The organism is Deinococcus hopiensis KR-140, from assembly GCF_900176165.1.
Lineage (GTDB): Bacteria > Deinococcota > Deinococci > Deinococcales > Deinococcaceae > Deinococcus > Deinococcus hopiensis.
The window spans coordinates 2,511,870-2,602,500 of sequence record NZ_FWWU01000009.1; the positions used below are offsets into that span (position 1 = coordinate 2,511,870).

Genomic DNA, 90,631 nt, shown 5'->3' on the forward strand with positions numbered 1-90,631 from the left:
CCGCATCAGCGTGCTGGGCCGGATGCTGGAACTGGGCGAGGCCGAGCGTGAACTCCACGCGGAGGTGGGGACGCAGGCGCGTGCGCAAGCAGACCTGACCTACGGGGTCGGGGCCTTCGCCCCCGAACTCGGGGAACGGGCGTACGCCACGGTGCCGGACCTGCTTGCAGACCTGCTTGCGGAGGTGCGTGACGGAGACGTGGTGCTCGTCAAAGCCAGCCGGGGCATCTCGTGGACGCCGGAACAACGGGCCCAGGAGGGCGTGGGGCTGGACACGGTGGTGGCGTCGCTGCTGGAGAAGCGGTCAGCGGTGGGAACTTAGCGCCCCATTCCACGAAGCCAGGTCCGCCCTGCAAACAGCCCGGGGCGGGGAGCGCGGCCAGCGCTGCGCCTCGTCCCTCACGCCCCTCAGCTGCCCCTCCGGGACAATAGGGAGGATGCAACGTTGTGCCCTCCCTGTGGTTCTCGGCCCGTTCCTGCTCGCGGCCTGCGCGCCGGGCCCGGCCCGTGTGGAAAGCGCCACAGCGACTTCCGCGCCGGTGGTCGCCGCGTCAACCCTTGAGGCGGCCTTCTCCCCGGAAGGGGTGGCCTGGGTCGAGGGGGGGCAGGCGTGCGTGGCCCGCGTTCCGTCCTACCGCCCCGTGTGCCCAAAGTTGCCGGGCCGGGCGGTGGGGGTGGCCTGGAACGGCGGGGACGCCTGGACCGCCTTGCCAAACGTGGGGCTCCTGATCACGCTGGACCGGGCGGCGAGGACGGTGGCGGCCGGACGGGTGGTGGCCCTCTCCGCCACGCGCGCCTACCGCGAGGACGGCAGCGCCGTGACCTACAGCGGCGCGGCGGCGCAGGGGGTGGCGGGAGCTCCCGCCGCTGCGCTGACCGGGGGAAACGGGCAGGATTACGTCCTGCTGGCAGGTGCGCTGCGCCGAGTGGAAGACGGGCAGATCCTGGAGACGCGGGCGGGCCCGCGCCTCGAAGAGACGCCAGGCGGTGTACGCTCGACCACCCTGCCCCAGGTCACAGCGCTCTCCGGTACCTACCGCCTGACGGGAACGGCCCTGCAGCGCTTGGACGCGGCGGGGCGCGTGGTGGCGGACGTACCCCACGAACCGGGCCGGGTTGGATTGATTGGGCCAGACGTGGTGACCGTGACCTCCGGCGGGACGGTGCGGGCGTTTGGGCTGGACCTGCGCCCCCTCTCGCCGTAACGGGGATCTGCCGCTTCCCCAACGTGCTTCTGGCCCACCCACAGGGCTCCAAAGGGAGCGGCCTTCCGCGTTATACCGACAGACCGTGCAACAACGCTGGATTCTGCCCTTAAGAGTCTTTAAAGTATGTACGGACCCTAAGAGTTCCGTCTGGAGTGGACTGTATCTCATGAGAAGTCTCTGCGCCGCAGCGTCCTGTTCCCTACCTCACGGGCCCGCCTCGTTCGCCAGGTGTGATGTATCCGTAAATGAGGCGTTGGTAAACTTTTCAGGACTCTGGAGGGAGAATGTCGAGCATGCTACAACGCCTCTTTAATTCACGACCGAGTGCCATCGGCGTGGAGATCGGCACCAGCACCATCAAGGTGGTGGCGCTGCGCCCCGGTGCGCCGCCGATTCTCCAGCACGCGGTGATGGCCCCGACGCCCATCGGGAGTATGCGCGACGGGCTGGTGATCGAGCCGCAGGCTGTGGCCAACGAGCTGCGCGGCCTGCTGGCGCAGCACGGCATCACCGCCCGCTACGCGGTGACGGCGGTGCCCAACCAGTCGGCCGTGACGCGCAACATCATGGTGCCGCGCATGGACCGCAAGGACCTGCAGGAAGCCATCAAGTGGGAGGCCGAACGGTACCTGCCCTATCCCATCGATGAGGTGAACCTGGACTTCGACCTGCAGGACGATCCCAGCACCATCCCTGAAGACGGGCAGATGGAAGCCGTGATCGCCGCCTCGCCCAGCGAGGCGGTGGCGCGGCAGGTCGAGGTGTTGCGGCTGGCAGGCCTCGAGCCCACCGTCGTGGACCTCAAGAGCTTTTCCGCGTTGCGGGCCCTGCGCGGCAACCTGCTGGGCAAGCACCTCACCAAGCAGACCCTGATCGGCAACAACTACACCGAGGCCAACGAGATCGCGCTGGTGCTGGAGATGGGGGCGAGCAGCAGCGTGATCAGCCTCGTTCGTGGCGACCGCATCCTGATGATCCGCAACATCAGCGTCGCGGCCGACGACTTCACCACAGCGCTGCAAAAGGCCTTTGACCTGGATTTCAGCGCCGCCGAGGAAGTCAAGCTCAACTACGCCACCGCCACCACACCCAGCGACGCCGGCACCACGGACCACGGGCAGGTGAACCTCAGCCAGACGCGCGAGCAGTACAGCCCCGCGCGCGTGTTCGAGGTGATTCGCCCGGTGCTGGGCGATCTGGTCACCGAGGTTCGCCGCTCGCTGGACTTCTACCGGGTCCAGAGCGGCGACGTGGTGATCGACCGGACCTACATCGCGGGCGGCGGCGCGAAACTGCGCGGCCTGGCCCCGGCCATCAGCAACCAGCTTGGCTTCCGGGTAGAGGTGGGCAGCCCCTGGCTGACGGTGCAAACCGAGGGGGCCAACGTGGACACCGGGTACCTGCAGTCCAACGCGCCGGAATTTACCGTACCTCTGGGCCTGGCCCTGCGAGGAGTCTTACATGGTTGAGATCAACCTGCTGCCGCAGCAGGAGCGCCGCAGCAACCAGCCGGACGGCTGGCGCTACGGGATGTACGCGCTGCTGCCCCTGACAGCGGTGGCCATCCTGATTCCCGAGGTGCTGGTGGGCAACCAGCTGCGGGCGCTGCACCGCGAGCAAGACAGCCTGAACGGCGACATCGCCGCCCTGACGCCCCTCAAACAGGAATACGACAGCCTGATGGCCCAGCAACGCTCGCTGGAGTCCGTGACGGGGGTGGCCCGGCAGCTGCGGGACAGCAAGACGTACTGGACCAACGACGTGGCCGCCTTCTCGGCCCAGCTGCCCCGCAGCAATGGCGTGGCGATCACGAGCCTGAACATGAAGTCGCTGGAACCTACGGCGCTCGCCACACTGCAGCAAAACGGCATCTATGCTGGCAAGAACGTGGTGCGTGAGATCGCGCTGACGGGCACCGCCCTGAGCCAGCAGTCGGTGGTGAACTTCCTGAAGGCCTACGAGAACAGCCCCAGCTTCGGAGTCAACTTCCAGGGCCTGCAGCGCGATACCACGGCGAGCCGCTACACCTTCACCGCGTCGGTAGGCCTGGTCAACACAGCCGCCAATCCCGGGACAGCTCCAGGAACAACACCGGCAGGAACAACACCGGCCGGAACGACGTCCAGCGGCACCACGGGCGCGGCCGCACCGGCACCCCAGGCGAGCGCGCCGGGAGGCACCAATGTCCGCTAGTTCTGTTCCCGCCCGGGCCGCGCTGCCCAAGCTCGCTCCGCGGTCACTCTTCCTGATCGTGCTGGCCGCCTGCGCCCTGCTTCTGATCGCGTGGTATTTCGGCCGTTTCCAGCCCCGCAAGAACGAGGTCGTGCAGCTGCAGGGTGACCTCGACCTGCTGCGAACCCAGGCCGAAACCTACCGCGCCGCACAGCGCGGCCTGCCGGCCCTCAGGAAGACAGTCGCCGGGCTGCAGGTCGAGAGTGAGCAGTTCCTGCGCGCCCTGCCGCCTACGACCCAGTTCGGCGACGTGCTCGATGAGATGCGCCAGGACGTGTACGCTTCCGGGGCAGAGATGACGGCCTACACCACGCAGGCCGCGCAGATCAGCGGCCTCCCGGCGGGCGTGCGGCCCCTCAGCGTGAACCTGGGCATCACCGGGCAGTTTGCCGAGGTCTTCCGGGCCCTGCGCTCCATCGAGACCATGAACCGCTTCACGACCGTGAGCGGCCTCAGCCTGACGCTGCCGAAGGCCACCTCCTTTAACCCCCAGCTGACCAGCACGCTCAACCTCACCGTGTACACCTTCGATCCGACGCAGGCGGGGGCAACGCCAGGCACCGCCCCCGCTGCTCCGGGCGCTGCTCCTGGTGCTGCGCCGGCTCCGGCAGCCGCACCTCAGGGAGGCAACCAGTGACGCTCGATCCCTCTCCGCCCCCCCGCACGTCCATCAAGCTTTCCCGCGAGATGAAGGTGTTGCTCGCCCTGCTGCTGATGCTGGCCCTGATCGGCGGCTGGTACCTGTGGACCAGCAGCCGCAGCGTGCAGGCCGCCGTGCCCAATCCTTCGGTCAATCCTGACCTGCCCACCACTGCCTCCGGGGGACAGACGGACAGCGGCCCGGCCGCTCCAGTCACCGGCACCCCCGATGCTGGTGGCCAGGCCACCAGCCCCGCAGCGCCCGACAGCACCGTGGCCGTCAAGCCCGACGGGCAGGTCGAGGTGCCCGAGCTTCCACCCCTGGAAGGGGACGGCGCGCCGAATGCCAGCGGCAGTGACGCTGGTGCCAGCGCACCTGTGGCTGAACCGGTCCCCACGCCTGAGGGCATCAACCCGGATACGCCGCTGGCCGCCCTGCCGACGGTCAACCCCTTCCAGCCCCTGGCGCTGGCCCCCAACGCAGCGGGGCCTAACGCGGGCGACGCCGGCAGCGCCGTCCCGCCCATCGCAGACGCGGGCAGCGGGGCACCCACGCCGACGGCCAGCGGCCTGACCTCCCCCAGCGGCGTCCTTGCCCCCAGCCCACTTGCGGGCACCACCAGCACGCCGACCATCCCCGCAACCCCATCGCAGCCCACGGCCGCCGCCATTCCCCTTCCCTCCATCGCGGGTATTGGCAGCTCCGCACCCCGTCCGGAAACCGTGGCGGTCGTTCGTCCGCCCTCGACCCTTGGTCAGACCAAGGCTCAGGCGCAGACCAAGGGGAGCCAGACCAAGGGGAGCCAGACCGCAAGCGCGAAGCCGGCCAACACCAAGACGGCCAACACCAAGACGGGCAGCGCCGGAGTCAAGGCGCAGGCGGCGACCAGCACCAAGACCAACGGCACACAGAAGGCCGGGCAGAAAGCGGCGGGGCAACCGGGCAGCCTGATTGCCATTAATCCCGTCCAGCCGCCCAAGGTCGTGGCTCTGCCCAACCCGAGCACCAAACCCAGCCAGAGCGGCGCAAAGCCCGCCACGTCCGGTCAGACGCAGGGCTCGGCGCAGACCAAGCCGGCGCAGACCAAGCCGGTGCAGACCAAGCCGGTGCAGACCAAGCCGGCGCAGACCAAACCGGCGCAGACCAAACCGGTGCAGACCACTCCCGGACAGTCCAGTGACGCGGGTGCGTCCACCTCCACGCCGACCCTGCCCACTGCGCCGGCCCGTCCGCCCGTGGTCGCGCTTGACGTTCCCCAGGGCAACATCAACCTGAACCCGGGTCAAGGCGCTGGCAGCGTGGCCACCCCCGGTACGCCAGCGCCGGGCACGACCACGCCGGCGGACAGCACGGGCAGCGCTGCCGTAGCTGCACCCGGACTGACCCTGCCCGCCACCCCCCTGCCCACACCGGGCAATCCTGCGCCCATCACCCAGCTGGGCAGCAACGAGGCGGCCAGCCAGGGCGCCGCGGCTGACGGCACCGCCACCCCCACTGCGCCGGGTACCACGCCGTTGGAGGCCCTGGTGCAAAACCGCCAGATTGTGCTGAACGCGGCCGTGCTCGGCCCGGTCAACACCGCCATCCTGCGCTCCAAGGACGGCTTCGTGGTGCTGTCCGTCGGCCAGACCTTGCCCGACTCGAACGCGGTTCTCCGCGAGGTGACGGCCACGAGCGCAACCCTTGCCCTGGGCGACGACATCACGACGCTCAAACTCGACAACGACAAAAGGTGAGCTATGAAGAGATACGTCCTCCTGCTGACAGCCGCACTCGGTATGGCCGCCGCGCAAACCGCCACGCCCGCTCCCGCAACGGCCGCGCCCGCCGCGCCGGTCCTCACCTCTCCGGCCAACACCCCTCGCATCGCCGATCCGAAGCTGTCTCCAGCCACCGTTTCCTTTGATATCCGCCGTGCGGGCAGCGACCTGGCCAGCATGCTGGTGGCGCTGGCCCGGAGCGCGGGCTACGACATCATCATCGAACCCAACGTTGATCCTGTGCTGGCTGCCAACAGCGTGACCGCCCCGGTGGGGACGGCAGGCACCGCGACAGCAAGCGTGATCTCCTACTCTTTTGTCAACAAGCCCTTCAACGAGGTCTGGCCCCTGGTCCTCGACATCTATGGCCTGAGCTACGAAGCGGTACAGGTGGGCGGCAAGGCGGTCTTGCGCGTCAGCACCCGACCCGTGCAGAAAATCGTTAAATTGCCGGACACGCTCAGTTCCGTAGCCGTGGAGCGGCAGCTGAAGCTGGCGTTTGGGACGCTACAAACCACCCAGGGCAGCACTGCCAGTGGAGGAAACACCTCCACGGGCACCGACATCGTTCTCAACTCGCCCACCATGCGGATTGTCTCTGAGACGACCTCCAACAGCATCATCATCAAGGGTACCAACCAGGAAGTGGCCCAAGTCGAAAATCTGCTGTCGCAGATCGTCTCGGCCCAGAGCACCAATCCCGGTGAGCCAAGCGTGCAGCGGATCTACAAGGCCAACGGGGCACTCGCCGACCTCACCGCCACCCTCGCAGGCCAGTTTCCGGCCCTCCGGGTGTCTGCCGTGCCCTCGACCGGACAGCTGATCCTTTCCGGGACCCAGAGCCAGATCGACGCCGCGCTCGCCCTGTTGGCACAGGTGGACGTCAGCGCACAGGCGCAGGTGGCCAGCACGACCGCGCAACGCGTCTACACCGTGAAGGGTGTCCAGGCCGATATCACGGCGCTGCTCGGTTCCCAGTACCCGGGGCTGAAAGTCACGCCCGTAGGACAGACCGGGCAGCTTGTCATCACGGGACCACAGAGTCAGATCGACACGGCCCTCGCGCTCCTAGACCAGGTAGACCGCCCGGTTCCTGCGGCTCAAGCTGGACCGCAGATCGTTCAGCGCGTCTTCCAACTTGTGAATGCCAGCGCCGAGGAGGTCAAGGCGACGTTGGAAGGCACCTTGGCCCGCGACATCAGTCAGAGCGGCACGGCGCAGACGCCGGTCAATGTTCCCGTGACGGCCACAGACGCCAACGGCAACGCCATCAGCGTTACTGTGCCCCGTGACCAGACCAACGCTGCCCAGGTGGCCGCGCAAGCGCAGGCCCAGCAAGCCGCCGACACAGCCGCCACCATTGCGCGCAATTCCAACGGGGCCACCATCATCGCCGACAAACGGACCAATGCGCTGATCGTGCGCGGAACGTCCAGCCAGGTCACGCAGATCGCCGAACTGATTCCCCAACTCGATCAAGCGGTCCCTCAAATCAATGTGCAGATTCGCATTCAGGAAATTTCCGAGGATGCTGGGCGCACGCTGGGGCTGGACTGGAAGGTCGGCTTCGGGGGCTTTAACGTCAGTGTGGGCAGCGGTGGCCTCGGAGCTTCTTTCGACCCCACCCGGAGCTTGGTCGGCTTCAACATCTTCCCCACGTTGACCGCCCTGGAAAACCAGGGGCTGACCAAACGGGTCTACGACGGCTCCATCACGATGCAGAGCGGACAACGCTCGCTGACCGGGAGCAGCAACGGCCCGCAAAACGCCTCTACGGGAGCCGCCGCCACCGTCAAGAGTGGCGGCCGGCTGGAAATCAATATTCCTTCCAGCAGTGGCAATATCATTCGTCAGATCGATTACGGCCTCAACCTGGACTTCTTCGATCCTCAGGTGGCTCCTGACGGAACGATTACCCTCCGGGTACGTGGACAGGTCAGCGACCTTCCGGCCGGCCTTTCTGCCAACGCTCTGCCCAACCTGCTGAACTTCACCAACTCCGAAGCGCAAAGCAGCATCACATTCAAGAGCGGCCAAACCGTGCTGATGAGTGGACTGATGGGCACCACCGAGACACGCACCAATACCGGCGTTCCCATTCTCAGCAGCATCCCCGTCATCGGTGCCGCCTTCGGCAAGCAGGTCACCAGCCGCAGGCAGACCCAGCTGCTGGTCATTTTGACGGGCGATGTCCTGAAGTAAGCCCCGCTCGCCACTTCCTCGCGCCGACTGGATCTCCTCCAGCCGGCGCTTTTCTCTCTAGGCCCGTTCCGCGCCGTCTGGGCAGCCCTCCCCTCTCCTGTCCTGCGCGGCGCTACAGTCCATTCATGAGACGGCTTCCGCTTCACTCCGCACTCCCCGGAAAAGCACCGGAGGGTGCTCCATTCCGCGCAACCCGTCTTTCCTGCTCCGCCCTCCGGGTGGAGCCTGACGGCCCGGAGCTGCTATGAGGTATCTGACCGCCGGGGAGTCGCACGGCCCGCAGCTGACGGCCATCATCGAGGGATTGCCGTCGCAATTGCCGCTTGGCAAGGGGGATATCGACCCCTGGCTCCGCAAGCGGCAGGGCGGCTACGGGCGGGGCCGCCGCATGGTCATCGAAACAGACGAGGCCCAGGTGCTCAGCGGTGTCCGCGCAGGCCGCACGACGGGCGCGCCCGTGACCCTCGTGATCGAGAACAAGGACCACCGCAACTGGACCGAAATCATGTCGCCCAGCCCGGGAGGCGAGCCGCGCAAGAAGGCGCTCACCGACGCGCGTCCCGGCCACGCGGACCTGACGGGCGGCGTCAAGTACCGCCACAAGGACCTGCGCGATGTCCTGGAGCGGGCCAGCGCCCGGGAAACGGCGGCACGGGTGGCGGTGGGCTCGGTGGCCCTCAAGCTCCTCTCCGAACTCGGCGTACAGGGAGCGAATTACGTCGCGGGCCTGGGCGAGATCGAGACCCGCGAATCCTTTTCGTGGGAGGCGCTGGACACGATCGAGGATTCGGACCTGCGCACGCCCGACGCGGACGCAGCGGCGCAGATGCGCGAGCGCATCGACCAGGCCAAGAAGAACGGCGACACCCTGGGGGGCATTCTGGAGGTGCGCTTCCGGGGCCTCCCCGTGGGGCTGGGCAGTTTCGTCCACTGGGACCGCAAGCTCGACGGGCGTATCGCACAGGCATGCCTCAGCGTGCAAGCGATGAAGGGCGTGGAGATCGGGCGGGCCTTCGAGAATGCGGTGCGTCCCGGCAGCCGCGTCCACGACGCGGTGTACTACCGTGAGGGCACCTACGCCCGCGACACCAACGGAGCGGGCGGCTTGGAAGCGGGCATGACCAACGGTGAGGAACTGATCGTACGGGTGGCCATGAAGCCTATCGCCACCCTGATGAAGCCGCTGCCCACCGTGAACGTGGTGACGCACGAGGCCGCCGACGCGGCCCGGGAGCGCAGCGATACCACCGCCGTCCCCGCCGCTGGGGTGGTGCTGCAATGCGTGATCGGCTGGGTACTTGCGGACGCGATGCTGGAAAAATTCGGCGGCGACACCCTGTCCGAACTTCAAGAACGCGTGGCGGCGGCCCGGGCCTACGCGCAGGACTACTGAGCCTCCCGTGCTCCTGCCCGCTTCCTTTCACCATGGTCTGGAACTCGTTCTGGACGCTTCGCTGAACGATCCTGAAATCCCTGAGGGTGTGCCGGTCACGCTCCCGAATGGGCTTTCCACTAGACTGTCCCCCATGAACGGGTCCGGCCTGATTGAGCGTCCCGTCACCTGGGTGACGCTGGCGGGCTTTATGGGCACCGGGAAGAGCCGCATTGGGTGGGAACTCTCGCGGGCACTCGCCCTGCATTTCGTCGATACCGACAAGTTGATCACCCGTGTGGTAGGCAAGAGCATTCCCGAGGTCTTTGCCGAGGAGGGCGAGGGGTATTTCCGCGCGTGCGAGGCTGAGGTGGTCCGGCGTGTCACCCGTCTGGACCATGCGGTGATCAGCCTCGGCGGGGGCACCTTTATCCACGAGGGCAACCGCCACCGTCTGCTGGAGCGCGGTCCCGTCGTGGTGCTGTGGGCCACACCGGAAACGGTTTACCAGCGGACCCGGCACAGTGACCGGCCCCTGCTCAAGACCCCCGATCCCCTGTCGCAGATTCGCACCCTGATGACCGAGCGCGAGCCGCACTACCGTCAGGGCACCATCCACGTCCACAGCGATGGGCGCCCCGCCGAGGAAATCGTGGAAGAGATCATTGAGCGCCTGTGGGCCTGGGCCGACACGCAGGCGGCCTGGGTGACCGAACCCGGCTCGGGGGTCGGTGAACGTGCGGCGGATTGAGGTGGGGGGTTCCCAGCCCTACGCCGTGGAGGTTGGGGCGGGGCTGCTCGGCCAGGCGCGGATAAATGGACGTCAGGTGGCCCTGATCCATCCGGCGGACTTACCCCCGGACTTCGTGCAAGCGGTGCAGGAAGTCCTCGCGCCGGTGGTGACGGTGGAGGTGCCGCCCCGCGACGACTGCAAGACGCTCACCGTGCTGGAAGGCGTGCTGTCCCGGCTGGCAACGGTCAACCTGCCCCGTGACGGCGCGGTGGTAGGCATGGGCGGCGGCGCGGTCACGGACCTCGCGGGCTTTGCGGCCGCCAGCTACCTGCGCGGCGTCGCCTTCTACACCATGCCCACCACCCTGCTGGGCATGGTGGACGCGGCGGTGGGCGGCAAGACGGGCGTGAACCTGCCCGAGGGCAAGAACCTGGTGGGGGCCTTCTGGCCGCCAAGGGCAGTGTGGTGCGACACCGACACGCTCGCCACCCTGCCCCCCACCGTCTTCCGCGAGGGGGCCGCCGAGGCGTACAAACACGGCCTGATTGCGGACTCCACGCTGCTGGACCGGGTGCTCTCGCCGGATTTCCGCCCAGGTGGACCGGGGCTGGAAGACACCCTCGCCGACGCCATTCAGGTCAAGGCGGAGGTGGTGACGCGGGACCTGACCGAGCAAGGTGAGCGGGCGTTTCTGAACTTCGGGCACACGCTGGCGCACGCACTGGAAGCGGTGACCCATCACGCTGTACCGCACGGCGAGGCCGTGGGCTACGGGATGCACTATGCCGCCCGGCTTTCATCCGCCCAGGGTGGCGCGGACCTCACGGAACGAACCCTCGCCTTTCTGCGCTGGCAGCGGCCCCAGCCCCTCCCCCACCTGGGCTTCGACGACCTGTGGCCCTATATGGCCCGCGACAAGAAGGCGGACAGCGAGGGCGTGCGCTTCGTGCTGCTGCATGATCTGGCTCGGCCTTACCTGACGCGGGTACCCGAAGACGTACTGCGGGAGGAATTTAACCGCTGGCAGGACGAGGTGAGGGCGGCGCTGCTTCCCGTACAGTAGGCGCATGAATCTCCTGGCCGTCTTCAGCCACCCTGACGATGAGTGCGGTTGCGCAGCCACACTCGCCAAACATGCCCTGCGTGGCGATCAGGTCATGATCGTGTGGACCACCTACGGCGAGATGTCAAGCAAGTTCCGCGGCATTCCACACGCCGAGGTCAAGGCGACGCGCGAACGCTGGGGAACGGACGTGGCGGGAATGATCGGCGCGCGTCACCACTTCTTCGATATGGGCGACACGCGGATGCAAGGGTCCAGGGAAGAAGCGCTACAACTCGCGCGGCTGTACGCCGAATTTAAACCCGACGCCATCATCACCTGGGACGACAAGGGGGGCGGAACCTTTACCCCTCATCCCGATCACCGGGCCACGGTGAAGATCGCCTACGACGCCCTCGTGCTGGCCCGGCTGCCCAAGGCACTGATGGAAGGCCAGGAGGAAAACGGGGAACCGGAACCCCACCGGAAAACGGTCAACTTCTATCAGTACGCCCAGTACGGCACCCCGGACCCAACGCTGCCCATCGTCCACGTGGACGTGACCGAGACCATCGAGGTGGCGGGGCAGGTGTACGGCTATTACGCGCGGCACATGCACGGCCAGGAGGGCGACTTTCCCATGGACCGCTTCAAGATTGGCAGAGCTGCGAACGCCCACCACACCGGGGGGCAATTCACCGAGAAATACACGGTCAAGCGGATGTACCACCCCGTTATTCCTTACCTGCTCTGACCCCCCCCCGCACTTCACGCACCTGTTACGCTGCCCCCATGCTGCTCGTGCTGAACGGCCCCAACCTCAACCGCCTCGGCCTGCGCGAACCCGGCGTGTACGGCTCCCAGACGCTCGAAGACCTGGAGCGGCTGTGCGAGGCCTGGGGCGCGGAACTGGAAACGCCCGTCACTTGCCGCCAGAGCAACTACGAGGGGCAACTGCTCGAATGGGTACAAGACGCCCAGGAACACGGCTTTACCGGCATCGTGATCAATCCCGGCGCGCTGACGCATTCTTCCTACGCCCTGCGAGACGCCATCGCGGGGCAACCCCTGCCCGTGGTGGAGGTCCACATCAGCAACGTAGACGCGCGCGAAGCGTTCCGGCACACGTCGGTCACGGCGGCGGTCTGCCGGGGCAAGATCAGCGGCCTGGGCTTTCTGGGCTACCGCCTGGCGATGGAGGCGCTGCTGGAGGGGAGCGGATGAGGCGCGGGCGCAGCCCCGTTTTATTGGCCAGGGCCTCCTGACCGGATGCGCTCCTTCCTCGGCGCGAGGCGAACAGGAGTTCTCGGCCACGCCCAGCCTCTGAAAAGGCCAGGTTGCCGTGAGGGTCACGAATCTGGGGCCCAACGACCTCTGGCCCGGTCCCAACTTCTGCCCTGGAAAACTTAACGCCGGCGTAGAGAAAAAGCGACGGCCTGTCCCCCTCCAGGTCGTGAGTGGCGGCGCCTTTTTGGGAGATAGATGCGCCGCTGTGCTGCCGCCGCCCAAAATAACTGCGGGTAAGCGGGAAAAGCCGGGAACCTCGGGGTGGATCCGCGTTTAGGGCGTCTGTCCGAGTGGCGCCGCGCGTGGAAGGGCAGGGGCACCCTTCACGGCGCCCTTCTCCCCCATGCGCCTTCAGGTTCGCTCGCCGGGCTCGGTTAAAAAGCAGTCCGCACTTTGACACCACCACGGAGCCTACGGGGCCCCGAAAGCCACCTGCACCCTTGCCCCACCCCCCCAACCTCTGATACCTTTACCTTTAGTGTCTCGCGCTTGGTAGGGCCGGGACGACCGGGAGGCACCCGGAGGCGCACGCTGACTTTCTCCCCCGAAGGGCGCGGGGCGCACTCGCAGCCAAATCCCCTAACTGGAGCAACACGGTGAAAACTTACGTTCCCAAGAACGACGAGCAGAACTGGATCGTGGTGGACGCGGCGAACGTGCCGCTGGGCCGCCTCGCCACGCTGATCGCCAGCCGTATCCGCGGCAAGCACCGCCCCGACTTCACGCCCAACATGATCCAGGGCGACTTCGTGGTCGTGCTCAACGCCGCGCAGGTGGCGCTGACGGGCAACAAGCTCGACGGCAAGGTGTACACCCGCTACACCGGTTACCAGGGCGGCCTGAAAACGGAAACCGCCCGTCAGGCGCTGGCCAAGCACCCCGAGCGCGTGATTGAGCACGCCGTGTTCGGCATGCTGCCCAAGGGCCGTCAGGGCCGCGCCATGCACAGCCGCCTGAAGGTCTACGCGGGCAGCGCGCATCCCCACGCCGCCCAGAAGCCCCAAGTGCTCGAGGTCAAATAATGGCTACTGAACAGTATTACGGTACGGGCCGCCGCAAGGCCGCCGTCGCCCGCGTGTTCCTGCGCCCTGGCGAAGGCAAGATCGTCGTCAATGGCAAGGAGTTCCAGACCTACTTCCGCGGTCTGCTGCGCGCCGTGCACGCCCTTCAGGCGTTCCGCGAAACCGGCACCGCCGGCCGCTACGACGCCGTGATCACCGTCGCCGGCGGCGGCCCCAGCGGCCAGGCCGACGCGATCAAGCTCGGCATCGCCCGCGCCCTGCTCAAGGTCAACCCCGACTTCCGCGTGCAGATGAAGCCGCGCGGCCTGCTGACCCGCGACCCCCGCGAGGTCGAGCGCAAGAAGTACGGCCTGAAAAAGGCCCGCCGCGCGCCCCAATTCAGCAAGCGCTGATTTCGGAACGCCGCGGGTGCAGCCCCCCTTTCCAAATGGAGGGGGGTCTTTTTTTGGCAGCCAGTTGCCAGGTTCAGGCGTATTTGATTTCCGGCGCGCGGAACCCAGCCGCGGACGGTGGGCGCACAAACCAGCCGGGGTGATCCTTTCCCAGGGCCAGGCTCTGCGCACATGACCTTCAGAAAAGTCTCGCTGAGCTCCATCCTCCTCTGCGCTGCCCTGACCGCCCACAATGGCAACGGGCCCCCATCCCACACCGAAGGCAATCAACGGCACGGTTTAGCGCATTTGTCCGAATGCGCATTCAAGTTCGCTTGCCGGGTTCGGTCAAAACGAGGTCCTCTTTTCGACACATGCTCTAGGGTTGGACGGCTGGAGCAGGTACGGTGGCTGTCCGGAAGGGCACTGCCCCCCGCTTCGGGCAGCGTCAATGCCCGCGGCAGCTCTCAACTGACCCTGCCCGCTGCAGCCAGCCTCACCCTTTGCCTGGGAGCAACGACAGGCCTCGTCGGAGCCGCCCTCGCTACGGGCTTGCAGCGGCCAGCTCAACGTCAGCAGTAGGCAAGCGCGCACCGGCAGCGTCAGCGAACAGAGCACCACGTTGTGGTGCTCTGTTTTTACAGACTCCGGTTGAATCGCTCTGCAAAAGATTCGGTTCAGGCAGAGCGAGAAGGAGAGAAACGGGTTCCGCGGGTGGAATTGTCAAACCGGCGGTCTTCCGGTTTGTTAACGAAATAGCCGGAACCCGTATCAGACCGCCGTGCCCAGCACGTACACCACAGCCGGGACGGGCGGACAGACGACCATCAAGCCCGGGGGGCGAATGCAGGTCTATGCCGGCCGTGACGTTCCCCTTTCCGGCCGCCTTGCCCGCCAGAACACGCGAGGCAGCACCACCCTGAACGCCAGTGTGACGGCCAACGCCCGGGTGTACAGCGGCTGGAACGTCTTGAGGTCCACCTACACCCTGACGGGAAATAGCGCAGGCACCCAGGGGAACCTGGCCCTGGCGGTCCCAGCAGCTGGACCACCGGCAGGAGCATCCTCCTGAGCACCGCTTCCGTTCGTCGCCTTGACGGATGAAGTTCATGGTGCTCGCCCTCCTCTTCCGGGAATACGGACGCCGACTGAATCTTTTACGCAGTGATGGAATCCGAGCAGACTGATCCAGCGCGCAGCAAGCGAGAAAGAGCAAAACGGGTTCCGGGCGTGGAGTGAACAAATCGGTGCTTTTCCGGTGTGTCCACAAAACAAGCCGGAACCCGTATAAGACCTGCCGTACGCGTCCCTGCCCCCTCCGCGTACACTCCCTTGCGATGACGCTGCCGCTGGTGAACCTGCAAAACGTGACGGTGCGGGCCGGGGGACGCCCGCTGCTCCAGGACGTGACCCTACGCCTGGAGCGCGGCGAAGCCCTCCTGCTGGGGGGCCCCAACGGAGGCGGCAAGACCTCGCTGTTGCGGCTGATCGCGGGTGAGGTGGCCCCGGTGGCGGGCGAGCGGGTCTACGGGCTGGGTGGCGAGGTCCAGCGCTCGGCGGTGCGGGCGCGGCAGACGCTCTCGGTGGTGGGACCGGACGCCGAGGGCTTTTACCTGGGGCGCGACTGGGCGCAGACAGTGCGGGATGTGCTGCTGGCCGGGCATGAGGGCGGCACACTGCGCCTGTGGGACCCCACGCCGGTGGCCCTGTCCCGGCTGGAGGACGTCACGGCCATGACGGGCGTAGGGCACCTGCTGGAGCGCGACTTCCGCACCCTCAGCCACGGGCAACGGCGGCGCGTGATTCTGGCCCGCGCGCTGATGCCCGGGCCCGAGGCGCTGCTGCTCGACGAATTCACCGACGGTCTGAGTCCAGCGGCACGGAACGAACTGGGGGAACTGCTGCGGGCGGTCCACACTTCGGACGTCGCTCTCGTCCTCGCCACCCACCGTCCCGAGGAGGCCCCGGCTCTGCCCTGGCGAACGCTGTGGGTGGAGGGCGGGCACATCACGGTGGGCGCACATGACCCGGAGCGGGAAATGGCCCACACCTTCCTGCCACGCCCGCCTGGCTCCGGCGACCTGGTGCAGCTGCGGGACGTGCAGGTGTACCGCAACGGTCACCTCGCCCTGGGACCCCTGACCTGGACGTGGCGGACGGGGGAACACTGGCTGGTGACGGGTGAGAATGGCAGCGGCAAAAGCACCCTGGCACGGCTGATCGCGGGCGAACTGCACCCGGCGTTGGGGGGCCGCGTGGAACGTCCCTACCTGTCCCGGGACCTGCTGACCGAGCGGCGGCGCACGGTGGGCCTGGTGGGGTCAGAGGTGGGCATTCGCCAGCGGCGCGCCTGGACAGGCCGTGAAATCATCGGCAGCGCGTGGAGCGGCGCAGAGGGCTTCTTGCCCGAGCCCAGCGCCGAGCAGGCCGGGCAGGCGCAGGCATTGGCTGAGCATCTCGGCCTGACCGCCCTGCTGGAACGCTCTTCGGAAACGCTCTCGCAGGGGCAACTGCGCCGGTTGCTGCTCGCCCGCGCGGTGGTCCATGCTCCGCGCCTCCTCATCCTGGACGAGGGGCTGGACTTTCTGGATCCTCCCTCGCGCGCCCGTTTTCTGGCATTGCTGCCTGAGCTGGCGCGCCAGGGCACCCACGTGATGGTGATCGCCCACCGGGAGGAGGACGCCACGCCCGGCCTCACCCACCACCTGCACCTTTCGGGCGGCGTGATCGAGACTCAGACCGAACGCTGAGCTTCCAGCGCGTCAGCCAGAGCGTGCAGGTAGCCTCCCAACGCCTCCGGTCCCTCGACCTGCGCGTTGGCGTGGGGCGTGAGCAGGGGGAGCCGCCCGAGCTGCACCGCAAAGCCGGCGAGTTTCAGCATGGCCTCGTCGTTGTCGCTGTCGCCAAAGGCCACCGTCTGCTCGAGCGGAAGGCCAAGCCCCTCGGCGATCAGCGCGAGCGCCGCGCCCTTATGGGCGTTTTCGGGCGTGACGGTCAGAAACTGGGTGTACGGCTCCTGCGCGCCTGTCAGGACGAGGTGTGGGTGCCGGGCACGCAACCGGGCCGCAAAATCTGCGACGCCAGGATGGTAGAATCCGACTTTCAGCACGCCTTCTCGCGGGGCCTCGGAGAGGGGCCGGAAGCCGCGCGCCTGCAACCAGGGCTCCGGCTCGCGCCCGGCTGGCAGGTCCACATACAGGGCGTCGCGGGTAAAGACAATCACGCGGGCGTCGCCGAGCTCGTGCGCGAGCACCGCCTGCAGCTCAGCGGCACTGAAGCGGGCCTCCGTATGCAACTTTCCCCCGATTTCCACCCGCCCGCCGTTGTTGGTGGCGATGGCGTCGGGGAGTGCGGCCTCCCGCACGGGGCGCGGGGCCGTGTCCCGCCCTGTAATGATCGCCAGCCGCACCCCCAGGGTCCGCAACCGCGCGAGCGCTTCCACCGTGACGGGCGGCACCTCGCGGCTCTGCTCGGGAATCAGGGTGCCGTCGAGGTCAAAGGCAAGCAGCAGCGGCAACGTGGGGGCAGGCAGGCGCGGAATCACGGTGGGCATTATCGGGCAGGAGGCTGACCGCTGAGCGCTTATGGGGCCACTCCGCAAAAAACCCGCCCACCGGCGAGGGTGGGCGGGCAACGCGGCGCGGGGCTTATTCGCCCTGGCCGGTCTCGGGGGAGTCCTGAGCGGGGGCCGTGCCGGTCACGGAGGCCTGCGCCACCGCCTTGGCCGCTGTGGCGCGGGCGGCGTCCTTCATCACGCGGCTGCGGTCACTCTTGATGCGGGCGGCCTTGCCGCGCAGTTCACGCAGGTAGTACAGCTTGGCGCGGCGAACCTTGCCGCGCTCCAGCACGGTGATCTTGGCGACGAGAGGGCTCGAGAAGGGAAACACACGCTCCACGCCCTCACCGAAAGAGATCTTACGGACGGTAAAGCTCTTGCGGCTGCCCGTGCCGTTGATGGCGATGACCACGCCCTCGTAGGCCTGGTTGCGGGTGCGGTTGCCTTCGACGACCTTCGTCTCGACGCGCACGGTATCGCCGGGCTGGAAGTCGGGGTGGCCTTCCTTGATGTGGCCCTGTTCGATGGCGCGCAGGATCGCGCCACGGTTAACTTTCACGGTGCTCTGCATGGGGACTCCTTTGGGCAGCGGACCGCCCCACATCCCCCTAAAGGGGGCAGAGGCGTTCTTACTCCGGGTAACAGTTCCTGGCGCGCCTTGGCGCGGGAAACCGGACCGAAAGAGTATACGTGCCGGGGCGGCGCGGCTCAAGGGGGGAGGTGCAGGGGAATGGGGAGACAACGCCCCTGGAGCCCCCCACCCCTTTCTTTGGGCCGTTCCGGTTCCTTCGGGCCACACCAGTTGCGGCGCAAGGCCCGCCAGGCAAGAGGGTGAACACCCACACCGCACGTTCAGCCCCCGCTCGCAACCCAGTATCGCCGAATGGGTTTGTCGCGGAAATCCACGCGAACTCGCCCTCCAGCTTGCCCCCGTTCGCCCCGATGACCCCGCGCGAGGTCAGATTGGCCACGTCGCAAGTCACGAGGACGCGCGAGATGCCAGCCCCCGCAACCGCTCCAGCCACAGGGCCAGCAAGGGCCAGCAGCTGTAGATCCCCCCGTCCCTGCGCAGAGGGCCCCGGGCCCCGGACCTCGCCGCTGATGTGGCCGCCAAAGAGGCGCAGGCAGTCATTGAGGCTGCACCTGATCTTGGCCTGGCCCCCAGGTACGTCTCGCCCTCCACCCGCCAGCGCTCCTCGGCGTGGACGCGGCCCTGCAGCACGGCGAGGTGAGGAGCGGCCCGGATCAGCGTAGAGGGTGGCAGGCGAGGGCACCCTCTGCCGCACGGCACAGGCCGTCCTTGAAAGACGGACGGGACAGACCAGCGCAGGCAAGGGAATTCACCACGAACGCTGGTCAATTCGGCCTGAATTTCCGCCTCCGGCACGGTCTTTCGCCCGGAGTGGAGCGTATGATTCGGGACGTGAAGGACCTGGCTTTCGACGTACTCGACCTCGGGATGATGCCCTACCGCGAGGCGTGGCAACTTCAGCGCGAGCACCACGCGCGGGTGGTGGCGGGCGGACAGCCCGCGCTGCTGCTTGTGGAACACCTGCCGGTGCTGACGTTGGGCCGGGGCGCGCGCGAGGGCAACAACATCCTCGTGACGCGCGAGTACCTCGCGGGCCAGGGCATCGAGGTGCTGGAAGTTGAGCGTGGCGGAGACGTGACCTACCACGGACCGGGTCAGCTGGTGGCCTACCCGATCTTTCCGGTGGGCCGTAAGGTGCGCGATTTTCTGCGACTCCTGGAGGCAGCGACCATCAATGCACTGGAAACGCTCGGCCTGCCCGATGCCCGCCCCAATCCCGGCTATGCCGGGGTGTACGTGGACGCCCGCGAGGTCAACGGGCGCGAATACGACCAGAAAATCGCCTCCTTCGGCGTAGCGGTCAAGCGGCATGTGGCCCTGCACGGCCTGGGCCTGAACGTCACCACCAACCTCCAGCACTTCGAGTTGATCGTGCCGTGCGGCCTCTCCGGTACCCAGATGACAAGCGTGGCACGCGAGTACGAATTGCGCGGCCTCTCCCGTCCGGCGGGCGTGGGGGAAGCCAAAGTGGCCCTTACCCAGGCCTTTCATACCACCTTCGCGACCTATGACTGGTCCCTGCCGGAAGCGCTGACCACGCCACCCACCCCCACCCTCACAGGGAGGCCTACATGACCCAGAAGCCCAGCAGCACCGAACCCCGCTTTATCAAAAACGGCATCTACCGCAAGGACAGCACCCCGGTCCGCGAGAAAAAACCCGAGTGGCTCAAGGTCACCATCCCCACCGGCAGCGTGTACGGCGAGGTTCGCAAAATCGTCAAGGAACACCGCCTGCACACGGTCTGCGAGGAAGCGATGTGCCCCAACATCGGCGAGTGCTGGTCGCGCGGCACCGCGACCTTCATGCTGATGGGCCACATCTGCACCCGCGCGTGCCGCTTCTGCGCGGTGGACACCGGCAACCCGATGGGAAAGCTGGACCTGGACGAGCCCCGCGGCGTGGCCGAGTCGGTCCAGTTGATGGGCCTGAAATACGTCGTGCTGACCTCGGTGGACCGCGACGATCTGCCCGACGGCGGCGCGTACCACTTCGCCAAGACCGTGCAGGCGATCAAGCGGGAGAACCCGGGCACGCGTGTGGAGGCCCTCACGCCTGACTTCGGCGGGAATACGGCCTGCGTGGACCTCGTGCTGGAAAGCGGCGTGGACGTGTACGCCCAGAATCTGGAGACCGTGCGCCGCCTGACCCACCCGGTACGCGATATCCGCGCGAGCTACGAGCGCACCCTGGGCGTCCTGGCCCACGCCAAGAAGTCCCGCCCCGACGTCATCACCAAGACGAGCATCATGCTGGGTCTGGGCGAGACGCGGGAAGAGATTCGGGAAGCGATGGCCGATTGCCGCGCCCATGGCGTGGACGTGCTCACCTTCGGCCAGTACCTGCGCCCCACCATGCACCACCTGCCCGTGGAGCGCTACGTCTCGCCCGCCGAGTTTGACGAGATCCGCGAAGAGGGAATGGCGCTGGGCTTCCTCGAAGTGGTGGCCGGGCCGCTGGTCCGCTCCTCGTACAAGGCCGAGCAGATCGTGATGGACAAGCCCGGGAACCTGCCTGACCACCTCGCGCACCTGGAGGGCGGCGAGCAGCTCTCGCTGATCTGAGGCGTGGAACGGCTGAACGCCTGCGTGGACGTGGATTACCGGGGGGAGGAGGCGGTGGCGGCCTGCCTCCTCTTTCGCCACTGGAAGGATGCGCAGCCGCTGGAGGCCCGCACGGCGCGCGTCTCACCGGTTGCGCCCTATGAGCCGGGGCAGTTCTACAGGCGGGAACTGCCCTGCCTGCTGGCGGTGCTTTCCCCCCTTCTCCCCCAGCTCGGCACCGTGGTGGTGGACGGACACGTATGGCTGAGCCCCGGTCAGCCTCCCGCTCCCGGCCTCGGGGCCCACCTGTACGCGGCACTGGGAGAGCAGGTGGGGGTCATCGGCGTGGCGAAAACGGCTTACCGGGGCGCTCCAGCGGTGGAAGTGCAGCGCGGTGTGGGAACCCGGCCCCTCTACGTGACGGCCACCGGGATCGCCATCATGGACGCCGCCAGGCACGTGCAGCAGATGCATGGCCCACACCGCCTTCCGACGCTGCTGAAGCGGGTAGACCAGCTGTGCCGCCGGGCCTGATCCAGACTGCTCCTGATTTCAGGCCCTGTTCAGAAACCGGCTGCAGGGGTTCCACCGCTGTCCCGCACCACACCAGCCGACAAAAGGAAAACCCCCTCACGCGGAGGGGGTTTTGTCTGGCGCGCCCGAAGAGATTCGAACTCCTGGCCTTCTGATCCGTAGTCAGACGCTCTATCCAGCTGAGCTACGGGCGCGTACGGGAAATTGCGGTGAAACTTGGCGAAGAGGGAGGGATTCGAACCCTCGATACCTTGCGGTATACACCCTTAGCAGGGGTGCGGTTTCAGCCACTCACCCACCTCTCCAGATTGTCGTGCTGGGGCCTGCCGAAGCCTGCTGTAGGTACTGGCGAGGGGTGAGGGATTCGAACCCCCGGTAGGTTGCCCTACTACGGTTTTCAAGACCGTTGCCTTCAACCACTCGGCCAACCCCCCTTACGGTGGGTGCGTCCCGGAGCCTTCCCGGTGGGAACCGTTCCGAGCGCGAAAGGAAGTATAGGGACCTCCCCCCACCTTGTCAACGTGTGGCCGCAGGCCGCACCTTCACCGTCCCCCGCCTCCTTCCGGGTGGCGCCGCGAATGGCCGCAACGAGGCGCTCGGCTTCCGCAGGAAGCGGCACCTCCAGCGCAGCGGGCAGCGCCGCCTGAAGGTCCAGCAGGACGCCGCATTCCACCCGCCCAGCAGGGCAGGCAGGTCGTGGACGCCCACCTTGGAGCGCGCACCCTCCTGGTGGGGACGGTGCGCAGGCCCACAGGTCCGCCAGCGGCAGGAGACGGCCAGGATCAAAGGCGGAACTGCCGTCAAAGTCGGCCTCGTGCATCTCAGAGATTTTGCGCTTGGCGGGAACGCGCCGAGGGCAGGGGAGCGGTCCAGCCGCCGCACAATGCACCTGGCCGCCTCGGCGGGCGAAGGGGGCGGGCCGTGCCTCATAGGGACGCCGCTGGCAAAGCGCACGGGCAGCGTTTCCAGCTTGGTTCGCGGGCCCACGGCCAGCCGCGGCGGGGCATGAAGCCCACCGCATCCGCCAGGGGAGCCCACCCGCTGTACGCCAGCCGTTCGCCCCCACTTTCCCCCGGTGGGGCAGCGAAAGGAGACCCGTGCCGGCCGGGGGCATACCGCAGACCAGCCGGTACGGGAGAAAAGGCTTCCAGCGCAAGCATCTGCGGATATCTGCCCCCGTACAGCGCGAGGTCCGCTCCCCGTCGTCAGCCCCCCCTTCCCGAGCCTCCCGACGGAAATGCCGTAGGGCTGCCTGCCGTTGCGGGCGCAGCAGTTGCCAGCCGCCGACCGAAGACGGGCTGCTCCGGATCCAGCCACACCTTGCGTTTGCCCGCGCGCGCGGCCTACCGCCCATGCCGAGGACGGGTTGCGCGCCGTGAATTGGTTCGGGGCCATGGAGGACCCTTCCGGAACCGTGGAGGGCAGGGCGCCGCCAGGTTGGAAAAGGGAGGGAACAGCAGGGCCTACCACTCCAGGGCTGCGTGGCGGGCACGCAGCAACCAGGCCTCCACCCGGGCATAATCGGGGCGCTCGGGCAGAGGCGTGGAAGCGTAGGCCCGGCCGAATTCAGCGTGAAGCGAAAGCCGCCAGCGCTCCACTTCCGCCCACGGCACTTCCCCACGCTTGATGGCGAGGAGCAGCTCCCGCCGCTCGCCCACATGCACCTCCATCTCGCCGCGCGAGAGCACCGCCACGCCGCTCAGGAGCAGGCGCAGCAGGTGCATGGCGTGTTTCCAGCGCACCTCGCCGTGCTGGCGCAAGTCGGCCTCCAACCGCTTGAATTGGCCCATCACGTAGCCGTTGTAGGTCTGATACACCAGGCGGCTCAGGAAAGCGTCGCGAACCGACAGCAACTCGGTGGCCAGGGGTGTGGCGCGCTGCACCAGGGGACTGTGCAGCACCTCCAGCACGTTAGGGTTGGCCTTCAGGGCCAGCAGCACAAACTTGCGGGCTTCCCAGTACACTTCCTCGCCGAATTCCAGCTGTTCGGGCACCTCCGCCAGACCCCAGTGGTCCCGGGCAGGCGGCAGGTAAAAGCCGCGCAGGTCCGTGTCACTCTCGGAGGTGGCGAGCCCGAAGGCCCGGCTGCCCACCACGCAGCGGTACTGGATATAGGGCGTAAAGTCCCGCTCGGCGTCCGGCAGGGCATTTTTCTCGTGCCGCCGCACGGTGAGGGCCGCGCGGGCCAGCGTGGCTTCGGTGCCGTCGGCAAAGCGCACCCGGTAGGCATGTCCGGGATCACCGGGGGCGCGGACAATCACCGCCACCGTCCCCGCCGGGTGTGCGGCGACGGGCAGGCGCGTCACGATGCTGGTGCCCACGGGCAACACGGGGGGTAAGGTCATGGCAGGGCTCCTGAGATGGGGGCGGGGCCCGGAAAGCCGATACCTCCGCGCTCCTCAGCGTAGTTCGCTTCGCCGGTGTGCGCCTATCCCTCATCTGGCGGATGGGTGGCCCAGATCGGCTGGGCTGCCCAACCCTCAAGGTGTCTTGCCCCCCGTCAAATCTGAGAGCCGCGACAGGCGGTGAGGCTGGGGCGTGACGTGCAAACACCTCACCCAGAGGCGGTCCCAGAGATGACCGGAGGCCTGGGGCCGCAGACGCGCGACTTCTAATCCTGAATAGCCTCAATGTCTCCGGCGTGCCCTACCTGCTGGAAGGAGCCTATGCCTTTGCCCAGTACACCGGCATCGAGCGGCACACCAGGGACTCGGACGTCTTTACGCGCCGGGAAGACGCGCCCCGCCTCCTCGCCGCTCTACGCGAGGCGGGCTTTGAGACGGACGTACCCTACCCCTATTGGCTGGCCAAGGCGCACCACGGCAAAGATTTCGTGGACGTGATCTACAGCAGTTCCAACGGGCTGGGACGGGTGGATGACGCCTGGTTTACCCATGCGCCTGAGCAGGAGGTGTTCGGCGTGCCTGTGCGGCTCGTGCCCGCCGAGGAGATGATCTGGCACAAAGCCTACGTGTGCGAACGCTTCGACGGCGCGGATGTGGCCCACCTGCTGCGCGCCCGTGCCGGGGAGCTGGAGTGGGGCCGCCTGACGACCCGCTTCGGTGCCCACTGGCCGCTGCTGGCCCACCTGACGTTCTTCGGCTTCATCTACCCGGGCGAGCGCCACCGCCTTCCCCAGGATGTGCTGCGCGGCCCGCTGATCCGCCTGTACGCCCAGAAGGACCTGAACACCCCCGAGGAGAAGGTCTGTCAGGGGCCCCGGATCTCCCGCGAACAGTACCTCCCCGACGTGCGGACGTCGGCCAGGGGTACATGACGCCCGAGAACGTGGCGCACTGGACCGCGGCGATGGGGAAGGCGGAAGGGGCAGGAGAGCGGTGGAGCTCGCGGGGCGGCGCCCCGCTCTGCTCCAGCGCTTTGCCGGCTTGACGGAAGAGGATCGAAAAACCCGCTCCACCGCCCGCCCTCCCACCACTTCGCCCAACGCCGAAGCAGCGTGTCGCCGGCCTCTTCCGGTCCAGTGGGCGCGCAACCCAGCCTTCAGATGAATGGGGCGACCGAGCAAAACAGGTGCCGCCACACCTGCTCCCCCTGCCCTCAACCGCCACCCACCTCCCTGAGGAGACCCCATGATCCCCACCAGAACCACCGTCCGAATCGCCGCCGTGAGCGGCGTTCACCGTACCCGCACCTCGGCAGGTACCCTCGCTCCCCTTCTCAAGCAGGCGGCCAAAGACGCCGACATCCTCCTGCTCCCCAGAGACCTGACCGACTACGGCACGGCCGACGAGGCCCACAGCCTGACGAAGGAACTCGCCGCAGTCCGTATCCCCACCCTCGCCGTGCTGGGCAACCATGACTTCGAGAGCGGCACTCCGGAGGACGTGCGCGGCGTGCTGACGGAGGCGGGCGTGACCGTGCTGGACGGCGAGGCCTGCGAGGTTCACGGGGTGGGCTTTGCGGGGATCAAGGGCTTCGGCGGTGGATTCGGGCGCTGGACGCTGGGTTCGTGGGGAGAGGCACCCATCAAGGCGTTCGTGCAAGAGGCGCTGAAGCTGGAAGCGGCCCTCGCCCGGCTGCACACCCCCAGCGCGTCGCCGTGCTGCACTACGCGCCCACCGCTGCCACCGTAGAAGGCGAGCCGCCGGAAATATTTCCGTTTCTGGGTACCCCCCACCTGGAAACACCGCTGACGCGCGGGCCTGTGGCCGACGTCTTTCACGGACATGCCCACGCGGGCACCTTTCGGGGACAGCTCTCGAACGGCACGCCCGTCTTCAACGTGGCGCTGCCCCTCATGAGAAGACTTCGCCCCGACGCGCCCTATCACCTGCTGGAAATCCAACCGGAGGAGGCAGGTAGAGCAGAAGGCTGGCCCCCCGCTCCCGATGTCCGCCAAGGCGGCTTCACCTGACCGTCAGGACGGACGGGGGGGCAGCGGGGCACACTCGGGGACGTGGCTGGACGCAGCGAGACCCAAACCCTATGGAAAATCGACTGGCACGCGCTGATAACGCCGCAGGTGGCCCTGCCGGAGATCGTGCTGCGCGGCACGCTGATGTACCTGGCCCTGTTCCTGATTCTGCGCCTCGTCCTGAAGCGCGAGTCGAGCGGACTGGGCGTCACGGACCTGCTGGTGGTCGTGCTGATCGCCGACGCGGCGCAAAACGCCCTCGCGGCCGATTACCGTTCGGTTCCCGAGGGCATTCTCCTCGTGCTGACCATCATCTTCTGGAGCTGGTTTCTCAACTGGCTGGGCTACCACGTGCCCCTGTTTGAACGCCTGGTCCATCCGCCACCGCTGCCGCTGGTGCGGGGCGGAACGCTGTTGCGGCGCAACATGCGCCAGGAACTGATCACCGAGACCGAACTGCTGAGCCTGCTGCGCGAACAGGGCGTCGATGACCTGGCAGAGGTGCAGGTGGCCTGCATGGAGGGCGACGGCAGCATCAGCGTGATCACGCGTGGGCGGGGAGCCGCCCGCTCGGGAAAGGACCGGCAGTGGCCCTAATCCGGCTCCCGCCCACGGGACGCCCCACCGCTCCTGCAAATCAGTTTCCGGCGCGCAGCACGAGGGAAGTGCCGTCCACCGCGAGCCCGTGGGCGCGGACCACCGCGTACCCCACGAAGTCCTGGCCCATTAGCAAATCGAGCTCAAGCCGGTCGAAAAAGGACGTGAGGTTGAGCCGCCGGGCGACGGTCACCCCCACGGTCTGCCGCGACAGGAGGTACACCGTTCCGCGCGGCCAGCCCTCCAACACCCCGCACAACTCGTGAATGCACACCCCGCACGTCTGCACGCCGCCCAGATCCAGGGCGAGGGCGGAGGCGAGCGCCGCCTCGCCGCAGCCTCTTAGGACCGGGGAAGTCGGACCGTCCGGGTCCTCGTCCAGCTGCCCCGGCGTGCCGCGCCATTCGCCGCCCACACCGTCCGTCTCTCGCAGACGCAGGTGGGCGTGCAGCAGGTCCGCGCTGTCCTGCACGGTCAGGGCCAGGGCTCCACGTGCCCGCAGCTCCGGCAGGTGGAGGAAGCGCGCGTCCAGCCGGGCAAACTGCTGAAGAGTCAGCTCGGCGCAGCATTGCGGCGGGTGGGGGGCATAGAGCACACGCAACGGCGGACCTCCTGTGAGGAGACGCCCACAACGGGGCCAGAAACGGGACGCGCCTCCATAGTACGCCCGCGCCGGTGCCTCCAACCATCCCCATGGGAGTCGCCCGGAGAACATGTCGGCCGCGCAAAATAACGGACCCCACCTGTGAAGGTGGGGAACGCTCTTCTCTTGGTGCGGATGCCCAGACTTGAACTGGGGACCTCACGCTTATCAGGCGTGCGCTCTAACCAGCTGAGCTACACCCGCGCACCTTCTGTCTCCCGCTGCTTGCGGGCGGGAGTCAATGTAGCAGGGGCAGCGCGGAGTGTCAACGGGCCCGCTGGAACCACGGCGCCCGCTCCGTTGAAGCGCCGATGTGAAAAATACCCCCAACGGGGGCAGGCACGTGTCAGGTTCCGGTGAGGAACGGCGTGGTTTGCTGGAGCTATGCGAGATCCCTTCCTGCCCTTCCCAGACGTGCTGTCGCGGGCGCGCGGCTGGCGGGAAGGAGGTCTGTTTCGGCGTGAACCCCGGCGGCGCGACACCTATCAGGTCGTGCTGCCGCTGGCACTGCTGGGGACGCTCGTGCCGCTGGCGCTGGACCGTCCCGCTCCCGCCACCCCGCTGGCTGACGTCACGCCCTTTCAGGTGGCCCTGGTCAGCGTGATGCTGCTGCTGTCGCTGGTGCGGCGCTGCCCGCTGTGGGTGCTGGACCTGCTGCTGCTGCTGGGCGGCTGGCTGTCAGTGCTGGGCCAACTGGGAGTCGCCCTGTTCGCGCCGGACGTGCCGCAACGGGCGGCCATCCTGGGCAACACGGTCCCGTGGTTCCTGGTGCTGCTCCTCGCCCACACCTGGCTGCTGGGAGCGCGGCGCGGCACCTGGCTGAGTGTGGGAGCACTGGGGGTGACGTTGGTCCTGACCATCGCCTTCGCGTCGGGACCGATGAACAGCTGGGGGGAAGCGGGCCGCGCCCTGCTCAGCCCCCTGTTTCAGCTGCTGCTGGCGGGGGGCATCGCGTTGCTGGGACAGCACACTTCGTCCCGCCGAGCGACCACCTGGGCGCGGCAGGGGCTGTGGGGCGGCATTCCTGACGAGGCGCGCGATCCCCTGACCGGCCTGCCGGGGCGCTGGGCCTTGGAACAGGTGGTGGCCTCGCAGCTGCCCGCCCGCGCGACGGGGCTGGCGGTGGCGGTGATCACCGTGGACAACCTGGAGGACATGGCGGCGGCCCGGGGCGACGTGTTCACGGAAGTGTTGCGCGCCCACGTCGCCCGCACCTTGAGCGTGTCCATCCGCGACGAGGACGTGGTGGGTTGCCTGGAGGACGGGGCCTTCGCCGTACTGATGCGGGTGCCCGACGCCCGCTTCGCCCGCTCCACCTGCGAGCGGCTGCGGGTACGCGTGGCCTCGCGACCCCTGAACGGTGTGCTGCCCACCGTGAGCATCGGCGTCGCCTTCTGGCACGAGCACCCCAGCGTGGAAGGCCTGCTGCGGGAAGCCCGCCAGGCCATGTTGCGGGCCCGGCAGGACGGCGGCAACCGCGTCCAGCTGCTGCCCGAGACCCACGGCACCTTGCCCCCTGCCGTACTTGTTTAAAGCTGCTCATCCTTCCGGACCCCTCGCCGCCGGCTGCTGAGAAACGGCTGATGTAGAGGTCCGGCTTGACATACGGCATATCTAGACCGTCCAATATTCCTAAATGAAACGCTTCCAAAAGGTGGGGCGCGCGAGCGCCCTGGCGGCCCTCACGTTGTCTCTGTCGGCCTGCGGCCAACTGCTCCCTCCCCAGAACGGAGGTGCGTCGGCCCAGGACTGGCAGGGCGAGGTGATCTACTTCGCGCTCACGGACCGCTTTGCCAACGGTGATGCGGCCAATGACAACGGCCCAAATCGCGACGCCGGGGACCGGACGGACAAGACCAACCCGCTGGGCTGGCACGGGGGCGACTTCTCCGGGCTGAAAGCCAAAATTGAGGAAGGCTACTTCCAGAAGATGGGTTTCACGGCCCTCTGGATCAGCCCGGTGGTGCTGCAAGTGCCCGCCATCCCGGTAAGCAGCGGGCCCACCAAGGGGAAAGCCTTTGCGGGCTACCACGGCTACTGGGCCGACGACTTCTTCCAGATTGATCCACACTTCGGCACCCTGGCCGAATACAAGTCGCTGGTCCAGACGGCGCACAGGTACAAGCTCAAGGTCATCCAGGACGTGGTGGTCAACCACGCAGGCTACGGCTCAACGCTGACCAAGGACCATCCCGAATGGTTCCACACGCAGGCCGAGTGCGGCGCGAGCACAAGCAAGGATGAGGACTGCGCGCTGGCGGGCCTGCCCGATTTCAAGCAGGACCTGCCCGAGGTCACCACATACCTCAACGACTTTGTGAACCACTGGCGCACCCAGACGGGCATCGACGGACTGCGAATCGACACCATGAAGCACGTGCCTGCTGCGTACTGGAAGCAGTTCTTCGCGGCTGGGGGCGCGGGTGACCCAGCCAAACTGTGGTCCGTGGGCGAAGTGTTCAATGGGGACCCGGCCTTCCTGGCACACTACATGAATGACCTCGGCGCGCCCAGCGTGTTCGACTTCGCGCTGTACTTCGCCATGAAGGACAACCTGTCCAGCGCGGGGGGCAACCTGGACCGGGTGGCGGACGTGTTCGCCAAAGACGGTGTGTACCGCGATCCCACCCGGCTGACCACCTTCGTGGACAACCATGACGTGCGGCGCTTTGTCAGCGAGGTGCAGGAGCGGGGTGGAAGCGCGGCGCAGGCCACGGAACGGCTGGACCTGGCCCTCAGCCTGCTGTACACCTCGCGCGGCACGCCGAGCGTGTACCAGGGCACCGAGATCGCCCAGCCCGGGCTGGGCGATCCCTACGATTACGTCTTGGGACAGGGCAACCGCGAGGACATGAACTTCAACGCCCTGTCGCAGAGCACGCTGGACGAGCGCCTGGCCGCCCTGGCAACCGCCCGTAAGACATACCCGGCCCTCACGCGGGGCGCGCAGCAAGAACTGTGGCGGCCCAACGGCGGCGCGCCCATCTTGGCCTACCGCCGGGTGGTGGGGGGCGGACAGCCCGTGGTGGCGGTGATCAACAACGGCGACAGCCCGGTGGATCTCTCCACCCTCAGCGGCGGTGGAATTCCACTGTTGGGCACCTTCGCGGGCAGCGCCCTCACCGAAATCACTGGGCGCGCCTCGGGGCTGAAGATCAGCGGCGGCAAGCTGGTGGGCACCGTGCCTGCCCGGACAGCCCTCGCCGTGACGGCCCCCACTGGAAGCGGGGCGGCGGGCACCATCAACCCAGCATTGCCCGAGGTGGTGGGTCTGCGCGCGGATGCTGGCGACAGCGCCGTGCAGCTGACCTGGACGGCTTCCAACGGCGCCAGCGTCACGGGCTACCGCATGTACGTCAAGTCGGGCAGTGGACAAGAACGCCTGCTGAACTTCGCGCCGCTGCCAAAAGACCAGACCACCTTCCTCGCTTCCGGCGTGACGAACGATCAGGCGAGCACCTTCCGGGTGGTGACGGTGGACGCGCAGGGAGCGGAGAGCAAGGGCAGCAGCGTCACCGCCACCGCGAGCAGCAAGAACACGGTCAAGGTCACCTTCACGGTAGACGCCCGCAGCCAGGGCAACGGCCCCACCGAGCTGCGCCGCTTCGACACCGGGCAGCAGATCGTCTATCCCATGACGCAGTCGGACCGGGGTATCTGGAAAACGGACGTGGAACTGCCCCTCTTCCGCGAGGTGAAGTTCAAGTTCGGCAACAACGGCGCGGGAGCCAAGAACACAGGTTACGAGGGCCCCGGTCAGGGTGACCGCTCCTACGTGGTGGGGACGAACAACAACAGCTACAGCGGCACCTACGACTTTATCGAGAAGCCCGTGCCCACAGGGTTGATCGAGGGCAAGGTGACGGCCGCGGGCGCGGCGCTGAGCGGCGCGCTCGTGGCTTCCACCACCGCCGATCCCAACCTGAACTACGCGATCACCTTCTCCGACGGCAGCTACACCCTGTTCGCCCCGGCAGGAGCCCAGACATTGAGAGCGGGGGCGGACGGCTATCAGGAGCGTACGCAGCAGGTCACGGCTCCGAAGACGGGGGTGAACTTCGACTTGGTCAGGGGCACCTCAAGCGGCCCCAAGGTCGGCAAGTACACCATCGACGGGGACCTGGGCGACTGGACCACCCCCAAGGCCAACGTCCAGAGTCCGAAAGAAGGCGTATTCGGGGCAGACAACAACTGGTTGACCCTTCAGGCCGACAGCGACGACACATACCTGTACCTCGCCTACACCTACCGGGTGGCGGGCAACAGCGCCCTGCTGTATCTGGACCTCAAAGACGGTGGGGCGGGCAAGGCCGACGGCTTCGACGCCTGGAAACGGGCGGCCACCTTCAGCGGTGGGATGGGCGGTGTGGACGCCTTCGTGGCCCGGTATGAGCGGGAAACCACACAGCTGCGACTGGTTAAGGGCGATACCGCCACGCAGGAGGTGGCCGCCAGCGGCTACACCCTCGCCACAAGCGGCAGCACGGCGGCCCAGACCGTCGAAGTGGCGATTCCCTGGACTGCCCTGGGCCTGTCCGTCAGGCCTGCGGGTGGCGTAAACGTGGTGGGCGGCATTTTCGGCGGCGAAGGCTACGGCGCGGGCGACATCGTTCCCGACGCCGGCAGCACGCCGCCCGGCGCGAACACCATCGGCACGGACGCTGAGCAGCGCCGCGCGACCTTTACGCAGCCCCTCAACGTGAAGTAAACGGTTTACACTCATCCCCGTGCGGGAGGCCCGGCCCCGGAGCCTCCCGTTTTCGCTGCGCCTCGCCCTGACAGAGGGCTGACACAGAGGCGAAGAATGGGAGGGAAACGTCATGGTCCTGTCACGATTTATGCCACGCAACCCGCAATTCAGCGCCAAGTTCGCTGAGGCGGCCCGCAATGCCCACGCCACCGCCCAGGCCCTCGTGGACCTGCTGGAGAACTACACGGACGTCGAACGCAAGGTGCAGAAGGTGCGTGACCTGGAGCATGAGGGCGACCGCATCACGCGGGAGATCACCAACCTGCTCGCTGAGTCCTTCATCGTGCCCTTCGACCGCGAGGACATCCTGGCGCTGAACAATGAACTCGACGACCTCGTGGACGATATGGAGGACGCGGCGCGCAAGCTGAGCCTGTACGGTATCGAAAAGCCCCTGCCGCAGATGGTGCAGCTCGCCCGCGTGGTGGAGCAGCAGTGCGCGCTGCTGGCCCAGGGCATGCCCCTGATCGAAGACGCCGGGCGCGTGCGCGAACTCACCGCCCTGGCCGGGCAGATCCGCACCCTGGAAGACGAGGGCGACACCATCAGCGATGAGGTGCAGCGCACCCTGTATCAGGGCGTGACGGACGTGCCCGGAATGATCCGCGCGATGCGGGGCGGCGAGATCGCCAACCTGATCGAGGACGCCTCAGACCAGGCGCAGCGGGTGGCCAAGACCGTCGAGAGCATCCTGCTCAAGAACGCGTGAGCGGCGGGCACTGACCTCTATGGAACCTGCCTTTATCGGCCTCGTGGCCATCGTCGTGCTGGCGCTGGCCTTTGATTTCATCAACGGCTTTCACGACACCGCCAACGCCATCGCCACTTCCGTCGCCACCAAGGTGCTGACCCCCGCCCAGGCCATCGCCATGTCGGCGGTCCTGAACGTGGTGGGTGCACTGATGGGCACCGCCGTCGCCAAGACCATCTCCAAGGACATCATTCCGCAGGAATACGCCACGCTCGAACTCGTGGGGGCGGCGCTCGTCAGCGCGATCGTCTGGAACCTGTACACGTGGTGGAAGGGGCTGCCCAGTTCCTCCAGCCACGCGCTGATCTTCAGCCTCGTCGGGGCGGGCGTGGCGGCGGGCGGCTGGGGCATCATCATTCCCAAGGGCGTGAAAAAGACGCTGACGGGCCTGGTCACGAGTCCGGCGCTGGGCTTCGTGGTGCCCATCGTGCTGATGGGGCTGCTGTCCTGGCTGGCGCTGCGCTGGATGCGGCCCCGGACCGTGACGCGCACCTTTCGCTGGGCGCAGATCCTCAGCGCCGCCTTCATGGCCTTCTCGCACGGCGGCAACGACGCGCAAAAGACCATGGGGATCGTCACCTTCGCCCTCAGCGCGTACTACAACCAGAAGTATGACCTCGTGCCGTTGTGGGTGGTCCTCTCCGCTGCGGGAGCCATGGGCCTGGGCACCGCGGTGGGCGGCTGGCGCATCATCAAGACGATGGGCTTCAAGGTGGTGGACCTCAAGCCGGTGGACGGCTTCGTCGCCGAGACGAGCGCTGCGCTGATTATCCATACGGCCAGCACGCTGGGCGTTCCGGTCAGCACCACCCACACCATCAGCACCGCCATCATGGGCGTGGGCACCACCAAGGGCTTCAAAAAGGTCAAGTGGCAGGTGGCAGGCCGCATCGTGACCGCCTGGATTACCACCATTCCGATCTGCATCGCGCTGGGTTGGCTGGTGTACAAGGTAATTCAGCTGGTGGGAGCGTAAGGGCCTTTGGCCATTGACCTTTGATCAGGCTTCCGGTTCATCCGTGATGAAGTCACGGGCCAACCCGAGCGGACGCGCAACGCTGCGCTGCAGACGGGATGGAACGGACGATCTGGAAACCGTATGACAAAAGGGGGGGAGCGCTTCCAGGTGAGGCCTCCCCCCCTTTTGGTTCAGGGGAGCAGCAGCACCTTGCCGCTGCTCTGGCGGCTTTCGAGGAAGGCGTGCGCCCCAGCACCGTCTGCGAGGGGGAAAGTGCGGGCGATACGGACCTTGAGGGCCCCGGACCGCAGCAGATCGAAGAGGGAGGCGGCGCGGCTGCGGCGGTCCTCGGCGGTTCGGAGGATGTTCCAGAGATCGCCGCCAGTCAACGACCTTGACGTGTCCATCAGCATCCGGGGGTCCACAAGCGGGGGATCGCCACCCGCCATGCCGTAGAAGACGACGTGGCCGCCCACCCGCGCCGCCTCAAGGCTCTGGGCAAGTGTGCTTCCCACCGAGTCGTACACCACGTCCACACCCTCGCCGCCGAACGCGCGGGCCGCGCCCACCCAGTCTTCCGGGTACAGCCGGACCTCGTTCGCGCCCGCTTCCAATGCCTGTTCCGCCTTCACGGGCGAGGAAGTCAGGCCCAGCACCCGCGCGCCCGCCGCCCGCGCCAGTTGCACCAGCAGCAGGCCTACACCTCCCGCCGCCGCCTGGACGAGCACCGTCTCCCCTGCCCGCACCGCGTGGCTGTCGCACGTCAGAAACTGCGCGGTCAGGCCCTGGAGAAGCAGCGCCGCCGCGGTTTCGGGCGAGATGTCGTCCGGCAGTGGGATAAGTTTGTCCTCCGGCACGGCCACGAGTTCGGCATTGGCATACGGACTGTCGGCAAAGGCCACCCGGTTTCCGGGGCGAAAGGCACTGCCTGGGGGCACGGCCTCGACCACGCCCGCCGCCTCGTATCCAGCGATGTACGGCGGCTGCCCGGCGAGGTGGTAGCGCCCCTGACGGCGGTACACATCCGCGAAGTTCAGGCCAATGGCCTGCGTCCGCACCAGGACTTCTCCAGCAGTGGGCAGGGGGTCCGGCACTTCCCGGTACTCCAGAACCTCGGGGCCACCGAAGCGGCTGAAGGTGAGGGCGTTCATGGGTAAAGGCTACTCCCAGGCCGAGGCGCTGTTCTCGGATCGGCTCGCCCACAACTCCACCAGCCCGCGCAGGGTCAGCGTCTCGTCGTAGTGGTCGATCTCGCGGCAGATGCCCTCCACGGTGCGGGCAAAGCCCCCAGTGGCGACGGCGACGGCGGGGGCGGGCAACTCGGCGCGCACCCGGCGCAGCAGGCCGTCCACCATCTCGGCGTAGCCGTACACCAGCCCCGATTGCAGGGCATGGACGGTGTTCTTGCCGATGGCGCTCTGCGGCGCTTCCAGATTGATGCGCGGCAGCTTGGCGGCGCGGGCGAAGAGGGCGTCGGCGCTGACCTGCGCGCCCGTCGCGAGAATGCCCCCCACGAAGCGGCGGCCCCGCCCGATCACATCGAAGTTGGTGCTCGTCCCGAAATCCACCACCACGGCGTACTCGTACTTACGCAGATACCGCTCGGCTCCGAACAGGTTGCACAGCCGGTCCGCGCCCACCGCTCCCGGCTGATCGAGTTCTACCGTCACGTCGGGCAGGTTCTCGCTCCGCACGTCAAAGGCCGTGACGCCAAAGTGTCGCCTCAGCGCCAGGGCGTAATTCTCACCCACGGGCGGCGCGACGCTGCTCAGCACGGCGGCGCGGGGCACGGAAACCCCAGCCAGGGCGAAGAGGCCGTGCAGTTGCAGCGCCACGTCGTCCGGCAGCATGTCGCGGTTGGTCCGCACGCGCCAGGTGTGTGTGAGTTGTAGCCGCTCGTCGGTCAGGCCGAGGACCGTGCTGGTGTTGCCGATGTCCACGGCGAGGAGGGGAAAAGAGGTGGCGGGCACGGGGCCGATTGTAGGCGCTGGTGTGCTTGCGGCGGAACGCGGTAGGGTGCGGGCCTCATCCGAGCCGCACGCACCCTGGAGGTTTCCCCATGGAAAATGCCCTGTTGGACCAGCCCCTCGTGCCCGCCACCGAAGCGTTGCGGTCCACCGCCCCCGTGTCGGAGTCGGAGGCCGCTCGACTGCTCGCCCTCGAGCCCTCCGAATATTGGCTGGAAATCGCCCGCGAGTTGACCTGGAACACTCCGCCCACCACCGCGCTGGAGGGTGGCCTGGGCGACTTCCGCTATTACCCCGGAGCCACCGGTAACGTCAGCGTGAATTGCCTGGACCGCCACCCGCCGGGGCAAACGGCCCTGCTGTACGAGCGCGAGGACGGCCTACGCGAAACGTGGACCTACGGCGAACTGACGGACGCCACGGCACGCTTCGCGGCGGCGCTGCAAGACCTCGGCGTCTCCCGGGGAGAACGGGTGGCGATCTATCTCGGCAACGTCCCCGAGGCCTTTATCGCCATTCACGCCTGCTACCGCATCGGCGCGATCTACTCGGTGATCTTCGCGGGCTTCAGCGCCTCGGCGGTGCGGGACCGCCTGGAGGACGCGCGGCCCCGGGTGGTGGTCTGTACGGACGCCACCCTGCGGCGGGGAAAAGCGGTGCCCCTGAAGGCCACGCTCGACGAGGCGGTGGCGGGGCTCGACATCCCCCACGTGATCGTCGCCCGGCGGGTGGACCCCGACTTTCCGCTGCGGGGAGGCGAGCACGACTTCCATACCCTGCTGCGCGCCACCACCCGCCGCGCCCAAGCGGTGAGCCTGGAGGCGAACGAGCCCGGCTTCATCATCTACACCTCGGGCACCACCTCCAAGCCCAAGGGCCTCGTCCACGCGGGGATCGGCTTTCTGGCGGGGGCGTATGCGAACGTGAAGTGGGCGCTGAACCTCCGCGCCGAGGACGTGTACTGGTGTACGGCGGACGTGGGCTGGCTGACCTTCCCCATCTTCGCGCTGGTGGGCGGACTCGCGCATGGAGCCACCCACGTGATCTACGAGGGCGGCATCGACACGCCCAGCCCGGCGCGGCCTTACGAGGTCATCGGGCGCTACGGGGTGAACAAGGTCTTTACCGCCCCCACCGCCCTGCGGATGCTGCGGCGGGCGGGCGACGCGGCGCTGGCCGGGCATGATCTGAGCCGCCTGGACCTTATCAGCCTGGTGGGCGAGCCGCTGGACCCGGAGACCTGGCACTGGACGCAGGGCACCCTGGGCGCAGGCCGCATCTTCCTGAACAACACCTATGGCCAGACCGAGACGGGCACCGCCTGGGCGAGCAGCATGGTGGGCCTCACCCCCACCCGGCCCGGCAGCTGCGGCCACCCCCTTCCCGGCTACCGGGCCAGGGTGATGCGGGGAGACGGCAGCGAGGCAAAGCGCGGTGAACTGGGAGCCCTAACCCTCACCGAGCCGTTTCCCTGCCTGGCGCGGACGGTGTGGGGAGACCACGGGCGCTACGCGCAGACCTACCTCTCGGATTTCCCCGGCAGCTACGCGGCCAGTGACGCGGCGCTGATCGACGCTGACGGGCAGCTGTGGGTCACAGGGCGCCTCGACGACGTGATGAACGTGGCCGGGCACCGCATCGGCACGATGGAGATGGAAGCGGCGCTCATCACCCACCCTGCGGTCAGCGAGGCCGCCGTGGTGGCCCAACCCGACGAGATCAAGGGGTCGGTGCCTGTGGCGTTTGTGGTGCCCAGGGGCGACGCGCAAGTGGGTGAGGCGCTGGAGGCCGAACTCACAGCGGCCATCGTGCAGGGCGTGGGTCCCATCGCCCGGCCCGCCCGCGTGATCGTCACGCCCACGGTGCCCCGCACCCGCAGCGGCAAGATCATGCGCCGGTTGCTGCGTGACCTGCTTGTGACGGGCGAGGTGAAGGGGGACCTGACCAGCCTGGAAAACCCGGACGCGATTGAGGTGGTGCGGAAGAGGATTGCGGAGGGCTAGGCGAAAAAGGCAGATGGCCGAGGCAACCACCGCCTTCAGCCATCTGCCATCCGCCCTACTGAAAGCTGGCCAGATCCAGCGTCACGCTGTACGCGCAGTTCGTGTCGGCCTCGGTACGCAGCAGCATCTCCACCTTGTCTGAAGCGCCGATTCCAGCCTTCAGCGGCTCGAAGTAGTAGACCATCGTGCCGGTCCAGCTTCCGCCGTCCTGCTTCCAGTCGCTGACGTAGCTTTTGCGGACCGGGGCGATCATCTTGCCGTCGGGCGCCTTGAGGCGCAGCAGGTAGGCGTCCCTCGCCTTCTCGGTGGGCAGGCCCTGGGCGTTCACGTCCACGCGCAGCAGGCCGTCGGCCAACCTCTTGCCCGCCAGGTCCGCGCCCAGCGCGTCGGCGGCGCTGAGGTTTTGGAAGTTGTCGCGGGCGTCCACGGCCTGAAAGTAGAGTTGATCGGCCTGACCGCTGACGGTCACGCTGGCGGGGCGACTGCCCGCCTTGAAGTCTGTGGGAGCGGCCAGCCAGTCGGCCACACACTTGTCGCCCCCAGCGAAGGCCTTGACCACGCCCTCGCCTGCGGCGAACTTGCCGTCCTTGACCGACAGGTCCAGGCTCTGATAGGTGGGCACGGGGTCACGGCGGCCATACGCGCCGTCAATCACGTTCTTGGCGGTGGTGTCTTCGAGCTTGGGCACCCAGGCGAGGGCGGGGGCAGAGAGCAGAACGGTCAGGGCCAGCAGGGACATGGGACGGAGCTTCGGCATGGTTAGACCTCAAATACCAGGGTGGAGTGACGGGAGGCTGACGGGAGCTGAGGGTCGGTTACTTGAGATACACGGCGCGGCAGGCTTTCCCGGCGGCGCGGAACTCGGCGGCCGCTGACGGGGAAAGCACGGCGTCGGTAAAGACGTTGGAACTCGGGGCCATGCGGTTGGGCTGAATCTTCAGCGCCTTGACGCGGGTGACGTTCTTGAACCCGCCGATCTCGGCCTCGGACGTGATGTAGGTGTGGAGGCTGCCCTCGATCACGAGCTGGCTCGCCACCCCCTTGATCAGCGCGGCGTCGGGCCAGAGCTGGTTGCCCGACTCGTCGTAGATCAGGCTGGTCATGTCGCGCTGAAAGTTGCCCAGGCCGCGCACGTCCACCACGACGGTGCAGTTGAAGGCGCGGGACTCGTTGCCGGCTGCGTCTCCCCCACCCCCGCCCCCGGCGCCGGCGCCGGCCGCCTCGCCCGCACCTGCGCCGCCTGCCGCTCCGGCTCCATTGCCGTTGCCCCCGGGACGGCCTCCGGCGGGCGCGTCACCCGCCGAATTGCCTCCGCCGGCGGGTGCGCCACTGCCGTTCGCGCCGCCCCTGCCTCCTGTGGCGGGGCCGGGATCGGGGGTGGTGCCCGCCCCGCTGCCCTGGCCGCCCGCAGACTCGCGGGGCGCAGTGGGGGCCGCTGGCGTCGCGCCGCCGCTGCCCGGCGTGCCCCGTGAGGGGGTTTCCGTCTGGGTCCCGGGGCTGGCGTCGCCCGGCGCCGCGCCATTGCGCGCTGTGGGACTGGCCGTGCCCTCCCCCGTTCCGGCAGGCGTGCCGGGGTTTGGGGCGGGCCGCGCCGTGTCCGCCTCGGGAGCGGCGGACGTCCCCTGCCCGGCTGCGCCGCGCGCCGGGTTGGCGGTGGGTGTGGGATTGGGCGTGGCCGCGCTGGGCGCCGGAGTGCGAACAGGTGCCGTGTCCGGCGAGGTGGTGGCCGCTGGAGCCGGCGTTCGTGTGGCTGTGGGCGCAGGCGCTTCGCTGGCGGACGTGGGCGCCGGCGTGGCGCTGCGCGAAGGCGTGGGCGCGTCCGGCGCGGTGGCCTGGGGCGTGCGGCTGACCTCCCCGGCCCGTCCGGCCACCGCCTCGGCTGAGCCCGGCGCCAGCGTGCCGCGGGGCGAGAGGGGCGCTTCGGGCGCGCTGCCCTGGGGCGAGCGCTGGGGCAGGGCAGGAATACGCGCCGCCGTCATCCCGGAGGCCGCCGATGCGGCGGGAGCCGCGCCCCGTGCCGGTGCAGGTTCCTCAGCCGCTGTGGCGGCTCCACGCGCCGGTGCAGGTTCCTCGGCCGCTGTGGCGGCTCCACGCGCCGGGGCCGCCGCCTCGGCCGAACTCGCAGGCGCGGCGTCCTCGCGGCGGGGGAGGGCGGTCACGGGTTCGGGATCTGGGGCCGGAGCCGCTGGAGCCGCCGCCACCGGATCGGCGGGCGTGTCGTTCACCTCGGCGGGTTCGGGGTCCGGGCGGCCTGTTCCAGCGGTGGCGGCGGCCTCCGCGGGCTGGTCTGGAGCCGGTTCTGCGGGGCGGGCCGACTCGGGCGAGGCGGTGGGCCCGGGGGTCTGGGGTGTGGGCGCCGCCATTTCGGGCGTCTGGGCGGTTGGCGTAGACGTCGGGGCGGACGGAAACGGAGCCGCGCCTTGCGGTGTGGCCGAGTCCACCTTGACCTGCGTGGACGTTTGCGGCAAGGGCCGAATGGGCGGCGCGTCCTGCACCGAGGCGGCGGGTGTGGCCCGCGGCTTGGGCGCGGCTGTGGGCGGCGTGATGGGATCGGGCTGAGGTTGTTCCGAAGGCTTCTGTTCCGGCGCCGGAGGCTTCACCTGCACGGACGCAACCTTAACGGGCGACACCCTGGGAGGTTGCAGGGGCGCAACCTTGACAGGAGTGGGTGGAGTCGGAACCGTTTTGACGGGCAGCGTAACCGCGGCCGTCTTCACCGGCGTGGGCTTGACGGTGGATTTGGGCGGGGTGACCGGCTTGGCGGGCGTGGGCCGGGCGGCCTCGCTCCGGCGCGCCTCAGGAGACCTCGGCGTCTGTGCCCGGACCGGAGGCGTCAGGGGCGCGGTGGGCGTCGCGTCCGGCGGAGGCGCGAGCGTGACCACTTCCAGTGGAACACGGCGGGGGTCTGGCGGGGCCGTCAGCGCCGGGGAACGCGTATCGGGCCGCAGGGCAAGCAAGCCCAGCAGCAGCGCCGCGTGCAGGCCTACCGTCATGCCCACCGCGCGCAGCCGGTCCCGCCCCTCGGGACTCAGAGTTGGGCGGGGAGGGCGAAGTGTGGTCATACCGCCCTCACCGTCCGCCCTTTGACGCTGTGCGGGTGCCCAGCGCCAGTCGCTGGCCACCCGCCTTCTTGACCACGTCCATCACGCGCACCACGGTGCCGTAGTTGCCGCGCTCGTCGGCGCGCAGGCCCACCACCCCGTCCGAAGTTTTGAGCAGGGGTCCCAGTTGCCCGCCCAGTTTGGTCAGCGTCGTCTCTTTGCCATTTAAAAACACCTTTCCGGCCCGGTCCACGCTCACGATGGGCAGGGCGGGCGTTTCCTGCACGGTGGTGCTGGCGCGCGGCAGGTCCAGCGGCAGGGCGTTTTGCCGCGCGCCCAGACTGCTCGTGAGGAAAAAGAAGATCAGCAGCAGCAGCACGATGTCCACCATGGGCGCGAAGTCGAAGGTCACGCCCTCGCCGCTCTCACGCAACCTACGCCGCAGCGGACCGCTGCTCACTGGGCGGCCCCGGCGGGCACCGCGTCGAAGGAGAGGGCCACTTCGGGCACTGGCCGCACGGCACGAACCTGGCGGGGAGCGAGCCACGCGGGCACCTCCTCCCGCACCCGCTCAGCCTGCACGGCGATCCGGTCTGCGCGGGCGCGCAGGGCGTTCCGGGCCACGTAGGCGATGATCGCCACAATCAGCCCCGCCGCCGTGTTGACCAGCGCCTCACTGATGCCGGTGGCAAGCTGCGAGGGCGTGGGCGCGGTGGTGTGGGAAAAGACCAGAAACGAGCGCACCATACCGATCACCGTGCCCAGCAGTCCCAGCAGGGGCGCGATCTGCGCGCAGGTGCCCAACGCCGAGAGGCCCGCGTACAGCCGGGCGTCTTCCGCCAGCACCGCCGCGTTCATGGCGGCCTGCGCCGCGTCCACCCCCCGGTCTGCCCGGTGCAGGCCCGCGCGCAGCACGTTGGCGGCGGGGCTGGGATCGGCGGCGCGGTCCAACTCCACCACGGCGGCACCGGGACCGCTCTCGGCCGTCACTGCCCGCGTTCGCTCGATCAGTGCCGACGGGTCGCGTCCCAGCCGGGCGAGGGCCTGCGCGCGTACAGCAGCGGTGTAGACGACGTACACGGACAGGGCGAGCAGCACCCACAGCAGGGGTCCGGCGGCGCGAATCAGATCGAGGATGCTCATCGCCCTGAGGGGTAGCACGCCTGCAGGTGGCAAGCGTGAAAAATCTGCATTCGGCCCTCATCCGGCCGTCCCTGGCCTATGCAAGTCCTGCTCCTGGCGGGCACCTCAATCCACACCAAATCACTCGACTTTGCCCCTCGGTGGCGGGTAGAATGGCGTTGTAAGTAGGAATCATTCTCAAGAAGGATTCCCCGCACAGGACCCCCGCCAAAGGAGCCCCATGACCGACCAGCCCCCCCAACTCGAAATCCGCAACCTCCACGCTTCCGTGGGCAACCAGCCCATCCTGAAGGGCATCAACCTCGTCGTGCCGCGCGGCGAACTGCACGCCATCATGGGACCGAACGGCAACGGCAAGAGCACGCTCGCCAAGGTGATCGTGGGTGACCCCGAGTACACCGTGACCGAGGGCGAGGTGCTCGTGGACGGCCAGAACATCCTGGAAATGGAACCCGACGAGCGCGCGCGCCTGGGTGTGTTCCTCGCCTTCCAGTACCCCGTCGAGATTCCCGGCGTCACCATTGCCAACTTCCTGCGCCTCGCCATGCAGGCGCGCAAGGCCGAGGGCGAGGAAGTGGGCTTTGCCGAGTTTTACGGCAAGCTCACGGGTGCCCTTAAGACCTTGGAATGGGACGAGAGCATCGTCGAGCGCTACCTCAACGAGGGCTTTTCAGGCGGCGAGAAGAAGCGCAACGAAATCCTCCAGATGCTGATGTTGGATCCCAGCTACATCATCATGGACGAGACGGATTCCGGCCTCGACGTGGACGCCCTCAAGATCGTTGCCAAGGGCGTAAACAGCCTGCGGGGCCCCAAGCTCGGCGGCCTGATCATCACCCACTACCAGCGCCTGCTGAACTACATCGTGCCGGACCGCGTTCACATCATCGTGGGCGGGCGCGTGGTGCAGAGCGGCGGCCCCGAGCTGGCCCAGCGCCTGGATACCGAAGGGTACGACTGGGTGCGTGAGCTGGCAGTCGCGGGGGCCTGAGGCAGATGCGGCGTCTTCCGCTTCTCAGCGTAGCCGCCGCAGGACTTCTCATCCGGGTACGCGGACTTTGGCCTTATTCCTCACCCTGGCCAAGGCGTGGGTGAGCGGAGCACACCGAACTGTTTGACCTGCAGTTTCAACTCTGCCCACCAGCAGTCGTGCCTCCTCGTCAAGCGCGCCGAAGAACCGGTATGGCCTGGGTTCCCCTCAGCGGAACGGAACTGAGGGACCTGCCGCCCGAGTCAGGATTTCGGTATCGCCCCACTGTTACCGAAAGGTGTATGGCACCTGCAACAACTGACAAGCGCAAGCAAATTCTCGAAAAGACGCTCGACACCATTGTCGCCGTCCCTGGTCAACCTTAGAGGAGTACCCCATGACCATCAATCCCGAAGCCGGTGAAATCAACACCACCTACGAGTACGGCTGGAGCAACCCCGAGCGCTACGCCGTCAAGGCTCCCAAGGGCCTGAGCCGTGAAGTCGTCGAGATGATCTCAAAAGCCAAGGACGAGCCCCAGTGGATGCTCGACTTCCGCCTCAAGGCCCTCGATATCTTCTACGCCAAGCCCATGCCCGAGTGGGGCGCGGACCTGAGCGGCCTCAACCTCGACGAGATCTACTACTACATCAAACCCGAGGGCTTCAACGCCCGCTCGTGGGACGACGTGCCCGACGACGTGAAGCAGACCTTCGAGCGTCTGGGCATCCCTGAAGCCGAGCGTGCCGCGCTGGCGGGTGTGGGCGCGCAGTACGAGTCCGAGATGGTGTACCACAACCTCAAGGAGGAATGGGAAAAGCTGGGCGTGGTCTTTCTGTCCATCGAGGACGGCCTGAAGCAGTACCCGGATCTCTTCCGCGAATACTTTGCCACCGTCGTGCCGCCCGAGGACAACAAGTTCGCCGCTGTGAACAGCGCGGTGTGGTCCGGTGGCTCCTTCGTGTACGTGCCCAAGGGCGTGAAGGTGGACATTCCCCTTCAGACTTATTTCCGCATCAACGCGGAGAGCAGCGGGCAGTTTGAGCGCACCCTGATTATCGTGGACGAGGGCGCGCAGGCCCACTACATCGAGGGCTGCACGGCCCCCACCTATGCCAGCGACTCCTTCCACTCCGGCGTGATCGAGATCATTGTCAAGGAAGGCGCGCGCTTCCGCTACTCCACCATCCAGAACTGGAGCCACAACGTCTACAACCTCGTGACGCAGCGCGCCGCCGTGTATAGCAACGGCGTGATGGAGTGGGTGGACGGCAATCTGGGCAGCAAGGTCACCATGAAGTACCCCGCCTGCTACCTGCTGGAGGAAGGCGCGCGTGGTGAAGTGCTGTCCATTGCAATGGCCGGACGCGGGCAGCACCAGGACGCCGGGGCGAAGATCGTCCACTTTGCGCCGCACACCAGCGGCACCATCGTCTCCAAGTCCATCTCCAAGGACTCTGGGCGCAGCAGCTACCGTGGCCTCGTCAAGATCTACGAGGGCGCGCGGGGCAGCAAGACAAACGTGGAGTGCGACGCCCTGCTGCTCGACGAGGAAGCCCGCACCGACACCTACCCCTACATCGAGGTCGAGGAGAAAGACGCTTCCGTGGGTCACGAGGCCACCGTCTCCAAGATCAACGACGAGCAGATCCTGTACCTCCAGAGCCGCGGCCTGAGCGAGGACGAGGCGGCGGGGCTGATCGTGCGGGGCTTTATCGAGCCGATTGCCAAGGAGCTGCCGCTGGAGTACGCGGTGGAGCTGAACCGCCTGATCGAACTGGAGATGGAAGGCAGCGTCGGCTAAGTGCGCTTGAGGCACGTGGGGAGGATGATCGCCATTATTCTCGCGTTTCCGGTGGTGGCCGGAGCCGCAGTCTACGGGCGGGCCTTCAATCCCCAGGTGCTTCACGGTCTGGCTTACAGGTTCAGCCACAGAGTCTTTGCGGTGCAGGAGATCGGTCAAGCCTATCCGAGCCGTGAGGTGGCGGTCCGGAGCAAGAGTGGTGAGCCCGCGCGGGGCAACGCCAGAGACGGCGGCACGGAACTGTCTTCGCGCCTTCGCTCTCCGCTCTGTTCACGGCGGACGGGCGACCACCTGCCGGGTCTTCCCGAATTCGCAGGCTTGCGAAGGGTTCGGGGTGGGCGACGCCTCCAGGAAGTTGGCGCGCGCCGTTCCGCCTCCGTCCGGTCGAGCGGAAGACGCGGAAGTCACGGTCAATTCAGATGTGGCTTGCCGAGGACGGGAACGTTCACGACCTCTACCCTCACTGCCCCCACTCCACATGGAGCGACATTCGCGAGGGCTGGCGTCTGGCATCCGCCCCTACCCTCAGCGTCATTCAGGAGCGGATGCCGCCTGGCACGGCCGAAATGCGGCACAGAGATGGGCGGGTGCGGCAGTTTTTCTACGTGCTCAGCGGCACCCTGACGCTGGAGGTGGTGGGTACCACCCGCCACCTGGTCCTGCGGCAGGGGCTGGAAATCGCGCCGGGACAGGGGCATCAGGCGCGCAACGGGGGCGGGGATGACGCCGCGTTTCTGGTGATCAGCGGCGGCATCTCGCGCGAGGACCGGGAGGAAACCGTATGAAGCTCAACCACATCAACCTCGGCGTGACAGACGTACCTGCCACCGTCGCCCTCTTTCAGGACCACTTCGGACTTCGCCCGGCAGGCGAGGGAATGCCGATGAATGACCGAATGGCCTTCTTGCGCGACGACGCGGGATCACTCATCTCGGTCTTCCACGCGAAGGACGTGGCCTATCCCAAGGTCTTTCATATCGGCTTTTTGCAAGACACGCCAGAACAGGTACGCGCCGTGCACCGTCAATTGACAGCGGCGGGTTTCACCGTACCGGAACCCCACGAGAACAATGGTCGGTTGACCTTTTACTTCAACACGCCGGGGGGGTTTGTCCTGGAAGTCGAGTCGTTTTTCGGCTGAACTTCCCCCCTCACTTCCACTCAACATCTTCGCCGACGGGCAAGCAGGAGACCCCATGACCCAACCCTTTACCCAAGACCTCATCTCGCAGACTGGAGGCCCCGATTGGCTGACCAGCAAGCGCCGCGAATCGCTGGAGCTGTTCAACACGCTCGACGTGCCCAACGAGGGCGTCGAAGCCTGGAAGTACACCCGCGTGGAGGTGGACTTCTCCGAGCTTCGCCCCCACCCCAAGCGCGAACGCGTGACGGACACGGCGCAGTTGCCGGAAAGCGTGCAACAGCGGCTGAGGGGCACCGATGTAGGCGCCTTCCTCGTGCTGGACGGCCCAGACGTGGTATACGCCACCGAACTTCCCGCCGAGCTGATCCAAAAGGGCGTGATCTTCACGGACCTCAAGACGGCGGTGGAGCAGCACGCGGACAAGGTGCAGCAGTACCTCTACTCGGTGGTTCCGGCGGAAGTGCCCGACGACACCACCATCGCCGCGCCCGGTACCACCCCCAGCAAGTCTCCAGACCCCAGCGAGGGCAAGTTCAGCGCCCTGGCAGCGGCCCTGTGGACCAACGGGGCCTTCGTGTATGTGCCGCGCGGCGTGGAGGTCGAGCTGCCCCTGGGCTCTTTCCGCGTGATGAGCGAGGCCGGAACGTACACTGCCACCCGGACGCTGGTGGTGGCTGAGGAAAACGCGCAAGTCACGTTTATCGACGAGCAAGACAGCGAAGACCTGCCGGGCACCTACGCCATCGGCGCGGTGGAACTGGTGGTCAAGTCGGGCGCGCGACTGCGTTACGTGTCCATCCAAAACTGGGGCAAGGGCGTGACGCACATCCAGCGCCAGCGCGGCGACGTGGACCGAGACGCCACGCTCAACAGCCTCGTGGTGACCATGGGGGGCACGCTGAGCCGCACCGAGATGCAGAGCTACCTGCGCGGCCAGGGCAGCGACAGTGAAATGCTCGCGCTGTACTTCGCCAACGAGGACCAGCACTTCGATCACTACACGCTGCAGCATCACGCGGCCGCGCACGCGCACTCAGACCTGCTGTACAAGGGCGTGAATGCCGACCAGTCGGTGGGCGTCTTTTCCGGGATGATCAAGGTGGACCTGGGCGCGCAGAAGACGGACGCCTACCAGAAGCACCGCACACTGATGCTGTCCAGCGAAGCGCAAAACTTCTCTGTGCCTCAGCTGGAAATCAACGCCAACGACGTGCGCTGCTCGCACGGCTCCACGACGGGTCCCGTGAATCAGGAAGCCCTGTTCTTCCTGCGCTCGCGCGGCATCTCCAGGGAACTGGCAGAGAAGATGCTGGTCACGGCCTTTTTGGAAGACGTGTTGAGCCGTCTGCCACTTCAGAGCGTGGTGAAGTACATCGAGGGGATTATTGCCGAGAAGGTGGGGGCAGCGTAAGGCGGGCGAATGGCCTTGAGGAATCCGCGGTCAGCTTCCGGGAAAGGGGGCTGGCCGCTCCTCTATGCTGCTGACACGGGGGGCGGCAGAAGATGACGAAATCGAGGCTGGAAGCGTTTTCGGATGGCGTGCTCGCGATCATCATCACGATCATGGTGCTGGAGTTGCGCGTGCCGGAGGGGCATGAGTGGCGGAGCCTGCTGGAGTTATGGCCCAAGCTGCTGGGCTACCTGATCAGCTTCGTGTATGTGGGCATCTACTGGAACAACCACCACCACCTGATGCACACCGTGCGGGTGGTGCGGGGCGGCATACTGTGGGCCAACTTGCACCTGCTGTTCTGGCTGTCCCTGTTTCCGTTCGTCACAGCGTGGGTGGGCGAGAGCCACTTCGCGCCCGTGCCCATGACCTGTTACGGGGGAGTGGCGCTGATGGCGGCGCTGGCGTATACAGTTCTGGTACGGACCATTATCAGCGCGCATCCCGACAACCATCTGCTCGCCGACGCCATCGGTTCCGATGCCAAGGGCAACCTCTCGATGATCGCCTACCTGATTTCCATCGTGGCTCCCTTCTTCGGGCCGGCCGGCGTCACCCTCTCGGGCCTGATGCTCCTGCTGGTGGCGCTGGTGTGGCTCGTTCCCGACCGCCGCATCGAACGCGTGCTGGCGCGGGATAACGCGGGACGCGACTGAGACTACGGCTTCCGGCCGCCTCGTTTACAAGCCGGGAAAGCGCCGATTTGCCACCCTGATGCCCAGACCCCGCCTCCCCCACCGTCCGCTGCGCCAGGGCCCAGAGGGGCGCAAAGGCCCCGAGTCGGGGTTCCTCCGGCTTCAGCCGTTCGGCCGTCTGTTCAGGATGCCGCGCATCCCAGAGTGCTCGGACCCCAGGTCAGCAGCATGGATTGCAGGGCGTCCAGCCCCCGGGTGAAGCGGGCTTCGGGCGTCTGCCCCGCCCCAAACTCTTCCCAGAGCGCCTGAAACCACTTGCCCGGAGCCGGGACAGCAAACCGAAGAGCGCCTGGGCCGCCTGCCTTTCGTTCCCGGCCTGGTGCGCGGGTCGGGCACCGGACGCCTCGAAGGACAGATCGCCCGCATAGATTTCCTCAACGAACAGGAAAGACGTCTGGACGGAACGTGAGGGGGCGGCAGAAGACCGGCAGGCCGCTCCAACGCCGCCCCCTCACGTTCCGTCCAGCAGGCGAACAGCGTAAAGAAGGCGGGAACCGTCAGCGCCGGTCACCACCGCTCCAGGCCAGCAGGGCCGGGGCGAGCGCGTCCAGCCCACGGGCAAACCGCGCTTCCGGGGTCTGCCCCGCCCTGAATTCGTTCCAGAGCGGATAGAAGGCGTCCGCCTGCCCGCCCGGCAGAAGCCCGAACAGCCGCCGCTTGCTCCTTACGGGTCTGCTCGTCCCGCAACGTTTCGTCTGACCCGGTGGAGGCGTCGCCCGCACCAATCTCGCCGAGAGCGTGAACCAGCAGTCGGACCACGCGCTCCACATTCGTGCCTGGAGGCGCGTACTCCGCCAACGCCATCAGCGCGGGGTGCGAGGAGTGCCCAGCGCTATTTTCGTCACGGCTGCTTCGTCACGGCTGCCGTCGTGGGGCGGTCCTGGCAGGTCATCCCCTTGAGCTGCCCACAGGTGAGCAGAAAGGAGACCTGATCGTCCAGGTGAGGCATGGAGCAGGGTAACGGACGAAATGGGAGAGGGCCGGAAGCCCCTGACGGGAACCCCGGCCCTTCTGACGTGCCTGGAGCTTACTGCCCGCTGCTCTGGCTGGTCCCCTCGCTGGGACCCGCGCTGTCGCCAGTGCTCACGTTGTCGGTGGGCTCGCTGGTGTTCTCGGCGCCCTCGACGGCCTTGACCTCGTCCAGGCTGGCCTCGCCTTCCAGCACGGCAGCGGCGGCTTCCTCGGACAGTTCGCCCGCAGCCACCAGACCGGCCACCTGAGCGGCCTGCTGCTCGGCTTCGGCCTCCTCGGCGGTCAGGCGGGGCTGCAGGACCGAGATGATGACCTGATCCGCGTCGCCCGCGAGCTTGACGCCCTCAGGCAGCTTGATTTGTCCAGCGGTCACGTGGTCACCGATGTTCAGGCGGGTCACGTCCACGGTGACCTCCTGAGGGATACGGCGAGGACCGGGGGCGATGACGTTCAGATTGTGCACCACGGTATCCACCAGACCGCCCATCACTTCGCCCTGGGCCTTGCCGGTGGTGTGGACGGGCACGCTGACCTCAACGGGCTCACCGTAGGTCACCATGTAGAAGTCGACGTGGATGGGCGCGCGGCGGCGCTTGTCCATCTGCACGGTCTTGACCAGCGCCGGGAAGGTCTCGCCGCCCTCGAGTGTGATGTCGAACAGGCCCGTCGTACCCTGCTGACGGAACGCGCGGTCAAACGTCTTGCGGTCCAGCGCAAACGACACGTTCTGGCCCTTGTGGTAGGCGACGGCGGGGATCAAACCTTCGGCCAGCTTTTCCTGGCTCTTGCGGGGGGTGGCTCTCAGTTCCATGTGGGTGTTTCCTCCGGTGGGGCGCTCGGCCTGTCCTGCGCTCGCCGTCTTCGCCCGGGGGGCAAAAGCGGGGGCGGCGGCCAAGCAACCCTGGCAGTGTAGCAAACCTGGCGCGTGATGTGGGTTCCGTCCCCGGCGCGGCCTCTGCTAGAATCGTGCCTGTTGCCCTGCGGCCCCCCCCCTGCTCTTTCGGTGGGGGCGAGTGCCCCCGGCGAAACACGAATCAAGGAGAACAGACATGATCAGCGTGACTGAACTGCGCAACGGCACGAAGGTGGAAATGGACGGCGGCCTGTGGGAGTGCCTGGAGTACTCCCACCTCAAGATGGGCCGCGGCGGGGCGAAGGTGGTCACCAAGTTCCGCAACATGGAAAGCGGAAGCATCGTGGACCGCACCTTCAACAGCGGCGAGAAGCTGCAGGACATCTACGTCGAGGGCAAGAAGATGCAGTACCTCTACAAGGACGGCGACGACTACATGTTCATGGACATGGACACCTACGACCAGGTGAGCCTGCCCCCCACCCTCGTGGGCGACGCGTCCAAGTTCATGAAGGAGAACACCGAAGTGGAAGTGTCGATGTACGGCGACAAGGCGCTGAGCATTACCCTCCCCAACCAGGTGATCCTCAAGATCGTGCAGACGGACCCCGGCGTACGCGGCGACACCGTCTCCGGCGGCACCAAGCCCGCCACCCTGGAGACCGGCGCGGTGGTGCAGGTGCCCCTGTTCGTGGAGCAGGACACCAACGTCAAGGTGGACACCCGCACAGGCCAGTACCTCAGCCGCGCGTAAAGCCCTGCTGCAAAACGAGCGCCGCTTCCCTTCAAAAGGGAGCGGCGCTTACCTTTGCTGCTAGACTCGGTTCAGCCTAACGGGCGTTAGGCAGCGAGTAACGCCCCCTCTGCGCCGCTTCGCGTCATGATGGGCGGGCAACAATTCCAGACTGAAACAGGAGGGGCCATGAACCCAGACGATCTCAAGAAAATTCTCGACGCTTTGAGTGCCGCGGATGTGCGCGAATTCAGCCTGCAGACCGGCAGCTTTGCCCTGGACCTCAAACGCGGACCGCAGGCGTTTGCGGGCCCGGCTCCGGTGGCCGCGCCCCACACTCCCACGGTGATGTCCGCCGCGGCAAGCTTCCAGCCACCGGCTCCCAGCTCCGCCGCGCCTGCGCCCGAGGCCCCCACCGCGCCCGCGACCCCTGTGCTCAGCGAAGCGGCCACCCCCTCGGCACCGGCGGCGGCTCCCGCTGCTCCAGCCAAGAGCGCGGGCACGCCCGTCAAGGCCCCCATCGTGGGCACCTTCTACACGGCGAGCAGCCCCGACGCCGCTCCTTACGTCAAGGTGGGCGATACAGTCAGCGCCGGACAGGTCCTGTGCATCATCGAGGCCATGAAGCTGATGAACGAAATCGAGGCCGAAGTCAGTGGCACCGTGCGCGAGATTCTGGTGAAGAATGCCGAGCCGGTGGAGTACGGGCAGACGCTGTTCATCATTGAGTAAGTCGCCAGCGTCCAGTCACCAGTCGCCGCAAGTCACGTCTGACCCTGGCGACTGGCGACTGGCGGCGCCTTGCCGGAGGCACCCATGTTCAAGAAAATCCTGATCGCCAACCGTGGCGAGATCGCCCTGCGCGTCATACGAACCGCGCGGGAAATGGGCGTGAAGACGGTGGTGGTGTATTCCACCGCCGACGAGAAGAGCCTGCCCGTGCTGCTCGCCGACGAGTCGGTGTGCGTGGGGCCGCCCGCCTCGAACGCCTCGTACCTCAACATTCCCAACATTCTGTCGGCGGCGCTGATGACGGGCGCGGAAGCCATTCACCCAGGCTACGGCTTCATGGCCGAGAACCCGGACTTCGCGGAGATGTGCCGCGAGCATGGCATCGTGTTTATCGGACCGACGCCCGAATCCATGCGGGCGCTGGGCAGCAAGGCGGGCGGGCGCGACATCGCCGCACAGAGCAGTGTGCCCGTGGTGCCCGGAACGGGCGTGCTGGAAGACGTGGCCGCCGCGCTGCTGGCCGCCAAGCAGATTGGCTACCCGGTGCTGCTCAAGGCGTCGGCAGGCGGCGGCGGGCGCGGGCAGAAGGTGGTGCGGACGCAGGAGGAACTGAAGGCCGCCTTCGGGCAGGCGCAGGAGGAGGCGCGGCTGTACTTCGGAGATCCCGCCATCATCATGGAGAAGTTCCTGGAAGAGTTCCGGCACGTCGAGGTGCAGGTGATGGGCGACGGACAGGGGCACGTGATCCACATCGGCGAGCGCGACTGCTCCATCCAGCGCCGGAACCAGAAGCTGATCGAGGAAGCGCCCTCCACGTTGCCCGACACCCTGCGCCAGGAGATCCTCTCGGCGGGTGTGCGCCTCGCGCAGCACGTGAATTACGCGGGCGCGGGCACGCTCGAGTTCATCGTGGACCGGGACGGCAACTACTACTTCATGGAGATGAACACCCGTATCCAGGTGGAACACTGCGTCTCCGAGGAAATCTCTGGCCTGGATTTCGTGAAGCTGCAACTCCAGATCGCGGCGGGCGAGGGCCTGCACCTCCGGCAGGAAGACGTGAAGTTGCGCGGCCACGCCATCGAGTGCCGCATCAACGCCGAAGACCCCGACAAAGACTTCCGCCCGGCGGCGGGCAAGATGGACGACGTGCATTTCGCGGGTGGCCCCGGCGTGCGGGTGGACAGCCACGCCTATAGCGGCTACGTGATTCCGCCTCACTACGACAGCCTTATTGGCAAGCTGATCGTGCATCACGACTCGCGCGAGGAAGCGATCCGCCGCATGAAGCGGGCGCTGGAAGAGACCGTTATCCAGGGGCCAAAAACCACCATTCCGCTGTACATCAAGATCATGGACAACCCCTTCTACAAACGGGGGGCCGTAATGACCAACTTCCTGAAGACCCGGATGGAGATGTAGGGTTCGGGTTCAGGACAGCGAAGCAGGGACGTGGCGTAAAAACCACGTCCCTTCATTTGCCGATCTTGTTTCAGCCGTTGAGGAGGTTCTTGCCCGCCTTCTCGCGGTCCTCGACGATCTTGCCGAGGATGAAGAAGGTGGGGGGCCAGAAGCCGACAAACAAGCCGTTGCGCTCCTGGGATTCCTGCGCCTGACCGTCTTCGGTCTTGCCCGCGACGAAGTTACCGGCGGACAGCACGATGGAGGCGAAGCCGAGGATGTACAGGACGTTGGAAATCTTGACGTTCATGAAGCACCTGCCCTTCAAAAAAGGATGAAGACTTGGGACGAGGGGCAAGTGGAAGGTGGACTCCCGCCCACCGGCCTTACCCCGGAACCGACACAGGCCAACTCTGTCCCGCCCCCCCTGCTTCAAACGTGAGTTTTGCCGCCTTATGAAGGTTGAGTGGACGCTTGACAACGGGAAGATAAGTCACCCTTTCAGAGAAAGGCTCCTGAACGAATCTACGCCTGAGAAGGCCCACCCAGACGTTAAAGGTGGACCAAGCTGAGAGACGTGACCCTGCCTGCGGAATGCACTGCTTCTACCCGCCAAACTCACCCTGCTCAATGTGGGCGCGGGCGGCAGACGGCCGCTGACCGAAGGTCGGAGGCGGGGATGGAGCCGGGACCGGGCTTGCCGCGCAGGGCGAGACCCTTCCCATCCCCGATGCCCCGCTCAACGTGGTCCTGCTGCGCGCCGCAGCCCACCTGGCCGAGCAGCAACAGGGTTGCACGAAGACTGACCGTCTGGCCTGGACCGCCGCTTCCCCATTCACCCGGGCCAACGCGGCGCGCACGCCCTCGCCGCTCGCTACGGGAGGAGTGGCGGCCGAAGGCGGCCGCTTATTTGTCGAACTTGTCGTACCCCGCCGCACTCCGGCGCTGGGCTCCGCGCGCGTAGTCGAGCTGCATCTCCACCGTCTCGTGCTTGCCCTCAGTAAAGGTGTTGTCGTGAATCCAGTAGTTCAGGCGGTCGGGGCCGAGCTGGACCCAGAGCTTGTGTTCGTCTTCGGGGTCACGCCAGAACACCACCCGCTCAAAGCCGTTGCGGGTGGCCCAGGTCTGCACGTCGTCCAGCACGCGCGCAGCCTTGGGGTGCGTCATCTGGTACTCGGTGCCGTCTTTTTCGTTGCGGAAAGCGATGTCGGCCATGATGAGAGCAGCGTAACGGAACGGGCAGCCGCGCATCACTGACGGGACCTGAGCCTTTCTTAAAGCTCGCCTTTAGGAGAGGGCAGCGGCGCGTTATGCTCCCGCCTGTGCCTGACCTCACCTCCCCCACCCGCACCCTCAGGGTCACGACGCTGAACCTCAATGGGCTCCGCAGTGCGCTGCGAAAGGGACTGGAGAACTGGCTGGAGCGGCACCGGCCCGACGTGCTGCTGCTTCAGGAAATTCGCGCCGGTCCGATGCCTGAGGCCCTGGCCGGACTGGGCTACGCGGGCGCGTGGTTCCCGGCGAAGAAACCCGGATACAGCGGTGTGGCGGTGCTGAGCCTGCATCCCCTGGAGGACGTGCGGGTGGGTATGGACCACGCCGAGATGGACGACGAGGGGCGCATTCTCAGCGCCGTGGTGGACGGTGTGCGCTTCGCCAGCGTGTACCTGCCCAGTGGCAGCAACGCCGCTGGGCGGCAGGATTTCAAGAACCGCGTGCTGGGCGACTACCAGGCGTGGGTGACGGGCACGTTGGCCGGTGGAATGCCCCTGGTGATCGGCGGAGACTACAACATCGCCCACCAGGAGGTGGATCTGAAAAACTGGCGGGCCAACCAGAGAAACAGCGGTTTTCTGCCGCACGAGCGGGCGTGGATGACCGCACACTTGGAGGCGGGCCTCACCGACACCCACCGCGCCTGGTTAGGCGAGCGGTCCGAGTACACCTGGTGGAGCAACCGGGGCAACGCCTACCAGGGCGATGTGGGCTGGCGGCTGGATTACCTGCTCGCGGCGGGCGTCTCCATGCGGGAGCTGTGGGTGGACCGGGAAGCGCGGCTGAGTGACCACGCGCCCCTGACGGGAACGGTGGACCTGGGCAGATTGTTCGAGGAAGAGGAGCGGCCGCAAGGCTTTTAATGGCCGCTGGGAACACTTCTTTTCGTTCACTCCCCCTCGACGCTTGAGGTGCGGTGGAAAACAGGCCGCCGGAACGCGGTCGTTTTCTCGTTTTCTCCCTCCTTCGGAGGACGCAGGACTCGGCCGGTTGCAGAGGGTTGGCGACCCGTAGAAGAGGCAGTAGAGGGAAATGGCGGACGGAGGCTGCCCCCGACTGAAACGAGGAAAACGCTGCTTTGCCTCCAACACCCTCCTCGGTGACGTACCAACAGCGTTCAAGAGCGAGGAACTGAAAACCTCTTCGGGGACCATCGGAAACGGAAAGGACGATTCTCCCAGTCGCCAGCCCCCAGTCGCCAGTCTCTATGCCCCAGTTCCCGTGCGCCGCACCGCACGTCGGGCCATGGTGTGGAAGAGCCGTAGAGGCAGGCGTTCACCACCCCCAACTGTCTTGAATCCTTTCCCGAGAAAACCGGCACAACTTCAGCGAAAAAGCATTGGCCGTTTCTTCGCCTACGCGGGGCGCACTTCGGCGCGGCGGAGGGCGGTGTGATAGACTGACCTCGCTGCCGGGTCCAGGACAGCGCCCCCACACCGCGCCAGAGTGACAGCGGGCCGGGCGCGGCCCGAGACAAGCGAAACCCCCCTCCCCGTGGGTGAGACGCGCGGTCACGAACATGCGCCTGTAGGCGAGGTGTGTGGCCCGCCGCGTCCTATACGAGAACATCCCACGGGCCGTCCTGACAGGTGAGGAATGCCCAGAGCGAAAAAAGAGCGTGTGGCCGCTGAGGAACAGCAGCAACAGCCGGTGAACACGCCCTCAGCAGAAGCGAAAAAAACCGCAGTGCGGCGTGGACGTAAGGCCGAAACAGCGGCCCCCACGCCGGTTGCGGAGCCGATAGACACCCCGGCCAGCCCGGCCCCTACGCGGGGACGCCCCCGCAAAACCCAGAAGACCCAAATCCCGGCCCCACAGGTGGCAGAGGCCACGCCGGAACCCCAACCTGCCGCGCCCGAAGCCAAGCCCCGCCGTGGGCGCAAGCCGAAGGCGGAGCAAGTCCCGTCCGCGGCCGAAGTGCAGGAGGCCGCCGTACCCGTCGCCCCGACAGACGTCCCCGCCGAGGCCGCCCCTGCCGAACCTCCCCGCGCCCGCCGTGGACGCAAGCCGAGAGCGGAAGTTCCCGTTGCCATGACGGAAGCCGTGCGGGAAGAAGCGCCGCAGGAAGCTGAAGGTCCCGCGCCCGCTCCGCTGCAGACGGCGGTGGAACCTGACGCGGCGGCTGCCCCCGAAAAACCTCGCCGGGGCCGCAAGCCCCGCGCCGCCGCTTCCACGGAAGCGGTGCCCGAACCCGGGGTGCTGCCCACCGAGACGCGAGCGGCGGAATCCGTGCTGCTCGAAGTGCCCAAGCGCCGGGGCCGCAAGCCCAAGTCGGCGGTGCAAGCCGTTCAGGAAACCGCTCCAGAATCCAATGGTGACCCGGAGGCCCAAGTCCCTCTCGGCGCCATGTTGGGCGGCGTGGAAGCCGTGGAAGCGTCCGTTCCGTCCGATGCCAGCCCTGAACCTGCTGCGCAGGTCGGCGCGGCCCCGACCGTCACCGCCACCATGCGCGGGGACACGCCGGACCCCGCTGTGGACCTGCCCCTGGGCGAGACGGAAACGGCGGCGGTGACCCCCGATGCGGGCGGCCGCCGCAACCGCAAGCCGAGGCGCGAGCCACAGGCCACGGCAACGGGCGACGAGGACTCCTCCACCGGGCCCGCGAGCGGCGAAGCGGAAGGCGAGGAGGCGGCCCGGCAGCTCGTGACCGCGCAGCTTCGCAAGCTGGGCCGCCCCATCCATGTGCGGGATCTGGAACGCACCTTTACCCGGCAGATGCTCGACCGCCTGGGCAACTGGCGCGATCTGGAGTCGTTGTTGGACGAACTGACCCGTACGGGTGAGGTCATTCGCACCCGGCGGCGTACCTACGGCCTGCCCGAAGCGATGAGCCTGGTGCGCGGACGCTTCCAGGCGTCGGCGGCGGGCTTCGGCTTCGTGGTGCCCGACAGCGGCGGCGAGGACTTCTACGTCGCGCCCGAGCACACGATGGAAGCCTGGAACGGCGACACGGTGCTGGTGCGGATGGAAGGCCGGGGCGATGGCGGACGCGATGGGCGCAACAACGGCCCGCGTCGGGGTCAACGTGGCGACGGCAGCCCGCGCGCCAGTGTGGCCCGCATCGTGCAGCGGGCGTACAAGCAACTTGTAGGTTCCCTGGAACTCAGCAAGGGGCATCCCATCCTGCGCGCCGACGACCCGCGTGCCCGGCACCGCATCCTGCTGTTGCCTGACGGCCTGGAAGGGCTGCCAAGCGGTGCGCGCGTGGTGGCCGAGCTGTTCTGGCCCGAGCAGACGGGCGAGGACGAGGTGTTCGGCCAGGTCCGGCGCGTGCTGGGCGAGCAGGACGATCCCGAGACGGAGACCGAAGCCGTGATCGTCAAGTACGGTCTGCGCGGCGAGTTTCCCGTGGATGTGCTGGACCAGGCAAACGCCATTCCCGCCCAGATTCCCGACGAAGCCCTCGTCGGACGGCTGGACCTGCGCGACTTCAACATCTTCACGGTGGATGGACGCGACGCGAAGGACTTCGACGACGCCATCCACATCCAGCCCACGCCCGAGGGCACCTTTGTGGTGGGCGTTCATATCGCAGACGTGAGCCACTACGTGCGCGAGGGCACGCCGCTGGACGACGAGGCGTATGCCCGCGCCACCAGCGTCTACCTGCCGGGCCGCGTGCTGCCCATGCTGCCCGAGCACCTCTCCAACGGCGTGTGCAGCCTCGTGCCGAACGAGGACCGCCTGACCATGACGGCGATGGTGGAGCTCTCTGCCGAGGGCGAGATCCTGAACGTGCAGCTCGCGCCCAGCGTGATCCGCTCCAAGGCGCGGCTGACCTACGACGAGGTGCAGGCGTACTCCGAGGCCACGGCGACGCTGCCCGACCATGCTCGGCACCTCGAAGGGGACCTGCACCTGCTGCTCAAGATCACGACCAAATTGCGGCAAAAGCGGCTGCGTGAGGGCTCGCTCGACTTCAAGCTGCGCGAGGTGAAGGTGGACGTGGGCCCCGACGGGCGCATGGAACTGATCCCCATCCGTGAGGAAACGGCGCGCGGCATGATCGAGGACCTGATGCTGCTGGCGAACAAGGTGGTGGCGCACGAGCTCTTGCAGCGCGATATCCCCGCCCTGTTCCGCATCCACGAGGAACCCACCCTCCAGCGTTTTCAGGAGGTCACGGGAGCCATCGGGCGGCTGGGCCTGTCCTTCCCGGGCAACGAGCCGACGCCGCAGGCGTACCAGGCGGTCCTCAAGCAGGTGCGCGGCACTCCGCGTGAGGGCGTGGTCAACACGCTGCTGCTGCGCTCCATGCAGCAGGCCAAGTACGCGGGCGAGAACCTGGGGCACTTCGGCCTCGCGTTCGACGAGTACCTGCACTTCACCTCGCCCATCCGCCGCTACCCGGACCTGCTGGTCCACCGGGTGCTGCGCGGGATGCTGTCGGGCGAGCTGCGTTCCGGGGGCCGCGCGGTCAACGAGCTGCGCGGCAAGCTGCCGGGGATGGGCGACCATACCTCGGACCGCGAGCGCGCGGCTGCCGAGGCCGAGCGGGACCTGACGAAGTACTACCAGGCCAAGTGGGCGCAGGAACACCTGGGCGAGACCTTTACCGGCAACGTGTCGGGCGTGGTGTCCAGCGGGCTGTTTGTGATGCTCGACAACGGGGTGGAGGGCAAGCTGCACATCTCAAACCTCGACGACGACTACTACATCTACCTCGAAGACGCGCAGATGCTGCGGGGCCGCTCGGGTGGGCGGACCTTCCGGCTGGGCGACACCCTGACCGTCACCATCAGTCAGGTCAATCCCCTGGCGCGCCTGATCGACTTTACCCAGGAGGACACCGATATGGACGACGCACCCACCCGGCCCCGGGCCCGGCGGCGTGAGGACCGCGAGGCCGAGAAACGCGAGCGCCTGAGCACCATCACGCCCACCGCACCCCGCAAGTTCACGCTGGACGAGCCGCAACCTGCCGTCCAGAGCACCACGCCGCGGGGGCAGAGCGGCCAGGGCCAGGGACGCGGCGTGCGTACCCAGCAGGGACGTGACGGTGGCGGACGCGATGGCGGAAGCCGGGACAGCGGGTTCCAGGGCGGACGCGGCCCTGTACGCCCTCAGAACGGTGGGCAGCGGCCCCGTCGCGTGATTACGCTGGAGCGTCCCCGCAATGAGCACCTGCGCCCGGTGAACATCACCGTGCAGCGCATGTACTTCGGGGACTGGACCGTGGAGAACATGCCGCCCGATGACGGCCAGGGCGAGGGCGGACGTCCGCCACGCTCGTTTGACCGGGGCTTTGACCGCAGCGGCGGAGGACGCAGCCCAGGTCAGCGCTACTCGCGCGGCGGGAGCGACCGGGGAGCCGTGCGTGATCTGAACGGCCGCCCGGACGGTGGCCGCTCCGAGCGCAGCGAACCCCCCCGGCAAGACCCTGTTCCTCAGGACGGCGGTGCAGCGGGCAACGACGCGGATGCCAAGCGCCGCCGCCGCCGCCGGGGCCGCCGCAGCGGGAACGGGCCGCAGGGCTAAAGCAAGGAGGAGCGGGACGGGCCGGGGATAAATCCCCGGCCCGTCCCGCTCCTGCCGTAGGCCAACCCGAACCCCTTTCGCACAACTCCCTGCTTGTCTCCCCCGTACAGTTGCCCACCGTTGCAATCCGGAGGAGGACGCCAACCATGACAAGCAGGGCTTTCTTAAACCCTGACCGCCGGTGCTGGCCCCCGCGCTTTTCCTGCACTCCCAGTTCATCCTGGGGGCACACGGCGACCATGAACTGGGTGGGCTGCCCTTCTGCCCCCTCCTTCCCCTGTATGCGGGGTTCCCTTCACCCTCGGAACCCCGGTCATTCAGAGGGCACCTGGTCCTGCGCCGAGGCAAACGCTGGAATGGTGAAAGTCCGCGGATCGCTTCGCGGGCGGCCTTCCCCAGCTCTTGGCGCAGTTGTCAACGTGCGGACTTCCTTTTGACTGGGCCCGGCGAGCGAAGCCAAATGCGCATGGGGGAGAACCGCGCCGTGAGGGGTGCCCTTGGCACCATCCAGACAACTGCGCTAGGGCTTCGTGCGCCGCGTTACGCTGGCGGCCACGCTCCGCAGCTCCCCGGGCCGGATCAGGCCCAGGGCCATCGCGTGGGTCGCGGCGTTCAGGGTGTCGGCAGCGAGCACGAGGTCCACCCCGGCCTGGCGGACCTCCTCGCGCAACTTCCGCACGCCCTCATCCCGGCCCGTTTCCGTCACGTCACGGATGTACACGCCAAGCACACGGCCTGGGTGACGGCGCACCACCTCGGCGTAGATCTCGGGGTCCTGCTCGCCGCTGTCCCCGATCAGGACGAAGTTGAGCTCTGGAAAGCGGGAAAAGAGGCGCTCAATGACCTCGTGCTTGTGGCCGCCATGACCGCGCAACAACTCCACGCCCCAGTTGCGGAGGAAGAGCGGGCCGGGCGGAATGCGTCGGTAGTCCAGAAACTGCCACAGCAGGTCGAAGAAGTTCCACGGACTGCTGGACACGTAAAAGATCGGGTTGCGCGTCTCCTCTCCCCCGCGCAGATCGCGGGTCAGGGCGCGGTACAGGGCGCTGACGCCGGGAAAGGGCAGGCGGGTACGCGCATTGCCCGTCAGGCTGGTGAGCAGCATGCGCGGCACGCTCGTCACGTCCGAGCGGATTACCGTGTCGTCGAGGTCACTGATCACGCCGAAGCGGGCTTTCCCGATCACCTGCACGTCGGCGCGGGTGCGGCCCGGACGGCCCCCGATGCTCAGCCGCGCCTCGTGCCAGCCCTCCGAGAAAGGCCCGCCCTCCCCCGGCTCGAAGACGAGGGTGAAATAGCCGTCCGCGTCGCTTACGCCGCTGGCCGTGGCCTCACCCAGCGTGCCGGTCACCTGCACGCCGCCCACCTCGCGCGAGAGCAGGCGGCGCAGGATGTTGCGGAAGTTGTGCCAGTGCGGGTCCGCCGTGCGGGCGGGGGCCAGCGCGCGGGGCAGCAGCACCCGCCCCGTCAGCTCGACGAACACGGGCGTACCCCAGCCCACGTAGGGCTGCAAAATCAGCTTGCCGCGTGCGCGCCGGGGCTGGACGTAGCCCGAAAAGGCCCTGTCCAGCCCGGAGAGTGCCCGTTCCAGGGCCGGCTGGACCGCCTTCAACGCCGTCTTGAGGACGCTCATTTCACGGGCCAGTGTACGGGGCCCCCAGCAGGGTCGCCCGCAGTCTGAAGGGAAGCCTCAGGCTTCCCCGCGCGCACCCCGTAGCTCGTGCGCGTACCGCCGCCGCAACAGGGGCTGCACCAGCCGGTCCCCGAAGCCGGGAAACGCGGCGTCGAGCCACACGAGCAGATGGTAGGCGCGCGGCACGATGACTTCGCGGCGTGGACGCTCCAGCACGTTCCCCACCGCCTGCGCCACGACTTCCGGCCCCGGCATGGGCAGACGGGCGGCGCGCGTCATCTCGCTGCGGACAAAGCCCGGTGAGACGAGCGTGACGTGGATGCCCGTGCCCAGCAGCTCGCGCCGCAAGGCCTGTGAAAAACCGCGCAGGCCGAACTTGCTCGCCGAATACAGCCCATTGAAGGGCACCCGGCCCGCCACCGAACCGATATTGACGATGTGGCCCGAGCCCCTGGCACGCATTTCGGGCAGCACCAGCCGCGTGAGTTCGATGGGCGATTCCAGGTTCACGCGCAGCACCCGCAGCGGATCAGAATCGTCCCACCACCAGCCGCGCTCAACGGTGACGCCCGCGTTGTTGACGAGCACGTCCACCCGCCCGAAGTGCTTGCGGGCGGCCTCGACCAGCGCGCGGCGGGAAGCGTCGTCGGTGACGTCCGTGGGTACGGCCAGCACGCGCGAGCCGGAAGGATCGAGTTCGCGGGCGAGCCGGTTCAGTTCGTCCGCCCGCCGCGCCGCGAGAACGAGGCGGTAGCCCTGCCGGGCAAGCTCATGTGCGATGGCCCGCCCGATGCCGCTGGACGCGCCGGTAAGGACCATGACGCGGGAGGTGGGAGGGGATGCGGTCATGCAGCTCAGCGTAAACCGCCGCGCACACCCGTCGTCTCCTGGCCCATTTCGCAAGCCTGAACTCAGCCCTCCGTCAGCCCCACGGGCGAGACTGCGGGGATGAAGTCTCCTCTCTCCCGGGCCCTGCTGTTTGCGCTGGCGCTACTGATGGGAACGGCGAACAGCGCCCCGCGCACCACACCCAAGCCGCCCACCACGGCGGCTGCGCTCCCCGAGCTCGCTCCCCTGCCGGCCCGTCCGCAAGTCGCGCCGCCCCTGACGCCGCTCGCGCCCCTTTCGGCCCCGGCCACCACGGCCTACCAACCGCGCGATCCCCTCTTTCGCGGGCAGTGGAACCTGCGCGAGATCCAACTGCCCGGGGCGTGGGCGGACCGTCCCGGCAGCGAGCGCGGGGCGGCCGTGACCGTGGCCGTGCTGGATACGGGATACGTGAATTCGCCGGAGCTGGCGGGCCGGGTGGTGAACGGCTACGACTTCGTGTCGGACCCCGCCCGTTCGGGCGACGGCGACGGGCGGGACCGGGACGCGAGCGGTAGGGGTCAGTTCGCCTACCACGCCGAGGTGATCGGCAACATCATCGGGGCGGCGCACGATGGCCGCGGGATGGTGGGCATCAACCCGCAGGCGCGGGTGGTGCAGGTGCGGGTGGGCGGTACGGACGGCATGATCGATCCGCAGGACCTGGCCGACGCGATGCGCTGGGCGGTTGGCCTCCCCGCGCCCGGCGCGCCCGCCAACCCCAACCCCGCCCGGGTACTGAACCTCAGCCTGTATGCCGACTTCATTCCGCTCACGGGCTGCGACGCCCGCATTCAGGCGGCCATCGACGCGGTGACGGCGCGGGGAGCGTTGGTGGTAACGGGCGCAGCGAACGACGGAGCGGACGCCGGGGGGTATACCCCGGCGGGATGCCGCAACGTCCTGACGGTCACGAGCGTGGACGAGCGGGGTCAGCGCCCCGGCTACGCCAACTGGGGCGCGAGCGTGTCCCTGGCCGCGCCCGGAGGCGAGCCGAGCCACGGCATTCCGGCAAGCAGCCTTAGCGGCCCTGGCGGCGAGCGCAGCCCCAACGGTACCAGCTTCGCCGCGCCGCACGCTTCTGGCGTTGCCAGCCTGCTGTTTGGCCTCAAGCCGACCCTGACCCCCGCGCAGGTCCGGGACATCCTGATCCGCACGGCCACGCCCTTTCCGGGGGGGCGCTGTGACCCCGACGCCCGCAAGACCTGCGGGCGCGGCACGCTGAATGCGGCGGCGGCGCTGCGCGCCCTGGGAAGCAGTGCGGGCACGACGTCGGGACGGACGGCTGCCCCGGGAACGTTACGCTGAGCGGCATGAGGAGAACGCCGTGAACGCCCCCGTCTGGCTGCTGGTGCTGCTGACGTGCGGCTGGGGAGCCCTGACCATCCGCTTCGTGCAGAAGGCGAACCTGCCCTTCGCTCTGCTGAGCGCCGCCATGTTCGCGTGGCAGGGCTGGCGGCTGTGGATGCGGACCCGGGGTGGAAAGTAAGACGGGCCCGGTCTTTTTCCCACTCGCGCGCTGTACCCGTTTGCTTCGGACCCCATCGCACGTTGACGGTGAGCAAGGAGTCTGGATCAGCCTTCAGCCCTGCAGGCAGCGGCGCTCCAGCCGCAAACCCCGCGAGCGGGAGGACAGGATCAGGTCACGCAGGGGCAGCACCACCCGGGGCGTCATCCACGACTGCGAGGGCTTGTGCAGCGCCCAGTCAGGGCCCAACGTGACGGCGGCGTGCTGCACGTCTTTCGATGCGTCCCGCCACACGAGGACGGTGCCCGGGGCGTTTCCGTGATCCACTGGGCGGGAGCGTTGGGCAAGAAACGCCTCAAAGGGGGCGCGCTGCATCCACTCCCGCTCGGCGCCCTCCACGCCCGCCGCCGCCATCACGGTGCCGAAGCAGTTGGGACCGCTGGCGTGGGGAAAGGTCCCGGCCAGTTCGCGCGCCCGGGGCAGCAGGGGAGCTGCGGCGGTCCAGACCTCGGCGGGAACCTGTTCCCGCTGGCAGGCAGGACGCCGCTCCGACAGCACCCGCTCCAGCGCGGCGGGCGTGGCGAGGGACGGCCACCAGACGAAGTGCGCGCCGCTCAACGCAGGCAGCAGGTCCGCGAACGCCCGGACCCGGGCCACCGCGCCCCGGCGGTTACGCACCTGCGCCCGCACCAGAGAGCGGCGGACGGCGGGCTCCAGCGCCTCCCACTCGGTTTCGGTCAGCCAGACCACGCGGGCCACGTCCGGCCGCAGGTTCCACAGGGCGTAGGTATCGCGCAGTTCGGGAGGCAGGGTCACGTCCCGGTGGGGCACGGTGGGCAGCGGCAGCGCCGCCGCCTCGTCCAGGGTCAGGAAAAAAGGCTGCCGGGCGGAGGCCAGCCAGTCCGGCCAGGCGGCCTGCAGCGCAGGGGGAACAGGAACGTTCAGGACGCGCATGGCCCGGGCCTCCCACAGGTTTCTTCTGGGCAAATCCGCCATCCGGTCCTCACAGCGGCAACACGTACACCTCGCCGCCGTCCACCTCGGTGCGGTAGAGCTTCACCGGCTTGACGGCAGGGAGGGTCTTGGGTTTGCCCGTGCTCAACTCAAACTTCGCGCCATGTTTCTCGCAGGTGATGCGGCCCGCGCCGACATCGCCGCCCAGCAGGGGGTAGTCCTTGTGGGTGCAGTTGTTCCGCAGGGCGTAGAACTGCCCCTCATACCGGACCACCACCACGCCCACGCCACCCACCTGCACCTCGGTCTGGCTGCCCTCAATCAACGCCGCTTCATGCCCCACCCGTACCCGCTCGGTCATGCGCGGAGTCTAGCGGGGCGGGGCAGGGGATTCAGGCCCCACACCCCGTGTCCAGCCGGACTTTCAGGCCACTGCCCGGCGTCCACTCCTGGGCCGCCACACCGTAGCCCTCGTAATAGGCCGAGAACGTCACCACCTCCATGCGCCCGTCGCCGTTCAGGTCCGCCACACCGCCCAGGGCGTACCGCTGCGCCAGAGGCATCGTCTCGTCCCGGTTCTGGTCATACGCCTTCAGGGCCACGTATGCGCCCAGCACGGTGGTCCGCACCTTGCCCTTTACCACACTGCGTAGCAGCAGCAGGCTGTAGTCGCCCGGCTGGCCGGTGGGCGGCGGGTAGAGGGCCGCTTGATCTGCAAAGCGGCTCGCCTCGACGAGCACCTCGTCCGTGCCGTCACCGTCCAGATCGGCGCGGGTCACGCTCCGGAGCTGCACCCGTGGATCGCGGAGGCCCCGCCGCAGGAGTTCGGCGCGCACGGCGGCCTCATACACCGGGCTATTCGTCGGCAGGGACGTGACGGGGCGCGGACGGGCAGGCCAGGTCGCGGACGTGCCAATCAGGAAGGCGGCCTTTGAGGTGGCGGGCGTCAGGGACACGCCGAAGGTCTCCGGGCAGGGTTCACCGAACGAGACGGCCCGGCCTCCGCGTGCCGTGTGGGCCGGACCACCCAGCCCCTGCAGGCGGTAGACCTCGCCGCCCCTGATGCGCCGAGCTGCCGCGGGTCCCCCGGTCCATTTTCCACCCTCCACCACGCCGAGCAGGGTGGCCCCATCGTCTCCCGGTACAGAGACGAGCACGGGCGCGGCAGGACGCGGCGTAGCGGCTTCCACCTGCGAAACGGTCACGGTCAGGGTGGAAAACAGGACCAGCCAGAGGGCGCGCGCAACCATGCTTCAGCGTACCCCCTCCCGACTTCGGCCTGTGGCCTGCCGCAGCGTGACCCGGTTGCCCCAGGGATCGCCGAACGAGAGGGTGTCCTCGCCGCCCTGCACGTCCAGCGCCTGCCCAGCCAGATGGACCCGCAGCGGCGCGAGGTCCGGCGTCACGAACTCCACACCGCCCAGTCCAGCAGGGGGTGAAATGGGCCGCCCCTGTCCCCGCGTATGTCACCCGCTCAGCCCGAGGTGGTGGCCGCTCCACAACAGGAACGACGCGCCGGGAAACCGCGACACCGGTCCAGGTTTTGGCGTAGAACCGGGCAGCCTCGGCGCCATTCCCCACCTTGAGGTGGACGTGACCGACGGTGGTTCCCAGGGGCGCGCCAAAGGGAACGCCTCCCGCCTCTGCCAGCACCGCCTCGACCTCCACGGCCTGCGTGTCCATCTGCACCTGCCCGCCCTGCCAGGTCCACCCGCCGCGCGGGCGGTCCCGGTAGACCTCGACGCCGTTGCCCTCGGAGTCATGAAGGCAAACCGCCGCGCTGACGAGGAGATCTCCATTGCCCAGCGGCGTGCGCCCGGCAGCGCTCCAGGCCCACGCGCGTCGGCAGCAGGAAAGCCGTGTGGGACAGGCCGAGCAGATCTGGGAGAAGGCCTGCAGGCGGGGCAGATCGCGGGCGAGCAGCGTGACCGCACCGACGTGCGCGTCAGGAGAAAGGACCGGGGAGGACACGGCCCCTCCTGGCCTTTTTGCTTTAAAACAAAGCATTTAATGGCCCTGCACCAAAAGTTGGACGCCACTGCACTTCTTGAGCGACATACTCAAGTGAGTATCTCACTCCCACGCTTTGACGCCTGGAGGTTTCCATGGTTCAGACTGCCCTCGCTGCCGTACTCGATGCCTTTTCCCGGCTGACCGCACTGGCCCTGCCCCTCGCCGTCACGCTGGGCGCACTGCTGCTGGCCCTGCTGCTCGTCGGCCTGCTGGACCGCGACCGCTTCCGGGCCGGGCTGAACTGGGCCGGGAGCCGCCTGCCCCTGCTGGGCCGCTGGGTCCTGGTGGCGCTGGCGGTGGGGGCCGGGGTGCTCGCCACCCACGTGACCCGGCGGGCGGTAGACGCGCGGCTGGGAGCACAGCTCAGCACCCGTTACGCCAACGCGGCGGACCCGGCGGGAGGACAGACGGTGCAGACCGCACCCCGCGTCAGCGTCCTGACCACCCGCACGTATTCGCGCTCGCTGGTGCTGCCCACCGACGTGTACGCGCGGCTGAACGTCAGCGGCGGGTGGGAAAACCTGCTGCCCTACTTCGGCAACCCGGACGGCCTCAGCGTGCAGGACCTGCGCGAGGGCTTTACCCGGCGGGGCCGCAACCTGATCTATACCCGTGATGTGACCCTCCAGACCGAGGAGCCGCTGGGCCTGGACACCACCCGCGCCCGCGTAGACCTGCGCTTCGTGAACCCGGCGGGTGGGCGCGGCACGTACTACAACGCCACCTTCGCCGCCGACTACACCTTCACCAATCCCCTCAAGGAAGACGCCACCATCCGCTTCCTGTTTCCCCTGCCTGAGGGCAGCGGCACGCTGAGCGGCTTTCGCCTGACGGTGAACGGCCAGGGCTACCGCGCCAGCGACTTAACCAATGGCAGCCTGTGGGAGGGCCGGGTGGCCGGCGGACAAACCGTGCGGGTGGGGGTGGCGTACCGGCACCAGGGCTTGCGCGGCTGGAGCTACCGCCTGTCGGACCGCCGGGAACCGCTGCGCAATCTGGACCTGACGGTGACCGCCAACCGGCCCGCCAAGTTCGAGCGCTACAGCCTCTACCCCACCGACGCTGCACGCTCCGCGTTCGGCGGCAACCAGACGCTGCGCTGGCAGCTGCAGGACGTGATCACCGCCCAGAATGTGGCTGTGGTGTTCTCGCAGGGCAGCGTTCGCGAGATGCTCGCCAAGACCGGCTGGGTGCAGCCGCCCGCCCTGCTGCTCGCCGCGCTGCTGGCCCTGGTATGGGCCCGGCTGCGCCGCCTGTCCCTCGCGCCGCTGGGTCTGGCGGGTGCTGTGCTGGGGCTGGCCGTGGGCTTCGTGCTGGGGGGCGTGCTGACCGCGTACCTGCCGCCCCTGCTGGCGGTGCCGCTGGGTTCTCTCGTTGGTCTGGCGTTCGGGGTCACGGCGCTGGGCCGGGCCTGCCTGCCCCCGCTGCTGGTGGCCGCGCTCGTGCCGCTCGCGTTCCTGGCCGTCGGGCACTCGGGCCTGTTGGTGACGGTGCTGGCCGCCGGAGCGCTGCTGGTGGGGTTGCGGACACGTGGGCCCACAAATCCCCACCTGGGCTGAGTCGTATGGGTTCCGTCCGTTTCGTGAACACACCGGAAGACCGCCGGTTTGCTTCCCGCCCCACCCAGAACCCGTTTCTCTCCTTCTCGCTCTGCCCGGACTGAATCGCTCCGCAAACGATTCAATCGGCGTTCGTAACAAAGGGAGAAGGTGGGGAAGCGGCCACTTCCCCACCTTCTCCCTTTGTTTGCAATTACTCGAACAGGGTGCTCACGCTCGCGCCCGTGTGGATGTTGGCAATCGCATTGGCGAACAACGGAGCCACGTCCAAGACCGCGAGTTTGCCATTCGCGCCCTGAATCTTGGACTCCGGAACATGCACGGTGTTGGTGCTCGCCACCTGGGTCACGTCCAGCGCGGCGATGCGCTCGATGGCCGGGCCCGTGTAGACGCCGTGGGTAACGGCCACATACACGTCTTTCGCGCCCATGCTGCGGGCGATGTTAACCGTCTCGACGAGGCTACCGGCGGTGCTGATTTCGTCGTCCACGATAAACACGGTCTTGCCTTCCACCTCACCGATCAGGGCGCGGGGACGGACCTCGGTGTCCGAGATGCGCTCCTTGTCGATCATGGCGAGGCCCGAGTCCAGGCGGCGGGCGATCTGAGAAGCCCGCTTGATGCTGCCCGCGTCGGGCGCGAGCACCACGCCGTCATGGGCGTCGGGCACGGACTTCTTGAAGTGCTGGCTGAGCACCACGTCCGCCGAGAGGTGGTCCACCGGCACCTTGAAGTAGCCGTGGACCTGCGGCGAGTGCAGGGTCATGGTCAGGATGCGGTCCGCTCCGGCCTCCTGCAGCAGGTCTGCCACCAGGCGTGCGGCGATGGAGATGCGCGGGCTGTCCTTCTTATCGCTGCGGGCGTAGGAATAGTAGGGAATGACCGCCGTGACCCGGCCCGCCGACGCGCTCTTGGCGGCGTCGATCATCAGCATCAGCTCCATGATCGCGTCGCTGACGGGGGTAGAGAAGGTCTGGACGATAAACACGTCTCCCTCACGCAGCGACTGCTCGTAGTGCACGATGATGTTGTCGTTCGTGAACTTCTCGGTCTTGGAGTGGCCCAACGTGACGCCGAGGTTGTCGCAGATGGCCTGGGCGAGGGGGCGATTGCTCTGCCCGGCAAACACGAGCAGCGGCTGACGGCGACTCTGACCGAGTCGCTCGGACAGGGGACGGGGGGCAACGGTCACGGTGGAATCCTCCGGGAAAGGGAGCGGGGGCAGGTGCGGGCGGTTACGGAACCGTCAAGCAGCATACATGCCGCGTCACGCCGCTGTCATGGAGCCGTCCGTCCCGCTCGTCTGCACCCGGAGGACAGGGGACGAAACGGAGCCGCGCAGCCTCACCCACCCGCTGGCATGCTCCATGCCCTGGCTCCCGATGCTCGTGGCGGTGCTGGTGGGCACCGTCATTCCCCTCCGAACCGCCAATTCGCGCCTTGCCCAGGTGGCCGGGCACTCCACCGGGGCGGCCCTGATCAGCGTGACCCTGACGCTGCTGGGCACCTTCGTTTTGCTGGTGAGGCCGGGGCACGCCTCCGCCCTCGCAGACGCGCACCTGCCCTGGTGGACCTGGATCGGCGGAGCCTCCGGCATGGTGTACCTGCTGGGGCGGGCGGCGCTGGCCCCACGCCTGGGCACCGCCACCCTGCTGAGCCCCACCGTGCTGGGGCAACTGTTGGCAGCCGGGCTGCTCGAACACGTCGGGTGGCTGGGTCTGCCCCAACACGCGCTCACGCCGGAGCGGCTGCTGGGACCCGCGCTGGTGGCGTGGGTGGTACTGGTGCGGCAGTTTTGAGGGAAGTTCACGGCCTTGAGCAACAGACAGGGGTGGGGGAGAGGGGACGCAGCCTCCCTCGGCGCGTCCCCTCTCCCCCACCCAAATCTCAGTCCCGGTGGAAGATCTTGCCCACCTTGTCGAAAAAGCCCTCACGGTGTTCGTTCACCTCGTCGCCCACGGCGCGGGCATAGGCGTGCAGGGCCTCTCTGGCTTCGGGCGAGAGCTGGGTGGGTTTGGGTACCGTGACCTCGTATTCCACGATCAGGTCGCCGCTGCCCGCACCCTGAAGGCGGGGCAGGCCCTGACCGCGCAGGCGGTGGAGTTCGCCGTGCTGGGTGCCTGCTTTGACCTCTACCGTCTGCGGGCCGTCGAGGGTGGGCACCGCGATCTCCCCACCGAGCGCCGCCTTGGCAAAGCCGATGGGCGCAGTGTAAATCAGGTGTTCCTGCTCCCGGCGCAACTCAGGGTGACGCTCCATCTCGATGTGGACGTACAGGTCACCGTTGCCGCCGGGGCCCTCGTTGCCCATACCCGCCACGCGGATGCGGTAGCCCTCATCGATGCCGCGCGGCAGCTTGACCTTGACCGTCTCGGCCTTGAGGGTCCGGCCCCGGCCCTTACAGACGGTGCAGGGGTCCTCGATCATCTGGCCCTCGCCCCGGCAGGTGGGGCAGGGCTGCTGCGTTTCCACCACGCCGAAGATCGTGCGGGCCTGGGCCCGGACGGCGCCCGCCCCATGACAGGTCGTGCAGGTCTTGGGCGGCTTGCCCCCCGGCTCACTGCGGTTGCCGTGGCAGTGCTCGCAGGTCGTGAGGCGGTCGACCTCCACCTCGATCTCCTCGCCCGCACGGGCCTGGAGCAGCGTAACGTGGGCCTCGGTTTCCAGATCGTCGCCGCGTGCCGGACCCCGCCGACCACCGCGCCCACCCATGCCCCCGAACAGTTGCTCAAAGATGTCCATGGGATCGAAGCCCGCGCCGCCCATCCCGCCAAAGGGATCGCTGCCCGGCATCCCGGCGCCCGGCGCGCTGCCGAAGCGGTCGTAGTGGGCGCGCTTCTCGGGGTCCGAGAGCACCGCGTACGCCTCGTTGATGCGGGCGAACTGCTCGGCGGCTCCCTCTTCCTTATTGCGGTCGGGGTGGAACTTCAGGGCGAGTTTGCGGTAGGAACTCTTGATCTCGTCGGCGCTCGCGGTGCGCGAAACGCCCAGCAGTTCGTAGTAATCCATGATTGTCGTCGCCGGGTAGGAGTACCCGACCTCCACCCCCAGGTTAACACGAGCAGACTCAAGAAACGTGGGCGGAGTCAGACAGGAAGGGGGAAGCAATGCACGGTGGCAAAAGACGCCGTGAACGCACGTCAAAATCACGCTTTTTCCCCCTCCTGCGGCCTCCTTCCCCGTTCCCGGAAATCGTCCAGTCCCATCGCCTCCCGTACCTCCACCATCGTCCTGGCCGCCACATCGCGGCCCCGGGCGGTGCCCTCGCGGAGCAGGACCTCCACGCCGGCCCGGTCCCGAGCAAATTCGGCCCGGCGCCCACGGATGGGCGCGATGGTGCCTTCCAGCACTTCCAGCAGGTGCCGCTTGACCCGCACGTCGCCCAGGCCGCCCCGCCGGTAGCGGTCTTTCAGGGCCTGCACCCCCGCCCGGTCCGGGTCAAAGGCGTCCAGGTAGGCGAAGACGGGGTTGCCCTCCACCTTACCGGGGTCCTCAGCACGCAGGTGGTTCGGATCGGTGTACATGCCCCGCACCTTCCGGGCCACCTCGTCGGCGCTGTCAGACAGGAAAATTGCGTTGCCCAGCGACTTGCTCATCTTGCCGTTGCCGTCCAGGCCTGGCAGACGGGCCGCGCGGCCCACAAGCGCCTGCGGTTCGGTCAGCACGGGGGCATAGAGGTGGTTGAAGCGCCGCACAATCTCGCGCGTCCCCTCGATCATGGGGAGCTGGTCCTCGCCCACGGGCACGAGGCCAGCGCCGAATACGGCGATATCGGCGGCCTGAGAGACGGGATAGACGAAGAATCCGGCGGGCACGGACTCTCCGAAGCCTTTTTGCGCGATCTCCGCCTTGACGGTGGGGTTTTGCCGCAGGTGCGAGACGGTCACGAGATTGAGGAAAAAGACGGTGAGTTCCGCGATCTCGGGCAACCGCGACTGAACGACGAAGGTGCTGACCTGTGGATCGAGCCCCACCGCGAGGTAATCGAGCGCCACCTCCAGCACGTTCTGGCGGATCTTGCCGGGATTCTCGAAGTTATCGGTAAGTGCCTGCACGTCCGCGAGCAACACATACGTTTCGTACTCGCGCTGCAAGGACACCCGGCTTTGCAGTGAGCCGACGAGGTGGCCGATGTGCAGTGGGGCGGTGGGCCGGTCTCCGGTAAGGATGCGGGGGCGAGGGGCAGCGATGGTCATGGGTGTCCTCCTTGAGGAACAAAAAAAGCGCCCGGATCACTCCGGGCGCCGCCTGTGGGATTTGCGAAAAGCACAGGGAACGTCGCCCAGCTACCCGGGCCACCACACCTGCGCGGTCTTGCTCACGGTGGAAAGCTTACGGTCCTGGCTTCCCGCTCCCCATCGGCCAGATGGCGGAGGGGAACTGACCTGCCGTCAGGCTTGACCAGGTCCGGGTATCCACAGCACGCAAGGGGTTACGGCCCGGCGGGCGTCAGCGGGGGGCACTCCCTCCGCTCCGGCTCACCCATATTTGAATAAAAAGGTCAAAAAACGCCTTCTGCTCGGCCTCGCGCTGCTGCCCCTCCTCCAGGGTCCAGCGCTCGCTGCCAGTATCCCCAGCCTGGTCTTGACCTATGTCGATGGCTCCAACAAGATCAAACCCACCGCCGAGAAGGAGGGGGCGGGCACGATCGACAAGTTCTGGGAGCCGCCGAAGAACGTCCTCGCCCAGATGCTGGCCCTGTTCTACTGCTACGCGCTTGGGAGCGACTGCTGGTCGGTGTTGGTCCGCAGTCCGAAGTTCAGCCGGCCCGACGTCGTGGGAACCAAGAACCTGACGTAGCTGGGCAGGCTGCCTGCGCCGGATGAGGGCATATCCGCGGAGATGTACAAAATCAACGGCGGCACCTTCTCCGGGATGTACGCCACGACCCTTGACGGCAACAACGCAGCCGTGTACGCCGTCCTGACCCGGACCTACACGCAGACCTCTCCCGAGTTGACGCGGCCCGTCCGCCAGGTCCGCGCCTTCCCCAGCCCTCACCAGTCCAGAATCACCTTCCCGCTCTGCCCGCCAAGCATGACGTCGAAACCTTGCTGAAACTCGTCGATGGGAAAACGGTGGGTCAGGACCGGCGTCAGGTTCAGGCCCGACTGGATCAGGGCCGTCATCTTGTACCAGGTCTCAAACATCTCGCGGCCGTAAATGCCCTTCACAGTCAGCATCTTGAAAATCACGTCGTTCCAATCAATGTCCACCTGGCCCGAAGGAATGCCCAGCAGCGCAATCTTGCCGCCGTGGTTCATGGCCTTCACCATCTGCGCGAAGGCCAGGCCCGAGCCGCTCATCTCCAGGCCCACGTCGAATCCCTCGGTCATGCCGAGTTCGTCTGCCGCCACCGTCCAGAGGTCGTCACGGGCCACATTCACGGTGCGCGTCGCGCCCATCTGGCGGGCCAGGTCCAGGCGGTAGTCGTTCACGTCCGTCACGACGACGTTGCGCGCCCCCACGTGCCGGGCGACAGCGGCGGCCATCACGCCGATGGGGCCCGCGCCGGTGACCAACACGTCCTCGCCCACCAGGTCGTAGGTCAGCGCCGTGTGGACCGCGTTGCCAAAAGGATCGAAAATGGACGCGATTTCGTCGGGAATATCAGCAGGCAGCTTGAAGGCGTTGAAGGCGGGCAGCACGAGGTACTCGGCAAAGGAGCCGGGGCGATTGACGCCCACCCCCAGGGTGTTGCGGCACAGGTGGCGGCGGCCCGCGCGGCAGTTGCGGCAGTGACCGCAGGTCACGTGGCCCTCACCGCTCACGCGGTCCCCAATTTCAAACCCACGCACCTCGCTGCCCATGCCGGCCACGACGCCCACGTACTCGTGCCCGACGATCATGGGCACGGGAATGGTCTTCTGGGCCCACTCGTCCCACTTGTAGATATGGACGTCGGTGCCGCAGATGGAGGAGTGTTTGATGCGGATCAGCAGATCGTTGGGACCAGGTATGGGAAGGGCCGCCTGCACCATCCATAACCCTTCGCGGGCTTCCTGTTTGCTGAGGGCCTTCATGGTCGCGGGAGTGGGGGTCATGGCCGTTTCCTTTTCGGAAGAGGGCGAGCCGTAAACATCGGTATAGACAGCATTGACCTCAACATAACCTGCACCTGGGACGGGCGTCCCGCATTCCAGACCTGTCCCCGGAGCCCAAGGCCCAAGCGTCTCTCAAGGCGGGGGGCCAGAGACGGAAAGTAAGGTAGGCCCATGATCAAGTACCGCAGGCAAAATCCCCTCGCGCCTGAAAAGGACGCGGAGCTGAGCGTGAACCTCACGCCGCTGCTGTTCTTCGCGGTGGGCTACCTCTCGGTCCGGGCGCTGCTGGGCACCCTGCAACGGGAGCGGACCGGCGCGGAGGAGGTGGCGGCCGAATGACCCAGCCCCCCGCGAATCAGCAGCTCAGAAGCGCCGCCAGCGGGCGCAACGTGGTGCCCGGCTGGACCCAGCTCATCAAGGGCCAGCCCGACGTTATCGAAGTGCAGCTGGACGTAGACCAGGCAGACCTGAACCGCGAACACGGCTGCTTGCTGATCGAGTACTGGGCCGGGCACGACGACCTCACCCTGCAAAGCATTCTGCCCACGCGCGCCTTCAAGGCCGCCACCGAGGGCTGGTGCGTGTTTATCCCCGCGCAGGGCCGCGTGCTCGTCCGCGCCATCGATCCGCAGCCCACGCCGCCCCTGCTGGCCAGCCACTGGATCAACGTCGAGCCGAACACTCCGGCAGGAACGGTGGTCAACGTCAGCGTGAAGTTTCCCCCGGAAGGGGCGGAGGGACCAGGCCTGCAGGGTTAGGGGAAACGGCCCTGACGCCTCAGCTTCTGGCGAGCAGTTCCTCCAGCCCCCACCGCGTGGCCGCCAGCGCCTCGCCCAAGCGCCAGGCCGAACGGTCCCGGGGACCGGCGGGATTGCTGATGCCCCGCACCTCCAGCGCGGGCACCCCAGCCAACATGGCGGCGTGGGCCACCCCAGCGCCCTCCATTCCCTCGGTGAGTGCGCCGGGGTAGCGGGCGGCGAGCCGCTGCGCCCGCTCGGCACTTCCCGTTACAGTGCTGAGCGTGAGGGCTGGACCGTAGGCTGCGCCGAGCTGCCTGGCCAGGGCTGCCGCTTCCGCCCACACCTCAAACACCCCGGCGTGCGGCACATCTGGCAGGACCGACAGGCCCAGTTCAGTCAGGTCCAGAAACGCCTCACCGTCCTGCGCACCCAGGTCCGCCTGCACGATTCGGCTGGACACAGCCAAATCCCCCGGCTGCAAGCCACTGCCCGGGTACGCGCCGCCGATCCCCGCACTTACCACAAGGCGGTGGGACTGTTCGGCCAGGGCGCGGGCAGTGGCAAGTGCGGCGGCCACCGGGCCCACACCGCTGACCGTCACCCGCGCGGGCAGGTCCCTGAGCCGGTCAGCTTCCGCAGCTGTGGCGACGACGATCAGCACGTTCACGGCGGACAGTGTAGAAGGCGCAGCACAGGGGGTGCGGCCCGCATCACGGCGAAACCCTACCCCCGATCTGGAGACCTCCCCGCCCCCGGCCTTTACTCCGCCACGCGCAGGCGCACGTCCACATTGCCCCGCGTCGCCACGCTGTAGGGGCAGACCTCGTGGGCGGCGTGCATCAGTTCCTCGGCCTGCTCGCGGCTCAGCCCCGGAAAGTGGCCCTCCAGCTCTACATCCAGCGCGAACGCGAGCCCGCTTTTTTGCAGGCCCACCCGTGCCGTAATGGTGCTGCCCTGGTCCAGGTCCAGCTTCTGCCGCCGCGCCACCACGCCGAGCGCCCCCTGGAAGCATGCCGCGTAGCCCGCCGCAAACAGCTGCTCGGGGTTGGTGCCGGGGCCGCCATCACCGCCGATTTCGGCAGGAACGCTAAGGGCGAGGTCAAGGCGGCCATCCGACGTAAGGGTGTGGCCTGCGCGGCCTCCAGTGGCGACGGCCTCGGCAGTGTAAAGGTTGCTCACGCCTCCATGATGCCGAAAAAAGTGGCATGGAACCGGGGCACCTGCTCCCAGCGACCTTCACCTTCCCAGAAGAAAAGGAATTTTTCTGAAAATTATTTTTCATTCCTCCCAGCACTCCTGCCCAACAGCGGACAGATGCTTGAGGAGAACGGCACAACCCCTCCAGAGAACTGGATGAATATCGGTGGAGAGAGCGTCCTGGTCAGCAATTGTTCAATTGATTCCCTTGGAGACTTCTCCAGCAAAGTATATCAGAATACATTTTTTTAGATAAAAATAGTTTTCTATGATGGAGTCAGCACCAAAAGTTGCGAAGCCCAACGGACGTCCCAGGCAGGAGCCGGACCTGCCGCAAGGAGAGTTTGCTGCTGACGCATTTCTCCTTCCCACCCTGGACGTGGTGAAGCCCCTGACGGCCTGGGCCGCCCGCCTACCTGCCGCCCCTGGACCGGCTGCCTGCTGCCGGAGGACTTTCGAGGTTGCCGCATGTCTCCACGAAACCGCGCTTCCCTGTCTGCCCGTTCTTCTCACCTCGGCCTGGTGCTCTCAGCCGGCCTGCTGCTCGCCGCCTGTAACGGCACCACGCCCAACGTCACGACCCAGAAGTCGGCCGACTCCTCTACCTTGCAGGCGCAGGCGAGCACGACACCGACAGCGACGTTCAGCACGAGCAGCGCGTGGGACAGCGGCTTTGGCGGCGTGATCACCCTGCGTAACCCCACCGCCACGGCCATCAAAGGCTGGACCCTCAAATTCAGGTTCAACGGCAACGCCGCCCTCACCGGTACCCCCTGGGGTGCCGGCGGCGCCGTCTCCAAAGACAGTACCGGCCTCTACGCCATCACCCCCAACACCTGGGGCGGCGACACCATCCCCGCTGGAGGCGCGGTCACCGTCTCCTACGACGGCACCGGCACCTTCAGCGGCGTAAACACCTGCACCCTCAACGGCAATCCCTGCGACGGCACCACCCCCCCCGCAGACACCACCGCTCCCACGGTCAGCGTCACGGCCAGCCCGACGGGCGTGACGGCGGCCGGAACGGTGAACCTGAGCGCGGCGGCGAGCGACAACGTGGGGGTGACGAAAGTGGAGTTCTACCGGGGCGCAATCCTGCTGAGCACCGACACCACCTCGCCCTACACGGCGGCGGACAGCGTGACTTCGGCGCAGAACGGGACGCAGACGTACGTGGCCAAAGCCTTCGACGCCGCCGGAAATACCAGGTCCGCCTCCGCCAGCGTCACCGTTAACATCGCTGGCACCACGCCTCCCCCGCCCAGCGGCTTCAAGCGTGTGGCGTACTTCAGCCAGTGGGGCATCTACGGCCGCAACTATCAGGTCAAGAACATCGACACCTCGGGGACGGCGGCCACGCTGACGCACATCAACTATGCGTTCGGCAACCTCTACCTGCAGGGCAGCAACTACGTGTGCGGTGAAGTCACGCGCGCCGAGACGGGCAACGGCGACGGCGGCGACGCCTTCGCGGATTACGGCAAGAGCTTCGACGCGGCGACGAGCGTGGATGGTGCGGCGGATACCTGGAGCCAGCCGCTGAAGGGCAATTTCAACCAACTCAAGAAGCTCAAGGCGAAGTACCCAGGCCTCAAGGCCCTGATCAGCCTGGGCGGCTGGACCTGGAGCAAGCACTTCTCGGAAGCGGCCAGCACCGACGCGGGGCGCAAGGCGCTGGTTTCCTCGTGCATCGACCTGTACATCAGGGGCAACCTGCCGGTGGTTGACGGGGCGGGCGGCGCCGGAGCGGCAGCGGGGGTCTTTGACGGCATCGACATCGACTGGGAATACCCCGGTGGCGGCGGCCTGCCCACCAACAGTGTGAGCGCGCAGGACAACCAGAACTTCACGCTGCTGCTGCAGGAATTCCGCCGTCAGCTCAACGCCTACAAGCCGGGGTTGCTGCTGACCATCGCCGCGCCCGGCGGACCCGACAAGATCGCCAACCAGAGCCCCTCGGCGTATAAGGACGCGGTGGACTGGGTCAACCTGATGACCTACGACTTCCGCGGCGCGTGGGACGCCACCGGCCCCACCAACTTCCACTCCAACCTGTACCCCGATCCCCAGAGCCCCGGCGTGGCCCCCGCCAAGACCTACTCGGTAGACAGCACCGTGCAGGCGTTCCTGAACGCCGGAATGCCCGCAAACAAACTGGTGGTCGGCATTCCCTTCTACGGACGCGGCTGGACCGGCGTACCGAGCACCAACAACGGCCTGTACCAGTCGGCCACGGGAGCGGCCCACGGCACCTACGAGAACGGCTACGAGGACTTCAAGGTTCTCAAGGACGCCCCCGGCACCGTGTACCGCAGCTCCGTGACCGGACAGATGTGGAAGTACGACGGCACCAACTTCTGGAGTTACGACGATCCGCAGGTGATCACTACCAAGACGGCCTACATCAAGCAAAAGGGCTTGGGCGGCGCGATGGCGTGGTCGCTCGACGGCGACGACAGCACCGGCACCCTCGCCAAAGCGATTGCCAACGGCCTGAAGTAACCCTCCCGCCGTTCCCGCGCCGCCCGGCCTCAGGTCAGGCGGCGCGTTCTTGTGCTCCTCCCGGACTCAGGGCATCAGCCGTTCGGTGCGCCAGCCTTCCCCCTCCCGGGTATAGCGGAAGCGGTCGTGCATGCGGTTGCGGCGACCCTGCCAAAACTCCCACTCCCGCACCTCCACCCGGTAGCCGCCCCAGAAACCGGGCTTGGGAACAGGGCTGCCTTCCGGGTAGCGCCCGCACAACTCGGCAAACTTCTGTTCCAGCGCGGCGCGGTTTTCAACGGGCGCGCTCTGGGGATCGCTGGCGTGCGCTGCGAGCTGACTCTGGTAGGGGCGGGCGTGGAAATAGGCGGTGCTTTCCTCCTTGGACACGCGCGTGACGGGGCCGTAGGCGCGCACCTGCCGCTCGTGTTCGGCCCAGTGAAACAGCACCTCGGCCTGCGGGTTCGCGGCCAGGTCGCGCCCCTTGCGCGAGTCGTAGTTGGTGTAGAAGGTCAGCCCCCGCTCATCCGCGCCCCGCAGCAGCACCGTGCGAACGCTGGGCCGCCCAGAAGCCCCCACCGTGGCGAGACTCAGGGCGTAGGGCTCGCGCAGCTTGTCCCGCAGGGCTTCCTCCAGCCAGCCCTGGAATTGCCCGAGGGGATCAGGATTCAGGTCCGCACGGCGCAACTCGCCCCGGGTGTAGTTCAGGCGCAGGGCGGTGAGATCGGGGGAGGTGGAGTCGGACATGCCTCCACCTTAAACCCTGCTCTCCCCGCGCTCTGCACGCTCCACTGCGCTCCGTATCACCTGACACTGCGGGCAGAAATGCGTTCCCCGCTGACCCAGCACGATTTTTTGTATTGTGGCGCCGCAGCGGGGGCAGGGCTGGCCGCCCCGGCCATACACGGCGTGACGGCCCTGAAAAGCCCCGAGTTCGCCGTCGTGCTGGGCGTAGTCGCGCAGCGTGCTGCCGCCCGCTTCCACCGCTTCACCCAGAACCTCGCGGACGGCCTGGTAGAGCCGCCCGGCCTCGTCCCGGGTCAGCCGGGTCTGGGCGGGGTGGAGGCGGGCACGCCACAGGGCCTCGTCGGCATAGATGTTGCCCACACCGCTGACGGGCTTTTGCGAGAGCAACCAGGGCTTGACAGCCCCCGCCTGCGCCGCGAGGCGGGCGAAGGCCTCTTCCTCGAAGTCGTCCGAGAGGGGCTCGGGACCCATCGCTTCCAGGGTGGGCATCCCCACGTAGTACCCGCGCGGCACCACCGCCATCTTGCCGAAACGGCGTGGATCGTTGAAGTACAGCGTTCCCGCGTCGGTGGTGAGGGTCACGCGGGTGTGTGGCCCTTCCTCCAGCCGGAAGCCGCCCGTCATGCCCAGATGCACGATCAGTTCGAGGTCGTGTTCCTCCCCTTGTGCCGCCTCCTGCGCGGCAAGGTGCAGCATCAGGTACTTGCCCCGGCGCGAAAGACCGCTGACCCGGCGGCCATGCGCGAGGTGCGTGTCGCGGTAGCGGTGCGGCGCGTCGTGGGCGACAGTCAGGAGGGTACGCCCCAGCAGCAACGGCTCGATTTTGCGGCGGGTGGTTTCTACCTCGGGAAGCTCCGGCACGCCTCCGAGGATACCGGGGTGAAGAGGGCAGAACAGGATGCGAGGACGCGGTGCGGCCCGGCCCTATGCTGAAGGCCCATGTCCACCCTGCTGCTGACTGGCTTCGAGCCGTTTCACACCCATCCCGTCAATCCCAGTGCGGAGGCTGCGAAGGCCCTGAATGGGGCCCAGGTGGGGAGGTTGCGCGTCTCCTCGGCGCTGCTTCCGGTGGAGCCCCACGCGGCGGCCCACGCCCTGCGCTCACATCTGGATCAGCTGCAGCCGGACGCCGTGCTGCTGACCGGCCTGGCAGCCGGCCGTCCGCACGTCACGCTGGAACGGGTGGCGGTGAACGTCATGGACTTTGCCATCCCGGACAACGCGGGGCAGACCTACCGCGACGCGCCCGCCAGCACCGACGCGCACGCCCCTGCCGCCTACTTCAGCACCCTCCCTCTGCGGCCCATGCTGGCCGCCTGGCGGGAGGCGGAACTTCCCGGCAGCATCAGCAACTCGGCGGGGCTATACGTGTGCAACCACGTGATGTATCAGGCCCTCCATGCCCTCGCCCGCGCCGACCGTGGCGGCGTGCCCTGCGGCTTCCTGCACCTGCCCGCCAGCGCAGTGGTGGCCCTCGCTGTGCCGGAGGACCGCCCGCCCCTCCCCTATCTGCCGCAGGCAGAGATCACGCGGGCGGTGCAGGTGGCGGCGGAGACGGTGGCCGCTACGCTCAGGGTCTGAAACCGTTCACGCCCACACCACCCTCCTCGCCTTTCGGGGAACGCTAGGGAAATGGAGCCTTGCCGGGCACCCAGCCGCCCCCCAGGCCGCCCGCCCAGTGCCACTCGCCGGAAGCCGTGGGGTGTTGCCGCAGCGCTCGCGCCACTGCCCCCAGGGGGACACGCCGGGCAAAGCGGGTTCGCGCGTGCCAAGCGGCGAGCGCCGGGCCAGGATCACTCGGCCGCAAGCCCCGCAGGGCCGCCGCCGCCCGGTTCACCGCCAGATCAAAGAGGGCCGCTGGAACTTCGCCGCCCGGAGCGGCGCCGCCGGGCAGCGGCACGTTGAGAAAGGGAGGCTCGTTACCGGGCATGCCCGCGTCAGGACTTCATGCGGTGAAACTCCACCACGTAGCGGGCGAGTTCCTGGGGAGTGGCAACGTACCGGGCGAGGTCCACCCGCGCTTCGAGCACCGTGAGGTCATAGGGGTCCACCCGCAGAGACTCGTTGGTCAGCAGCAGGGCGCGGCGCAAGTCACCCTCCTCCCGGGCGTTGGTCAGGTGGCGGCGCAGCTCCAGCGTGAGCAGCACACGCAGTTCCTCGCGCAGTTCCTCGGCCCACTCGCTTTCCATGCGGAGTCCTGGCAGGAAGGGACCCCGGTAGAGGGCCAGAGCCTGGGGCAGGTCGGCGGCCTTCAGCGCGTCCCGCAGCGCCGTTACGTCCAGCTCCAGGTGCACGCCCTCGCCCAGGCGGTACCTGGGCTGCTTGGCACTCCCCTCCATCTGCAGCACGCCTCCCCCCAGCCGCACGCGGAGTTCCCGGAAGACCGCGCGGAAGTAGTCGCCCGCCGTCTTGGGATCGCGGTCCGGGTAGATGGCCGCTTCGAGCTCCCGGCGGGTGCGGCCCGGATTCAGCGCCAGGTAGGCCAGGGTCAGCACGCTGCCTTCCAGACTCAGGGCCACCCGTTCGCCTGCGCGCTGCACCTCGGCGCGGCCCAGGGTAAAGACGCGCAGGTGCAGGGGAGCCGCTTCTCCCTCGGCCGCTTCACGCTGAACGGGGCCCGACACCGCGAGTTTGTCCAGCACCATCTGCATGTCGGGGGCGAAATCCGGGTCCAGGCGCGCCCGCTGCACAAGGTGAGTCAGCTCCTGCAGATCCGGGCGGTACAGCATGCGGTCCCGGGCACCGACCAGCGCCCCCAGCGCTTCCCGAAAGGCCTCGCGCGTGGTCGGCTCGTCTCCCTGACGCAGGTGGGCCTCGGCGAGGAACAGCAGGGCCCGGGTGCGGTGGTAGCGCACCAGCCTGTCGGAAGCCAGGGCGTGGGTCAGGTGTGCGGCGGCCTGCTCGGGGTAATTGCGGCGCAGCAGCAGCACGCCGCGCATCATGTTCACCGCCGGGTGGTCCGCGTCCGGAGCCAGTTCCAGCAACACGTCCAGGGCCTGCGCGTGCTTGCCCTGACGGCTGTAGAGATCGGCGAGGTGGGTGGCCGTCCACAACCGCAATTCGAAGTCGCGCGACACCGTGACGAGCGGGAGCAGTTCCTGGAGGCTCTGCAGGTAGGCCGCTGGGTCACCGCTGACGTAGTGCAGTTCGGCTTCGGCGGAGAGGAGGTAGGCGCGGCTCAGGGTCGAATCGGTGCGTTCCAATACTTCCCGGCCTTGACGCAAGGTCACCCGCGCGCCCATAAAGTCTCCGGTAAGAACCTGGATATTGGCCAGTCCCGAAAGTGCCGAGAGCCGGGCGTCGGGAAAAGCGTCCGCCGTTAGGATTCGCAAGGCTTCGCCGTACAGCTGTCCCGCCCGCTGCATATCGCCCACCCGGACGTGCATCTGGGCCAGCGTCTGGGCGACCCGCCCGATGCGCTGCTCGTCTCCCAGCAGCATATAGCCGCGCCACGCCTGCTCGCAGCGCTCCAGCCCTTCTTTCAGGTGCCCCGCCTGGAACTCCGCCGTGCCCCACCAGCGCAGCGCCCGGCACCGCAATTCGCCCTTCAGGTCTGGAAGCAGGACTTCAAAGTGCGCCAGCGCCCCGGGAAAACGCCCCTGAAGCCGCAAGAGGTTGCCATACTCGACGCGCGCCTCCGGGTCACCCAGCGCGCTCGCGCGCAGCAGCGGCAACTCGGCTTCCGCGAACTGCCCCTGCCACAACAGGGCCATCCCCAGCAACCGCCACTCTTCGGCCGTGACGGGAGGCGCCCCGTTTAACAGGGCAATCACCACGTCGTACTGGCCCGCCTGCATCCGGGTCAGCAGTTCTGTATGGCGATCTACGTTTACATTCATCGGCAGGGCTTTAAGATATAGCCATGCGCATCAAAAGAATCGTAACCGCACTGGTGGTTGTGGCGGCGCTGGGCGCTTCTGCAGCTCAGGCCACGAACGTTGCCGGAGCCTCCCCCGCGCAGAGCACCACCACAACTGCGGCTGACGACTTCGGGCGGATCAGCAACAAGTAACGCCGCCTCCCCCCTCTGCCGGAGACGGTGCCCAGGGCGCGTCCCCGGTCTTTTTTGCTTCCTTCACCCTCTATGCCGCGCCTCGGCGAACGCCCGCTGGGCGCTGAAGTTTCCGCTTAGTTTGCCGTAGACCCCATCCGCGCCCAGTTCCCACGAACCGCGCTCGTCGGTCCACTCGGTGACCAGCAGCTCTAGCAGGGTGGTCCGGTGGTGAGCATCAAGGACGGGAGCGATGACCTCCACCCGGCGGTCAAGGTTGCGGCTCATCCAGTCGGCGCTGCCGAAATAGACCTCGGGCTTTCCTGCGCCGCCAAACGCAAAGAGGCGGGCGTGCTCGAGGTAACGGCCCAGCAGGCTGTGGACCCGGATGTTCTCGGACACGCCCGGTACCCCTGGGCGCAGGCAACAGACGCCGCGCACGATCAGCCGAATCTTGACGCCGCCCTGGGAAGCGCGGCAAAGCGCCTCGATCATGCCGGGGTCCGTGAGCTGGTTGACCTTGATGTGCGCCCAGGCGTCGTGCCCGGCCTGGGCGTGCTCGGTCTCGCGCTCGAGCAGGGCCACCAGACCGCTGCGGGCCGTGTCTGGAGCCACAAGCAGGCGGTGGTAGCGGGCCTCGGCGTAGCCAGTGAGGTGGTTGAACAGCTCCGCGACGTCGCTGCCGAGTTCTGGCTGCGCAGAAAGCAGGCTCAGGTCCGTGTAGAGCCGCGCCGTCTTGGCGTTGTAGTTGCCGGTGCCCACGTGGACGTAGCGGCGCAGGCCGCCGCCCTCACGCCGCACCACCATCGTGACCTTGGCGTGGATCTTGAGCCCCACCACCCCGTACACCACGTGCGCGCCCGCCCGCTCCAGTTTGCGGGCCCACGAGATGTTGCGCTGCTCGTCGAAGCGGGCCTTGAGTTCGATCAGGGCCACGACCTGCTTGCCGTTCTCGGCGGCGGTACGCAGCGCTCCCAGCAGGCGGCGGTCATCGCCCGTGCGGTAGAGCGTCTGCTTGATCGCCAGCACCTGTGGGTCGCGCGCCGCTTCCTCCAGGAAGTTGAGTACCCCCTGAAAGCTGTCGTAGGGATGGTGCAGCAGCACGTCGCCCCCGCGCAGGGTGTCGAACACGCCGTCCTCGTCCTCGCCCTCCAGGTCTGGGACGGTGGGCGCGTAGGCGGGAAAACTCAAGTCCGGGCGGTCCACCGGCAGGCCCATCAGGTCCGCGGTGCCCAGGGGACCCTCAAGGTAGAAGATGTCTTCCGGGGCCAGCCGCAGCCGCTCCTGCAAGAAGGTCACGATGCCAGGGGGGGTGTCCGAGACGACTTCCAGCCGCACCGCCGAGCCGAAGCGCCGCCGCCGCAAGCCGTCCTCGATGGTGGCGAGCAGGTCTTCAGCCTCTTCCTCCTCGAACTCGTAGTCGGTGTTGCGCGTGACCCGGAAGACGTGCGCGGCAAGCACGCGGCGGCCCTTGAACAGTTCGCCGAGGTGTGCGGCAATCACGTCTTCGAGCAGCAGCAGCGCCTCCCCCACCTTCACCACACGGGGCAGCACGCCCACCGGCACCTTGACCCGCGCGAAGTCCGGTTCCTCACCGGGCCCGGCTTCCAGCAGCACGGCCAGGTTGAGGCTGAGGTTGCTGAGGTACGGAAAGGGGTGGCTGGGATCCACAACGAGCGGCGTGAGGACCGGTTGGATCTCCGAGAGGTACTGCTCGTGCAGCGCCGCCCGCGCGCGCTTGCCCAGATCTGCGACGCGCATGAGGCGCACGCCATCGGCCGCGAGATCACGCAGGGTGCGCCGCGCCGCCTGTTCGATCTGGCGCAACATCAGGTGGGTCCGGTCGCGCACCAAGCGCAGGGTCTGCGTGGGCAGCAGACCGTCCGGACCTGGGGTCTGCACCCCCGCCGCAATCTGGCGGTGAACGCCCGCCACACGCACCATGAAAAACTCGTCGAGGTTGCTGCCGCAAATCGCCGCGTATTTCAGCCGCTCCAACGGCGGGTTTCTGAGATCGCGCGCCTCGGCCAACACCCGCTCGTTGAAGGCCAGCCACGACAGCTCGCGGTTGAGAAAGGCGCTCTCCGGGTTGGCGACGGTGCTCAGGGTCCGGCCCTCGGCCACGTTCCCGGCACCGGCCGCTTTTTTCCGCCGCCTGCTGGCAGAGAGCGTGGACGGTGTGGGGGCGGGTGTGGGGGGAGTCGGGTCTGACACGGTAAAAACCTCAGGAGATGAAACGACAGCCACGTCAGGAGCAGGTCAGCGGCCGAAAGGCTCGCCTGAGCCTAGCAGACGGCAGCGGGGGAGGCGGAAGCTTGGCCGGGCCTCCGTCTCCCCCATCCACCCGCTCCTATGCCCGCTTGAACAGCAGCGCCGCGTTCTGACCACCAAACGCGAAGGAGTTGCTCAGCACGTACTCCACCTGCCGCTCGCGCGCACCTTCCGGAATGTAGTCGAGGTCCAGCGCCGGATCAGGATCGGTGAGGTTGATGGTGGGCGGCAAAATGCCGTCACGCAGCGCCTGCGCCACGGCGATGGCCTCCACCGCTCCCGCCGCGCCCAGCAGGTGCCCCGTCATGGACTTGGTAGAGCTGACGGCCAGTTCGTGCGCGTGGTGGCCAAAGACGTGCTTGATGCCCTGCGTCTCGTGCAGATCGTTGAAGTGGGTGCTGGTGCCGTGCGCGTTGATGTAACCCACCTGCTCGGGGTTTACACCCGCCGAACTCAGCGCCATGCGCATCGCCACCTGCGCGCCGCGTCCCTCAGGAGCGGGCAGGGTAATGTGGTGGGCGTCGGCCGAGGTGCCGTAGCCGATGATCTCGGCGTAGATGGTGGCCCCGCGCGCCTTGGCCTTCTCGTATTCCTCCAGAACGACCACGCCCGCGCCCTCCCCAAGCACAAAGCCGTCGCGGCTGGCAGAAAAGGGGCGACTGGCCTCACTCGGAGCGTCGTTGCGGGTGGACAGGGCCTTCATGTTGGAAAAGCCGCCGATGGCAATAGGCGTGATGGCCGCCTCGCTGCCGCCCGCAAGCATGGTGTCGGCGAGGCCCAGCTGGATATAACGCGCAGCGTCCCCGATGGCCCCGGTGCCCGTGGCGCAGGCGGTGACCACCGTGCTACTGGGGCCGGTTGCGCCGTAACGCATGGCGACGTGGCCGGACGCCATGTTGGCGATCATCATCGGGATAAACATGGGGCTGATCCGCCCCGGGCCACGCGTATGCAGTACGCTCGCCTGATCCTCGAAGGTCTTGACGCCCCCAATGCCGCTGCCGATTACGGTGCCGGTGCGCTCGCTGCGCAATTCCTCTTCCGTCAGGCCGCTGTCGCGCACCGCCAGTTCCGCCGCTACCAGCGCGAGCTGCACGTAGCGGTCCAGCTTCCGTGCCTCGCGGGCATCCACATACTCGGTGAGGTCCGTGTCCACCTCACCGGCGATCTTGCTGCCCACGTCCACCGGGTCAAAGCGAGTGATGGTCCGGATGCCGCTCTTGCCCTCGCGCTGCGCCTGCGCGAACGCCTGCGCGCCTGTGCCGATGGGCGTGACGGGCCCCAGGCCCGTGATCACCACCCGCTTCAGTCCTGTCATCGTCATGCGTTCCTCCCCCAGACCGAAAGCCGGGCAGGCAGGGGACTGTGCCCCGCCCTGCCCGGCGTCCTTCCTCGCGTCAGGTCTTACTGCTTGGCGCCGATGTAGTCGATGGCCGCTTGCACGGTCCGAATCTTCTCGGCGTCCTCATCGCTGATTGAAATCCCGAAGCGGTCTTCCAGACCCATGATGAGTTCCACCGTCTCCAGGCTATCTGCGCCCAGATCCTCGACGAACCGCGCCTCGGGGGTCACCTTGTCCGCGTCCACGCCGAGCTTCTCGACGATCACGTCCTTCACATCTTCAAAAGTCGCCATTGTTGAATTCCTCCTGTCCTGAAGTCTGCGCCAGTCTACACGTGAGGCCGGGAAAAGTGAGCGGGAACTGGACGGGGTTCAAAGGGGGGCTTGCGGCCCGGTCCAGAATCTAACCGCAGAACCGCGAAAAGAGCAGGGTGCCCGTGGCGGTCAAATGGTCTGACGGTAGACGGTGAGACCCCCAGCTCCTCAGTGCGGATACAGCCCACCGTCCACCCCAATCGCCTGCCCCGTGATGTACCCGGCAGCGTCGGAGGCGAGGAAAGTCACGAGGGCGGCGACTTCCTCCGGCTGACCGAGGCGGCCCAGGGGGATGCTGGCGAGGTAACTCTGGCGCACGTCGTCGGGAAGCTGTGCGGTCATATCGGACGCGATGAAGCCGGGGGCGATGGCGTTGACCGTGATGCCGCGCCCGCCGTATTCCTTCGCCAGCGCCTTCGTCAGCCCGATCAGGCCCGCCTTGCTCGCCACGTAGTTCGCCTGGCCGGGGTTGCCCATCAGGGCCACCACGCTCGACACATTGATGATGCGCCCCGCGCGTGCCCGCATCATGTGCTTGATCGCCGCGCGACTGGCGGTAAAAGCGCTCGTGAGGTTGGTGTCCAGCACCGCCGCCCAGTCCTCGTCCTTCATGCGGATGGCGAGGGTATCGCGCGTAATGCCCGCGTTGTTGACGAGCACGTCGAGGCGGCCCATCTCCTTAATTACGGATTCGACGAGCGTTCCGGCGTTGGCCGGCGCCGAGAGGTCCGCGCCGAACACCTGTACGGGTACGCCGAGGGCGCGAATTTCTTCGGCCACCTTCTCGGCCTCTGCCTGATTGCGTCCGTAATGCACAGCGACGCCGAAACCAGCCTGAGCGAGCGAGAGGGCCATTGCGCGGCCCAGGCCCCGGCTGGAACCGGTGACGAGGGCAACTTTGTGGGGTTGGGACTGGGTCATGGAGTGGCTCGTTTCTGGGAGAAGGACTCAATAGTGGCGTTCAGGATTTGGCAAGAGCATTTCCAGATGGGCTCTGGGGCTGCGCCCTGAAGTGGAGAATTTCTTTGCTCTCCACTTCAGGGCAGACTTTTTTTTAGCAGAAGGTGAATGACCTGGAGCGGCGGTGCGACCTGCGGATAAATAAAGTTGACGTTCTGGGCAGCGTAAACATTTTCTTCCGCGGTGGGGCTTGGGCGCTGTCTGTTCCCATCACCCGGTAGCTGTATTCGCTCTGGTACGCCGCCAACTCCAGCGTCGGCGGCCCTGGCGAACGGCAGCACGACAGTGCGGAAAGCAGGGGAAGTAAGCATTTTCCCACAATGCCGTCACGCCAACCGTTCTCCCGCGTCCAGACTGCCTCACTTCTTCCCCAGCGTTGCCCGAACACCGTCCAGATGGTGATGGTCGTGGTACAGGGTAAAAAAGACCATCTCACGCACGCTGATTTTTCCCAGCAGATCGTGGGGCAGGGCGTGGGCGTCGAGCGCCGATTCAGACCAGCGTTCGAGGGCGGCGCGCAGGTTCTGGGCGGCCTGGGCGTAGTCCCGCAGCACCGCAACCCGCGTCTCCGCGCCGGTTCGGGGGTCAGGACGGGGAATGTAGCGCGCAGGAGCCTTTCCTCCCGCAGCCAGCGCGGCCCGGTACGCTTCCCGCAGTTCCTGGTAGGAGCGGGCCGTTTGCGGAGAGCCAAAGAGGGTCCGTACCACAGGGCGTGGCGTTCGCAGGCCCACGGCGACACGCCCGTGCGTCAGTGTGAGGTGCCGCAGGTGAAGGGCAGGGGACCAACGCCCGGGAGCAGGTTCCCGAAAGAACGTCTCCAGCGGGAGGTCGTTGGCGCACAACGCCCATTCGCCCTCAACCTGCTCCAGCGCCTTGAGCACTGCGCCGCGTCCGTGCAAGCCGCTGGGGTTCACGGTCACAGCGCAAAGGCCCGCACCTGCTCCGCCGACCCCACGTTGACCGTCCGGGCGTCGGGCAGGATGCGTTTGACGAGGCCAGTCAGCACGGTGCCGGGGCCGAACTCCACAAAGACGTCGGCGCCGTCGGCGGCGAGGGCCTGAATGGTTTCCACCCAGCGCACGCTCCCCGTGATCTGCCGGGCCAGCAGATCAGGAAGCGCCGAGGGGTCCGTGTTCGGCGTGGCTGTGACGTTGGCGTAGACCGGAAGCCCGGGCGCACGGAACGCGGTGGCGGCAAGGTCCGGGGTCAGCGCGTCCTGGGCGCGCTGCATCAGGGAGCAGTGGAAGGGCGCGCTGACCTTGAGGGGAATCGCCTTCAGCCCCCGGCCCTTGAGCTCTGCGGCGGCAGCGTCCACCGCCGCCTTCTCCCCCGAGATCACCGTCTGGGTGGGCGCGTTGAAGTTGGCAGGCTGCACGACGCCCGGCGTGGCGGCGCACACCTTCCGGACCACCTCTGGATCCCCCATGACGGCGCTCATGGCCCCAATGCCGACAGGGACGGCCGCCTGCATCAGCTCGCCGCGCCGCCGGGTCAGGCGCAGGGCGTCGCGCAAGTCCAGCGCCTCCGCCGCGACGAGGGCAGAGTATTCACCGAGCGAATGCCCGGCGGCAAAGCTGGGGGTCAGGCCCGTCGCCTCACGCCAGGCCCGGTAAGCAGCCACCGACGCCGCGACGAGGGCGGGTTGCTGGTTGGCCGTCAGGGTCAGGTCTTCGAGCGGTCCTTGCTCAATAAGGGCGCGCAGGCCGGGGAGGGTGGCTTCGGCCTGGGCGTACACGGCTTCCGCCACAAGAAAGGTGGCGGCGACATCCGCGCCCATGCCCACCGAATGCGAGTTCTGGCCGGGAAACAAGGCCGCGATGCGGGTCATGCGCCCACCTCCGCTGCTTCTTCCTCACTGGTCTGTGCAGTGCGGGCCACCAGGCTGGGCGCGCCCGCCCACCACTTCAGCGTGCAGGCCGCCCAGCTCAGGCCTCCGCCGAACGCCACGAGGAGGAGCTGTTGGCCATCCCGCACCCGCCCGTCGTCAATGGCCTCGCGCAACGCGAGGGGCACCGTAGCGCTGGAGGTGTTGCCGTAACGGTGGACGTTGACCACCGTCTTACTCATGGGCACGCCGAAGCGCCCGCAGGCCGCCTCGATGATGCGGATGTTGGCCTGATGGGGAATGACCCAGTCCACATCGCCGCTGGTCAGGTGACTCTTGTTCAGGACTTCGTTCGCGCTGTCGCCCAGCACGCGCACAGCGAACTTGAAGACCTCACGGCCATTCATCCCCACCGAGTGGCCCATCTGGAAGCCGCCGGGCAGCTGGGGCGCGGCGCAGCGCAGGTACAGGCTCGATCCCCCCGTGCCGTCCGCGCCCATCACGAACTCCTGCAGGCCGTAGCCCCCCGGCACCGGCCCCACCACCGCTGCGCCTGCGCCGTCGCCGAACAGGATCGCCGTGTTGCGGTCCGTCTGGTCCACGACCTTGGAGAGCGCCTCGGCTCCTACCACCAGCACCCGCCGCGCTACGCCCGCCAGGATCATTCCCTGCGCCACGCTGAGGCCATACACGAAGCCGCTGCAGGCGGTGGAGAGGTCAAAGGCCGCCGCCCCACCCAATCCCACTTGCGAGGCGATCAGCGCCGCTGTGGAGGGCATCAGCGCGTCAGGGCTGATGGTGGCGCAGATTACCGCGTCCACCTCTCGCAGGCCGTCCGGGTCACGCGAGAGCAGGTCGCGCACGGCGGCCACACCGACGTCCGAGGTGTACTCGTGTTCGGCGGCGAAACGGCGCTCGCGGATACCGGTGCGGCTCTCGATCCACTCGGCGGTGGTGTCGAGGTGGGCTTCGTATGCCGCGTTGGGTACGACGCGCGCCGGGACGTACATGCCCAGCGCCGTGATGCCGATGGGGGGGCGCGCAGAGGCCCCGAAAGAATTGGTCATGGAGATACGCTAGCATTCCTTGAACGGCTGTTCAATCAATTTGCGACAGGGTCCAGTTGGTGCGGGGGAGGGGCCCATCCTCACCCGGTCCATCCAACAAAAAGGGAGGAGGCGCACCACCCGGTACGCCTCCCCTCCATCTGAAAACCTGGAATTACTCAGCCTGCTGGTTGTCCTGGGTGGCAGCCTCTGCGTCGGGGCTGACCGCCTCGCCCTGCTCCGCTGTCGTCTGCTCGCCTTGCGTGGCAGCGCTGTCGTGCTGGGCCGTGCCCCCCTCGCTGCTCGCGGTCTGGGCTCCGGTGCTGGAAACCTCGGCATCGCTCGCCTCG

The 90,631-nt window shown here is 67.5% G+C and carries 88 protein-coding genes, 4 tRNA genes and 2 pseudogenes (2 of these 94 only partly in view); 50 read left to right on the forward strand and 44 right to left on the reverse strand.

The genetic code is table 11. The features are described from left to right. The 16 genes from murF to B9A95_RS25625 all read left to right on the forward strand — a co-directional run. A protein-coding gene (gene murF / locus B9A95_RS25550; protein WP_084049830.1) for a UDP-N-acetylmuramoyl-tripeptide--D-alanyl-D-alanine ligase crosses the window boundary here: on the forward strand, window positions 1-322 show its final stretch. The gene continues 980 nt to the left of window position 1, outside the view; 322 of the gene's 1,302 nt are visible here — the last part of the coding sequence; its start codon lies beyond the left edge, outside the window; its stop codon occupies window positions 320-322. Window positions 323-437: 115 nt separating this feature from the next. Next, window positions 438-1,205, forward strand: coding sequence for a hypothetical protein (locus tag B9A95_RS25555; protein ID WP_084049831.1), 768 nt, complete (start codon window positions 438-440; stop codon window positions 1,203-1,205). A 287-nt stretch (window positions 1,206-1,492) separates the two neighbouring features. After that, window positions 1,493-2,677 (forward strand): type IV pilus assembly protein PilM, encoded by a 1,185-nt coding sequence (pilM, locus tag B9A95_RS25560; protein ID WP_084049832.1) that lies wholly within the window; start codon window positions 1,493-1,495, stop codon window positions 2,675-2,677. Then, window positions 2,670-3,401 carry a fimbrial assembly protein gene (locus B9A95_RS25565; protein WP_084049833.1) on the forward strand — a complete coding sequence of 244 codons (732 nt, stop codon included), beginning with the start codon at window positions 2,670-2,672 and terminating at the stop codon, window positions 3,399-3,401. The genes pilM and B9A95_RS25565 overlap by 8 nt, the downstream gene beginning before the upstream one ends. After that, window positions 3,391-4,077 (forward strand): type 4a pilus biogenesis protein PilO, encoded by a 687-nt coding sequence (gene pilO / locus B9A95_RS25570; protein WP_084049834.1) that lies wholly within the window; start codon window positions 3,391-3,393, stop codon window positions 4,075-4,077. The genes B9A95_RS25565 and pilO overlap by 11 nt, the downstream gene beginning before the upstream one ends. Beyond that, on the forward strand, window positions 4,074-5,816 hold the full coding sequence (locus B9A95_RS25575) for a hypothetical protein (RefSeq protein ID WP_084049835.1): 1,743 nt from the start codon (window positions 4,074-4,076) through the stop codon (window positions 5,814-5,816). Before pilO ends, B9A95_RS25575 begins: the two co-directional genes overlap by 4 nt. Before the next feature lie 3 nt (window positions 5,817-5,819). Further along, window positions 5,820-8,042 (forward strand): secretin N-terminal domain-containing protein, encoded by a 2,223-nt coding sequence (locus tag B9A95_RS25580; protein ID WP_245808488.1) that lies wholly within the window; start codon window positions 5,820-5,822, stop codon window positions 8,040-8,042. Window positions 8,043-8,286: 244 nt separating this feature from the next. After that, complete coding sequence (gene aroC, locus B9A95_RS25585; protein WP_084049836.1) at window positions 8,287-9,435, forward strand: chorismate synthase; 1,149 nt, start codon at window positions 8,287-8,289, stop codon at window positions 9,433-9,435. A 61-nt stretch (window positions 9,436-9,496) separates the two neighbouring features. Next, a complete protein-coding gene (locus tag B9A95_RS25590; protein ID WP_425429982.1) occupies window positions 9,497-10,165 on the forward strand; it encodes a shikimate kinase in 669 nt (222 codons plus the stop codon). Next, window positions 10,152-11,210 carry a 3-dehydroquinate synthase gene (gene aroB / locus B9A95_RS25595; protein ID WP_084050980.1) on the forward strand — a complete coding sequence of 353 codons (1,059 nt, stop codon included), beginning with the start codon at window positions 10,152-10,154 and terminating at the stop codon, window positions 11,208-11,210. The genes B9A95_RS25590 and aroB overlap by 14 nt, the downstream gene beginning before the upstream one ends. Window positions 11,211-11,214: 4 nt before the next feature. Then, a complete protein-coding gene (locus B9A95_RS25600; protein ID WP_084049837.1) occupies window positions 11,215-11,943 on the forward strand; it encodes a PIG-L deacetylase family protein in 729 nt (242 codons plus the stop codon). Between the two features lie 38 nt (window positions 11,944-11,981). Continuing rightward, window positions 11,982-12,413, forward strand: coding sequence for a type II 3-dehydroquinate dehydratase (gene aroQ, locus B9A95_RS25605; RefSeq protein WP_084049838.1), 432 nt, complete (start codon window positions 11,982-11,984; stop codon window positions 12,411-12,413). A gap of 659 nt (window positions 12,414-13,072) precedes the next feature. Continuing rightward, on the forward strand, window positions 13,073-13,498 hold the full coding sequence (rplM, locus tag B9A95_RS25610; protein ID WP_084049839.1) for a 50S ribosomal protein L13: 426 nt from the start codon (window positions 13,073-13,075) through the stop codon (window positions 13,496-13,498). Further along, window positions 13,498-13,890, forward strand: a complete 393-nt coding sequence (gene rpsI, locus B9A95_RS25615; protein ID WP_084049840.1) for a 30S ribosomal protein S9 — start codon at window positions 13,498-13,500, stop codon at window positions 13,888-13,890. The genes rplM and rpsI overlap by 1 nt, the downstream gene beginning before the upstream one ends. Window positions 13,891-14,650: 760 nt before the next feature. Next, window positions 14,651-14,941, forward strand: a complete 291-nt coding sequence (locus B9A95_RS25620; RefSeq protein WP_084049841.1) for a hypothetical protein — start codon at window positions 14,651-14,653, stop codon at window positions 14,939-14,941. A gap of 265 nt (window positions 14,942-15,206) precedes the next feature. Continuing rightward, window positions 15,207-16,619: an ATP-binding cassette domain-containing protein gene (locus tag B9A95_RS25625; RefSeq protein WP_084049842.1), complete on the forward strand. Its 1,413-nt coding sequence runs from the start codon at window positions 15,207-15,209 to the stop codon at window positions 16,617-16,619. On the opposite strand, the gene B9A95_RS25630 is transcribed toward B9A95_RS25625, so the two are convergent. Both B9A95_RS25630 and rplS read right to left on the reverse strand, forming a co-directional pair. Beyond that, entirely contained in the window at window positions 16,604-17,422 is an 819-nt protein-coding gene (locus B9A95_RS25630) for an HAD hydrolase family protein (protein ID WP_084049843.1), read from the reverse strand. The genes B9A95_RS25625 and B9A95_RS25630 overlap by 16 nt on opposite strands. Window positions 17,423-17,516: 94 nt before the next feature. Then, a complete protein-coding gene (gene rplS, locus B9A95_RS25635; protein WP_084049844.1) occupies window positions 17,517-17,996 on the reverse strand; it encodes a 50S ribosomal protein L19 in 480 nt (159 codons plus the stop codon). 852 nt (window positions 17,997-18,848) lie between these two features. Between rplS and lipB the strand changes: the two genes are divergently transcribed. Genes lipB through B9A95_RS25650 form a run of 3 tightly spaced genes read left to right on the forward strand, consistent with a single transcriptional unit; the run spans window position 18,849 to window position 21,094 of the window. Next, a complete protein-coding gene (lipB, locus tag B9A95_RS25640; protein ID WP_281255893.1) occupies window positions 18,849-19,592 on the forward strand; it encodes a lipoyl(octanoyl) transferase LipB in 744 nt (247 codons plus the stop codon). Next, on the forward strand, window positions 19,589-20,581 hold the full coding sequence (gene lipA, locus B9A95_RS25645) for a lipoyl synthase (protein ID WP_084049846.1): 993 nt from the start codon (window positions 19,589-19,591) through the stop codon (window positions 20,579-20,581). The genes lipB and lipA overlap by 4 nt, the downstream gene beginning before the upstream one ends. Before the next feature lie 3 nt (window positions 20,582-20,584). Then, a complete protein-coding gene (locus B9A95_RS25650) occupies window positions 20,585-21,094 on the forward strand; it encodes an endonuclease V (protein ID WP_245808489.1) in 510 nt (169 codons plus the stop codon). Window positions 21,095-21,211: 117 nt separating this feature from the next. Here B9A95_RS25650 and B9A95_RS25655 read toward each other — a convergent pair. From B9A95_RS25655 to B9A95_RS25675, 5 genes are all read right to left on the reverse strand, one after another. Beyond that, a tRNA-Arg gene (locus tag B9A95_RS25655) sits at window positions 21,212-21,288 on the reverse strand. A 23-nt stretch (window positions 21,289-21,311) separates the two neighbouring features. Beyond that, window positions 21,312-21,399 (reverse strand) — tRNA-Ser (locus B9A95_RS25660). 41 nt (window positions 21,400-21,440) lie between these two features. Beyond that, window positions 21,441-21,528: transfer RNA gene (locus B9A95_RS25665), tRNA-Ser, on the reverse strand. After that, a complete protein-coding gene (locus B9A95_RS32720; RefSeq protein ID WP_139806988.1) occupies window positions 21,507-21,914 on the reverse strand; it encodes a hypothetical protein in 408 nt (135 codons plus the stop codon). The genes B9A95_RS25665 and B9A95_RS32720 overlap by 22 nt, the downstream gene beginning before the upstream one ends. Before the next feature lie 643 nt (window positions 21,915-22,557). Beyond that, window positions 22,558-23,439 carry a nucleotidyltransferase domain-containing protein gene (locus tag B9A95_RS25675; RefSeq protein WP_084049848.1) on the reverse strand — a complete coding sequence of 294 codons (882 nt, stop codon included), beginning with the start codon at window positions 23,437-23,439 and terminating at the stop codon, window positions 22,558-22,560. Between the two features lie 296 nt (window positions 23,440-23,735). Here B9A95_RS25675 and B9A95_RS25680 point away from each other — a divergent pair, with 296 nt between their 5' ends. The 4 genes from B9A95_RS25680 (at window position 23,736) to B9A95_RS25690 (ending at window position 26,066) form a co-directional block, all read left to right on the forward strand. Further along, window positions 23,736-24,371, forward strand: a complete 636-nt coding sequence (locus B9A95_RS25680; protein WP_084049849.1) for a nucleotidyltransferase family protein — start codon at window positions 23,736-23,738, stop codon at window positions 24,369-24,371. A gap of 313 nt (window positions 24,372-24,684) precedes the next feature. Beyond that, window positions 24,685-25,188, forward strand: a complete 504-nt coding sequence (locus B9A95_RS34785; protein WP_212648381.1) for a metallophosphoesterase family protein — start codon at window positions 24,685-24,687, stop codon at window positions 25,186-25,188. Next, window positions 25,155-25,469 (forward strand): hypothetical protein, encoded by a 315-nt coding sequence (locus B9A95_RS34790; protein ID WP_212648382.1) that lies wholly within the window; start codon window positions 25,155-25,157, stop codon window positions 25,467-25,469. The genes B9A95_RS34785 and B9A95_RS34790 overlap by 34 nt, the downstream gene beginning before the upstream one ends. Window positions 25,470-25,511: 42 nt before the next feature. Then, complete coding sequence (locus B9A95_RS25690) at window positions 25,512-26,066, forward strand: DUF421 domain-containing protein (RefSeq protein ID WP_212648383.1); 555 nt, start codon at window positions 25,512-25,514, stop codon at window positions 26,064-26,066. 40 nt (window positions 26,067-26,106) lie between these two features. Here B9A95_RS25690 and B9A95_RS25695 read toward each other — a convergent pair whose 3' ends face one another. Continuing rightward, complete coding sequence (locus tag B9A95_RS25695; protein WP_139806989.1) at window positions 26,107-26,661, reverse strand: hypothetical protein; 555 nt, start codon at window positions 26,659-26,661, stop codon at window positions 26,107-26,109. Between the two features lie 175 nt (window positions 26,662-26,836). Next, window positions 26,837-26,913 (reverse strand) — tRNA-Ile (locus tag B9A95_RS25700). Between the two features lie 180 nt (window positions 26,914-27,093). Here B9A95_RS25700 and B9A95_RS25705 point away from each other — a divergent pair. The 4 genes from B9A95_RS25705 to B9A95_RS25720 all read left to right on the forward strand — a co-directional run bounded on the left by B9A95_RS25705 (window position 27,094) and on the right by B9A95_RS25720 (window position 33,186). Further along, window positions 27,094-28,242, forward strand: coding sequence for a sensor domain-containing diguanylate cyclase (locus B9A95_RS25705; RefSeq protein ID WP_084049851.1), 1,149 nt, complete (start codon window positions 27,094-27,096; stop codon window positions 28,240-28,242). 103 nt (window positions 28,243-28,345) lie between these two features. After that, the gene (locus B9A95_RS25710; protein WP_084049852.1) at window positions 28,346-31,417 is read left to right on the forward strand and encodes an alpha-amylase family glycosyl hydrolase; all 3,072 of its coding nucleotides are present in this window, start codon (window positions 28,346-28,348) and stop codon (window positions 31,415-31,417) included. Window positions 31,418-31,529: 112 nt separating this feature from the next. Next, window positions 31,530-32,168: a DUF47 domain-containing protein gene (locus B9A95_RS25715; protein WP_084049853.1), complete on the forward strand. Its 639-nt coding sequence runs from the start codon at window positions 31,530-31,532 to the stop codon at window positions 32,166-32,168. A 19-nt stretch (window positions 32,169-32,187) separates the two neighbouring features. After that, complete coding sequence (locus tag B9A95_RS25720) at window positions 32,188-33,186, forward strand: inorganic phosphate transporter (RefSeq protein ID WP_084049854.1); 999 nt, start codon at window positions 32,188-32,190, stop codon at window positions 33,184-33,186. 173 nt (window positions 33,187-33,359) lie between these two features. Here B9A95_RS25720 and B9A95_RS25725 read toward each other — a convergent pair whose 3' ends face one another. Together B9A95_RS25725 and B9A95_RS25730 are read right to left on the reverse strand one after the other, a co-directional pair. Next, complete coding sequence (locus B9A95_RS25725; protein ID WP_084049855.1) at window positions 33,360-34,319, reverse strand: quinone oxidoreductase family protein; 960 nt, start codon at window positions 34,317-34,319, stop codon at window positions 33,360-33,362. A 9-nt stretch (window positions 34,320-34,328) separates the two neighbouring features. After that, a complete protein-coding gene (locus B9A95_RS25730) occupies window positions 34,329-35,138 on the reverse strand; it encodes a type III pantothenate kinase (RefSeq protein WP_084049856.1) in 810 nt (269 codons plus the stop codon). A gap of 89 nt (window positions 35,139-35,227) precedes the next feature. Between B9A95_RS25730 and B9A95_RS25735 the strand changes: the two genes are divergently transcribed. Further along, window positions 35,228-37,138 (forward strand): acetate--CoA ligase, encoded by a 1,911-nt coding sequence (locus B9A95_RS25735; protein WP_084049857.1) that lies wholly within the window; start codon window positions 35,228-35,230, stop codon window positions 37,136-37,138. 55 nt (window positions 37,139-37,193) lie between these two features. Here the strand turns inward: B9A95_RS25735 and B9A95_RS25740 are convergent, their stop codons facing one another. Genes B9A95_RS25740 through B9A95_RS25755 form a run of 4 tightly spaced genes read right to left on the reverse strand, consistent with a single transcriptional unit; the run spans window position 37,194 to window position 41,322 of the window. Further along, window positions 37,194-37,895 carry a hypothetical protein gene (locus B9A95_RS25740; protein ID WP_084049858.1) on the reverse strand — a complete coding sequence of 234 codons (702 nt, stop codon included), beginning with the start codon at window positions 37,893-37,895 and terminating at the stop codon, window positions 37,194-37,196. Window positions 37,896-37,953: 58 nt separating this feature from the next. Beyond that, on the reverse strand, window positions 37,954-40,200 hold the full coding sequence (locus B9A95_RS25745; RefSeq protein WP_084049859.1) for a hypothetical protein: 2,247 nt from the start codon (window positions 40,198-40,200) through the stop codon (window positions 37,954-37,956). 7 nt (window positions 40,201-40,207) lie between these two features. Further along, on the reverse strand, window positions 40,208-40,624 hold the full coding sequence (locus B9A95_RS25750; protein WP_084050983.1) for an ExbD/TolR family protein: 417 nt from the start codon (window positions 40,622-40,624) through the stop codon (window positions 40,208-40,210). Window positions 40,625-40,635: 11 nt separating this feature from the next. Beyond that, window positions 40,636-41,322, reverse strand: a complete 687-nt coding sequence (locus tag B9A95_RS25755) for a MotA/TolQ/ExbB proton channel family protein (RefSeq protein ID WP_084049860.1) — start codon at window positions 41,320-41,322, stop codon at window positions 40,636-40,638. Between the two features lie 220 nt (window positions 41,323-41,542). Between B9A95_RS25755 and sufC the strand changes: the two genes are divergently transcribed. The 6 genes from sufC to B9A95_RS25785 all read left to right on the forward strand — a co-directional run bounded on the left by sufC (window position 41,543) and on the right by B9A95_RS25785 (window position 47,346). Next, window positions 41,543-42,313: a Fe-S cluster assembly ATPase SufC gene (gene sufC, locus B9A95_RS25760; protein ID WP_084049861.1), complete on the forward strand. Its 771-nt coding sequence runs from the start codon at window positions 41,543-41,545 to the stop codon at window positions 42,311-42,313. 376 nt (window positions 42,314-42,689) lie between these two features. Further along, window positions 42,690-44,096: a Fe-S cluster assembly protein SufB gene (gene sufB, locus B9A95_RS25765; protein WP_084049862.1), complete on the forward strand. Its 1,407-nt coding sequence runs from the start codon at window positions 42,690-42,692 to the stop codon at window positions 44,094-44,096. Window positions 44,097-44,515: 419 nt separating this feature from the next. Next, complete coding sequence (locus B9A95_RS25770) at window positions 44,516-44,881, forward strand: cupin domain-containing protein (RefSeq protein ID WP_084049863.1); 366 nt, start codon at window positions 44,516-44,518, stop codon at window positions 44,879-44,881. Further along, on the forward strand, window positions 44,878-45,237 hold the full coding sequence (locus B9A95_RS25775; protein WP_084049864.1) for a VOC family protein: 360 nt from the start codon (window positions 44,878-44,880) through the stop codon (window positions 45,235-45,237). Before B9A95_RS25770 ends, B9A95_RS25775 begins: the two co-directional genes overlap by 4 nt. Window positions 45,238-45,292: 55 nt before the next feature. Further along, a complete protein-coding gene (gene sufD / locus B9A95_RS25780) occupies window positions 45,293-46,651 on the forward strand; it encodes a Fe-S cluster assembly protein SufD (RefSeq protein ID WP_084049865.1) in 1,359 nt (452 codons plus the stop codon). Window positions 46,652-46,743: 92 nt separating this feature from the next. Further along, window positions 46,744-47,346 (forward strand): TMEM175 family protein, encoded by a 603-nt coding sequence (locus tag B9A95_RS25785; RefSeq protein WP_084049866.1) that lies wholly within the window; start codon window positions 46,744-46,746, stop codon window positions 47,344-47,346. Window positions 47,347-47,507: 161 nt separating this feature from the next. Here B9A95_RS25785 and B9A95_RS37305 read toward each other — a convergent pair. The 3 genes and pseudogenes from B9A95_RS37305 to B9A95_RS25800 all read right to left on the reverse strand — a co-directional run. Continuing rightward, window positions 47,508-47,633 (reverse strand): annotated as a pseudogene (locus tag B9A95_RS37305) (HD domain-containing protein); the annotation flags it as partial. 249 nt (window positions 47,634-47,882) lie between these two features. Next, window positions 47,883-48,189: pseudogene (locus B9A95_RS25790) on the reverse strand (HD domain-containing protein). Window positions 48,190-48,412: 223 nt separating this feature from the next. Next, window positions 48,413-49,168 (reverse strand): 50S ribosomal protein L25/general stress protein Ctc, encoded by a 756-nt coding sequence (locus tag B9A95_RS25800; protein WP_084049868.1) that lies wholly within the window; start codon window positions 49,166-49,168, stop codon window positions 48,413-48,415. Between the two features lie 238 nt (window positions 49,169-49,406). Between B9A95_RS25800 and efp the strand changes: the two genes are divergently transcribed. The 3 genes from efp to accC all read left to right on the forward strand — a co-directional run bounded on the left by efp (window position 49,407) and on the right by accC (window position 52,097). After that, the gene (efp, locus tag B9A95_RS25805) at window positions 49,407-49,964 is read left to right on the forward strand and encodes an elongation factor P (RefSeq protein ID WP_084049869.1); all 558 of its coding nucleotides are present in this window, start codon (window positions 49,407-49,409) and stop codon (window positions 49,962-49,964) included. A gap of 168 nt (window positions 49,965-50,132) precedes the next feature. Beyond that, on the forward strand, window positions 50,133-50,675 hold the full coding sequence (gene accB / locus B9A95_RS25810; protein ID WP_084049870.1) for an acetyl-CoA carboxylase biotin carboxyl carrier protein: 543 nt from the start codon (window positions 50,133-50,135) through the stop codon (window positions 50,673-50,675). Window positions 50,676-50,759: 84 nt separating this feature from the next. Next, window positions 50,760-52,097, forward strand: a complete 1,338-nt coding sequence (gene accC, locus B9A95_RS25815) for an acetyl-CoA carboxylase biotin carboxylase subunit (protein ID WP_084049871.1) — start codon at window positions 50,760-50,762, stop codon at window positions 52,095-52,097. Window positions 52,098-52,167: 70 nt separating this feature from the next. Here accC and B9A95_RS25820 read toward each other — a convergent pair whose 3' ends face one another. Together B9A95_RS25820 and B9A95_RS25825 are read right to left on the reverse strand one after the other, a co-directional pair. Then, window positions 52,168-52,386, reverse strand: a complete 219-nt coding sequence (locus tag B9A95_RS25820) for a hypothetical protein (protein WP_084049872.1) — start codon at window positions 52,384-52,386, stop codon at window positions 52,168-52,170. A 596-nt stretch (window positions 52,387-52,982) separates the two neighbouring features. Then, entirely contained in the window at window positions 52,983-53,291 is a 309-nt protein-coding gene (locus tag B9A95_RS25825) for a hypothetical protein (RefSeq protein ID WP_084050984.1), read from the reverse strand. 95 nt (window positions 53,292-53,386) lie between these two features. Here B9A95_RS25825 and B9A95_RS25830 point away from each other — a divergent pair, with 95 nt between their 5' ends. Together B9A95_RS25830 and rnr are read left to right on the forward strand one after the other, a co-directional pair. Next, complete coding sequence (locus B9A95_RS25830; RefSeq protein WP_084049873.1) at window positions 53,387-54,214, forward strand: exodeoxyribonuclease III; 828 nt, start codon at window positions 53,387-53,389, stop codon at window positions 54,212-54,214. A gap of 733 nt (window positions 54,215-54,947) precedes the next feature. After that, window positions 54,948-58,829 (forward strand): ribonuclease R, encoded by a 3,882-nt coding sequence (rnr, locus tag B9A95_RS25835; protein ID WP_245808490.1) that lies wholly within the window; start codon window positions 54,948-54,950, stop codon window positions 58,827-58,829. 520 nt (window positions 58,830-59,349) lie between these two features. Here rnr and B9A95_RS25840 read toward each other — a convergent pair. Both B9A95_RS25840 and B9A95_RS25845 read right to left on the reverse strand, forming a co-directional pair. After that, on the reverse strand, window positions 59,350-60,462 hold the full coding sequence (locus B9A95_RS25840) for an App1 family protein phosphatidate phosphatase (protein WP_084049874.1): 1,113 nt from the start codon (window positions 60,460-60,462) through the stop codon (window positions 59,350-59,352). A 57-nt stretch (window positions 60,463-60,519) separates the two neighbouring features. Beyond that, window positions 60,520-61,311 (reverse strand): SDR family NAD(P)-dependent oxidoreductase, encoded by a 792-nt coding sequence (locus B9A95_RS25845; RefSeq protein WP_084049875.1) that lies wholly within the window; start codon window positions 61,309-61,311, stop codon window positions 60,520-60,522. Between the two features lie 99 nt (window positions 61,312-61,410). On the opposite strand from B9A95_RS25845, the gene B9A95_RS25850 reads away from it, so the two are divergent. After that, window positions 61,411-62,637: a S8 family serine peptidase gene (locus B9A95_RS25850; RefSeq protein ID WP_084049876.1), complete on the forward strand. Its 1,227-nt coding sequence runs from the start codon at window positions 61,411-61,413 to the stop codon at window positions 62,635-62,637. Window positions 62,638-62,656: 19 nt separating this feature from the next. After that, window positions 62,657-62,818 (forward strand): hypothetical protein, encoded by a 162-nt coding sequence (locus B9A95_RS34185; RefSeq protein WP_170928775.1) that lies wholly within the window; start codon window positions 62,657-62,659, stop codon window positions 62,816-62,818. Between the two features lie 93 nt (window positions 62,819-62,911). On the opposite strand, the gene B9A95_RS25855 is transcribed toward B9A95_RS34185, so the two are convergent. Genes B9A95_RS25855 through B9A95_RS35775 form a run of 4 tightly spaced genes read right to left on the reverse strand, consistent with a single transcriptional unit; the run spans window position 62,912 to window position 65,166 of the window. Continuing rightward, window positions 62,912-63,751: a hypothetical protein gene (locus tag B9A95_RS25855; RefSeq protein ID WP_084050986.1), complete on the reverse strand. Its 840-nt coding sequence runs from the start codon at window positions 63,749-63,751 to the stop codon at window positions 62,912-62,914. A 49-nt stretch (window positions 63,752-63,800) separates the two neighbouring features. After that, window positions 63,801-64,112: a Rieske 2Fe-2S domain-containing protein gene (locus B9A95_RS25860; protein ID WP_084049877.1), complete on the reverse strand. Its 312-nt coding sequence runs from the start codon at window positions 64,110-64,112 to the stop codon at window positions 63,801-63,803. Window positions 64,113-64,143: 31 nt separating this feature from the next. Beyond that, window positions 64,144-65,001, reverse strand: a complete 858-nt coding sequence (locus tag B9A95_RS25865; RefSeq protein WP_084049878.1) for a hypothetical protein — start codon at window positions 64,999-65,001, stop codon at window positions 64,144-64,146. Between the two features lie 3 nt (window positions 65,002-65,004). Then, window positions 65,005-65,166, reverse strand: a complete 162-nt coding sequence (locus B9A95_RS35775; RefSeq protein WP_245808491.1) for a hypothetical protein — start codon at window positions 65,164-65,166, stop codon at window positions 65,005-65,007. Between the two features lie 25 nt (window positions 65,167-65,191). Here B9A95_RS35775 and B9A95_RS35780 point away from each other — a divergent pair, with 25 nt between their 5' ends. Both B9A95_RS35780 and B9A95_RS25875 read left to right on the forward strand, forming a co-directional pair. Then, window positions 65,192-65,905, forward strand: coding sequence for a hypothetical protein (locus B9A95_RS35780; RefSeq protein WP_245808492.1), 714 nt, complete (start codon window positions 65,192-65,194; stop codon window positions 65,903-65,905). Beyond that, entirely contained in the window at window positions 65,857-67,323 is a 1,467-nt protein-coding gene (locus B9A95_RS25875; protein ID WP_084049879.1) for a hypothetical protein, read from the forward strand. The genes B9A95_RS35780 and B9A95_RS25875 overlap by 49 nt, the downstream gene beginning before the upstream one ends. Window positions 67,324-67,516: 193 nt before the next feature. Here the strand turns inward: B9A95_RS25875 and B9A95_RS25880 are convergent, their stop codons facing one another. Then, window positions 67,517-68,515, reverse strand: a complete 999-nt coding sequence (locus tag B9A95_RS25880) for a ribose-phosphate diphosphokinase (protein ID WP_084049880.1) — start codon at window positions 68,513-68,515, stop codon at window positions 67,517-67,519. Between the two features lie 175 nt (window positions 68,516-68,690). Between B9A95_RS25880 and B9A95_RS25885 the strand changes: the two genes are divergently transcribed. Further along, window positions 68,691-69,122, forward strand: a complete 432-nt coding sequence (locus B9A95_RS25885; protein ID WP_084049881.1) for a DMT family transporter — start codon at window positions 68,691-68,693, stop codon at window positions 69,120-69,122. Between the two features lie 88 nt (window positions 69,123-69,210). Here the strand turns inward: B9A95_RS25885 and dnaJ are convergent, their stop codons facing one another. Beyond that, on the reverse strand, window positions 69,211-70,332 hold the full coding sequence (gene dnaJ / locus B9A95_RS25890; protein WP_084049882.1) for a molecular chaperone DnaJ: 1,122 nt from the start codon (window positions 70,330-70,332) through the stop codon (window positions 69,211-69,213). A 137-nt stretch (window positions 70,333-70,469) separates the two neighbouring features. Further along, a complete protein-coding gene (gene trpS / locus B9A95_RS25895; RefSeq protein WP_084049883.1) occupies window positions 70,470-71,519 on the reverse strand; it encodes a tryptophan--tRNA ligase in 1,050 nt (349 codons plus the stop codon). A gap of 292 nt (window positions 71,520-71,811) precedes the next feature. Between trpS and B9A95_RS25900 the strand changes: the two genes are divergently transcribed. Further along, window positions 71,812-72,123: a hypothetical protein gene (locus B9A95_RS25900; protein ID WP_084049884.1), complete on the forward strand. Its 312-nt coding sequence runs from the start codon at window positions 71,812-71,814 to the stop codon at window positions 72,121-72,123. Between the two features lie 197 nt (window positions 72,124-72,320). Here the strand turns inward: B9A95_RS25900 and tdh are convergent, their stop codons facing one another. Then, window positions 72,321-73,346, reverse strand: a complete 1,026-nt coding sequence (gene tdh, locus B9A95_RS25905; protein ID WP_084050987.1) for an L-threonine 3-dehydrogenase — start codon at window positions 73,344-73,346, stop codon at window positions 72,321-72,323. 192 nt (window positions 73,347-73,538) lie between these two features. On the opposite strand from tdh, the gene B9A95_RS34190 reads away from it, so the two are divergent. Together B9A95_RS34190 and B9A95_RS25910 are read left to right on the forward strand one after the other, a co-directional pair. Further along, complete coding sequence (locus B9A95_RS34190; RefSeq protein WP_170928776.1) at window positions 73,539-73,706, forward strand: hypothetical protein; 168 nt, start codon at window positions 73,539-73,541, stop codon at window positions 73,704-73,706. Then, entirely contained in the window at window positions 73,703-74,125 is a 423-nt protein-coding gene (locus tag B9A95_RS25910) for a uracil-DNA glycosylase (RefSeq protein ID WP_084049885.1), read from the forward strand. The genes B9A95_RS34190 and B9A95_RS25910 overlap by 4 nt, the downstream gene beginning before the upstream one ends. Before the next feature lie 19 nt (window positions 74,126-74,144). Here the strand turns inward: B9A95_RS25910 and mqnB are convergent, their stop codons facing one another. Both mqnB and B9A95_RS25920 read right to left on the reverse strand, forming a co-directional pair. Then, a complete protein-coding gene (gene mqnB / locus B9A95_RS25915; protein WP_084049886.1) occupies window positions 74,145-74,774 on the reverse strand; it encodes a futalosine hydrolase in 630 nt (209 codons plus the stop codon). Window positions 74,775-74,866: 92 nt separating this feature from the next. Next, on the reverse strand, window positions 74,867-75,286 hold the full coding sequence (locus tag B9A95_RS25920; RefSeq protein WP_084049887.1) for an organic hydroperoxide resistance protein: 420 nt from the start codon (window positions 75,284-75,286) through the stop codon (window positions 74,867-74,869). Window positions 75,287-75,772: 486 nt separating this feature from the next. Between B9A95_RS25920 and B9A95_RS25925 the strand changes: the two genes are divergently transcribed. After that, window positions 75,773-77,806: a glycosyl hydrolase family 18 protein gene (locus B9A95_RS25925; RefSeq protein WP_084049888.1), complete on the forward strand. Its 2,034-nt coding sequence runs from the start codon at window positions 75,773-75,775 to the stop codon at window positions 77,804-77,806. A gap of 66 nt (window positions 77,807-77,872) precedes the next feature. Here B9A95_RS25925 and pdxH read toward each other — a convergent pair whose 3' ends face one another. Continuing rightward, window positions 77,873-78,532 (reverse strand): pyridoxamine 5'-phosphate oxidase, encoded by a 660-nt coding sequence (gene pdxH / locus B9A95_RS25930; RefSeq protein WP_084049889.1) that lies wholly within the window; start codon window positions 78,530-78,532, stop codon window positions 77,873-77,875. 9 nt (window positions 78,533-78,541) lie between these two features. Further along, window positions 78,542-79,393 (reverse strand): DNA-formamidopyrimidine glycosylase, encoded by an 852-nt coding sequence (locus B9A95_RS25935; RefSeq protein ID WP_084049890.1) that lies wholly within the window; start codon window positions 79,391-79,393, stop codon window positions 78,542-78,544. Window positions 79,394-79,471: 78 nt separating this feature from the next. On the opposite strand from B9A95_RS25935, the gene B9A95_RS25940 reads away from it, so the two are divergent. Next, window positions 79,472-80,113, forward strand: a complete 642-nt coding sequence (locus B9A95_RS25940; RefSeq protein ID WP_084049891.1) for a pyroglutamyl-peptidase I — start codon at window positions 79,472-79,474, stop codon at window positions 80,111-80,113. A 43-nt stretch (window positions 80,114-80,156) separates the two neighbouring features. Here B9A95_RS25940 and B9A95_RS25945 read toward each other — a convergent pair whose 3' ends face one another. Together B9A95_RS25945 and B9A95_RS25950 are read right to left on the reverse strand one after the other, a co-directional pair. Then, complete coding sequence (locus B9A95_RS25945) at window positions 80,157-80,462, reverse strand: hypothetical protein (RefSeq protein ID WP_084049892.1); 306 nt, start codon at window positions 80,460-80,462, stop codon at window positions 80,157-80,159. Window positions 80,463-80,469: 7 nt separating this feature from the next. Then, window positions 80,470-82,371 carry an AfsR/SARP family transcriptional regulator gene (locus tag B9A95_RS25950; protein ID WP_084049893.1) on the reverse strand — a complete coding sequence of 634 codons (1,902 nt, stop codon included), beginning with the start codon at window positions 82,369-82,371 and terminating at the stop codon, window positions 80,470-80,472. Between the two features lie 23 nt (window positions 82,372-82,394). On the opposite strand from B9A95_RS25950, the gene B9A95_RS34195 reads away from it, so the two are divergent. Next, window positions 82,395-82,544 carry a hypothetical protein gene (locus tag B9A95_RS34195; RefSeq protein ID WP_170928777.1) on the forward strand — a complete coding sequence of 50 codons (150 nt, stop codon included), beginning with the start codon at window positions 82,395-82,397 and terminating at the stop codon, window positions 82,542-82,544. 63 nt (window positions 82,545-82,607) lie between these two features. On the opposite strand, the gene ppk1 is transcribed toward B9A95_RS34195, so the two are convergent. The 8 genes from ppk1 to tig form a co-directional block, all read right to left on the reverse strand. Next, window positions 82,608-84,737: a polyphosphate kinase 1 gene (gene ppk1 / locus B9A95_RS25955; RefSeq protein WP_084049894.1), complete on the reverse strand. Its 2,130-nt coding sequence runs from the start codon at window positions 84,735-84,737 to the stop codon at window positions 82,608-82,610. A gap of 136 nt (window positions 84,738-84,873) precedes the next feature. Next, window positions 84,874-86,118, reverse strand: a complete 1,245-nt coding sequence (gene fabF, locus B9A95_RS25960; protein ID WP_084049895.1) for a beta-ketoacyl-ACP synthase II — start codon at window positions 86,116-86,118, stop codon at window positions 84,874-84,876. 80 nt (window positions 86,119-86,198) lie between these two features. After that, the gene (acpP, locus tag B9A95_RS25965) at window positions 86,199-86,429 is read right to left on the reverse strand and encodes an acyl carrier protein (RefSeq protein WP_084049896.1); all 231 of its coding nucleotides are present in this window, start codon (window positions 86,427-86,429) and stop codon (window positions 86,199-86,201) included. A 189-nt stretch (window positions 86,430-86,618) separates the two neighbouring features. Further along, window positions 86,619-87,371: a 3-oxoacyl-[acyl-carrier-protein] reductase gene (gene fabG / locus B9A95_RS25970; RefSeq protein ID WP_084049897.1), complete on the reverse strand. Its 753-nt coding sequence runs from the start codon at window positions 87,369-87,371 to the stop codon at window positions 86,619-86,621. Between the two features lie 398 nt (window positions 87,372-87,769). Next, window positions 87,770-88,330 carry a DinB family protein gene (locus B9A95_RS25975; protein WP_084049898.1) on the reverse strand — a complete coding sequence of 187 codons (561 nt, stop codon included), beginning with the start codon at window positions 88,328-88,330 and terminating at the stop codon, window positions 87,770-87,772. Then, window positions 88,327-89,238, reverse strand: a complete 912-nt coding sequence (fabD, locus tag B9A95_RS25980) for an ACP S-malonyltransferase (protein WP_084049899.1) — start codon at window positions 89,236-89,238, stop codon at window positions 88,327-88,329. Before fabD ends, B9A95_RS25975 begins: the two co-directional genes overlap by 4 nt. Continuing rightward, a complete protein-coding gene (locus B9A95_RS25985) occupies window positions 89,235-90,302 on the reverse strand; it encodes a beta-ketoacyl-ACP synthase III (protein WP_084049900.1) in 1,068 nt (355 codons plus the stop codon). The genes fabD and B9A95_RS25985 overlap by 4 nt, the downstream gene beginning before the upstream one ends. A gap of 154 nt (window positions 90,303-90,456) precedes the next feature. Then, window positions 90,457-90,631, reverse strand: the 3' end of a protein-coding gene (gene tig, locus B9A95_RS25990; protein ID WP_084049901.1) for a trigger factor. Its footprint extends 1,283 nt past the window's final position; the window shows 175 of its 1,458 coding nt (coding positions 1,284-1,458); its start codon lies beyond the right edge, outside the window; its stop codon occupies window positions 90,457-90,459.

Coding starts and splice junctions, on each gene's coding strand:
- B9A95_RS25940 (WP_084049891.1), top strand. CDS start 79,472: ATGTCCACCCTGCTGCTGACTGGCTTCGAGCCGTTTCACACCCATCCC.
- B9A95_RS25675 (WP_084049848.1), bottom strand. CDS start 23,439: ATGACCTTACCCCCCGTGTTGCCCGTGGGCACCAGCATCGTGACGCGC.
- B9A95_RS25885 (WP_084049881.1), top strand. CDS start 68,691: ATGCCCTGGCTCCCGATGCTCGTGGCGGTGCTGGTGGGCACCGTCATT.
- dnaJ (WP_084049882.1), bottom strand. CDS start 70,332: ATGGATTACTACGAACTGCTGGGCGTTTCGCGCACCGCGAGCGCCGAC.
- B9A95_RS35780 (WP_245808492.1), top strand. CDS start 65,192: ATGGGCCGCCCCTGTCCCCGCGTATGTCACCCGCTCAGCCCGAGGTGG.
- fabF (WP_084049895.1), bottom strand. CDS start 86,118: ATGACGATGACAGGACTGAAGCGGGTGGTGATCACGGGCCTGGGGCCC.
- B9A95_RS25720 (WP_084049854.1), top strand. CDS start 32,188: ATGGAACCTGCCTTTATCGGCCTCGTGGCCATCGTCGTGCTGGCGCTG.
- B9A95_RS25755 (WP_084049860.1), bottom strand. CDS start 41,322: ATGAGCATCCTCGATCTGATTCGCGCCGCCGGACCCCTGCTGTGGGTG.
- B9A95_RS25555 (WP_084049831.1), top strand. CDS start 438: ATGCAACGTTGTGCCCTCCCTGTGGTTCTCGGCCCGTTCCTGCTCGCG.
- accB (WP_084049870.1), top strand. CDS start 50,133: ATGAACCCAGACGATCTCAAGAAAATTCTCGACGCTTTGAGTGCCGCG.
- acpP (WP_084049896.1), bottom strand. CDS start 86,429: ATGGCGACTTTTGAAGATGTGAAGGACGTGATCGTCGAGAAGCTCGGC.
- rpsI (WP_084049840.1), top strand. CDS start 13,498: ATGGCTACTGAACAGTATTACGGTACGGGCCGCCGCAAGGCCGCCGTC.
- B9A95_RS34195 (WP_170928777.1), top strand. CDS start 82,395: ATGCGCATCAAAAGAATCGTAACCGCACTGGTGGTTGTGGCGGCGCTG.
- lipA (WP_084049846.1), top strand. CDS start 19,589: ATGACCCAGAAGCCCAGCAGCACCGAACCCCGCTTTATCAAAAACGGC.
- B9A95_RS25600 (WP_084049837.1), top strand. CDS start 11,215: ATGAATCTCCTGGCCGTCTTCAGCCACCCTGACGATGAGTGCGGTTGC.
- B9A95_RS34190 (WP_170928776.1), top strand. CDS start 73,539: ATGATCAAGTACCGCAGGCAAAATCCCCTCGCGCCTGAAAAGGACGCG.
- B9A95_RS25840 (WP_084049874.1), bottom strand. CDS start 60,462: ATGAGCGTCCTCAAGACGGCGTTGAAGGCGGTCCAGCCGGCCCTGGAA.
- B9A95_RS25745 (WP_084049859.1), bottom strand. CDS start 40,200: ATGACCACACTTCGCCCTCCCCGCCCAACTCTGAGTCCCGAGGGGCGG.
- B9A95_RS25800 (WP_084049868.1), bottom strand. CDS start 49,168: ATGGAACTGAGAGCCACCCCCCGCAAGAGCCAGGAAAAGCTGGCCGAA.
- pilM (WP_084049832.1), top strand. CDS start 1,493: ATGTCGAGCATGCTACAACGCCTCTTTAATTCACGACCGAGTGCCATC.
- B9A95_RS25925 (WP_084049888.1), top strand. CDS start 75,773: ATGTCTCCACGAAACCGCGCTTCCCTGTCTGCCCGTTCTTCTCACCTC.
- efp (WP_084049869.1), top strand. CDS start 49,407: ATGATCAGCGTGACTGAACTGCGCAACGGCACGAAGGTGGAAATGGAC.
- B9A95_RS32720 (WP_139806988.1), bottom strand. CDS start 21,914: ATGCACGAGGCCGACTTTGACGGCAGTTCCGCCTTTGATCCTGGCCGT.
- aroQ (WP_084049838.1), top strand. CDS start 11,982: ATGCTGCTCGTGCTGAACGGCCCCAACCTCAACCGCCTCGGCCTGCGC.
- B9A95_RS25625 (WP_084049842.1), top strand. CDS start 15,207: ATGACGCTGCCGCTGGTGAACCTGCAAAACGTGACGGTGCGGGCCGGG.
- B9A95_RS25950 (WP_084049893.1), bottom strand. CDS start 82,371: ATGAATGTAAACGTAGATCGCCATACAGAACTGCTGACCCGGATGCAG.
- B9A95_RS25945 (WP_084049892.1), bottom strand. CDS start 80,462: ATGCCCGGTAACGAGCCTCCCTTTCTCAACGTGCCGCTGCCCGGCGGC.
- B9A95_RS34785 (WP_212648381.1), top strand. CDS start 24,685: ATGATCCCCACCAGAACCACCGTCCGAATCGCCGCCGTGAGCGGCGTT.
- fabD (WP_084049899.1), bottom strand. CDS start 89,238: ATGACCCGCATCGCGGCCTTGTTTCCCGGCCAGAACTCGCATTCGGTG.
- B9A95_RS25820 (WP_084049872.1), bottom strand. CDS start 52,386: ATGAACGTCAAGATTTCCAACGTCCTGTACATCCTCGGCTTCGCCTCC.
- rnr (WP_245808490.1), top strand. CDS start 54,948: ATGCCCAGAGCGAAAAAAGAGCGTGTGGCCGCTGAGGAACAGCAGCAA.
- B9A95_RS25855 (WP_084050986.1), bottom strand. CDS start 63,751: ATGCGCGTCCTGAACGTTCCTGTTCCCCCTGCGCTGCAGGCCGCCTGG.
- fabG (WP_084049897.1), bottom strand. CDS start 87,371: ATGACCCAGTCCCAACCCCACAAAGTTGCCCTCGTCACCGGTTCCAGC.
- B9A95_RS25580 (WP_245808488.1), top strand. CDS start 5,820: ATGAAGAGATACGTCCTCCTGCTGACAGCCGCACTCGGTATGGCCGCC.
- B9A95_RS25710 (WP_084049852.1), top strand. CDS start 28,346: ATGAAACGCTTCCAAAAGGTGGGGCGCGCGAGCGCCCTGGCGGCCCTC.
- B9A95_RS25785 (WP_084049866.1), top strand. CDS start 46,744: ATGACGAAATCGAGGCTGGAAGCGTTTTCGGATGGCGTGCTCGCGATC.
- B9A95_RS25735 (WP_084049857.1), top strand. CDS start 35,228: ATGGAAAATGCCCTGTTGGACCAGCCCCTCGTGCCCGCCACCGAAGCG.
- pilO (WP_084049834.1), top strand. CDS start 3,391: ATGTCCGCTAGTTCTGTTCCCGCCCGGGCCGCGCTGCCCAAGCTCGCT.
- tdh (WP_084050987.1), bottom strand. CDS start 73,346: ATGAAGGCCCTCAGCAAACAGGAAGCCCGCGAAGGGTTATGGATGGTG.
- B9A95_RS25985 (WP_084049900.1), bottom strand. CDS start 90,302: ATGACCAATTCTTTCGGGGCCTCTGCGCGCCCCCCCATCGGCATCACG.
- B9A95_RS25860 (WP_084049877.1), bottom strand. CDS start 64,112: ATGACCGAGCGGGTACGGGTGGGGCATGAAGCGGCGTTGATTGAGGGC.
- accC (WP_084049871.1), top strand. CDS start 50,760: ATGTTCAAGAAAATCCTGATCGCCAACCGTGGCGAGATCGCCCTGCGC.
- B9A95_RS25565 (WP_084049833.1), top strand. CDS start 2,670: ATGGTTGAGATCAACCTGCTGCCGCAGCAGGAGCGCCGCAGCAACCAG.
- sufD (WP_084049865.1), top strand. CDS start 45,293: ATGACCCAACCCTTTACCCAAGACCTCATCTCGCAGACTGGAGGCCCC.
- rplS (WP_084049844.1), bottom strand. CDS start 17,996: ATGCAGAGCACCGTGAAAGTTAACCGTGGCGCGATCCTGCGCGCCATC.
- trpS (WP_084049883.1), bottom strand. CDS start 71,519: ATGACCATCGCTGCCCCTCGCCCCCGCATCCTTACCGGAGACCGGCCC.
- B9A95_RS25630 (WP_084049843.1), bottom strand. CDS start 17,422: ATGCCCACCGTGATTCCGCGCCTGCCTGCCCCCACGTTGCCGCTGCTG.
- sufC (WP_084049861.1), top strand. CDS start 41,543: ATGACCGACCAGCCCCCCCAACTCGAAATCCGCAACCTCCACGCTTCC.
- aroC (WP_084049836.1), top strand. CDS start 8,287: ATGAGGTATCTGACCGCCGGGGAGTCGCACGGCCCGCAGCTGACGGCC.
- B9A95_RS25725 (WP_084049855.1), bottom strand. CDS start 34,319: ATGAACGCCCTCACCTTCAGCCGCTTCGGTGGCCCCGAGGTTCTGGAG.
- pdxH (WP_084049889.1), bottom strand. CDS start 78,532: ATGTCCGACTCCACCTCCCCCGATCTCACCGCCCTGCGCCTGAACTAC.
- B9A95_RS25830 (WP_084049873.1), top strand. CDS start 53,387: ATGCTCCCGCCTGTGCCTGACCTCACCTCCCCCACCCGCACCCTCAGG.
- B9A95_RS25910 (WP_084049885.1), top strand. CDS start 73,703: ATGACCCAGCCCCCCGCGAATCAGCAGCTCAGAAGCGCCGCCAGCGGG.
- B9A95_RS25740 (WP_084049858.1), bottom strand. CDS start 37,895: ATGCCGAAGCTCCGTCCCATGTCCCTGCTGGCCCTGACCGTTCTGCTC.
- B9A95_RS25715 (WP_084049853.1), top strand. CDS start 31,530: ATGGTCCTGTCACGATTTATGCCACGCAACCCGCAATTCAGCGCCAAG.
- B9A95_RS25865 (WP_084049878.1), bottom strand. CDS start 65,001: ATGGTTGCGCGCGCCCTCTGGCTGGTCCTGTTTTCCACCCTGACCGTG.
- B9A95_RS25770 (WP_084049863.1), top strand. CDS start 44,516: ATGTGGCTTGCCGAGGACGGGAACGTTCACGACCTCTACCCTCACTGC.
- sufB (WP_084049862.1), top strand. CDS start 42,690: ATGACCATCAATCCCGAAGCCGGTGAAATCAACACCACCTACGAGTAC.
- B9A95_RS25850 (WP_084049876.1), top strand. CDS start 61,411: ATGAAGTCTCCTCTCTCCCGGGCCCTGCTGTTTGCGCTGGCGCTACTG.
- B9A95_RS25845 (WP_084049875.1), bottom strand. CDS start 61,311: ATGACCGCATCCCCTCCCACCTCCCGCGTCATGGTCCTTACCGGCGCG.
- B9A95_RS25705 (WP_084049851.1), top strand. CDS start 27,094: ATGCGAGATCCCTTCCTGCCCTTCCCAGACGTGCTGTCGCGGGCGCGC.
- B9A95_RS25825 (WP_084050984.1), bottom strand. CDS start 53,291: ATGGCCGACATCGCTTTCCGCAACGAAAAAGACGGCACCGAGTACCAG.
- B9A95_RS25875 (WP_084049879.1), top strand. CDS start 65,857: ATGGTTCAGACTGCCCTCGCTGCCGTACTCGATGCCTTTTCCCGGCTG.
- B9A95_RS25775 (WP_084049864.1), top strand. CDS start 44,878: ATGAAGCTCAACCACATCAACCTCGGCGTGACAGACGTACCTGCCACC.